Annotated in this window: 100 protein-coding genes, 2 tRNA genes and 1 pseudogene (1 of these 103 running past the window's edge); 52 read left to right on the top strand and 51 right to left on the bottom strand. The window is 49.4% G+C overall.

Translation table 11 applies throughout. The features are described from left to right. The 9 genes from glpK to FCL47_RS15645 all read right to left on the bottom strand — a co-directional run. Positions 1-969, bottom strand: partial view of a glycerol kinase GlpK gene (gene glpK, locus FCL47_RS15685; RefSeq protein WP_136814473.1) — the 5' portion only. 519 nt of this gene lie to the left of the window's left edge; 969 of the gene's 1,488 nt are visible here — the first part of the coding sequence; the start codon lies at positions 967-969; its stop codon lies beyond the left edge, outside the window. Positions 970-1,082: 113 nt separating this feature from the next. Beyond that, positions 1,083-2,777, bottom strand: coding sequence for an ABC transporter substrate-binding protein (locus FCL47_RS15680; protein ID WP_370459567.1), 1,695 nt, complete (start codon positions 2,775-2,777; stop codon positions 1,083-1,085). 123 nt (positions 2,778-2,900) lie between these two features. Continuing rightward, on the bottom strand, positions 2,901-3,185 hold the full coding sequence (locus FCL47_RS15675) for a DUF2160 domain-containing protein (protein WP_136814471.1): 285 nt from the start codon (positions 3,183-3,185) through the stop codon (positions 2,901-2,903). 334 nt (positions 3,186-3,519) lie between these two features. After that, entirely contained in the window at positions 3,520-4,317 is a 798-nt protein-coding gene (locus FCL47_RS15670) for a carbohydrate ABC transporter permease (protein WP_136814470.1), read from the bottom strand. A 1-nt stretch (position 4,318) separates the two neighbouring features. Next, positions 4,319-5,203 carry a carbohydrate ABC transporter permease gene (locus FCL47_RS15665; protein WP_240744262.1) on the bottom strand — a complete coding sequence of 295 codons (885 nt, stop codon included), beginning with the start codon at positions 5,201-5,203 and terminating at the stop codon, positions 4,319-4,321. Further along, the gene (locus FCL47_RS15660; protein WP_136814469.1) at positions 5,200-6,288 is read right to left on the bottom strand and encodes an ABC transporter ATP-binding protein; all 1,089 of its coding nucleotides are present in this window, start codon (positions 6,286-6,288) and stop codon (positions 5,200-5,202) included. Before FCL47_RS15660 ends, FCL47_RS15665 begins: the two co-directional genes overlap by 4 nt. Before the next feature lie 93 nt (positions 6,289-6,381). After that, complete coding sequence (locus FCL47_RS15655) at positions 6,382-7,473, bottom strand: ABC transporter ATP-binding protein (RefSeq protein ID WP_136814468.1); 1,092 nt, start codon at positions 7,471-7,473, stop codon at positions 6,382-6,384. Further along, the gene (gene glpD, locus FCL47_RS15650; protein ID WP_136814467.1) at positions 7,473-9,014 is read right to left on the bottom strand and encodes a glycerol-3-phosphate dehydrogenase; all 1,542 of its coding nucleotides are present in this window, start codon (positions 9,012-9,014) and stop codon (positions 7,473-7,475) included. The genes FCL47_RS15655 and glpD overlap by 1 nt, the downstream gene beginning before the upstream one ends. 181 nt (positions 9,015-9,195) lie before the next feature. After that, complete coding sequence (locus FCL47_RS15645; protein WP_136814466.1) at positions 9,196-9,963, bottom strand: DeoR/GlpR family DNA-binding transcription regulator; 768 nt, start codon at positions 9,961-9,963, stop codon at positions 9,196-9,198. Positions 9,964-10,282: 319 nt separating this feature from the next. On the opposite strand from FCL47_RS15645, the gene FCL47_RS15640 reads away from it, so the two are divergent. Both FCL47_RS15640 and FCL47_RS15635 read left to right on the top strand, forming a co-directional pair. Then, positions 10,283-11,182, top strand: coding sequence for a DMT family transporter (locus tag FCL47_RS15640; RefSeq protein ID WP_136814465.1), 900 nt, complete (start codon positions 10,283-10,285; stop codon positions 11,180-11,182). A gap of 532 nt (positions 11,183-11,714) precedes the next feature. Beyond that, a complete protein-coding gene (locus tag FCL47_RS15635) occupies positions 11,715-12,296 on the top strand; it encodes a class I SAM-dependent methyltransferase (protein WP_136814464.1) in 582 nt (193 codons plus the stop codon). A gap of 56 nt (positions 12,297-12,352) precedes the next feature. Here the strand turns inward: FCL47_RS15635 and msrB are convergent, their stop codons facing one another. The 7 genes from msrB to FCL47_RS15600 form a co-directional block, all read right to left on the bottom strand. Beyond that, positions 12,353-13,432, bottom strand: coding sequence for a peptide-methionine (R)-S-oxide reductase MsrB (msrB, locus tag FCL47_RS15630; protein WP_136814463.1), 1,080 nt, complete (start codon positions 13,430-13,432; stop codon positions 12,353-12,355). Positions 13,433-13,732: 300 nt separating this feature from the next. After that, positions 13,733-14,809, bottom strand: a complete 1,077-nt coding sequence (locus FCL47_RS15625; protein ID WP_136814462.1) for a cell wall metabolism sensor histidine kinase WalK — start codon at positions 14,807-14,809, stop codon at positions 13,733-13,735. After that, on the bottom strand, positions 14,806-15,513 hold the full coding sequence (locus tag FCL47_RS15620; protein WP_136814461.1) for a response regulator transcription factor: 708 nt from the start codon (positions 15,511-15,513) through the stop codon (positions 14,806-14,808). Before FCL47_RS15620 ends, FCL47_RS15625 begins: the two co-directional genes overlap by 4 nt. A gap of 294 nt (positions 15,514-15,807) precedes the next feature. Further along, positions 15,808-16,278 carry a CBS domain-containing protein gene (locus tag FCL47_RS15615; RefSeq protein WP_136814460.1) on the bottom strand — a complete coding sequence of 157 codons (471 nt, stop codon included), beginning with the start codon at positions 16,276-16,278 and terminating at the stop codon, positions 15,808-15,810. Positions 16,279-16,462: 184 nt separating this feature from the next. Further along, positions 16,463-19,399: a CHASE2 domain-containing protein gene (locus FCL47_RS15610; protein WP_136814459.1), complete on the bottom strand. Its 2,937-nt coding sequence runs from the start codon at positions 19,397-19,399 to the stop codon at positions 16,463-16,465. Beyond that, entirely contained in the window at positions 19,359-19,976 is a 618-nt protein-coding gene (locus FCL47_RS15605; RefSeq protein WP_136814458.1) for an OmpA family protein, read from the bottom strand. Before FCL47_RS15605 ends, FCL47_RS15610 begins: the two co-directional genes overlap by 41 nt. A gap of 244 nt (positions 19,977-20,220) precedes the next feature. Continuing rightward, on the bottom strand, positions 20,221-20,667 hold the full coding sequence (locus FCL47_RS15600; protein WP_167496518.1) for a FecR domain-containing protein: 447 nt from the start codon (positions 20,665-20,667) through the stop codon (positions 20,221-20,223). Between the two features lie 485 nt (positions 20,668-21,152). On the opposite strand from FCL47_RS15600, the gene upp reads away from it, so the two are divergent. The 3 genes from upp (at position 21,153) to FCL47_RS15585 (ending at position 25,241) form a co-directional block, all read left to right on the top strand. Then, a complete protein-coding gene (gene upp, locus FCL47_RS15595; protein WP_136814456.1) occupies positions 21,153-21,779 on the top strand; it encodes a uracil phosphoribosyltransferase in 627 nt (208 codons plus the stop codon). Between the two features lie 151 nt (positions 21,780-21,930). Further along, a complete protein-coding gene (locus tag FCL47_RS15590; RefSeq protein ID WP_136814455.1) occupies positions 21,931-23,256 on the top strand; it encodes a uracil-xanthine permease family protein in 1,326 nt (441 codons plus the stop codon). A 95-nt stretch (positions 23,257-23,351) separates the two neighbouring features. Further along, positions 23,352-25,241: a transketolase C-terminal domain-containing protein gene (locus tag FCL47_RS15585; RefSeq protein ID WP_136814454.1), complete on the top strand. Its 1,890-nt coding sequence runs from the start codon at positions 23,352-23,354 to the stop codon at positions 25,239-25,241. Between the two features lie 136 nt (positions 25,242-25,377). Here FCL47_RS15585 and FCL47_RS15580 read toward each other — a convergent pair whose 3' ends face one another. The 4 genes from FCL47_RS15580 to FCL47_RS15565 form a co-directional block, all read right to left on the bottom strand. Beyond that, entirely contained in the window at positions 25,378-26,109 is a 732-nt protein-coding gene (locus tag FCL47_RS15580; RefSeq protein WP_167496517.1) for a phosphate/phosphite/phosphonate ABC transporter substrate-binding protein, read from the bottom strand. A 141-nt stretch (positions 26,110-26,250) separates the two neighbouring features. Continuing rightward, positions 26,251-27,099, bottom strand: a complete 849-nt coding sequence (locus tag FCL47_RS15575; protein ID WP_167496516.1) for a phosphate/phosphite/phosphonate ABC transporter substrate-binding protein — start codon at positions 27,097-27,099, stop codon at positions 26,251-26,253. Positions 27,100-27,132: 33 nt separating this feature from the next. Then, entirely contained in the window at positions 27,133-28,098 is a 966-nt protein-coding gene (locus tag FCL47_RS15570) for a HAMP domain-containing protein (RefSeq protein WP_136814451.1), read from the bottom strand. Between the two features lie 411 nt (positions 28,099-28,509). Beyond that, complete coding sequence (locus tag FCL47_RS15565; RefSeq protein WP_167496515.1) at positions 28,510-29,109, bottom strand: hypothetical protein; 600 nt, start codon at positions 29,107-29,109, stop codon at positions 28,510-28,512. A gap of 605 nt (positions 29,110-29,714) precedes the next feature. On the opposite strand from FCL47_RS15565, the gene FCL47_RS15560 reads away from it, so the two are divergent. The 8 genes from FCL47_RS15560 (at position 29,715) to FCL47_RS15525 (ending at position 41,140) form a co-directional block, all read left to right on the top strand. Beyond that, the gene (locus tag FCL47_RS15560; RefSeq protein ID WP_167496514.1) at positions 29,715-31,952 is read left to right on the top strand and encodes a methyl-accepting chemotaxis protein; all 2,238 of its coding nucleotides are present in this window, start codon (positions 29,715-29,717) and stop codon (positions 31,950-31,952) included. 45 nt (positions 31,953-31,997) lie between these two features. Beyond that, positions 31,998-33,170: an ABC transporter substrate-binding protein gene (locus FCL47_RS15555; protein WP_136814448.1), complete on the top strand. Its 1,173-nt coding sequence runs from the start codon at positions 31,998-32,000 to the stop codon at positions 33,168-33,170. Positions 33,171-33,209: 39 nt separating this feature from the next. After that, positions 33,210-35,132, top strand: a complete 1,923-nt coding sequence (locus FCL47_RS15550) for a response regulator (protein WP_136814447.1) — start codon at positions 33,210-33,212, stop codon at positions 35,130-35,132. Between the two features lie 38 nt (positions 35,133-35,170). Then, the gene (locus tag FCL47_RS15545; protein ID WP_136814446.1) at positions 35,171-35,731 is read left to right on the top strand and encodes a chemotaxis protein CheW; all 561 of its coding nucleotides are present in this window, start codon (positions 35,171-35,173) and stop codon (positions 35,729-35,731) included. A 54-nt stretch (positions 35,732-35,785) separates the two neighbouring features. Then, a complete protein-coding gene (locus FCL47_RS15540; RefSeq protein ID WP_136814445.1) occupies positions 35,786-39,340 on the top strand; it encodes a response regulator in 3,555 nt (1,184 codons plus the stop codon). 51 nt (positions 39,341-39,391) lie between these two features. Further along, a complete protein-coding gene (locus FCL47_RS15535; protein WP_136814444.1) occupies positions 39,392-39,850 on the top strand; it encodes a hypothetical protein in 459 nt (152 codons plus the stop codon). Between the two features lie 196 nt (positions 39,851-40,046). Further along, entirely contained in the window at positions 40,047-40,412 is a 366-nt protein-coding gene (locus FCL47_RS15530) for a PleD family two-component system response regulator (RefSeq protein ID WP_136814443.1), read from the top strand. Between the two features lie 35 nt (positions 40,413-40,447). Then, a complete protein-coding gene (locus tag FCL47_RS15525; protein ID WP_136814442.1) occupies positions 40,448-41,140 on the top strand; it encodes a DUF2293 domain-containing protein in 693 nt (230 codons plus the stop codon). Positions 41,141-41,159: 19 nt separating this feature from the next. Here FCL47_RS15525 and FCL47_RS15520 read toward each other — a convergent pair whose 3' ends face one another. Both FCL47_RS15520 and FCL47_RS15515 read right to left on the bottom strand, forming a co-directional pair. After that, positions 41,160-42,083, bottom strand: coding sequence for a carbohydrate kinase family protein (locus FCL47_RS15520; RefSeq protein ID WP_136814441.1), 924 nt, complete (start codon positions 42,081-42,083; stop codon positions 41,160-41,162). A gap of 10 nt (positions 42,084-42,093) precedes the next feature. Next, a complete protein-coding gene (locus FCL47_RS15515) occupies positions 42,094-43,005 on the bottom strand; it encodes a DMT family transporter (protein ID WP_167496513.1) in 912 nt (303 codons plus the stop codon). A gap of 487 nt (positions 43,006-43,492) precedes the next feature. On the opposite strand from FCL47_RS15515, the gene FCL47_RS15510 reads away from it, so the two are divergent. From FCL47_RS15510 to FCL47_RS15490, 5 genes are all read left to right on the top strand, one after another. After that, a complete protein-coding gene (locus tag FCL47_RS15510; protein WP_136814439.1) occupies positions 43,493-44,296 on the top strand; it encodes a transporter substrate-binding domain-containing protein in 804 nt (267 codons plus the stop codon). A gap of 18 nt (positions 44,297-44,314) precedes the next feature. Continuing rightward, positions 44,315-45,274, top strand: a complete 960-nt coding sequence (locus FCL47_RS15505) for an amino acid ABC transporter permease (RefSeq protein ID WP_136814438.1) — start codon at positions 44,315-44,317, stop codon at positions 45,272-45,274. Beyond that, positions 45,267-46,001 (top strand): amino acid ABC transporter ATP-binding protein, encoded by a 735-nt coding sequence (locus FCL47_RS15500; RefSeq protein ID WP_136814437.1) that lies wholly within the window; start codon positions 45,267-45,269, stop codon positions 45,999-46,001. The genes FCL47_RS15505 and FCL47_RS15500 overlap by 8 nt, the downstream gene beginning before the upstream one ends. Positions 46,002-46,091: 90 nt before the next feature. After that, positions 46,092-46,580: a xanthine phosphoribosyltransferase gene (gene gpt, locus FCL47_RS15495; RefSeq protein ID WP_136814436.1), complete on the top strand. Its 489-nt coding sequence runs from the start codon at positions 46,092-46,094 to the stop codon at positions 46,578-46,580. 18 nt (positions 46,581-46,598) lie between these two features. Next, positions 46,599-46,985 carry an iron-sulfur cluster assembly scaffold protein gene (locus tag FCL47_RS15490; protein ID WP_136814435.1) on the top strand — a complete coding sequence of 129 codons (387 nt, stop codon included), beginning with the start codon at positions 46,599-46,601 and terminating at the stop codon, positions 46,983-46,985. 18 nt (positions 46,986-47,003) lie between these two features. On the opposite strand, the gene FCL47_RS15485 is transcribed toward FCL47_RS15490, so the two are convergent. Continuing rightward, positions 47,004-47,243, bottom strand: coding sequence for a hypothetical protein (locus FCL47_RS15485; protein ID WP_136814434.1), 240 nt, complete (start codon positions 47,241-47,243; stop codon positions 47,004-47,006). Positions 47,244-47,386: 143 nt separating this feature from the next. Between FCL47_RS15485 and FCL47_RS15480 the strand changes: the two genes are divergently transcribed. Together FCL47_RS15480 and FCL47_RS15475 are read left to right on the top strand one after the other, a co-directional pair. Beyond that, complete coding sequence (locus FCL47_RS15480) at positions 47,387-47,809, top strand: 4Fe-4S dicluster domain-containing protein (protein WP_136814433.1); 423 nt, start codon at positions 47,387-47,389, stop codon at positions 47,807-47,809. Continuing rightward, positions 47,806-49,551 carry an aldehyde ferredoxin oxidoreductase N-terminal domain-containing protein gene (locus FCL47_RS15475; RefSeq protein ID WP_136814432.1) on the top strand — a complete coding sequence of 582 codons (1,746 nt, stop codon included), beginning with the start codon at positions 47,806-47,808 and terminating at the stop codon, positions 49,549-49,551. The genes FCL47_RS15480 and FCL47_RS15475 overlap by 4 nt, the downstream gene beginning before the upstream one ends. Before the next feature lie 103 nt (positions 49,552-49,654). On the opposite strand, the gene FCL47_RS15470 is transcribed toward FCL47_RS15475, so the two are convergent. Continuing rightward, positions 49,655-50,632 (bottom strand): malate dehydrogenase, encoded by a 978-nt coding sequence (locus tag FCL47_RS15470; protein ID WP_136814431.1) that lies wholly within the window; start codon positions 50,630-50,632, stop codon positions 49,655-49,657. Positions 50,633-50,882: 250 nt separating this feature from the next. Beyond that, positions 50,883-54,512: a hydantoinase B/oxoprolinase family protein gene (locus FCL47_RS15465; RefSeq protein ID WP_136814430.1), complete on the bottom strand. Its 3,630-nt coding sequence runs from the start codon at positions 54,510-54,512 to the stop codon at positions 50,883-50,885. Between the two features lie 269 nt (positions 54,513-54,781). Here FCL47_RS15465 and FCL47_RS15460 point away from each other — a divergent pair, with 269 nt between their 5' ends. Genes FCL47_RS15460 through FCL47_RS15450 form a run of 3 tightly spaced genes read left to right on the top strand, consistent with a single transcriptional unit; the run spans position 54,782 to position 57,666 of the window. Further along, positions 54,782-55,735 carry a TRAP transporter substrate-binding protein gene (locus FCL47_RS15460; RefSeq protein ID WP_370459566.1) on the top strand — a complete coding sequence of 318 codons (954 nt, stop codon included), beginning with the start codon at positions 54,782-54,784 and terminating at the stop codon, positions 55,733-55,735. Between the two features lie 9 nt (positions 55,736-55,744). Then, positions 55,745-56,362 carry a TRAP transporter small permease gene (locus tag FCL47_RS15455; protein WP_136814428.1) on the top strand — a complete coding sequence of 206 codons (618 nt, stop codon included), beginning with the start codon at positions 55,745-55,747 and terminating at the stop codon, positions 56,360-56,362. Positions 56,363-56,364: 2 nt separating this feature from the next. Beyond that, positions 56,365-57,666 carry a TRAP transporter large permease gene (locus FCL47_RS15450; RefSeq protein ID WP_136814427.1) on the top strand — a complete coding sequence of 434 codons (1,302 nt, stop codon included), beginning with the start codon at positions 56,365-56,367 and terminating at the stop codon, positions 57,664-57,666. 6 nt (positions 57,667-57,672) lie between these two features. Here FCL47_RS15450 and FCL47_RS15445 read toward each other — a convergent pair whose 3' ends face one another. The 6 genes from FCL47_RS15445 to FCL47_RS15420 all read right to left on the bottom strand — a co-directional run bounded on the left by FCL47_RS15445 (position 57,673) and on the right by FCL47_RS15420 (position 63,740). Beyond that, positions 57,673-58,209, bottom strand: coding sequence for a winged helix DNA-binding protein (locus FCL47_RS15445; RefSeq protein WP_136814426.1), 537 nt, complete (start codon positions 58,207-58,209; stop codon positions 57,673-57,675). Positions 58,210-58,426: 217 nt separating this feature from the next. After that, the gene (gene cimA / locus FCL47_RS15440; RefSeq protein ID WP_136814425.1) at positions 58,427-60,034 is read right to left on the bottom strand and encodes a citramalate synthase; all 1,608 of its coding nucleotides are present in this window, start codon (positions 60,032-60,034) and stop codon (positions 58,427-58,429) included. Between the two features lie 343 nt (positions 60,035-60,377). Continuing rightward, a complete protein-coding gene (locus FCL47_RS15435; protein WP_136814424.1) occupies positions 60,378-60,578 on the bottom strand; it encodes a hypothetical protein in 201 nt (66 codons plus the stop codon). A gap of 48 nt (positions 60,579-60,626) precedes the next feature. Continuing rightward, a complete protein-coding gene (locus FCL47_RS15430) occupies positions 60,627-61,967 on the bottom strand; it encodes a TRAP transporter large permease subunit (protein ID WP_136814423.1) in 1,341 nt (446 codons plus the stop codon). A 30-nt stretch (positions 61,968-61,997) separates the two neighbouring features. Beyond that, positions 61,998-62,495, bottom strand: a complete 498-nt coding sequence (locus tag FCL47_RS15425) for a TRAP transporter small permease subunit (RefSeq protein ID WP_136814422.1) — start codon at positions 62,493-62,495, stop codon at positions 61,998-62,000. Between the two features lie 90 nt (positions 62,496-62,585). Next, positions 62,586-63,740: a TRAP transporter substrate-binding protein gene (locus FCL47_RS15420; RefSeq protein ID WP_136814421.1), complete on the bottom strand. Its 1,155-nt coding sequence runs from the start codon at positions 63,738-63,740 to the stop codon at positions 62,586-62,588. A 404-nt stretch (positions 63,741-64,144) separates the two neighbouring features. On the opposite strand from FCL47_RS15420, the gene FCL47_RS15415 reads away from it, so the two are divergent. Further along, positions 64,145-64,846 (top strand): FadR/GntR family transcriptional regulator, encoded by a 702-nt coding sequence (locus tag FCL47_RS15415; RefSeq protein ID WP_136814420.1) that lies wholly within the window; start codon positions 64,145-64,147, stop codon positions 64,844-64,846. Positions 64,847-64,984: 138 nt separating this feature from the next. Here FCL47_RS15415 and FCL47_RS15410 read toward each other — a convergent pair whose 3' ends face one another. From FCL47_RS15410 to FCL47_RS15395, 4 genes are all read right to left on the bottom strand, one after another. After that, positions 64,985-65,689: a hypothetical protein gene (locus FCL47_RS15410; RefSeq protein ID WP_136814419.1), complete on the bottom strand. Its 705-nt coding sequence runs from the start codon at positions 65,687-65,689 to the stop codon at positions 64,985-64,987. A 181-nt stretch (positions 65,690-65,870) separates the two neighbouring features. Further along, complete coding sequence (locus FCL47_RS15405) at positions 65,871-66,944, bottom strand: TRAP transporter substrate-binding protein (protein ID WP_136814418.1); 1,074 nt, start codon at positions 66,942-66,944, stop codon at positions 65,871-65,873. A gap of 444 nt (positions 66,945-67,388) precedes the next feature. Continuing rightward, complete coding sequence (gene rocF, locus FCL47_RS15400; protein ID WP_136814417.1) at positions 67,389-68,279, bottom strand: arginase; 891 nt, start codon at positions 68,277-68,279, stop codon at positions 67,389-67,391. A 21-nt stretch (positions 68,280-68,300) separates the two neighbouring features. Continuing rightward, positions 68,301-69,398 carry a hypothetical protein gene (locus FCL47_RS15395; RefSeq protein WP_136814416.1) on the bottom strand — a complete coding sequence of 366 codons (1,098 nt, stop codon included), beginning with the start codon at positions 69,396-69,398 and terminating at the stop codon, positions 68,301-68,303. A gap of 222 nt (positions 69,399-69,620) precedes the next feature. On the opposite strand from FCL47_RS15395, the gene FCL47_RS15390 reads away from it, so the two are divergent. The 6 genes from FCL47_RS15390 (at position 69,621) to FCL47_RS15365 (ending at position 74,715) form a co-directional block, all read left to right on the top strand. After that, positions 69,621-71,804, top strand: coding sequence for an alpha/beta fold hydrolase (locus FCL47_RS15390; RefSeq protein WP_136814415.1), 2,184 nt, complete (start codon positions 69,621-69,623; stop codon positions 71,802-71,804). 39 nt (positions 71,805-71,843) lie between these two features. Then, on the top strand, positions 71,844-72,782 hold the full coding sequence (locus FCL47_RS15385; protein WP_136814414.1) for a carboxylesterase: 939 nt from the start codon (positions 71,844-71,846) through the stop codon (positions 72,780-72,782). Positions 72,783-72,945: 163 nt separating this feature from the next. Continuing rightward, positions 72,946-73,704, top strand: a complete 759-nt coding sequence (locus FCL47_RS15380; protein ID WP_136814413.1) for an SDR family oxidoreductase — start codon at positions 72,946-72,948, stop codon at positions 73,702-73,704. Positions 73,705-73,859: 155 nt separating this feature from the next. Next, positions 73,860-73,935 (top strand) — tRNA-Asn (locus FCL47_RS15375). 46 nt (positions 73,936-73,981) lie between these two features. Continuing rightward, a tRNA-Pro gene (locus FCL47_RS15370) sits at positions 73,982-74,059 on the top strand. Between the two features lie 71 nt (positions 74,060-74,130). After that, a complete protein-coding gene (locus FCL47_RS15365) occupies positions 74,131-74,715 on the top strand; it encodes a DUF2179 domain-containing protein (RefSeq protein ID WP_136814412.1) in 585 nt (194 codons plus the stop codon). Positions 74,716-74,812: 97 nt separating this feature from the next. On the opposite strand, the gene FCL47_RS15360 is transcribed toward FCL47_RS15365, so the two are convergent. Both FCL47_RS15360 and FCL47_RS15355 read right to left on the bottom strand, forming a co-directional pair. Next, entirely contained in the window at positions 74,813-75,016 is a 204-nt protein-coding gene (locus tag FCL47_RS15360) for a type II toxin-antitoxin system VapB family antitoxin (protein WP_136814411.1), read from the bottom strand. Between the two features lie 69 nt (positions 75,017-75,085). Further along, entirely contained in the window at positions 75,086-76,501 is a 1,416-nt protein-coding gene (locus FCL47_RS15355; protein ID WP_205747336.1) for an MFS transporter, read from the bottom strand. A 112-nt stretch (positions 76,502-76,613) separates the two neighbouring features. Here FCL47_RS15355 and FCL47_RS15350 point away from each other — a divergent pair, with 112 nt between their 5' ends. Both FCL47_RS15350 and FCL47_RS15345 read left to right on the top strand, forming a co-directional pair. After that, on the top strand, positions 76,614-77,636 hold the full coding sequence (locus FCL47_RS15350; RefSeq protein WP_136814409.1) for an NAD-dependent epimerase/dehydratase family protein: 1,023 nt from the start codon (positions 76,614-76,616) through the stop codon (positions 77,634-77,636). Positions 77,637-77,655: 19 nt separating this feature from the next. Then, the gene (locus FCL47_RS15345; protein WP_304992083.1) at positions 77,656-78,930 is read left to right on the top strand and encodes an MBL fold metallo-hydrolase; all 1,275 of its coding nucleotides are present in this window, start codon (positions 77,656-77,658) and stop codon (positions 78,928-78,930) included. A 20-nt stretch (positions 78,931-78,950) separates the two neighbouring features. On the opposite strand, the gene FCL47_RS15340 is transcribed toward FCL47_RS15345, so the two are convergent. Together FCL47_RS15340 and FCL47_RS15335 are read right to left on the bottom strand one after the other, a co-directional pair. Beyond that, a complete protein-coding gene (locus tag FCL47_RS15340; RefSeq protein ID WP_136814408.1) occupies positions 78,951-79,283 on the bottom strand; it encodes a helix-turn-helix transcriptional regulator in 333 nt (110 codons plus the stop codon). Then, entirely contained in the window at positions 79,267-79,521 is a 255-nt protein-coding gene (locus FCL47_RS15335; protein ID WP_136814407.1) for a type II toxin-antitoxin system RelE/ParE family toxin, read from the bottom strand. Before FCL47_RS15335 ends, FCL47_RS15340 begins: the two co-directional genes overlap by 17 nt. Before the next feature lie 319 nt (positions 79,522-79,840). Here FCL47_RS15335 and FCL47_RS15330 point away from each other — a divergent pair, with 319 nt between their 5' ends. Continuing rightward, positions 79,841-81,571, top strand: a complete 1,731-nt coding sequence (locus FCL47_RS15330) for a bifunctional sulfate adenylyltransferase/adenylylsulfate kinase (RefSeq protein WP_136814406.1) — start codon at positions 79,841-79,843, stop codon at positions 81,569-81,571. 77 nt (positions 81,572-81,648) lie between these two features. On the opposite strand, the gene FCL47_RS15325 is transcribed toward FCL47_RS15330, so the two are convergent. The 4 genes from FCL47_RS15325 to FCL47_RS15310 form a co-directional block, all read right to left on the bottom strand. After that, complete coding sequence (locus FCL47_RS15325; RefSeq protein ID WP_136814405.1) at positions 81,649-81,936, bottom strand: helix-turn-helix domain-containing protein; 288 nt, start codon at positions 81,934-81,936, stop codon at positions 81,649-81,651. Continuing rightward, the gene (locus FCL47_RS15320; protein ID WP_136814404.1) at positions 81,933-82,256 is read right to left on the bottom strand and encodes a type II toxin-antitoxin system RelE/ParE family toxin; all 324 of its coding nucleotides are present in this window, start codon (positions 82,254-82,256) and stop codon (positions 81,933-81,935) included. Before FCL47_RS15320 ends, FCL47_RS15325 begins: the two co-directional genes overlap by 4 nt. Before the next feature lie 521 nt (positions 82,257-82,777). Further along, entirely contained in the window at positions 82,778-83,149 is a 372-nt protein-coding gene (locus FCL47_RS15315) for a type II toxin-antitoxin system VapC family toxin (RefSeq protein WP_136814403.1), read from the bottom strand. Further along, complete coding sequence (locus tag FCL47_RS15310) at positions 83,149-83,391, bottom strand: type II toxin-antitoxin system Phd/YefM family antitoxin (protein WP_136814402.1); 243 nt, start codon at positions 83,389-83,391, stop codon at positions 83,149-83,151. The genes FCL47_RS15315 and FCL47_RS15310 overlap by 1 nt, the downstream gene beginning before the upstream one ends. A gap of 243 nt (positions 83,392-83,634) precedes the next feature. On the opposite strand from FCL47_RS15310, the gene FCL47_RS15305 reads away from it, so the two are divergent. The 3 genes from FCL47_RS15305 to FCL47_RS25355 all read left to right on the top strand — a co-directional run bounded on the left by FCL47_RS15305 (position 83,635) and on the right by FCL47_RS25355 (position 86,618). Then, the gene (locus tag FCL47_RS15305; RefSeq protein WP_136814401.1) at positions 83,635-84,921 is read left to right on the top strand and encodes a nucleotide sugar dehydrogenase; all 1,287 of its coding nucleotides are present in this window, start codon (positions 83,635-83,637) and stop codon (positions 84,919-84,921) included. A 204-nt stretch (positions 84,922-85,125) separates the two neighbouring features. Further along, on the top strand, positions 85,126-86,493 hold the full coding sequence (gene prsR, locus FCL47_RS15300; RefSeq protein WP_136814400.1) for a PEP-CTERM-box response regulator transcription factor: 1,368 nt from the start codon (positions 85,126-85,128) through the stop codon (positions 86,491-86,493). Continuing rightward, a complete protein-coding gene (locus FCL47_RS25355) occupies positions 86,490-86,618 on the top strand; it encodes a hypothetical protein (protein WP_255580708.1) in 129 nt (42 codons plus the stop codon). The genes prsR and FCL47_RS25355 overlap by 4 nt, the downstream gene beginning before the upstream one ends. A 127-nt stretch (positions 86,619-86,745) precedes the next feature. Here the strand turns inward: FCL47_RS25355 and FCL47_RS15295 are convergent, their stop codons facing one another. Then, positions 86,746-87,444 carry a PEP-CTERM sorting domain-containing protein gene (locus FCL47_RS15295; RefSeq protein ID WP_136814399.1) on the bottom strand — a complete coding sequence of 233 codons (699 nt, stop codon included), beginning with the start codon at positions 87,442-87,444 and terminating at the stop codon, positions 86,746-86,748. An 811-nt stretch (positions 87,445-88,255) separates the two neighbouring features. On the opposite strand from FCL47_RS15295, the gene FCL47_RS15290 reads away from it, so the two are divergent. Further along, positions 88,256-88,921: a PEP-CTERM sorting domain-containing protein gene (locus tag FCL47_RS15290; protein ID WP_136814398.1), complete on the top strand. Its 666-nt coding sequence runs from the start codon at positions 88,256-88,258 to the stop codon at positions 88,919-88,921. A gap of 87 nt (positions 88,922-89,008) precedes the next feature. Here the strand turns inward: FCL47_RS15290 and prsK are convergent, their stop codons facing one another. Continuing rightward, positions 89,009-91,111, bottom strand: coding sequence for an XrtA/PEP-CTERM system histidine kinase PrsK (gene prsK / locus FCL47_RS15285; RefSeq protein WP_136814397.1), 2,103 nt, complete (start codon positions 91,109-91,111; stop codon positions 89,009-89,011). A 301-nt stretch (positions 91,112-91,412) separates the two neighbouring features. Here prsK and FCL47_RS15280 point away from each other — a divergent pair, with 301 nt between their 5' ends. Further along, a complete protein-coding gene (locus FCL47_RS15280) occupies positions 91,413-92,993 on the top strand; it encodes a hypothetical protein (RefSeq protein ID WP_205747335.1) in 1,581 nt (526 codons plus the stop codon). Between the two features lie 293 nt (positions 92,994-93,286). Continuing rightward, on the top strand, positions 93,287-94,156 hold the full coding sequence (locus FCL47_RS15275) for a polysaccharide biosynthesis tyrosine autokinase (RefSeq protein ID WP_136814395.1): 870 nt from the start codon (positions 93,287-93,289) through the stop codon (positions 94,154-94,156). Between the two features lie 44 nt (positions 94,157-94,200). On the opposite strand, the gene FCL47_RS15270 is transcribed toward FCL47_RS15275, so the two are convergent. Continuing rightward, positions 94,201-94,911, bottom strand: coding sequence for a polysaccharide biosynthesis/export family protein (locus FCL47_RS15270; protein WP_136814394.1), 711 nt, complete (start codon positions 94,909-94,911; stop codon positions 94,201-94,203). 345 nt (positions 94,912-95,256) lie between these two features. Between FCL47_RS15270 and FCL47_RS15265 the strand changes: the two genes are divergently transcribed. The 11 genes from FCL47_RS15265 to FCL47_RS15215 all read left to right on the top strand — a co-directional run bounded on the left by FCL47_RS15265 (position 95,257) and on the right by FCL47_RS15215 (position 106,984). Beyond that, a complete protein-coding gene (locus tag FCL47_RS15265) occupies positions 95,257-95,970 on the top strand; it encodes a PEP-CTERM sorting domain-containing protein (protein WP_136814393.1) in 714 nt (237 codons plus the stop codon). A gap of 202 nt (positions 95,971-96,172) precedes the next feature. Further along, positions 96,173-97,036 carry an exosortase/archaeosortase family protein gene (locus FCL47_RS15260; RefSeq protein WP_136814392.1) on the top strand — a complete coding sequence of 288 codons (864 nt, stop codon included), beginning with the start codon at positions 96,173-96,175 and terminating at the stop codon, positions 97,034-97,036. Positions 97,037-97,056: 20 nt separating this feature from the next. After that, on the top strand, positions 97,057-98,685 hold the full coding sequence (locus tag FCL47_RS15255; protein ID WP_136814391.1) for an exopolysaccharide biosynthesis polyprenyl glycosylphosphotransferase: 1,629 nt from the start codon (positions 97,057-97,059) through the stop codon (positions 98,683-98,685). 203 nt (positions 98,686-98,888) lie between these two features. Then, positions 98,889-99,998, top strand: coding sequence for a DegT/DnrJ/EryC1/StrS aminotransferase family protein (locus FCL47_RS15250; RefSeq protein ID WP_136814390.1), 1,110 nt, complete (start codon positions 98,889-98,891; stop codon positions 99,996-99,998). A 149-nt stretch (positions 99,999-100,147) separates the two neighbouring features. Then, positions 100,148-100,504, top strand: coding sequence for a four helix bundle protein (locus tag FCL47_RS15245; protein WP_136814389.1), 357 nt, complete (start codon positions 100,148-100,150; stop codon positions 100,502-100,504). Between the two features lie 78 nt (positions 100,505-100,582). Next, positions 100,583-101,068: an acyltransferase gene (locus tag FCL47_RS25445; RefSeq protein WP_136814388.1), complete on the top strand. Its 486-nt coding sequence runs from the start codon at positions 100,583-100,585 to the stop codon at positions 101,066-101,068. Further along, complete coding sequence (locus tag FCL47_RS15235) at positions 101,065-101,334, top strand: hypothetical protein (RefSeq protein WP_136814387.1); 270 nt, start codon at positions 101,065-101,067, stop codon at positions 101,332-101,334. The genes FCL47_RS25445 and FCL47_RS15235 overlap by 4 nt, the downstream gene beginning before the upstream one ends. Before the next feature lie 350 nt (positions 101,335-101,684). Next, positions 101,685-101,942: a hypothetical protein gene (locus tag FCL47_RS15230; RefSeq protein ID WP_136814386.1), complete on the top strand. Its 258-nt coding sequence runs from the start codon at positions 101,685-101,687 to the stop codon at positions 101,940-101,942. Between the two features lie 324 nt (positions 101,943-102,266). Continuing rightward, entirely contained in the window at positions 102,267-104,060 is a 1,794-nt protein-coding gene (locus tag FCL47_RS15225; RefSeq protein ID WP_136814385.1) for a right-handed parallel beta-helix repeat-containing protein, read from the top strand. A 25-nt stretch (positions 104,061-104,085) separates the two neighbouring features. After that, a complete protein-coding gene (locus tag FCL47_RS15220) occupies positions 104,086-105,474 on the top strand; it encodes a phenylacetate--CoA ligase family protein (RefSeq protein WP_136814384.1) in 1,389 nt (462 codons plus the stop codon). A gap of 40 nt (positions 105,475-105,514) precedes the next feature. Then, positions 105,515-106,984 carry an oligosaccharide flippase family protein gene (locus tag FCL47_RS15215; protein WP_136814383.1) on the top strand — a complete coding sequence of 490 codons (1,470 nt, stop codon included), beginning with the start codon at positions 105,515-105,517 and terminating at the stop codon, positions 106,982-106,984. A 75-nt stretch (positions 106,985-107,059) separates the two neighbouring features. On the opposite strand, the gene FCL47_RS15210 is transcribed toward FCL47_RS15215, so the two are convergent. From FCL47_RS15210 to FCL47_RS25675, 4 genes are all read right to left on the bottom strand, one after another. After that, entirely contained in the window at positions 107,060-107,707 is a 648-nt protein-coding gene (locus FCL47_RS15210; RefSeq protein WP_205747344.1) for a CatB-related O-acetyltransferase, read from the bottom strand. A 123-nt stretch (positions 107,708-107,830) separates the two neighbouring features. Further along, positions 107,831-108,787, bottom strand: coding sequence for a glycosyltransferase family 2 protein (locus FCL47_RS15205; RefSeq protein ID WP_136814381.1), 957 nt, complete (start codon positions 108,785-108,787; stop codon positions 107,831-107,833). Between the two features lie 381 nt (positions 108,788-109,168). After that, entirely contained in the window at positions 109,169-111,022 is a 1,854-nt protein-coding gene (locus FCL47_RS15200) for an asparagine synthase-related protein (protein WP_136814380.1), read from the bottom strand. A gap of 839 nt (positions 111,023-111,861) precedes the next feature. Then, positions 111,862-112,368 (bottom strand): IS1595 family transposase, encoded by a 507-nt coding sequence (locus FCL47_RS25675; RefSeq protein WP_370459565.1) that lies wholly within the window; start codon positions 112,366-112,368, stop codon positions 111,862-111,864. A 105-nt stretch (positions 112,369-112,473) separates the two neighbouring features. Between FCL47_RS25675 and istA the strand changes: the two genes are divergently transcribed. Both istA and istB read left to right on the top strand, forming a co-directional pair. Next, positions 112,474-113,994, top strand: coding sequence for an IS21 family transposase (istA, locus tag FCL47_RS15190; RefSeq protein WP_136814378.1), 1,521 nt, complete (start codon positions 112,474-112,476; stop codon positions 113,992-113,994). Next, positions 113,994-114,752: an IS21-like element helper ATPase IstB gene (gene istB, locus FCL47_RS15185; RefSeq protein ID WP_136814377.1), complete on the top strand. Its 759-nt coding sequence runs from the start codon at positions 113,994-113,996 to the stop codon at positions 114,750-114,752. Before istA ends, istB begins: the two co-directional genes overlap by 1 nt. Positions 114,753-115,098: 346 nt before the next feature. Here the strand turns inward: istB and FCL47_RS25110 are convergent. After that, a pseudogene (locus FCL47_RS25110) lies at positions 115,099-115,343 on the bottom strand (IS1595 family transposase); the annotation flags it as partial.

Below are 115,343 nucleotides of genomic sequence, written 5' to 3'. Positions count from 1 at the left end.
CGACTCGATCAGACCCATGGCATCGCGCATCCATTGCACTGCGGCCCCGGCGACAAAAATTGAGCCTTCCAGGGCATAGGTGGTTTTACCGCCTAAACGATAGCCGATGGTGGTCAGCAGCCTGTTGCTGGATCGAACGGCCTTATCGCCGGTATTGAGGACGACGAAGCAGCCGGTGCCATAGGTCGATTTAATCATACCCGGCTGGAAACACGCCTGGCCGACAAGGGCCGCCTGCTGGTCGCCGGCAATGCCGCCGATCGGAATCGGTGCGCCGAAAAGTGCGGCTTCGGTCTGACCGAAATCAGCCGAGCAGTCTTTAACCTCGGGCAGAAGGATCGCAGGAATATCAAGCAGTTCCAGTATCTCCTTATCCCAACAGTTGTCATGAATATTGTACAGCATGGTGCGTGAAGCGTTGGTGGCATCGGTACGATGCACTTTCCCGCCGGTCAGGCGCCACAGCAAAAAGGAATCAACGGTGCCAAAGCGGAGTTCGCCCCTGGCGGCCCTTTCCCTGGCCCCGGCGACATGATCAAGGAGCCATTTAATTTTGGTGCCGGAAAAATAGGAGTCAAGCAACAGACCGGTTTTGGCGGTGATCATTGGGTCATGTCCATCTGCCTGCAGCTGGGAACAGTATTCCGATGTTCTTCGGTCCTGCCAGACAATAGCCTTATGAATCGGTTTGCCGGTATCTTTATCCCAGATAATGGTGGTTTCGCGCTGGTTGGTGATACCGATTGCGGTAATGTCGGCGGCGGAGAGGCTGGCTTTTGCCAGCGCCTTCCTGCAGGTGCTGAGCGTGGTGCTCCAGATTTCTTCGGGGTCATGCTCCACCCAGCCGGATTGCGGGAAAAACTGTTCGAATTCTTCCTGGGCAGAGGCGACTATTTCAAGCTGATCGTTAAAGACGATAGCCCTGCTGGAGGTGGTTCCCTGGTCGATTGCGAGGATGTATGATGTCAATATTTTCACCCAATTAGAAAAAAACACCTGTGCTTTTATTAAGAACCGCCCCCCTCACAGGGGAGCGTCACGCACCCTGTGAGGGAATTACTGCCTTACAACTCCTTTTTTTCTCAGCTCTTCTTGGCAGATGCAGCCCAACTCTTCACCAGCTCATCGTAATCGATGGTCATGCCTTTTGGTTTTTCGTTGGCCAGTTTTGGCTTCGGAGCACCCGGCAGGTTCAGCCAGTAGGATGGATCCTGCTTTTTATTCAGTTTCGGTCCACACTCGCCCTGGATTCCGGAACGTTCAATCCGTTCCATTACCTTGTCCTGCTGTTCGGCCAGTGAATCCAATGCCTTCTGCGGGGACTTGTCGCCGGTTACCGCATCGGCTACATTCTGCCACCAGAGTTGGGCCAGTTTCGGGTAGTCAGGGACGTTGGTCCCCGTCGGCGTCCACTGCACCCGGGCGGGGCTTCGGTAGAATTCCACCAGGCCGCCGAGCTTAGGCGCCCGCTCGGTGAAAGATTTATCCCAGATATCGCTCTCGCGGATCGGGGTGAGGCCGACGTGGGTTTTCTTCAGACTGACGGTCTTGGAAATGACAAACTGAGCATACAGCCAGGCCGCCTTACGTCGGTCAACCGGGGTCGACTTCATCAGGGTCCAGGAACCGGCATCCTGATAACCAAGCTTCATACCTTCTTCCCAATACGGGCCGTGCGGCGATGGGGCCATACGCCATTTGGGATTATCGTTCTCATCAACCACAGGGGTGCCGGGTTTGGCCATATCGGCGGTGAAGGCAGTGTACCAGAATATCTGCTGGGCAATGGCACCCTGGGCAGGAACCGGTCCAGCCTCGGAGAAGGTCATGCCGGCAGCCTCAGGCGGGGCATATTTTTTCAGCCAGTCGATATATTTAGTCAGCGCATACACTGCCGCCGGGCCATTGGTGTCACCACCACGGGAAACGGAAGAACCGACCGGGCGACAACCTTCGACCCTGATTCCCCATTCATCAACCGGCAGACCGTTTGGAATCCCTTTGTCACCGCCACCGGCCATGGAAAACCAGGCGTCGGTAAAACGCCAGCCGAGTGAAGGATCCTTTTTGCCGTAATCCATATGGCCATAGACTCGTTTGCCGTCTATTTCCTTAACTTTATCGGTAAAAAATTCGGCGATATCTTCATAGGCCGACCAGTTGACCGGTACGCCCAGTTCATAGCCATACAGCTCTTTAAACTTAGCTTTCAGATCGGGACGTTTGAACCAGTCATACCGGAACCAGTAGAGGTTGGCGAACTGCTGATCAGGAATTTGGTAGAGTTTGCCGTCAGGCCCGGTGGTAAAGGATTTTCCAATAAAATCGTCGACATCAAGCATCGGGTCGGTGACATCTTTTCCTTCTCCGCTCATCCAGTCGGTGAGAGGAACCGCCTGCTGATAACGGAAATGGGTGCCGATCAGGTCGGAGTCGTTGATGTAGGCGTCGTAGATGTTTTTATTTGACTGCATCTGGGTCTGCAGTTTTTCGATAACGTCGCCCTCGCCGATCAGGTCGTGGGTGATTTTGATGCCGGTGATTTCCGTGAAGGCCTTGGCCAGGGTTTTCGATTCATACTCATGGGTGGTGATTGTTTCCGATACCACCTTGATGTCCATTCCTTTAAACGGTTCAGCTGCCTTAATGAACCATTCCATCTCCTTCATCTGGTCGGCCTGGGAAAGGGTCGAGGGCTGAAATTCACTTTCCACCCACTTTTTTGCCTCATCCATTCCAGCCTGTGCGCCGGCGGGTCCCATCAAGAGAGCAGCCATGGCTGTTGCTGTTACGAGCCTTTTAATCATCGATTTTCTCCTCTATTGTTTTGCGATTTTCCTGCCACCACGATGCTTAGCGGCAGAACGAAACAACGGTACAAAGAACTCCCTACACCGAAATTACACCCATTTGAATACGCAGAGCGCGTAAATGCAGGCAATTGCAAAAGCCCACCATAAAGCGAGTTCAGGAAATATTGCCAGCCAGATAATATGAATATAGGCCGAGCCCAGGAGAGAGACAAAAAGACGGTCCCCTCGAGTCGTTTCAAAGCGAAGGATGCCAACCCGTGGATTTCCACCGGGGCTTTTCATTTCCCAGATGGTCATGGCGATCAGCATGCAGAAAATTATGATAAAAAATGCGGCGGTTGGGGTAGTCCAGGCCATCCATTTGAGGTTCATGGTTATAATCCTTTGATTATCGTTTTCTTCGGTTTGTTTACTTTTTCGTTATATGAAGATCCCATCCCGCCCAGAAGCTTTGCGGTATTTTGTTTAATACTCGCTTGTCGGGTGCTCTGTTTAGTCCTCGCTTGACGGGGACTCTTTTTAGTACCCCCTTGAGGGGTGCTCTGTTCAGTCCCCGTGCTGTGCGGGGATAAGTTCCGTCACGAAATAATTTCCTTGTAAACAGCACAAAATGTTAATAACGAGTCACTAATCCCGCCCAAGAGCATTGCGGGATAAGTTCCGTCACGAAATTCTCTCGAAACAGCGCGAGAGAATTTCTACGTCACTAAACCCTCCCCAGCGCAAAACCCTTGGCGATATGATTGCGAACAAAATAGATCACCAGCGCGCCGGGGAGAATCGTCAAAACTCCGGCGGCGGCAAGCACGCCCCAGTCAAGGCCGGAGGCGGAGACGGTACGGGTCATAATGGCCGAAATTGGTTTGGCATGCACCGCTGTAAGCGTCCTGGCCAGGAGCAGTTCCACCCAGGAAAACATAAAACAGAAAAAGGCGGTGACGCCGATGCCCGAGGCAATGTTCGGGATGAAGATCTTCACAAAAAAACGGGGCCAGGAGTAGCCGTCAACAAAGGCGGTCTCGTCAATCTCTTTGGGGATGCCGGACATAAACCCTTCAAGGATCCAGACAGCCAGTGGCAGGTTAAAGAGACAGTGGGCTAAAGCCACGGCAATATGGGTGTCAAACAGACCAATCGACGAGTAGAGCTGAAAAAACGGCAGGGCAAAGACCGCCGGGGGCGCCATGCGGTTGGTCAGGAGCCAGAAAAACAGATGCTTGTCACCAACAAAGGAATAGCGTGAAAAAGCGTAGGCCGCAGGCAAAGCGAAACAGACCGAGATGAGCACGTTAACGGAAACATAGATCATCGAATTTATATAGCCCGAATACCAGGAGGCGTCGGTGAAGATTACTTTGTAGTTGGCAAAGGTCAAATCCTGCGGCCAAAGGGTGAACATTGACAGAATTTCATCGTTGGTCTTCAGGCTCATGTTGACGAGCCAGTAGATCGGCAGCAGCAGGAAAAAGATATAGATAGCAGGAATAAGCCATTTCCAGCGCATATCAGGCACCTCCGTTTTTGCTTTCTTCCCCGACATTGCTCATTACCGTATAGAAAATCCAGCTGAGGAGGAGAATAATGAGAAAATAGACAAGGGACATGGCGGCGGCAGGACCGAGGTCGAACTGGCCAACAGCCATTTTTACCAGATCGATGGACATAAAGGTGGTTGAGTTGCCGGGACCGCCACCGGTGATCACAAAGGGTTCGGTATAGATCATAAAACTATCCATAAAACGGAGCAGAACGGCAATCAGCAGGACGCCTTGCATTTTCGGTAATTGGATATATCGAAATACCGCAATTCGCGAGGCTCCATCTATTTTTGCCGCCTGATAATAGGCATCGGGAATGGAACAAAGGCCCGCATAGGAAAGCAGGACAACCAGGCTGGTCCAATGCCAGACGTCCATGACGATAATCGTAATCCAGGCGGCGATGGGATCCTGGGTATAGTTGTAATCAATGCCCATGGAGGCAAGGCTGTGCCCAAGCAGGCCGATATCAACCCGGCCAAAGATCTGCCAGATGGTGCCAACCACGTTCCAGGGGATAAGCAGCGGGAGGGACATGGAGATGAGACATACCGGAACGCCCCAGCCCTTTCTGGGCATAGCCAACGCGATGGCTATGCCCAGGGGAATCTCTATCGCCAGAATTATACTGGAAAAGGCAATCTGTCGAAGAAAGGCATCATGGAATCGTTCCGAATGCATCAGATCTCTGAACCAGTCCATTCCCACCCAGAAGAACTGGTTGCTGCCGAAGGTGTCCTGGAACGAGTAATTAACCACGGTCATAAGCGGAATAACGGCACTAAAGGCCACCAAAAGAAAAACCGGCAGGACCATGAACCATGCTTTCTGGTTGACTTGTTTTTGTATCATGGCCGTTCTCCTGCAATGAGATGATCGTTGACGTAGATATTGGTGTGGGCCGTATCAAAGGCGAGAGAGGCGTGATCTCCGGTCATCGCCGAAATCTCCGGCATGACAACATGGAAAATGCGCTCATTTACAGCGACTCTGGCGATCTTGTGGCGACCTATATCGTCGATTTTGATTATTTTTACCGGCAGCCCTTTTTCCTGTGGCGGGGCAAGACGTAAGTATTCGGGACGGATACCAACTTCGATTTTTGCTGAGGACGGCTGATCTGTATAGGTACAGTCGAGGGTGATCTCATGGCCTTCGATAACAATCCTGTTCCCCTGCAGTTCACAGGGGGTGATGTTCATCCCGGGAGAACCGATAAAATAGCCGACAAAAGTGTGTTCCGGTCGTTCAAATAATGCTTCAGGCGTACCAACCTGGACAATTTCGCCCTCGTACATAACAATTACCTCGTCGGCAAAGGTCAACGCCTCGGTCTGGTCGTGGGTGACGTAGATCATGGTGAAGCCGAACTGCTTATGCAGGTATTTGAGCTGGGAGCGGAGTTCCCATTTCATCTGCGGGTCGATGACCGTGAGCGGTTCGTCAAATAAAATGGCATTGACGCTCTGCCGGATCAGGCCACGGCCGAGCGAGATCTTTTGTTTGGCATCGGCGGTCAGGTGCTGGGCCTTGGTGTACAGATCTTTTTCCAGTCCAAGCATCCTGGCGAGCTCAATAACCCGCGGCTCGATCTCTGTTTTAGAGCGTCCTCTGTTCTTTAAAGGAAAGGCCAGATTCTGGAACACCGTCATGGTGTCGTAGATGACCGGAAACTGGAATATTTGAGCGATATTACGCTGTTCGGTCGGCAGCCTGGTGACATTCTCGTCATTGAAAAGAACCTGTCCCCTGGTTGGTGTCAGCAGGCCGGAGATGATATTCAAAAGAGTAGTCTTCCCGCAGCCCGATGGGCCGAGCAGGGCGTAGGCTCCGCCGTCGCGCCAGGTGAGGTTGAGTTCTTTCAGGGCGTAATCATATGGATTATCCGATTCTCCGGTATAACTGTGGGCAATATCTTTTAAGGTAATGTGGGCCATTAATTTTTTCTCTCCTGCTATTCCCGTTAAACGGGATACGTTCCTTCACGAAATGATCTCTTTTGCAAGAAAACAAGAGAAGTCATTTCGAAGTCACTCAACATTGGCGACAGCATTCGGTGTTACGACCAGGGCGTCGTTTCGGTCGAACACATAAAATTGATCTGGATCCATGAATATCTCTATCGTTTCGTGGACAGCGAAATTGTGGATGCCGGGGGCCAGGAGCACCCAGCGAATGCCGGCAATATCGACATGGACGTAACTCTCCGATCCGGTTATCTCCGTTACGGCAACCTTTGCCTTGACGGCAATGGCCTTGTCCGAGGTCCGGTGCAGATAGAGGTGGTGGGGGCGGAAGGCGATGGTGTAATCGTCGTCCGGGAGTTGCGGTAATTGCCCCAGAACCGGGATCTCCAGATGGCTCTTGAAGAGTATCCTGTTATTGAGTTTGGTCACCGGCAGCATGTTGAGCGGCGGATCGGAAAGGGTCCGGGCGGTGATGAGGTTTTGCGGTCGGGAAAAGACCTCAATGGTCGGGCCGAACTGGGTAACTTGGCCCTGGTGCAGCGATGCCGTGTTGCCGCCGAGAAGAAGCGCTTCGGACGGCTCAGTGGTGGCGTAGACAAAAATAGAGCCGGTGGCGGAGAAAATCCGGGGCAGTTCCTCGCGCAGCTCCTCACGCAGTTTATAATCGAGGTTCGCCAGCGGTTCATCAAGAAGCACCAGATCGGCGCCTTTAACCAGAGCGCGGGCCAGGGCGGTGCGCTGCTGTTGTCCGCCGGAAAGCTCCTGCGGCGAACGGGCGAGCATATTTTCCAGTTTTAAAAGAGCGGCAACCTTGGCTACCTGCTTCTTGATTTCGGGCCCGGCAACACCGGCGATACGCAGTGGCGAGGCGATATTTTCAAATACACTCAGGTTCGGATAGTTGATAAACTGCTGATAGACCATTGCCACGTTGCGTTTCTGGACGGCCACGCCGGTGACGTCGTTACCGCCGAAATGAACCGTACCGGAACTTGGTTGATCGAGTCCGGCCATAAGACGCATCAGCGATGTTTTGCCGGAAAGCGTCGGTCCGAGCAGGATATTCAGCGTGCCTGCTTCAAAGGTGAGCGAAACGTCGGAGATGTGGAATTCTTTGCCGACTTTTTTTGATACCTTGCGTAACTCGAGCTGCATTACTTCTCCTCATCCGTTACCGGCGAAATCTGCTCTGCCGCCGAAACTTTCGTTTTGATATAGCTGTCAAGCTTTTCAGCTTCTGCGGCGGACAGAAATAAACCAAGTTTGGTCCGTCGCCAGAGTACGTCACTGGCGCACCTGGCCCATTCCTCGGCGATAAGGTAATCGACTTCAAACCCATACAGGTCCTGGCCAAATGATATGCCCAGGTCCTTCCGGTCCCGGATCGTATCAGTCATTGCATACGCGCAGGTGCCGTAGGTCCGAAAGAGCCGTGTGGCTAGTTTTGTGTTGAGAACCGGACAGCGGCTCTGGAGTTCCCGTACCGAGAAATCGAAAGCATCCGGACGGAAATCTCCCCCCGGCAAAACGCTTGTTTCGGTCCAGTCAGCGCCCATGCCGGGCAGAAAGGGTTTGAGTCTGGCCAATACCGATTCGGCCAGTTTTCGATAGGTGGTAATCTTTCCACCGTAGATAGACAGTAGTGGGGCTTCGTTTTTGCCGGTGTCCAGTTTCAGAACATAATCACGGGTTGCCGCCTTTGCGTCGCTCTTCCCGTCATCAAAAAGCGGTCGGACGCCGGAAAAGCTGCTTACCACATCGTCTCTGGTAATCCCCCGGAGAAAATATTCCGAGGCGGCCTGGCATAAATAGTCGGTCTCCTCCGGGGAGATGGCCACCTCGTCCGGATGGCCATGAAAATCTTTATCGGTAGTGCCGATGAGGGTGAATTCATTTTCGTAAGGGATGGCAAAGATGATCCGGCCATCCTCGTTCTGAAAGATGTAGGCCCGTTCATGGTCAAACAGTTTCTTGACGATGATATGACTGCCCTGCACCATGCGGATATGTTCTTTCGTCTCGGTGTGGGAGATATGGTTGAGCAACTCGTCAAGCCAGGGGCCGGAAGCATTCACCAGAGATCTCGCCTCAACCTGATATGTTTTGTTGCCTGTTTTATCGAGGAGCTGTAATTGCCAGGTTTTGCCGGTTCTTGCCGCAGACAGCAATGGGGATCTGGTCTTGATGCTTGCTCCCTTTGCTGCCGCATCCATGGCGTTAAGCACTACCAGGCGGCTGTCCATAACCCAGCAGTCAGAGTATTCAAAACCCATGCTGTAATTTGCTTTAAGGACCTTGCCGGCTGCATCACTCTTGAGATTGACGCTGGTGGTGCCGGGCAGGATCTTCCTGCCGCCGATATGATCGTACAGAAAGAGGCCGAGACGGATAAGCCATGCCGGGCGCAGCCCTTTATGGTGGGGAAGGATGAAACGCAGCGGCCAGATTATGTGCGGGGCTGCATTGAGAAGCACCTCGCGTTCGCGCAAGGCCTCTCTGACCAGTCGAAACTCGTAGTATTCCAGGTAGCGGAGACCGCCGTGAATCAGTTTTGTCGAGGCGGAAGAGGTCCCACCGGCGAGGTCGTTCTGTTCACAGAGAAAGACGGAGAGTCCACGTCCGGCGGCGTCACGGGCAATACCGCAGCCATTGATGCCGCCTCCTATAATCGCTATGTCATAAACGGGACTCTTCATAACAGATTGCTGGCTGAAGATGGATTGATCTTCTCAGGTAAGTTTCGTCTCTGGCAATAAATGATTTCGAATGCAATAATAAAACACCCTTAACTGAAAATAAATGTTGAGGCAAGTGAAAATTTACATTGTATGGACATTTCTGTAAAATGACCGGCCGACAGTCGCAATACTGCGCTGGTCAATCTTTGGCGATGACGACTTCAACGCCGCTTCTCGCACAGATCTCCTGCAGTTTTGCCGGCAGTGCATCGTTGATAACGATGGTATTGATCTGGGAGATATGATCGATTCTAATTGGTGCGTTTCTTTCGAGTTTCATGGTGTCGGCAACCAGGATGACATGCCGGGAATTTTTGATAATGGCCTGGGCGACACGTACCTCGCTGAAATCGTAGTCGAGCAGCGAACCATCCTCGTCTATCGCCGAAACGCCGATAATCGCATAATCGACTTTAAACTGATTGATGAAATCTACCGCCGCGACCCCGACAATTCCCCCGTCGGAGCGTCGAACCTGGCCGCCGGCAATGATCAGTTCGATGCCAAGGAAATTTTTCATGATTTCGATTGCATTGATATTGTTGGTGATCACCAGCAGGCCTCGATGATTGTGCAGGGCGTGGGCGACCTGTTCGGTCGTTGTGCCGATATTGATGAGCAGGGAACTATTATCCGGAATCAGCGCCGCGGCCGCGTGACCTATGGCTTTTTTCGGGCCGGGGGCCAGCAGGCGTCTGGCTTCATAACTGACATTTTCAATTCCGGAACCGACGATGGCACCGCCGTGGATACGTTGCAGCAACTGTTTGTCGCACAGTTCGTTGAGGTCTTTACGGATGGTCTGGGCGGATACCTTAAAGGTGGCGGAAAGTTTTTCGACGTCGACTTTGCCGTTTTCTCTTGCCAGCACAAGAATCCTGTTCTGCCGTTCGGTGAGAATTTCCATGACGCAGTTCCTGCAAGGTTCTGGTTAATTGGAGGATGATCATCGAGTAAAAGATACTAATCGAAGTTTCGGGAAAGTCAAAATGTATTTCATACGAAAATAAATAGCGGGAGAAAGCGTTGAAACGAATGCCTTTAGTTTTTCGGTAGTCTGGAAGAGAACCGGAATAGAGCTTACAGGATGATGAAAAATTCAGCTTAATTTTCAGGAGCCCCGCTTAGTATTGCCCACACATTGAGCTTGCACCTTTCTCTATACATGTTAGATGGATGTGTTGTCGTGTGGAAAGTATGTGATCTGGAATCTTGAGTGGTGAAGAATGAATCGTTTACAGGCAAATCTTCTGCTTACCCTGGCCGCAGTTATCTGGGGCAGCAGTTTCGTTGTGCAGCAGATCGGTACCGGTGAGCTGGGCACCATAACCTTTACCGGAGCCCGTTTTCTAGTCGGAGCCCTGGTTGTTCTGCCGTTTGCCGTCAAACAATTTATGCGGGTACAGCAGCAGGAGCGCAGGTTTCAGTCTGCCGACTGGCTGGGGTTGGTTGCAACCGGCTGTGTCCTTTTTGTAGCAGCCGTGCTGCAGCAGCATGGTATTCTCCATACGACCGTGACCAATTCGGGATTTTTGACGGCGTTATATGTTCCGCTTGTTCCGGTACTGGGCTTTTTCGTTTTACGGAGGAAAGTACATTTTTCCATCTGGCCGGCCTCGATATGCTGTTTTGTGGGGACCTATATCTTGAGTGGTGCGCAGCATGTTGACCTGGTGACGGGGGATTTGTGGGTAATCTCAAGCACAATTTTCTGGGCCATTCATGTCACCCTGGTCGGTATTTTTGCCTCCCGAACCCAGGCACCCCTGGTGGTGGCGGTTGTCCAGTTTCTGATAAGCGGCTGCATCGGCTGTATACTCGGTTATATCGTTGATTCCCCCAGTCTCGCTCAGATAATTGGCGCCGGTTGGGGCATATGTTATATCGGCATTTTTTCCGTGGGCATGGCTTTTACCCTGCAGGTGGTCGGACAGCGTTTTACTCCGGCTGCTGATGCGGCGATTATTCTCAGCTCCGAAACTGTTTTTGCCGCTATTGGCGGAATGATTTTTTTAGGTGAGCGATTATCTCCCCTGCAGCTGTCAGGAGGGGTTTTGATCCTCGCCAGCATCCTCGCCGTCGAACTGCTGCCGATGACCCGCCTCGGGAAACCCCGTCCACTATAATTAGTGAATTAGAAATAATTTTCTTGTGCTGTTTGCAAGAAAATTATTTCGTGAATGAACTTATCCCGCAAATCTTTTGGGCGGGATTAGTGACAAGCCCCGTAAATCTTTTAGGCGGGATCAAGAGACTAGCGATTAACATCTAGTGCTTTTCGCACACCTATTAAACATTATACTACTAAAACTGAGCTATACAGGGATATAAGGCAACCTTTTCACGGACGCCATGAACCCATCCCTGGGGGCTTGACCGCAGCCATCCGGGCTGCGGAACACCCGTGAAAAGCTCACCTCATATCCCTCTCGACCTCCTGTGCTGAACTTTAATGCTAAAATTATGTCGCGAATAACAGAGTCCCCGTCAAGCGAGGACTAAACAGAGCACCCGTCAAGCGAGTACTAAACAGCGCACCCGCAAATCTTTTGGGCGGGATTAGTGTTATGCTGAAAAATGGTTATTTTGCTACCTTACTGGGCTCAATGAGCGCCGGAGGACAGAAATTGTGTGGGAAAACTCATAAAGGAATTCAGCATGAACGAGAAAAAATTCGACCCAAAAAAACTGCATAAATTGAATAACCCTGCAAGACTTATAGACATTCCTGTAGAATATATCTGGAGCAAAATGAATATAGTGAGGCCGGAAATATTCGTCGATATAGGTGCAGGCACCGGCTTTTTCAGCATTCCTTTTCTCAATTATGTCGAGAACGGCAAAATTTTCGCCTGTGACATCTCCGACAGTATGATCCAATGGATGGAAACAAATATATCTCGCAGGTATCCCAACATCGTCCCCATGGCGATGACAGAAAGCGCTGTCCCCCTCGAAGATGGAATTGCCGATTTGGTATACATGATAAACCTGCATCACGAGCTGGATGATCCTCAGGCAATACTCGCAGAATCATTTAGAATTTTAAAGGCTGATGGTACGATATGCATCGTCGACTGGAAAAAGGAAGAGATGTCGGAAGGTCCTCCCGTACATATCAGGTATGCGCCGGAGCAGGTTGAGGAGCAGCTGGCAAGCTCAGATTTTCAAAACATTCATGTTTTTAGCGAAATGGCGAAACATTTTTTGGTCGTCGCGGAAAAAGGATCCGCCCGGTAAAACCCGTCAAACAGGAGAATGGCGGAATTCACCGGGTGTTTTCAATGAGAGGCAACTCACTGATGAAAAAGTTTTGCAAATTCCCCATATCCTTCGTTGGCTAATTTTTCCACCGGAATAAATTTTAACGCTGCCGAATTGATACAATATCTCAGTCCGGTCGGAGGCGGACCGTCGGTAAAGACATGGCCCAGATGCGAATTGGCCTTTTGGGAACGTACTTCTGTCCGGGTCACGAACCAGGAGGTGTCGGTATGTTCAACGACATTATCTTTAACCAGCGGTCGTGAAAAACTCGGCCAGCCAGTCCCTGAATCAAACTTGTCCAAAGAGCTGAAGAGCGGTTCGCCGGAAACGATATCGACATAGATTCCTGGTTTCTTGTTATCCCAGTATTCGTTGTGGAACGCAGGCTCTGTCTCATTTTCCTGGGTAACCTTATACTGGAGCGGGGTTAACCGGCTCCGTAAGTTATTGCTGATCTCCATCTTTACCGGAGTGATCTTTTTGCCCTGCCAGTGTTTTTCCAGAAAGGTGTCCCGGCCGCTGCCATTACGGTAGAAACGGTAGCGAAGAGGGTTTTTCTTATAGTAATCCTGGTGATACTCTTCGGCCGGCCAAAATTCCGGGGCGGCGGATATCGGCGTCACTATCGGTTGTTTGAAAATTCCGCTCTGTTCCAGCGTGTGTTTTGAGGCCTCGGCCAGTCTTTTTTGGCTGTCGTTGTAATAGAAGATACCTGAAGTATAGGCATGGCCCCGGTCGACGAATTGACCTCCTGCATCGGTTGGATCGATCTGGTGCCAGAACGTATCGAGTAGTTGTTCATAGGATATTTTTGTTGGATCATAGATAATCTGTACGACTTCTATATGATTGCCGGCGGCGTAATCATGGTAGGTCGGCGATTTTGTCGTACCGCCGGCATATCCGGAGGTGACCGAAATTACCCCTTCCTGTGTTTCGAAGGGCTTTTCCATGCACCAGAAGCATCCCCCGGCAAAAAGGGCCGTCTCTGTTACCCGGGGCTGGTCTTTTGGTTTCGCCTGTTGATCATTGTTGCTGTTTCCGGCAAAAACGCTTACTCCGACCAGTGCGCTGATAAGAACGACAGCTATGCGTAAAAACCTTTTCATATCCTTTCCTCCAGACTGCGGTTATCGGAAGCTGGGATAGTTTCCGTTCCCTCAATAATAAAACAGCAGTGTAAACCAGGTTTAAAGGCAGGGTAAAGATTGTGTAAAGAAGATTTTATTCTCTGATTACCCCTAATGTTCAGCTACTGAACCAGGATGTGAGCTGTTCGTTTCCCGGGACGCCGTAAACCCATCCCTGGGGTCTTCGCTGCAGCCGTCCATGGCTGCAGAGACCCGAAAAACGAACCGCTCACACCCTTCCATTCCGGCAGGCTGGGTTTCAGGGGCAATCAGATTTTATTATTCCATCGGAAGGGTAATCCAGACCGAAGTGGTTCCGGCCGAACTCTCCGCCCCGACTTTGCCGCCATGGGCTTCAATTAATTCCTTGGTTATGGACAGACCGATTCCAGCACCTCCCGCATCTCTTGACCGGGAGCGTTCGGCTCGGAAAAAACGTTCGAAGATGAAAGGCAGATCGGCTTCACCTATGCCGGGTCCGCTGTTGGTGAAGCGAATTTCCACCTTGTCCTGCAGCGCAGAGACAGCAATTGTTACGTTGCCATTGGCCGGTGTATATTTGAAACTGTTTTCCAGCAGGTTGCGCAGAGCCTGCAGGAGTTTATCCCGGTCGGCGAATACTGTCAGGCCCTCTTTGAGAGCGGTTGTGACCGTTATGTCCTTGTCCTGAAACGACGCGCTATAGAGACCGAGCATCTGCCGAACCTCCTCTGCCGGGTCGAGCTTTTCCCTGTTCAGGTGCGCTCTGGCGGCATCGGCCCTGGCCAGTTGCTGCAGGCTGTCCACCAGGTGCACCAGCCGCAGATTTTCCTGCTGCAGCATCTGCAACGTCTTTGGGGATGGCTCGATAACTTTGTCATTGAGTGCTTCCAGGTAGCCGCGCAGATTGGTGAGCGGCGTTCTGAGTTCATGGGCTACGTCTGCAACCATGTTTTTTCTCAGTTGTTCAATGCCCTCCAGGGAATCAGCCATGCGGTTGAAGGCGAGCCCGAGCTGACCTACTTCGTCCCGGGTGACCACCTCGACGCGGGCATGAAAATCGCCGGCGGCAATGTCTCTGGTGATCTTGTTCATCTGGGATAACGGCCTGAGAACCCGTCGGGTAAGAAAGAAGCTGAGCAGAAAGGCGAGCCCAAGGGCGGCAAGACTGGCCCAGATCAGGTAGTAGTGAATGGAAGAAAGAAACATCTGGTGGATATCGGTTGGCGATACCTCGTATTTTTTCATGAGGGCCATAAAATAGTTGGCGGCAAGGTGGTCTATTGCCAGCCAGATTACCAGGATAATGACCCCGATTACCGGCACGACCGTTATCAGCAGGAGTTTCCAGAGCAGTTTGTTTTGAAAGAGGTTCATTGCTCTTCGCCCTCGGAAAAGGTGTAGCCGAAGCCACGCACCGTGAGAATAAATTTGGGTCTGGCCGGATCTTTTTCGATTTTTTGTCTGAGATTGCCGATATGGACGTCGATAACCCGGTCAACGACCGTCTCGCCATCCTGATAAAAATGACTGAGCAGCTCCGAGCGGGAAAAAACTCTGCCGGGCGCGCGCATCAGGGCGCAGAGGAGTTTATATTCCGAGCCGGTCAGATTTACCGGCCTCTCACCCAGGCGCACCCGGTGTTTTTCTGGTTCCACTACCAGATCGTTGCAGGTGAGTACTTCGCTGCCGGCGGGTGGCATCGGCCGGGCCCTGCGCAGGATGGCCTTGACTCTTGCCACCAGTTCCCTCGGGCTGAACGGTTTGACGACATAATCGTCGGCACCAAGGGAGAGGCCGGTGATGCGGTCGATTTCTTCTTCTCTGGCTGTCAGCATCAGGACAGGGACATCTGAAAAAGTCCGCAGCTGTCGGCACACCTCCCAGCCGTCAAGGCGGGGCAGCATGATATCGAGCACAACAAAACCTGGCTTATGCAGCCTGGCAAGCCGCAGGGCGGATTCCCCATCAGCTGCTTTGATGGTTTGAAAACCATCGCGTTCCAGGTATGTCTGAATCAGATTGGCGGTATTGGGGTCGTCTTCAACAATCAATACCGGGCCGGCACAGTTATGCTGCATTGTTTGGGAGTCCTTTGATATGCTTGTTGTGAGAGTGGCAAAAGTGAGCTCAAAGAGGGTGTTGCTCGTTTGATACAATATCTATGGCTGGAAATATGGCAAGGAGTGTTGTGGAGGGACTGGAAGGGATGGACGCAGGGGGGGAGAGGGACTGGAGGGACTGGTAGGGACTGGTTCCCATGCGCTGCATGGGAACTGTTTGAAGATGTTAATTGCTAGTCACTAATCCCGCCCAAAAGATTTGCGGGATAAGTTCATTTACGAAATAATTTTTTGAAAAGAACAAAATTATTTCTAATTCACTAATAATTCAATCATAGCATTATAAACATCGCGTAAGTAGATAACCCCGACAACCTTGCCGTCGCTGCGCGTAACGGGCAGGCGTCTGAGCTGTTCCGTAAGCAGTATATCGGCACAGCGCAGGAGGGTTTCCTCGGCGGCGATAACTCTGACATCTTCCGTCATAAGTTGGTTGACATTGATGGATTGGATGGCGGCACTTTTTTCATTGCGAATGGCCTCCCATGAGATGTGATCATGGTCCTCGTCAAAATAAACATGGGAAGGAATGAGGATGCGCAGGATATCAATAGTCGAGACAATGCCAACGAGGTTCATAGCCTCATCAAGCACAACGATACCGTTTACGGATAAGCCATGACCGCGTTTGGTTGATTTCATGACCCTGATCGCCTCGCGCAGGGACATGTCAGGGGTCAGCCAGTTTTTAATCGGTTCCATCAGGTCTTTGACTCGCATCATTTCTCCTTTTGGTTAATGAACAGATGATTTTACTGGACTGTTTCTTGCTCGATATAATGGAATTGTAATAAGTTGCCGCTGTTGCAGTGGCAACTATACTCTACCATATAAAAGCTCCGTTGATCAATAAAACATATGGAAAAAATAAGTAAAATAAATACTCCGGTGGTTGTATCCATCCCCTCTATTTTTTGTCGAGCTCGCTCCGTACGGCGACACCCAATTTTTCCATGGTATAGGGTTTCTGAACATAGTCTCCTGCGCCAAGCTGCAGCAATTTTTTGACCCGTATCGATTCGGAGAAGCCACTGGTAATAAGCGCTTTCTGCTGGGGATACAGTTGAATAATTTTTTGATACGTCTCCAGGCCGTCAAGCCCTCCGGGCATAATCATATCCAGGATGACGAGATCAACAGGCTGCTGTTTGATAATGGCCAGGGCCTCCTGCCCACTCGTTGCAGTGTGGACGGTATATCCCAGTCTCGTGAGCATATTTTTTGCAATATCGAGCTGTTCCTGGATGTCATCAACGACGAGAATGGTTTCCCTGCCAAGATAGTCGTCCAGTACAATTCTGTCTTGCTGGCTGGTAAGGCTCTGGCGAGTGATCGGCAGATAAAACCTGAAAGTTGATCCCTGTCCCTCTTCGCTTTGTATGTCGATATAGCCATGGTGATCCTTGACCGTCGCCCAGATGACGGTCATGCCAAGACCGGTCCCGCTGTAATGCATTGATTTTTTGGTATAAAAAGGCTCAAAAATACGTGCGAGATCCTCCTGGGATATGCCCACGCCACTATCTGAGATTGAGGTGCAGACATAGTCACCTGGAGGAATATTCTCATAGCCGGTGAGCATCGTGTCAATGCAGACATTGGCCGTTGAGATGACGATTTTACCACCGGCGGGCATGGCCTCCAGACCATTATGGAGAATATTCATGATGGCCTTGGATAAATGAGCAGCAGATCCCTGGACATTGAGGAGGTTGTCCTCGAGGTCGGTTTCGATGACGGTATCGTGGTGTCTTTCCTGGACGAGTTCGAATTCGGCCGAATGGAGATATTCGGAAATGATATTATTGAGGTTGCACGTTTCGCTTATAGTGATACTTCGTCTGGCAAGGGAGAGAAGATCCTGTACGATAATGGCCGCCTTTTTCCCTGATTTCTGGATAATTTGTATTTTTTTATGCAGTGGATCCTCTTCGGCTATCTCCAGCAGAAGAAGGTCGGGGTAACTGACAATACCGCTGAGGATATTATTGAGGTCATGGGCAATTCCAGCGGCGAGTTTACCGATAACTTCCATTTTCTGGGCCTGAATCAGTTGCTGTTCGAGTCGTTTTCTGTCGTTAATATCCTTGACGATGCCCTGGGTGCCAAGGAAGCGACTCGGGCCGTTTTCTCGCGATTCGTAGATACCTTCGGCCGATAAACTGAAATATCTTTTCGCTGGACGTACCTCGTTTTTTTCTTTGGTGAGAAGGAGACATATCTCCATGTCGGTTGTCGCCCTGTCTCCTGTTCGTCTTTCATTCAGGCGGTATTGAACTTTGTCGAGATCCTCTGGCGTAACCAGCTCAAAAATCGGTCGTCCCACCAGGGATTCCGGGGATCGTGAATATTTTGTAATCGCGGGGCTGATAAAAGTAATGTTGCCGTCAGCGTCCAGGCGAAAGACAATATCCGGAATGGTTTTCAGGATAGATTGCAGACTCGTCTCGCTCGATCTTAAGAGAAGAGCAGTATCTCCGGTCTCAGCTTTGGCCTGTTGCTGGAAATAGTAGAATTTAAGCGTAAACAGCAGGCAGGAACTCAGGATTACGGAAATAGTCGGCAGCAGGGGAGAGAAGAGATAGCCGCTGATCTGGTAGGTTATTATTGTGACAAACCAGCCAAAACCGCCGCCCAGCAAACAACAAATGAGCGCCCAGCCCGTCGTGAAATGCGCAATGCATGCGGTGAGGAGCAGGCAGAGCAGCAGGCTGAAGAATATCTCACAGACGGGGAACAGATTTGTTCGGATGGTATGCAGACCGGAAATGAGCGACTCAAGGGAGTACCGGTGAATGTCAAGCGAACTTCGCGCCGTACCGATCGGGGTTGGATATTCCTGTGATAATCCAGCTGCCGTCAAACCGACCAGAACGATTTTATCTTTGAAAAGGTTCGGGTCAATTTTACCCGACAAAATTTTGGTGGCAGAGTATTGGGGAGATTGTGCATGTCTGGCCGGGCCCAGAAGGAAATTTCCCTGTTCATCAACCGGGATGTGATAGTCCCCCGCTGAATACACAGGGACCAGATACTTCCTGGATAAAACGCTTTGGGTATTGAGGGGCTGGAGCTGCAGCAAAACCGCAAGAGCAAATGATGGGTAGAAGGAGTCCTGGTATTCGATGAGGAGTGGTAATCGGCGTAAGATACCGTCAGGGTCAGGAGTTCCGTTGAGAAAACCTGAAGCCGGGGCCGCCTTGGCCAGCACATCGTAATTACAGATAACTCCGTCTGCCCGATGGAAATAAACGGCGGACGCGACCGAATCATTATTTCCCCGGCGGGTGAGGGGGATCGGGTGGAGGGAACAGTTTTGCGGGGTGGATGCGCTGTTGTTAAACAGAAAGGTATACCCCAGCACATAGGGCCCTTTGCTTAGGATCTTGGCAAGATACGTGTCGTGATCAAAAATTTCAGAGGGAAAATCCGACGTGTCGGTGCGAGAGCCGATATCGTCGGTTAGATTTTCGCGCTGAAGCACGGGAGAGGTTCTGTCTCTCTCCGCGAAAATGATATCGATACCGATCGCCTTTGCCCTCCCATGGGCTATTTTTTCGAGAAGTTGGCCTAATCGATATCGCGGCCATGGCCATTGGCCATATTTTTCGACACTCGTTTCGTCAATGGCGACGGTGACGATCTCATGCTGGGACTCAGGCGCTCTGGCAGACGTGAGAATAAGGTCGGTGACTTTGAGATTGATATTCTCAATGAATCTTGGCTGGAAAAGATAGATTCCAGACAGGAAAAAAGTCAGTAGCAGGCAGCCGACTAAAAGGATCCGGTAGAGATAAGGCCCCTTACTTGACAACAACTTCCACCCTTCTGTTTTTGGGCTCATTAACGTTGTCCGCCGTTTTTACCAGTGGGTTTTCCTCGCCATGAGATGTTGATGTAATAAAGGTCGAAGCAACACCTTGCTGCACCAGTAGACGGCGGATGGCTGCAGCTCTTTCCTGCGACAGCTGCAGATTATATTGGTTGTCGCCTACAGTGTCAGAATGACCGATGACGCTTATATGTTGTGATTTTCGATTGTTAATCGATTCAAGGATTGCCGGTAGTGTTTGCCGGGATTCTGCGGTCAGGTCAGTTGAACCTCCCTCGAAATAAAGGATAAAATGGACCGGTTGGCTGGGGAGCATTGTCAGAACCCGGGAAAATTCGGCATTGATTGCATCTGACGAGAGAATTTTTGGGGAGGTCGGCAGGGATTCACGTCCTTTGACGGTCGTTGCCTCTCTTGCCTGGGTAATGTCTGTCGAACCAACGTCGGTGCTCACTGTTACATGGCCTACCTTGCCATCGGGGTCGGGGAGCAGGACGACGGTGGTCTTTGCGGCACATCCGGATAAAAGGAACAGGAGCGCTAAAAAGATCAGGAGCAGAATATTTTTGCTCCATTGTGCACGAATCATAAGGTGGTCTCCGGCGATAATGCTTTGACGTATGTTGTTTTGTACAATTGGTACTGCTGATCAGTTGTGAAAGAATTTTCTTGAAAAAACAACTAAACAACCCGCCAGCTGTTAATGATAGCATCGTAACAACCTAAAATGAATATGAGTTTTTGCGATGCTGTCACTAATCCCGCCTAAAAGATTTGCGGGATAAGTTCCGTCACGAAATTCTCTCGAACAGCACGAGAGAATTTCTACGTCACTAATCGACCTTAACCAGAAATTTAGTGCCGCGAACCCCCAAGGTTGCGTCGGGTGTTTGCAGCACTACTTTTTGGGGGGCGAGTTTGGCAATCTGGCCGCTGATAAACGAAAAGGTGCCGCGGATGAGTCTGGTTACAAAAGAAAGTTGCTTTTCCGCCGGGTTAAACAGAAAATTTTCGATGGCTATCTCACTGTTTGGCCCGAGAGCCACCACGGTGTCATCATCAAAGATCAACCCGACGCTGCCGTTTGGCCCGGTTTGTATAGAATCGCCCTGGCTGAGGCGCATATTGGCAACCGCCTTGACGGTGGTCTGCGAACTGGTGATATAGACATCACCTGCAACGGTTTTGACAAATCCGGCGGAGTCCTGTTGGGCACCGGCATAGCCTGGCGCAAAAACAAGGAAAAAAATGCATATCAGCTCACCATAGATACTTTTCATACGCTCTGCCCCACACTCGGTCTCGTCTGCAAAAAACAACATGGAAAATCTGTTTGCGAGAAGTTGGCACGCAAATATCGACATCAACTGAATAATTCTAACATAATCAGGGCAAAAATGAGAAACAAAAATGGCGTGTGTGGGATACCAGTCGATTTGACAAATAATTGTATATACTCATTGCTCCAAATCGGGCTGTCCCCGGCCAGCAAACGAGCTGTCCGTATAGTGTTAAGACTTCACGTAGAGATGGGCGGGAACGCTTTTCGCTTTCGTCCGATAGGACAAATTACTTGCTTTTTTTCCAGATGTTTTTAAAACAGGAAGTCACGTAGGTTTCACGGAAAATTAGCTGATTTTAAAAGTATGTGCGTAGAAATCCGCTCCCCGAATGTGGTAACTTCCTGAAAAAACAATAGTGTTGAGCAATGTCGACGACTGCTCAACCCGTAGCGGCCTTATTTAATCATTTCCAGGAGTCAATTATGAGCGTGCATGTCGCGGATCACCCACTCATCAAGCATAAGCTTGGCCTTATGCGTCAACATGATATTTCGACCAAAGATTTCCGTGATCTCTCCTCGGAAGTTGCCCGGCTTTTGACCTATGAGGCGACGAAAGATCTGCAGACCCAGAGGAAAACCATTCAGGGCTGGGCGGGAACTGTAGAGGTCGATGAGCTTAAAGGTAAAAAAATAACGATCGTGCCCATTTTGCGGGCAGGTCTTGGCATGATGGATGGCGTCATCGACCTCATTCCTTCCGCCAAGGTCAGTGTCGTCGGGTATTATCGCAACGAGGAGACCCTCGAGCCGGTTGAGTACTATGTCAAAACGGCAAACGATATTGAAGAGCGGGTGGCCCTGATTCTCGATCCGATGCTGGCCACCGGGGGCACCCTGCTGGCCACTATTGCCACCCTGAAAAAAGCCGGCTGCAAAACGATTAAAGGCCTTTTTCTTGTAGCTGCACCCGAGGGGATAAAGAAGGTAACCGAGGCCCATCCCGATGTGGAGATTTATGTTGCCGCAGTCGATGAACGGCTCAACGAAGTGGGCTACATCCTGCCTGGTCTTGGAGATGCCGGGGATAAGATCTTCGGCACCAAGTAGAGACCTGGTGGCGTTGTAAAAACTACGCTCTGTACCCCAGGGCACTTCCTCTGGGGGCAGAGTAGAATTTTTACCTAACCATCTCTCTGGACCACTTTCACTTTTCAGGAGTTCGCTGATTTTTCTCTTTTTTGTTGAGGAGGTTGTTGTAATGCCCGAAGATTCACCAGATTCATCCTATCGCTTCCGCCTGTGCGACAGTCTTCTCGGCGCACAGATGCTGTTTGTCGCCTTTGGAGCACTAGTCCTGGTCCCCATTTTAACAGGTCTTGACCCTAATGTGGCGCTCTTTACCGCCGGTATCGGAACGCTTGTTTTCCAAGTTATCACCAAAGGGAAGGTGCCTGTTTTTCTTGCCTCCTCTTTTGCCTTTATCGCCCCGATAATTTACGGGGTACAGACCTGGGGCATTCCGGCAACCCTCTGTGGCCTGGCGGCAGCGGGGCTGCTGTATGTGTTGATGAGTTTTGCCATTCGCTATTTTGGCGCCGGAATATTGCATAAATATCTTCCGGCAGTGGTCACCGGACCTGTCATCATGGTCATCGGCCTGGTGCTGGCTCCGGTTGCCGTGCATATGGCCATGGGCCGGACAGGCGATGGGTCGGCATGGCTGGTACCAGAAAAAACGGCGATGATTATCGCCGGGGTTTCCCTGGTGACCACGGCGCTTGTCGCCCTTCTTGGCAAGGGCTGGCTGCGGCTGCTGCCGATTCTGTGCGGTATCTGTGCCGGATACATGACTGCCTTTGTCCTTGATCTCTCCGGATACACCCAGCTGGTGCAGGGCTCCTTTGATCCTGCCAGCCTCAAGAACTGGACCGCACCGGTTTTGATTTCCTTTGCACCGGTTGTTGAAAAAGCATGGTTTGCCATGCCCGCCTTTGTGTTTCCCGAATGGAAGTGGGAGGCGGTCCTGTTCATCGTGCCGGTGGCTATTGCCCCGGCTATTGAACATTTCGGCGACGTGCTGGCGATCGGTTCGATTACCGGCAAGGATTATGTCGACGATCCGGGAATTCAAAATACTATGCTCGGCGACGGGATCGCCACATCTATAGCCTCGATGCTGGGCGGACCTCCGAACACAACATATTCGGAAGTGAGTGGCGCTGTGGCGCTGACCAAGGCCTACAACCCGGCAATTATGACCTGGGCTGCGCTTACGGCGATTGTTCTTTCTTTTGTCGGTAAAATCGGTGCGCTGCTGGCAACTATTCCTTCTCCGGTCATGGGTGGCATTATGATCCTGCTCTTTGGCATGATTACCGTAGTCGGCATCAACACCCTGGTCAAATCCGGCCAGGACCTGATGAGCCCCAGAAACCTGATCATCGTCGCGGTGATTCTGGTGTGCGGTATCGGCGGAATGAAATTCAGTGCCGGTTCTTTTGCCATCGAAAAAATTGGTCTGGCCGGGGTATTGGGGCTGCTGCTCAACGTGATTCTGCCTGCGGAAAGGGAGCAGTCTTCCTGATGGAGGTCTTGTGTTGGCAGGCCTCTGTGTCGAAAATTTAAAATTAAGTATTTCATTATATGAAAGGCTCGGTGAAGAGCCAACTGGAGGAATCAATGGATTTTCCGATAAATTTAAGTGAATATGTCGCCCAGAAATATGATCTGCAACAGACTCGCCTGACAGATGCACAGCGTCAGGTGCTGCTCAACAATATCCAGATAGTTCGTGACAGCCTGGTGTTTTTTACCGCTCTTGCTAATGTCAAAGGGCTTGGCGGACATACCGGCGGGGCATTTGATATCGTGCCGGAGCTGTTGATTGTCGATGGCTTTATGAAAGGATCAGATACCATACATCCGGTCTATTTTGATGAAGCAGGGCACCGGGTGGCTATCCAGTATATGATGGCGGTGCTGAACGGATATCAGAAGCCGGAATCTCTTCTGCATTATCGGGAGTATGATAAGGGATATTACGGTCATCCCGAGCGCGATGAAAAAAACGGCATATTTTTCTCGTCGGGCAGGCTTGGTCATTTATGGAGTTATGTCAACGGTGTTGCCGAAGCTCATCCCCGCAAAACTGTGGTCATGTTCGGCAGCGACGGTTCGCAGATGGAGGGCGACGATGCGGAGGCAGCCCGCTATGCGGTGGCCAGAAACCTGAAGGTGAAAATTCTGGTTGATGATAACAATGTTACTATTGCCGGTCATCCAGGCACCTATATGCAGGGCTATGATGTGGCCAAAACCCTGCAGGGTCATGGGCTACCGACCAATGTCGGCGACGGCGAAGACGTTGACGCACTGTATGCGCGCATTCAGCAGGCGCTGGTTGCCGATGGTCCTGTCGCCCTGATCAATAAACGACTCATGGCGGTAGGCGTTGCCGGTATCGAAGGGTCGCCCAAGGGGCATGATGTCATTGCGGTGAAGCTGGCGGTTGACTACCTTAATAAAAAGGGTCTGACCAAGGCCGTTGACGTGCTCCAGAATTTTCCTGTTACCAAAGAGAAAGTCACCTATCTGGGCAGTACTCCGGAAATGGGCAAAGTTCGCGATGATTTTGGCAAAGTTGTGTGTGAAATTCTTGATACCATGGAGAGCACGGCCGACAAAGTTCTGGTCGTTGACTCAGATCTCGAGGGATCCTGCGGCTTGCATCATATCCGTAAAAACCATCCCGAGGTGTATGTGCACGGCGGTATCATGGAACGCAATAATTATTCCGTTGCCGCCGGTTTTGGTTCCGAAGCCGGGCGCCAGGGAATTTTCGGCACCTTTGCCGCTTTTCTCGAAATGGTTGTCTCGGAAATTACCATGGCCCGTCTCAACAATGCCAATGTTCTTGCCCATTTTTCCCATTCCGGCATCGACGATATGGCGGATAACACCTGTCATTTCGGCATTAATAACTTCTTTGCCGATAATGCGGTCGCCGAAAATGACCTGACCCGGCTTTATTTTCCGGCAGATGTCCTGCAGCTCCGGGCCATGCTGAAGAAGATATTTTATGATCAGGGGCTGCGGTTTGTTTTTTCCACTCGTTCGGCAACACCCACGCTGCTGGACGATCAGGGCAAAGTGCTGTTTGGCGATGGCTATAATTTCCAGCCGGGTAAAGACGAGATAATCCGTGAAGGCAATGACGGCTGCATTGTCAGTTACGGGGAGATGACCTACCGATGTCTTGATGCGGTGCTTCAATTAAGGGAGCAGGGATTGAACGTTGGTTTGATAAATAAATCGACCTTGAATGTTATTGACGAAGAGATGATCGTAAAAGCAGGCCGCAGTCCTTTTGTTCTGGTGGTGGAGAGTCAGAATACCAAGACCGGACTCGGGGTGCGTTATGGCACCTGGCTTTTGGAAAGAGGGCTTGCACCAAAATATTCATGCATGGGAACCAGTAAGATTGGTCATGGCGGGATAGTCGAGCAGCTGCCGCATCAGGGGCTTGCGGTCGCCGATATTAAAAAGAAGATCCTGGCGATGCGCGGCTAACCGAATGTGCGGTAATTGAAAAAATCTACCAACCGGAAAATCGCGGTTCCTTACTGATAAGAGAGCTGTAATCAACAAGAGGATGTTCAGTATTCTGAACATCCTCTTTTGAGTATAAGATTGGTTTTTAGAATGACTAGTTGATCACCTGGCGTATTACATCATAATCTGAATCTTTGGCCGGTTTGAAACCATCCAGCTCCATGGCCTGCATCACCCTGTCCTCCTTGTTCAGTTTGAGAAGGGCCGTACGCAGAGCTTCTTTGTGTTCTGTCGGTAAGTTCCTGTTGACGGATACAGCCCAGTTCGGCAGCCAGGCCGTCTCGGCAATTATTTTCACTGAACCCGGAGTGATGAACTCATCTGCTTGATGAAGGGCGGATTCGCGGATAAAACCAGCGTCAACTTCGCCGATACTGACGGCAATGATTACGTTTTCCTGTCGATTAGCGGTTGCCTCCACCAGATCGCAGTCTCGATTTACGTCAAGTCCCAATTTTTGAAAACTCAGTTTTTGAGATAAAAATCCGCCGGCCGAGGTTGCGCTGACGATCATGACTTTTTTGCCCTTCAGGTCGGAAAAGTTTGTGATGCCGGAATCGGGTCTGGCTATGATGATTCCCCGGAACTTATCCTTGCCTTTGCCTTTCAGGGCTGTGGCAATAACCTCATGGGTGGCTGCTACATTTACATAAACTAAAGGATTTTCGTAGCTAATCGCAAAATTGCCTTTTCGGACCTGATTCTCATAATCGGCGAAGTTATCCGTCAGAATGAGCTCAAATTTATTGCCGGTCTCCAGGCTGAGATAATCCACCAGCGGAGAGGTCATCGCAGTGAGTTTTTCCGGAAAATATCGGGGTAGCATAGAGAATTTATAGTTTTCCGCAGACACGGAGCGGATACTGAGGCAGAGTAGAAGCAGTGCCCAAAAAAGTGATTTTTTCATGGTAATATAGAGAGATGTTGTATTTGTTTTTGACAATGAGCCTGCAGGCTGCCGGGAGCATTATTTAAGACCTGCGGCGATTCGTACCGGGTCGTACTCATTGTCTTGTGCAGGCCGTAAGGCATTGACTTTTAAAGCCTTCAAGACCGGATCGCCTGGCTTGAGATCCCGGATCGCCTGAATTATCTTTGCCTTATCATCAACCGGCATATTGCTGCTGACTGACAGTGCCCAGTTAGGCAGCCATTCGGTAGACTGCAGAATTCGAATTGCTCCCGGTGGTACGAACTCATCAACCTGATTCAGGGCTGATTCCCGAATAAAACCGGCGTCAACATCACCTGTATACACGGCGAGAATTACATTTTCCTGTTTATTTTCAGGAGCTTCTTCAATAGTACATTCTTTGGACAGATCAATTTGGTGTTGCACGAGGGTTAATTTCTGGGAGAGAAAACCACCTGCGCTGGTGTAACCGACAATGGCAATCTTCTTACCCTTTAAATCTTCAATAGTCTGCAGAGAGCTGTCTGCCCGGGTGATAATTATCCCGCGAAATTTATCGCCACCATCTCCTTTATCCCCATCTTCTCCTTTTACCGCCATGGCAATGACCTCATGTTGACCGGCCGCCATGACATAAATATAGGGATTTTCGAATCCGATATTTATATTTCCCGAGGAAAGTTGCTTTGAATACTGACCAAAACTTGCAGTCAGGGTGGGTTCGATCTGCATCCCTGTCTGTTTTGTCAGGTATTTTGCCAGGGGAATAATTCTTTTGTTAATTTCTTCCGTAGAATATCGAGGCAGCATGGAGAGCTTATATTCAGTCGCAAGGCTAAAATGACTGCAGACCAGGATGTATAAAAATATCGCCACGATACATCGAATTTTTGCAGGTTTCATTATTGTTTCAAAGTTATTTTGCATAAAAGCAGCCTATTTATTAAGTCTGTTCATGATGTATTTAACGGATTGATGCATGCGGTCAAAAGCGGAACAGAGTTCGCGCATTTCCCGAGGTCCACTTGGTTGAACGGCAAGGTCCATCTCGCCGAGACTGATGCGGTTTACCACATCTGTCAAGCTCTCCATCGGTTTGGTAATTGACTGACTTGTCATGACAAAAATACCAAATCCAAAAAGCAGAACACCAACCGTAAGGGAGAGCGTCAGGGGGGAAAAAACCGCCTTGCGGATCGCCTCATCGACTTCCGAAACATAAATACCCACATGGACCTGGCCACCGGTGTCTGGAATAGGAGTTACCTCATCAAAAATAGTCTGCCCTCCCATGGTGATCCTGGCGTTCTTTCTCTCCATGCCGGCAGCAAGCTTATTCTGATTAAGAACATCTACCGGAAAACCTTTTAATTTGATGATATTGGCGAAGTCCTTGTCAAACCTGGATAAATCACTGAAAAACCCACCAACAACGATACCTTTTTGGTTCACCACCGCCGCATAGGCTACCCCCGGCAACTGGCTCGTTCGTTTGGCTTCCTTGTTTACCTGCAGATAATCGCGCAGCAGCAGCGGTTTTTGAATTCCGCCACTAAAGGCACTGGTGATGGCCTGAGTTCTCAATTCTATCTGATTACCTATGATATCGGGAACATAGCGTAAAGCGAGAAAGGTGAAAGTACCGGTTAGAACTATAAAGCCTACGGCCATGGTCAATAGCAGATAGGTTCTGACCGACAGGCCTGCTCCCCGGCCAACGATTTTATTGGTGCTGGAAGCAACCCCTTGTGCAGGAGAAGCCGAAGGAGATTTGCTGGTCGTGCTCTTTTTGACACTGATTGTATGACCGCATTGCAGACAGGCAAATTTTACTGCTGCACCTTTAATACGTTTCTCGTCGATATTATGTTTTCTGTCACATTTTCCACAAATAACCTCCATAAACAAACTCCTGTAAAATGTCTTTTCAATTTCTTAAAGTGGTCCCCAAAAAGCTTTTTTCATTAAGCTTTTAATTTCAAGTTCTTCCGTAAAGTATAGGTTTTAAAATATTTGCATGTCAAATTATTTTGTGATTACCACTAAAGTTCAGCTTAGAAGGTCCAGAGGGATTGAGGAGCCCTTTTCACGGGACGCCATAAACCCGTCCCTGGGGGCTTGACCGCAGCCATCCAGGCTGCGGAACACCCGTGCAAAGGGCACCTCATATCCCCATGCAGCTGAAATTTAGTGGTAATCACAAAATATTTTTATGAATTAAGGGCAAGCGCTCGACCCGGTTTTCCCAGCCAATAAAACCTGTTGCTACGATAGTTTTAAGCAGAATATTGCACTGCATTAACCGCGAGAATTTCAGTCGAGGTGGCTTTGGAAAAGGGCAATTTTTTCAGGGTCATTAATCTCGGTTTTAATAAGTTCCAGCAACTCATTCAGGTTGTTGTGGTCGTGCCACCGGACGATGACATCTGCAAAGATCATGTTGCCGACAGGGCCCATGACATAGTTGAGCACTGATTTAACTTTTTCCAGGTCATAGGTGACATCGGCAATGTCTGCTTGATTTTTTTTATGTCCGGAAGGGGCTGCTCCGGCTGTTGCGACCAGGATTTTTACGACCCCGTCCAGGTTCTTTGCCGGAAAAATGTGCTCCACCCCCCTTGAGTTGATGCTGGCTACGACGCTGTCAGTTTTTTCATCAACAATAACAATGATATTGTTGCTTTGGATATGTTTGTCAGCGAGTTGCGAGAGCAGGACATACCCATCAGAGATACGGGGAATCTTTAGAGCGGTGACAACTTGCGTATAAGCTTGTTGCTGCAAAGCAGTTGTCGCTTCTTTGCGATTATCTACCAGAGTGCAGTCGAATACATTATGGTGCGCGGTAAGTAAATCCTTGAGGGCAGAGGCTGAGTATGTGTCTGATTTAACGATGAGAATTTTCCGGATCATACTTTTTTCCTCTAAAATCGAGCAGATCGTTTCGCCTGCCATCCGAGAGACGTAACGCTTGCTCCATGGGTTTCGTTTTTATTGAGAAATTTGTCTTGGGCTCGCTCGCATAAGTGTTTTGCTGCCGGCCTTTTTGTCCGGCGTGCTGGTCGATCGACCGTGGCGTGAGTACCATGTATTACCTTCCTTTCGACGTTACCTGCTGGTGGCGTAACCATCTGAAATCGAGCAATATTCCTCTTTGCAAGGCAACTGGCGTCCAGCCCGGTAGCATAAGTTTCGCACAATGGATCAAAATATGTCAAGAAATCATTTTCCTCGTAATATTTTGCAAATTTATTGGATCTCTTCGATGCATGGGCACTGCAGGCGCGGGAGATAAGACCGGTGGTATTCGTTGAAATTGCTGGAACATTGTTTGACAGCAAGCCAGCAAATACAGGTTAGCTGGTAGCGGAACTGCGGGTCCCCAAAAGATAATTTGCGGGGTTAAAAAAAATTTGCAAAAGCCGTCCGATTTACGATAGCCTATACATTATTTTCAATAATAACCATAAATAGCTGGTGTGTGGTTGCGCAGGATCAGAATCGGCGACATGAGGGCAATGAAAATGTCCACCGAGGACAGTAATAATCATTATGGAGATGTGATGGACGAGACGAATAAAGAACCTGAAGTATACGATAATATTGTTTTTAATGAGTCTGAAGGGTATGACGATATTGTTTTTACGAAGGTTGGAGGTGGGAAGATTCGCACCAGGCTTCTGTGGTCGTTTATGATGCTTATCGCTCTTACCCTTGTGGTAATCGCCATCACAATCATCTCTCAGACGTACGCGCAAAAAACTATTAACGAATTGGTTCGGGTACAGGGAAAAATAGCCCGGTTGAGTCTGGAAACAGATAAAACCCTCCGGATAATGCAGGGGTACGAAAAAGATTTTCTGCTCAATCAGGAACGAATAGGCATCCGTAAGGCCAAAGAGCTCTACCTCGATCCCTTTGTCAAAGCCGGAGGGGATGCGTATCAGACCCTGTATCAGATCCAGCAATTGGCTACTGCGACCCAGGATCTTGACGCGGTACAGCAGGCCATGGATTCCATCAATGAATATCTCACCGCCTTTGTTGGCACGGTCGACATTCTCGAAAAACGGGTGGATAAGGAATTTGGTGAGTTGGTTAAATTACGGCAGAGTCTGGAGATTCTTGGTACCACCGCGGCCACTGTTAATTCTCTTGCTGTCAATACAGCATTTTCCAGCCTGAACGCCAGTCTGCAAGATTATTTAGCCGCGCCGAACAGAGAGAGCCTGGCCAGGGTTAATGAGAGCAGAACGGCGTGGCACAAGCTCATCGATGCGTCGATTACTCTTCCGGCAACAAAAGACCTCTTAAAGAAACAATTGGTCGATTTCGATAAATGGCTGGTCGAAGTAGCAAACACGGATAGCATAATTGCTGCCCGAATCAGCGGCTATCAGGAGGCTGCCAAGCGCGCCGAACCGGCAATTAAATCGGTTCTCGATTATGCGGTGGAAAATGAGGCTGCGGCGACGGCGGCTATGGAACATTCCGCCTCCCTGGTCATGAAAGTTGTCCTGGTTGTCGGTATTGTTTCCATCCTGCTCGGCGTGTTTATTGCGATCAGGCTGTCCAGGGGTTTAACCACTCAGGTAAATCATATAATGGGACTATTGGATGAAATCGGCATGGGCAATTATCAGGCCCGTACCGAGGTGGTGAGTAACGATGAACTTGGTGTCATGGCAACAACCCTGAATGCAATGCTGGATAATATCACCACCCTTATTCAGAGCCAGGAAGAAAGAGACAGCATCCAGGATTCAATCATGAGGCTTCTTGAGGATATCAGTGCACTCTCTGATGGTGATTTTACCGCGCGGGCTGAGGTGACCGAGGATATGACGGGGGCGATTGCCGACTCCTTCAACGCCATGGCCGACCAGTTCACCGACATCATCAGTAAGGTCAAGGCCGCAACGGAATCGGTAGATATTACCTCCGAACAGGTTGCCACCCAGACCATGGGGCTTGCCGAAAAGACCATTCTACAGGCAAAGGGCGTCGCTGATGCGGTTGAGGCCATTGAAGAGATGGTCAAGTCGATACGGGAGGTCGCCAATAATGCCCTTCAGTCGGCCTCGGTGTCCAAAACGTCAAGATTAAATGCCCAGGAGGGTGCCCTGGCAGTTAGCGAAACCAGTACGGCAATGGTGGAGATCCGGGAACAGATTAATGAGACGGCGCGTTCAATTAAACGACTTGGTGAAAGTTCGCTGGAAATCGGCAACATCGTTCAGATAATCGATGATATTGCCGACAGGACCTCCATTCTCGCTCTGAATGCATCCATCCAGGCTGCCATGGCCGGCGACGCCGGCCATGGTTTTGCCGTGGTCGCGGATGAGGTTCAGCGTCTCGCGGACAGTTCGAGTAACTCGACCAAGCAGATTGAGCTTCTGGTGAAGAGTATCCAGATGGAGATCAAAGATGTAACCAACCGAATAGATGAAAGTATCGGTAAGGTCGTCCAGGGGACAAAACTTGCAGACGGAGCCCATAACAAGCTGCAGGAGATTGAAAATGTTGCCAGCCAGCTGTCCGAGCTGATTGAGGCGATTACCACTGCCACGACAAGCCAGGTGAAGATGTCGGAGACGATTTCCAGGACAATGGAAGGTGTCGGGGAGGTCAGTCGGGAATCTTCGCTGTCCTCTCAGGATACGGCCACCTCAATGAGCCTGTTGATCAGAACAGCTCGAGATCTGCGGTCGGCGGTGGAAGTCTTCCAGATCGAAGAACAGCAGCCGGCTTAATCGCCGGGGAAGCCTTACTTTTCATCCGCTAAAAAAGGAAAAAGAATGAAGAAGGTCAGCAGTATAATCTTGTTAAGCCTTGTCTTAACAGTTGCCGGGCAGCACAATCTCCTGGCCGATAATGGAACTATCCGGATTGGCGTGATCCTGCCTTTGACCGGAATGTTTGAGCTTGTCGGCAACAACTCCAAGAATGCAGTGGAACTGGTAAAAAAAGATCTTGATGCGGCCGGGGGGATTGAAGTCGGTGGCAAAAAATATAAGATCGAACTTGTCTATGGCGATAATGAATCCAATCCGACGAAGGCGTCGAGTCTGACGGTCAGCCAGATCAGCCGGGAAAACGTGCTCGGTATTGTCGGCGGGCTGAGCAGTCAGCAGGCGATTCCTATGGGGCAGATGGCTCAAGCCTTCTCAACCCCCATGATTTCTCCCTGGTCCACATCACCGGCCACGACCCTGGACCGTCCGTATGTTTTTCGCAGCTGCTTTGTTTTTACCATTCAGGGGCCGGCGATCACTAAATTTGCCGCCAGTGAATTCAACGCCACCAAGGCAGCAGTGCTGTACGATATCACCAGTGCGTATCCGCGCGGAATGGCAAAGACTTTTAAGGAGGCCTTTGAGGCCGCCAACGGTGCCGGTTCGGTCGTCGCCTTTGAAGAATTTCGGACCGGCGATGTTGATTTCAGTAAACAGCTCGAACACATCAAGAATTCCGGCGCGGATTTTCTCTTCACGCCGCAGCATTATAATGAGGTCCCTCTGATAGTGCGGCAGGCTAAGAAAATGGGATTGACCATGCCGATTATGGGGAGCAATTCCTGGGCCGGCGGAGATCTCATGGGGGAGTGCGGTGCCGATTGTAATGGTTTGTTTTTTACCGCGAATTATGCTCCGGGCAACGCCACAGGACTGAATAAGGAATTCGTCGATGCATATATGAAGGCCTACGCACACAATCCAGACGCCCCTGCGGCCCTGACCTGGGACGCTCTTCGGGTAATGCTTGAGGCGATCAAAAAAACCGGGGGACTATCCGGCAATCTTGTGCGCGACCGTACGCTTGTCAAAGATGCCCTGGTCAATATCCGAGGCTTTGCCGGTGCAACAGGGACATTGAGTTTCAACGCCACCGGTAACCCCAATAAATGCGTGGTCGTTGTGAAAATCGATGAGAGTGGTGTGTTCACTTCCCATGATACCATCTGCCCATGATTTCGGGATTTTCTTTATTTCTCCAGCCAGGGACCTGTTATGACCGCTTCACCATCTTCTTCTACGGCGACACAGCGAAATACTGTCGATTACCTCAAATCTGTCCGTTTTCTCCAGGGAGATCTTGATGTTGCAGTAAAAAGCCAGAGCAGGTCCGGCATGCTGCATGTCCGACAGGGGCAGGTTCTTGGGGCCCAGTGCGGTAAATTGCAGGGCAACGGGGCCTTGCTCACCCTGGCTGCAATTGGCCCTGCCGATATTCATAGCGTGCAATCTGTCGGGCCGGTTGAAAAAAACGTGTCGGTGACTGTCAGCCAGATTGAACGTTTTTTCGCCAGATTGCCTGGCCTTGCACAGGCTGAGAGCCAATGCGATGAAGACCGAACGTTTGCTCACGCACTTCAGCTCTTTTTTCAGTTCAGGCGCAAGGAGGCGGGGGCGAAACTGGTTGAGGTCTTGCGCAGCAACCGCTTCTATTATCCGGCATGGCTGTGGCATTCACGGCTGATGACTCAGGAGAATACGATTAAAAAGGCACTGAACGAGGCCAGGCAGTGGGGCAATTCCGATCTGTCCGTACAAAGAGAAGCAAAGAAAATTGCAACACAGTTAACCGGTTCAACTGAACCGGTGAAGCGCTGTATCTTCTGCTGGTCCCTGCTGCAGGCCGGCGAAGAACGGTGTTTTTCCTGCGGAGGCTTCCAGAGAATTTCAAAAAACAGCGGTGATCGGGAGCAGACAAGCACAGACCTGCTGGAAATTTTGCCGCTTTATGATGCTGAATTTAAGAAAAATCCCCGCAATGTGCGGATTGCTTATTGTCTCTGCCTGGGATTTTATTCTCTTGGCAACCTTGATCGAGCCAGCGAGCTTATTACTCAAGCACTGCAGATTGCGCCCCGGGAGCCTCTTTTCATCAGGACCTCTGCTTTACTGCAACCCGTGGCGCCTGAAGTTCGGCAGCAGGCAGCAGCAGCGATGGTCGTACCGCAGCGGACGGCACCTGGCAAAGAAGCGACTGTACCGACGGCTGCAGCAGTCGACAACAAGCCAAAATGTTCAGACAGGACCGTGCTGGTGGTTGAAGACAGTAAAACTGCCAGGAGAGTGATAACGTCTGTTCTTGATCGCAAAGGTTACCGTATAATCGAAGCGGCAAGCGGTACCGAAGCCCTGCTGGCCATCGAGGGGATGGTTCCCGATCTCGTCCTTCTGGATGTAATGCTGCCGGACATGACCGGCTATGACATTCTGGCAGTCATGCGAAAAAACGGCAGATTCTCCGATGTTCCCGTGGTCATGCTGACCGGTAAAAGCGGTGCTGCTGATCGGCAGAAAGGAATAAGCGGCGGCTCGAATGAATATCTGACGAAACCGTTTGAGCCGGCCAAACTTCTGGCAGTATTGGCCAGATATCTGGAATCATCGGTTCAGCATCCGCCAAGCCGGCCCCCTCTGCCTGCTCTTGAAAAGGCTGAAACCGTGGTGGAACCCGCTGTTGTTCAACCGGCGGTCACGAGACCGCCTGCCGCCCCCCCGGCGGCTATGGTGGCGCCGACAGCGGCCGAGCCGACAGGGGGAATGCCCCGGGAGAACGAACTGAAAAAAACAGTTCTGATTGTCGAAGACAGTCCAACTTCCAGAAAAGTAATCGCCATGGTGTTGTCAAGAAAAGGGTATCTGGTACAGGAAGCGGTTAATGGTCAACAGGCGCTGAGAATGATTGAGGAGGCACGGCCGCACTTGATTCTGCTGGATGCCATGTTACCGGACATGACCGGCTATGATATCCTGGCAAGGCTGCAGCAAGACCTGGGACTCAAAGAGATTCCTGTTGTCATGCTGACTGCAAAAGATAGTCCAATGGACCGTGAGAAAGGGATAAGAGCCGGGTCGTCGGCGTATCTCACCAAACCTTTCAATCCGGAGAAACTTCTCTCGGTTATCGGTAGTTATATATAACTACCCGGTAAAAAATTCTTCATTTGCAGAGTGAATTCATGTCAAGGATGTTGGCTTTACCAGATCTTATTGCAAATATTGATGCGCAACTGGCCGAGGTGACGGACCGAGCCGATGCAATAGCGCGGCAGGCCGCTGCCGATCGGGAAGAGCCGCGCCGTTATATCCTGGTGGGCATCGGGACCCTGCACCTGGCGATAGCTATTGATGATCTGTCGGAAGTCGGTCCTTTGCCGACTGTTACAGTCCTGCCTCATCTTCCTGGCTGGATTCAGGGGATCGTGAATATCCGGAGTGAAATCGTCTCCGTTATCGATTTCGGTACTTTTATCAGATATTCAGACAGCGGGTGTGCCGGCAGGCGACTTGCCGTGCTCCGGTACAAAAAAAGAAAAATAGGCATTCGCCTGGATCGAATTGTCGGAACGGTGAGCCGGGTCATGTCGGAGACAAAACCCCTTGCGATGATCGACAGACACGCGGTCGATACCACGCTTTTCACCGCCGGTCTCCTGATTGAAGAGAGTTTCTACTATATTCTCAACGTCCCCATGCTGCTGACTCTGCAGCGGCTGGTTGATTATAACCGCAGGGGGTGAAAAAATGAGTAAAAATGGTGCAGTAATGAACAGCAATAGAGAGGATTCGCAATAATGGCAAAGTTTTCCACTGCCGAACTCGTTGAGCTCTTTTATCAGGAAGTCGAATCCTATATTCCTGAGATTGCGCAATGCCTGGACGAGCTTGCATCAGATAACAGCGCTGTAGACGCCATAGAAAAACTGCACCGGCTTTTTCATAACATCAAAGGGGCCGCATCGCAGGTGCAGTTGACCGACATGAGCCAGGGGGCCAGAGTGGTCGAATCAGCCCTGGATGAATGCATTGCAGGTCGGCAGCCGATTGCCGATCGCCTGCTGACAGCTCTGCAGCAAATATTTGCGCTGCTAAAAAAATCCTGCAGCAACGAAAACCATAACGATGTGCCGCAGGATTTTCATGAGCAGGTCGTCGCATTATTCACAAAAATTGACGCCGAAAAGAGTGCCGACAACCGGCAGAAAGGCCAGGCTCCCGCGTTGCTGCGCAAGTATCTGCCTGAGGTTCGCGCCATTTTTCCGTTATTGCAGGAACTTGCCAACTGCCTCGCGGGAGACGGAGACAATAAAGCGCACAACCTCTTGGTTTACGGCAAACTCGCTCGTGCGGTATCGATTCTTGCGGCCACGGTCCAGGCGGCAGGAATGCGGCAACAGAGCCGGCTCATGCAGGAGTTCCATCTGCTCCTGCAAAAAGTACACTCCGGTATCATTGGCCACCAGCCTGAACTGGCGGGATTGATCCTCGATTTTCTGCAGTTTCTCGAAATCATCTTCAGTCGTGAGAATCCTGAAAACAGTGCCACGGTACACAAAGTAACAGAGCAGCTGCAGAGATTCGAGGCGTTGCTGACAGTACTTGGCCAAAAGGCGCAAGTGCCGTCTGTCGCCAAAGAAACCGACCCTGTGGCAGCCCTCGATCTGGAAACGTCCGATTTCTTCGATGATCCGGCTGCAGGTGATCAAACCGATTTTCTGGATGAGTTTGACGCTGCTGATTTTGCCGTGGAAGAGATGGCAGAAGGTGAAGAACTTGGCGGTCTTGCGGAGCCTGCCCTGGTCACCGATTCCTCTGTCCCGGTCCCTGACGTCTCTGCGCCGGTCGTGGAAGCGGTAGCGCCGCTTGCAGAACCGGTCCCGTCTATTGCGGAAGAACCAATGGCGTCGATGGACGAAGAACAGCTGCTCCTGATGGAGATCTTCCGCGAAGAGTGCGACGAACATCTCATTGTTATCAACCAGTCGTTGAACTTTCTCGAAAATCGGGTCAAACAGCCAATTTCCCCAACACCTGAACTGCTGGCTTCTGTCAGTGCAATGCGGCGGGCGGTACATACCTTAAAGGGTGCGGCGTCGATGACCGGGCTCAGCCTGCTCGCCCGAGGAGCGCACGTCCTGGAGGATCTGCTCGATTGGCTGCATGACGAGGCTGACACGATACACCCTCGGGAAGTGCAGATTATTGCCTCTGGTATCGATGTTATCGAATCGCTGGCGCAATCGCCTCAGGCCCAGGAATCGCCGCGACTGGAAAGCCTGGTCGATACGATCAACCAGTATATGCTTGCCTGCTCAACGGCTGATGCGGTAGAGAACAGTGCCTCTGCGCAGTTGAGTTCGCAGCCGGCAGGAGAAAAGGCGAGGACTGCAGCGAGTGAGCAGGTACCTGATATCGCCCCTGCGTCTTTTGGGGAGATGGGCCCGGTACCACCGGCAGAACCGGCGAGTGGAGAAAATAACGCTACCCTGCCCGGCGACCTGGGGACCCTGCGGGTAAGAATTGAAGATCTGGATGAGCTGGTGAGTATCGAAGGGGAGCTGGTTGTGGCTCGCGGCGCCATGGAGAAAATGCTGGAGAAGTTTACCCAGACCCTCGTCGAATTGGAAAATGTTAAAGATACTCTGCGCAGAAAATCCCAGGAACTGGAGTCGGGCTTTGAAGTGCAGTCGCTGTACGGTTTTAGTCCTGTCAGCGCGCATGGTGAAGGCAATGGTCCGCTCAACAGTGAGCTGGCCGATTTTGACCCCATTGAACTGGATCGCTATTCACAGTTGAACCTGATAATCAGGTCCCTCAACGAGGTCGCCGTCGACGTAAACTCCATCCATGCAACGCTTACTTCGGTGGCAGGCGACATCAGTGGCCAGGCAGGCAAGCAGCAGTTGACCATGCGGCTGATGCAGGATAAGCTCATGCGCATCCGGATGACCCCTCTGTCGTCAATTTCGCGGGTTCTTTTCCGGACCGTCCGGGATGCGTCTTCCAAACTGGGCAAGAAGGTGGCGCTCACCGTGACCGGAGAAGATGTGTACATGGACAGGTTCGTCTGGGCTGGAATAACCGATCCACTCATGCATATTCTGCGCAATGCAGTTGATCATGGCATCGAATCGCCTGAGCTTCGGGCAGCTCTCGGCAAGCCGGAAACTGCAGCCATCTCGGTGCATGCCGAGCAGCGAAGCAGGCATGTTGTCCTGCGTATAGCCGATGACGGGGGTGGTATTGATTATACCCTTATCCGGGATAAGCTCACTCGCGAAGGTCTGATAGACAAGGCCGAGACCGTAAACGAAAAAGAATTGCTCGAATATCTCTTTCACCCAAGTTTTACCACCAGGCAGGAAATTACCACGCTCTCCGGGCGTGGAGTGGGGCTTGATGTCGTCAAAAGAAATATCCAGGATCTGCGCGGCTTCGTCCAGATACACAATACCCCGGGACAGGGGGTCGTTTTTGAAATACAGATTCCTTTTTCCCTCTCCGTCAATCGTGCGGCAGTCGTATCGGTTGCCGGTAGAGAGTATGCCGTCCCCCTGCAGGATATCCTGCAGGTGAAACACTTCTCGCCGGGCGAAATTGATGAAACAGGAGGCTTGTCCGTTCCCTTCGGCGATGGATATGTCCCGGCAATAAATCTTGGTTTCCACCTGCAGCTGGAACAGAAAATGGACACCCTGGCGGCTGCACCCGAAGGTCTGCTGGCAATTGTGTTTATGAAGGGTGACAAGCCTTATGCGGTAACCATCGATTCGGTTGTCGAACAGCGGGAGATAATAGTTAAAAATCTCGGTAGTCATCTGACCCATGTTCGAGGCATAAGCGGGGTGACCCTTACCGGGAGCGGAGGGGTCATTCCAATTCTCAATCTGCATGAGCTGGTGGATGTTCCGATCGATTATGCCATGCCGCATCATGCACCGGTACTGCAGGACAAGACGACTGCACCGATCAAGGTGTTGATCGTTGATGATTCCATTAGTGTGCGGCACAGTGTGGCTCGACTGGTGGAGAGCCGATCCTGGCAGCAGCAGCAGGCGGTTGACGGCCTGGACGCCCTGGCCAAACTGGAGAGTTTTTTGCCGGACGTGATCATCCTCGATATCGAAATGCCCCGAATGAACGGCTATGAGTTCAAATCAACTGTTAATAATCAACAGGAATATAAAGACATTCCCGTTGTAATGCTGACCTCCCGGGCATCGGAAAAACACCAGGCAAAGGCCAGGGAACTGGGGATTGACCACTATCTCACCAAGCCGTACCAGGAGGAAACCTTTGTGCAGCTGCTGGAAGCTATCTGTAACGGCTCCTCATCCGATCTTGTCTGATGCGACCCTGCAGGTTGCTGGATCCTTTGCCAAATAACCCTTTATGACACTATGAAAAAACAGCTCGAAATAGCCACCATAAAAGCGAACAGCACCGATTTCCATGGATGGGAGATTTTCTGGGTTTTGAGTAAAAATCAACTCGAACTTCTTTTTAAAGAAGTTGAGATGTTTTCCTCATCACCTGCCCTCGTCACCGCAAAATATCAGGATGACCTGCTGCCGGTGGTTAATCTGGAAAACTATTATGGGCTGGAGGTCAGAAAGAGGAACAACCTGCCTAAATATCTTGTTGTCAGGTCGGTCAACGAAAAGAAGGAACTGGTTAGGTTCATCATCGAGATACCACAAAAATATACTCTGCAAAAGCTTGCGACAGGTATAGAAACTTTGCAGGCGCCGATGATGGCCCGAAACGGCGAAAATGTGCTGGGGCTCTATGCCCTTGCCCCCGGTCAACTCGGTGTTGTGCCGGATTTTGTCCGGATAGGCCAATCCCTGCAATTATAGAGGATTGAAAATGTGTGTCGCCGGAAGTTGCGTCGGCAATCAGTGGAAAAATCAACAGGAACGCAATTATTCGCTAAAACAAATCTTCTTTCCCTGTCAATAAACTGGTGTAACTCTCAGAAAAGATAATGAAAAAACGCTCAGGATATGGCAAGAGGAAGGTTTTGACAATTTCCCCACCAAAAAGGAAAACAGTATGGCAGCAAAATTAATTATGATCGTAGAGGATAGTCAGACAGACATGCGCATCGCCGAGTCTATCTGCAGTGAGAACGGCTATGAAACCGTAGCTGTAACAGAAGGTGATAAAGTTCTATCCACCGCGCTGGAGAAAAAGCCGGATTTAATTCTGCTCGATGTCATTCTCCCGAATAAGAACGGTTTTCAGGTGTGTCGCCAGTTAAAATCCAACCCCGAAACACAAGGAATAAATATCGTCATTGTCAGCAGTAAGGATCAGGCCAGTGACAAATTCTGGGGAAAGAAACAGGGGGCTGACGATTATATCACCAAACCGTATACCGAGGGTGAGCTCCTGGCAGCTATAGAAAAGAATATATGACAGGATCGTTTCCGGTACAGAGAGGCTGAACAGGAATGCCGCAACAAAATCGCCTGGTCAAACCAGGCAGAACAGAAAGAATTGTCCTGAGCGAGACAGGGGAGCAGCTGGCTGTTCCGGAGGACTGGGCCCTGCTTGCGCCGGGCGACGGCCCGCTTACCAAGATGGTCAAGGCAAAAGGGCCGACGTGGCTGGTTCAGGTAAAGGCCAAAAAGAGATTTATTTCCAAGGGAATCTGGGCAAAAGAGGAACATATCCTGGCCGCCAGAGAGGAGCTGGAGGCAAAACGCTCGGCCCCGGGGTATGCCAAAAAACGTCAGCAGCAGCTGGATGGGCGGGAAAAAAAGCACCAGGAGTATGTCGAGCAATTTTATATTGAAGTCCTCGACTTTCTCGGTTTTCACTGCCGGTATGCCGGCCTTGCGTCCCGACTGGCCAGAGTCGTCACCGAGTTTGCAACCCCGGTTGGCAGCGGCACCGTGGCGCGGACGGAGCGAATCCCTGTCGCAGATCGTGCGCGCAGTGCAGTCATTGCCTGGATGCGGCATCAGACTACCAATTATGACCGTATGGCCATCGCCCGGGTCAAGGGAACAAGGCGACAGGTCCGAAGAGAGCTGGCGGGCCGCTCTCTCGACCTGCTGCAGCTCTACCGCGATGGCCATGACATCCCCCCATCCTGTCCCCTGCAAAGGGCCCTGGACAGCTCATCCTTGACTGACTCGTAAAAAGTCAAATTTGAAATGGTTAGTTTGCCCGCATCCGGTTGGCAAACTCCTCGGGAGTGAACGAATACACCTGGGTCCCGTTGCATTCAACGGCAAAAGAGGCGCAGACGCTGCCTTGGATGGCACTGGTTTCCAGGTCACTGCCGTTGATCAGGCCACTGAGCAGTCCGCCCCGGAAGGCGTCGCCAGCCCCTGTCGGGTCGACTACTCTGGCTGCCTTAAAGGAGGGAATTGTTATTTTGCCGGACGGTTTGTAAAGTTCTGAACCGGCCTCGCCCAGAGTAATAATGGTTGCATCGGCCAATCCCAGCAGTTCATCTTTCGTCAAGCCGGTCTTATCCAGAATGAGATTGAACTCGTAATCGTTGACGATGAGAAGCATGCAGCCGGTAATGACATCGATTAAATCCTGGGCCTGCAGTACGGGAAGAGCCTGGCCGGGATCAAAAATATAGCCAATGTTTTTCTGCTTGCACAGTTTTGGGTAGTTGATCATATCATCAAGATTCCCGGGGGACACCAGCAGCAGGGTTTCTTCCGGGTTGAGACTGTTAAAGTCGAGTCCGGAGGAGTATTTCATTGCCCCGGGGTTAAAACCGGTAATCTGGTTGTTGCTTTTATCGGTCGTTATATACGCTCCGGCCGTCAGCTCCTGGGGGATAACGGTGATTTCCGTTCTGGAAATCGAATGTTGGTCCAGCCACTCGAAATATTTATGATGGTCGCTGCCGATAGTGGCGGTAATCGTTGAATCTTTCCCCATCAGTTTGAGGGCATACGCAATATTACCGGCAGTCCCGCCATAGTTCTCCGTGACCCCGTCTACCTGGAAGCAAACGTTGAGGCTGTGGATTTTGTCCGGCAGGATATGGTCGGAGAAACTCTCGGGGAAATTCATGATTCGATCATAGGCCAGTGAGCCGGAGATAAATATGTTCTTCATTGTCAAACCTTTATGTTGATGTTGATATGTTGATTTCGTTGTTTTTCGGGGTGTGATTGGCCAAGAGGACAGCCCCGAGGACAAGCGCTCCACCAGCCAGCTGCATAAGTGAGAGCGTCTCTCCCAGCATCATCCAGGCTCCGCAGGCGGTGACCAGGGGAATGCCGTTGATGCAGACAGCAGCCTGCGCCGCGGGAATTCTGGTCAGCGCATGATTATAGCACAGGAATGCCACGATGGTAGCAAAAATAGTCAGCACGACCAGGGCGATCAGCGATTCACTGGAGACTGCCTGCCAGTGAAGTTTTGGCAGATCCCAGAGAAATGCCGGGAAAAATAGCAGGGCACCGAAGATAATCTGCATGCCGGTGATCTGCAGAGAGGTGAGCGATTCGCCTAATCGCCGGGTCATAATCATGTAAATGGAGGCAGCAAGCACAGCCCCGAAGATAAGCATATCGCCCAGCAGCATGCCGCCGGCCTCCTGGACGTCGCCGCCAAAAACCAGCAGAGCCACGCCAACCAGGGAGAAACAGATGCCGAGTGTATTCAGCAGGCGCAGCCTCTCTTTTAAATACAGTGCGGAGAGGACCAGCACGACAATGGGAATGGTGGCGATGATCAGGGAGGTTTTGGTCGCTGAGGTGTATTGAAGCCCCGTGGTTTCAAAGAGAAAATAGAGGCCGGGCTGCATGAGAGTAAGTAACAGAAGAGATTGTAACGTTTTGCCGGTAAGGGGCGGAAAACCGGTACGCCAGAGTAACATGCCAAAAAAAATCGAGGCGGCAAAAAAACGGAAAAATATCAGACAGAATGGGGTGAAGCTCTGCAGGGCGATTTTGGTCGCCACAAAGGAGAGTCCCCAGAATAGAACTGCTGTTGCTAAAGCGAAATAGGTTAGAAGAGAGCTTTCGGTTTTCATCAGTCGATTTATTGGCTGTGAGTAACATTTCCATACAGGGCATTTCCGTACAGGGCGGTGCCGTCTGGTCCTGGAACGTAAACGATTAGGCATAAAATATCTCGCAGGGAATGGTGCCGACGGAAAAAAAGATATGCCTTGCGGTTGAGAGGAACGGGCAATGGCTGATGAATTTGTTACAAAGATGTGAGAAGCCAGGAAAACTAAGCGTTCACACAAGAATCTCCTTGAGTTTTGCCGAGGATTTTGTTACGCAGGAATGAGTTGTTTACTCGTGGACCCGATTGAATTTTTATATAATACCAAATAGTTGTTTTTCGTTGCCGACTGCCGCATGCTCACACGAGATAGTCTGTCCAAGGAGCTGAAAGGCTGATTCTTCCCCCCAGCGAATGCCCTGTTCATGGCAGAGTGGAGGGATAAACAGAGGAGCCGTTCATTCGTCAAGGGTATTACCCTTATACTTAACTATAAAAAGGAGAGAGAGATGAAAAAACTGTCGTTACTGGTAGCTGTTGCACTGGCTATGCTCACTTGCTCTGCAGGAACAGGCTTTGCTGAAGATACCCTGGCGGAAATTCAGAAGCGCGGGACTCTGCGGGTGGGTATGGAACCCGGCTACATGCCATTTGAGCTGACCAATCAAAAAGGCGAAATCATCGGTTTCGATGTTGATATGGCCACAAGAATGGCCAAAGCAATGAAAGTTAAGCTCGAACTCGTGTCTACTGCCTGGGACGGAATTATCCCGGCACTGCTGACCAAGAAATTCGATGTCATCATGTCCGGTATGACCCTTACCCAGGAGAGAAACCTGACGGTAAATTTTGCCACTCCTTATATCCTGATCGGTCAGTCGGTGCTGTTGAAAAAAGATCTCGCCGACAAGGTCAAATCGTACAAAGACCTGAACGACCCCAAATACACCATCGCTTCGAAATTAGGCACTACCGGCGAGCAGGCCACGAAACGGATGATACCTAATGCCAAGTACATTTCGTATGAAACCGAGCAGGAAGGGGTCATGGAGCTGTCCAATGGCAAGATTGATGCTTTTATCTACGATTTGCCGTTTAATACCATCGCCATGGGCCAGAAGGGTGCCGGAAAATTTGTCCATCTCGACGAGCCTTTCACCAAGGAGCCACTGGCCTGGGCTATCCGCAGGGGGGACCCCGATTTCCTTAACTGGCTGGACAATTTCATGAGTCAGATCAAATACGACGGCGTATATGACAAGATTTACGCCAAGTGGTTTCATGACGATGCATGGTTAAAAGAAATCCAGTAATTAAAAGGAAGTGCAAATTTGAAAGCCAGAGAGAAGACCTGGCCCTGGAGACTTTTGCTGGTGGTTATCCTGCTTGGGATAGCCGCCGGCACCTGGGGTGCAGTCAGCAAAATCGACTATAAATGGCGATGGTACAGAGTACCTCAGTACTTTATGTACCTTGCGGAAGATGCACAGAAAATCCCCTTTGACGGCAAGGTGACTGCCGTTGTGAAGGGCAACAAGAATACCAAGGTGACGGTGGTCTCCGAGAGTGCAGAGACCAAAACGATACAAGTCACCAGTGACACCCTGAAGGTGTCCGAGGGTGAGGATTTGTTTGCCGGTGATACCGTCGGCTTTACCAAAACCTGGCGGCTTGGTCCATTGATGCTCGGTCTCTGGACAACTCTCTGGCTGTCGGCAATTTCCAGTGTGTTCGCCCTCATCCTGGGTCTTTTGACCGGCATTGCCCGGGTCTCAAAGAATATCACCTTAAGAGGCCTGGCGATGGTCTACGTCGAATGTATTCGTGGAACGCCGCTGCTGGTACAAATCTTCATTGCCTATTTTTTCCTTGGCACAGTGTTCAATCTCAGCCGCAATGTCTGTGGCGTCGGGGCATTGGCCCTTTTTGCCGGGGCTTATGTGGCGGAGATAGTTCGTGCCGGGGTGCAGAGTATTCCGAAAGGACAGATGGAGGCCAGCAGATCGCTTGGTATGACGGCCTTTCAGACCATGAAAGATATTATTCTGCCCCAGGCCTTCAAGAAAATCCTGCCGCCGTTATCCGGCCAGTTCATCAGCCTGATCAAGGACTCGTCTCTGGTTTCAGTTATTGCCATTACTGATCTGACCAAATCGGGTCGGGAGATTATCACCTCCACCTTTGCCACCTTCGAGGTGTGGATTGTGGTGGCGGCGATGTATCTGCTGGTGACTTCGGTCTTGTCGCAACTTGTTTTTTACATGGAACGGAGGCTCGCCGTCAGTGATTAAAGCCGACAATGTAGTGAAGGTGTTCAGCAGTCGTTCCGGGGAAGTACGTGCCGTGGATGGGGTGTCGACCGAGGTGGCGCGCGGAGAAGTTGTGGTGGTCATTGGTCCGTCCGGTTCAGGGAAATCGACTTTTCTGCGCTGCATAAACGGGCTGGAGACGTTTACCGAGGGCCATATTTTTATCGATGGCGTGGACCTGGCGGATAAAAAAACCAATATCAATAAGATTCGGGCCGAGGTGGGCATGGTGTTTCAACAGTTCAACCTCTTTCCCCATAAGACGGTACTGGAAAACCTCACCCTGGCCCAGTGTCGGGTCCGCAAAAGGAGCAAAAAGGTTGCCGACGAAAAAGCCCAGGCCCTCTTGAAAAAAGTCGGCATTCCGGAAAAAGCCGGAGAGTATCCTTCAAGGCTTTCCGGGGGGCAGCAGCAGCGAGTGGCAATTGCCCGGGCGCTGGCGATGGACCCCAAGGTCATGCTCTTTGATGAACCAACCTCCGCGCTTGACCCGGAAATGGTTGGCGAGGTTCTCGATGTCATGAAGCAGCTCGCCCGGGAAGGCATGACCATGATTGTGGTCACCCATGAAATGGGCTTTGCCCGGGAAGTGGCCGACCGGGTCATCTTTATGGATGAGGGAAAGGTCGTTGAGGTGGGCACACCGGAACATTTCTTTACCAACCCGCAGGAAGAAAGAGCAAAGCTGTTTTTAAAGCAGGTGCTCTGATTGATGCCATCGTGAAATTCAACTTCTTCATCCGGTTGCCATGCGTTGCATGGGAACCGGATGAGCATTTTTACAACGCTGAAAACGAATATGTCAAAAAATTCAGATTATCAAAAAACATATCCTATTTCGTGGGATCAACTGCATCGCGACTCCAAGGCCCTTGCCTGGCGTCTGCTCAATATCGGACCTTTCAAGGGTATAATTGCCATAACCCGCGGAGGCTTAGTGCCGGCAGCCATCATCGCCCGTGAGTTGGATATCCGTCTGGTGGACACTATCTGTCTTTCCAGCTATGACTGGCAGGACAGAAAGGGCGAGGTCAACACCCTGAAGTCGTTTGACGGTGATGGAAAAGGCTGGTTGATAATCGACGACCTCGTCGACACCGGGCGAACTGCCCAGGTGGTCCGGGAAATTGTGCCGGAGGCCCATTTCGCCACGGTGTATGCAAAACCTGCCGGGCGGCCGATGGTTGATACGTTTATCACCGAGGTGAGCCAGGATACCTGGATTCTTTTTCCGTGGGACACCGAATCGCAGTTTGTTGTGCCGCTTGCCGGCAGGGACAAAAGGTGAGGTGAGAGGGATAGCGGTATGAAAAGCACATTCGATTTCTGGCAGGATCATTCCGAACAGTTTCTGGTGATGGCCAATCTCTGGGAGAGAAGAACGGCCATGGAAAAACCCGATGCTGTCGGGAAAAAGACCGGGGACTGCGGTGATACCATAACCATTTATCTTGCGGTCAATAAAGGTGTCGTGGAGCAGCTGACCTATGAACTGGAGGGGTGCATGAACACCAATGCCTGCGCCAATGTCCTGGCTGAGCTGGTGGAGGGAAAACCGGTCGAGCATTGCTGGAATGTGACCCCGACCGATATTATCGATTTTCTGCAGACCCTGCCGGAGGACCATCATCACTGCGCCGAACTGGCCGTCGGCACTCTGTATCTGGCTCTGGCGGATCTGGCGAAGGGCTAGGCTGAAAGATCTCTCCGCTCAGTGGGTTGCTTCGGGAGGATTCGGTGTCCATTCAAGTATTCTCCCCTGACCGTACGACATTTTAATGATATACTCGGCAAACTGATAGTCGAGATCCTTATCGTCCGGCCCGGCCGGTCCTGTGCAGGTGGCGAGAAACATATCCGCCATTTCCATGATGATTGACCGGAAAGGGCCACTGACCAACAGGTTGTCTATCGTGTGCTCGCCCAGATTATGCACGGTAAATCTAACCATCGCATCGCCTCACAGATGAAGAGTTTTTATATCGACAACACTGATAAATTCGTAAAAAACTTAAATTTGAGATGATTAAGTAAAAAGCCATTCTCCAACTTTAGAACAACTCGGCTGAAAATGGAAGTGCATCAGAAAAAGATATGAAACAGCTTACGACCCCCCGCATGGACCAGTGCATCGGCTGCCAGTCCTGCTCCCTGGCCTGTGCCCGCCTTGTCTATCACCGGATTTCCTGGAATACGGCAGGCATCCGCATTCATTCCTCGGGTGGTCTTTCCACCGGATTTATTGCCAACAGATGTCTGGCCTGTGATCCGCCTCCCTGCGCTGAGGTGTGCCCCACCGGCGCTTTTACCAGCCGACCCGGCGGCGGGATTATCATGAAGAAAAAGCTGTGTATTCAATGCGGAAAATGCATTGATGCCTGTCCCGTTGACGCTATTTACCAGGATCGTCGGGGCGATGTCTACGTCTGCCTCCATTGTGGTCAGTGTGTCCCGTTCTGCCCGCAAAATTGCCTGGAAATGGTCGACAGCCACAGTATCGAAGAGGTGCTGGTATGATCAGGGAGGAGTTTCGCATCCTGCTGGTTGATGTTGCATCCGGTAAAGGAAAGATTGTTCTGCTCGATGGCCGCAATGAAGTGGCCGGTGGCAGCGGGCTCGCCGCGCTGCTCTATATGCAGTATGGTCAGCCTGAATTGGACTGGGACGATGCGGCACAGCCGCTCATCTTTGCCATCGGTCCATTGACCGGCTATTTCCCGCTCATGAGCAAAATGGTCTGTTCATTCAAATCGAATTATCATGGCGAATACACCGAAAGCCACGCCGGCGGACGTGCCGCACTGTCGCTCAGATTTTCCGATCTTGATGCGCTTGTGCTGGTCGGTAAAGCAAAACGGCTGAGCTGTCTTGGCATCGGCGCCAATCATCTCGAGCTCAAGGATGCCGCTTTCCTGCGCGGTACGGATGCGGAAAGCTCCGGCAAACTGATCAGAAGGATGTTTAAAGGCGGCAGTGGTCACCGTTCGATCATGCGCATTGGCCCTTCGGGGGAGGTCGGCTCGGCTATGGCCTGTATCAATGTCGATACCTACCGCCATTTTGGCCGGATGGGCGGCGGTGCAGCCATGGGCGCAAAAAATATCAAGGCTATCGTCATCCACGGCGACTCCGATTTTGATGTTCCGCCCGGAAAAGAATATGCGCGACTGTATAAGGAGGTGTATACCAAGGTTACGTCTACCGATATGATGCGAAAATATCATAATCTGGGGACTCCGGCGAACCTCCAGGGCCTCAATGATATCTCGTCTCTGCCCTGGCGCAATCTGCAGCAGACCAGTGACCCCGGTATATCTTCCATCACCGGCAAGAGTTTTGCCGACAATACCCTGCTGAGAAACGGCGCCTGTTCCGGCTGCCCGGTAGGCTGTATTCATATCGGGTTTATCCGGGAAAAAATGGCCACCGACAACCGCTACCATTATCATCAGGTGGCCTATGATTATGAACCGATCTTTGCCGCCGGTACCATGCTTGGGGTAACCAACAGCTTTGATGTGCTGCGCATCCTGGATGTCATGGAAAAGGTGGGGCTTGATGCGATGTCCGGCGGAGTGGCCCTGGGCTGGGCAACCGAGGCCACAGAGCAGGGGCTGATATCGGCAAAAGAGACCCTTGTTCCGCTTTCTTTCGGCGATGCCGCCGCTTATCAGCAGGCGGCACGGCATCTCGGCCGGGGCAGCAACGATTTTTACCGGCTGCTTGGCCAGGGGACACTGAAGGCTGCCGCAGTTTACGGCGGTGGTGATTTTGGCTGCGTTCTCGGTCAGGAAATGGCTGGTTATGCCACCGGCGAGCTGTTCTTTGCCGCCCAGACCCTTGGCTTTCGCCATTCTCATCTTGATACCGGGGCCTACAGCTATGACCAGAAAAATTCGGACCGGGATATAACGCGAGCGGTGGATTTCCTGATCGACGATGAGCCCGGCCGGGCATTTCTCACCTCAATGGTGGGCTGCCTCTTTGCCAGGTCAGCCTATACAGAAGAGCAGTTGGCTGAATGTCTGCGGACGGTTGGCTTTGACAAACTTTCCAGCTCGATTCCACAGGTTTCCGAACATATCCGCGCCCTGCGCTGGAAGGTTCGGGCGCGGACCGGCTTTGATCCGGATAACTTCGCCATCCCGAAACGTTTTTATCAGGTGAAAACCTGGAAAGGGGTGGTTGATAAAGAATATCTCGACAGCTTGAAGCAGGAGTACGGCAGAAGAATCCAGGCGATTATCGCCGGGGATTGATCCTGCACCCATGCGCCGCATGGATACAAGATTAAAAGAGGCAGCCTCCCGCGTAGCGGGAGGCTGCCTCTTTTAGTTGATACGGTAAAGCGTGCTATATTTTTTAAAGAAGGTCGGCAATAGCCTCTTTCTCGGAGAGCAGCTCGGCCTCGGTGGCTTTCATCATTTTGCGGGCGAAGTCGCCGATTTCCAGGCCTTGGATTTCTTTCCATTCGCCGTTTTCACAGGTGATCGGCAGGGCGTACATAATATCCTCGTCGATGCCGTAGCTGTTGCCGCCGCTGAAAACACCCATGCTGACCCATTCGCCGTTTGAGCCAAGCGCCCAGTCCCGCATATGGTCAACGGCGGAAGATGCCGCTGATGCCGCGCTGGATGCACCGCGGGCCTTGATGATGGCTGCACCGCGTTGCTGAACGGTCGGAATGAAGTCACTGACATACCAGTCATTGTCGACTTTGTCTTTTACCGGCACGCCGTCAACGGTTGCATAGCTGATATCGGGGAACTGTGTGGCGGAATGGTTACCCCAGACGACCATTTTTTTCACCTTGGTCGAATGGCTGCCGGTTTTAGCCGCGATCTGCGACAGAGAACGGTTGTGGTCGAGACGCATCATGGAGGTGAAATTGCGCGGATTGAGATCCGGGGCATTTTTCATGGCGATAAGGGCGTTGGTATTCGCCGGGTTGCCGACCACCAGTACTTTGACGTTGCGGTTGGCATGATCGTTGAGGGCCTTGCCCTGCACAGTAAAGATCGCGCCATTGGCCTTCAGCAGGTCGGAGCGCTCCATTCCTGGACCACGTGGTCTTGATCCGACCAGAAGAGCGTATTCGACATCTTTAAAGGCAACATTGGGATCATCGGTGGTAACAATACCGGCGACCAGCGGGAAGGCGCAGTCGTTGATTTCCATAACCACGCCTGCCAGGGCACCCATTGCCGGTGGGATTTCGAGGAGTTGGAGTATTACCGGTTGGTCCTTTCCGAGCATATCACCCGATGCAACGCGGAATATGAGGGAGTAACTGATTTGTCCGGCGGCACCGGTGATTGCTACGCGTACTGGGGTTTTCATGTGTGTCTCCTTTGAATAGGGATTGCGTTCCTTGCAGATTATTGTCTGCGTGTCTACTGGCAGACAATCAGCACACAAGGTGCTTCTCCCGGCTTATTTCCCGTTTACCGGGGTTGGATTGTATCACAAAAACGTCTTGTTAAGCGCGAACAGGAGCCAAGATACCATAATGTTCCGGATGAATCCAGCGCAAGGCGACGGAGAACTCTGATTTTCGCATCAGTAGTATTGATGCCGATCATCAGAGTATTCAACGTGCCGGGTTTGTTGGTTTGCCGTAGCCTCCGCCGCCTGGGGTTTTGATGATAAACGTATCGCCCGGCTCTAAATGAACCTCATCGTTGCCGGCTAAAAGCGTCGTCGAGCCGTTGCGATGGAGTACGCTGTTCACTCCTTTTTTCCCCGGACCGCCTCCGGCGAGGCCGTAGGGTTCGGTTTCCCGGTGCGAGGAGAGAACGGTGGCGGTCATTGGTTCCAGAAAGCGAATCTTGCGGATAACGCCCTCCCCGCCGGGAAAGTTTCCCGTCCCGCCGGAGCCGTGCCGAATGGAAAAAGAATCCACCCGCACCGGAAAACGCCATTCCACCACCTCCGGGTCGGTCATCCTGGTATTGGTCATATGGCTGTGCACCGCGCTTGTGCCGGGATGATCCGGCCCGGCCCCGGTGCCGCCGCAGATGGTTTCGTAATTTTGATGGGTGGCATTACCGTAGACAAAATTATTCATTGTCCCCTGGGAAGAGGCGAGCAGACCGAGGGCGCTGAACAGGGCATCGGTGATAGCCTGGGAAACTTCGGTATTGCCGGCGATGACCGCCGCCGGATATTCCGGATTGATCATGGTTTGCGGCGGGATGATCAGCCTGAGCGGTTTCATGCATCCTTCATTGAGCGGAATAGCATCGGCCACAAGGCATCGGAAAACATACAGCACCGCAGCATTGCATACTGCCCTCGGGGCATTGTAGTTGCCATTGTCCTGCGGTGAAGTACCGGTGAAATCGATGGTCGCCTCGCGCTTTTGCTTATCTACCGATATCTTTACCCGGATCTGCCGGCCACCGTCCATGGGATAGGTGAAAGCGCAGTCCTGCAGCAGATCAAGGACCCGGCGCACCGATTCCTCGGCATTGTCCTGTACGTGCTGCATATAGGCATGAACCACGGCGATGGTGTAATGGGCGACCATTTTACCGAGTTCTCTGACCCCGGTTTCATTGGCGGCAATCTGGGCGGCAAGATCGGCCATGTTCTGGTCGATATTACGGCACGGATAGCGACCGGAGCCAAGCAGTTTGCGGGTTTCCTGCTCCCTGAGCACCCCTTCTTTGACGAGCAGGAAGTTGTCGATAAGTACGCCTTCTTCCTCGATATGATGGCTGTCGGGAGGCGAAGACCCCGGCGTCCTGCCGCCAATGTCGGCGTGATGACCTCTTGACGCGACATAAAAAAGGACTTCCCGGCCATCTTCGGCGAAAACAGGAGTGATCACAGTTACATCGGGGAGGTGCGTGCCGCCGTTATAGGGCGCATTCAACATATAGACGTCGCCCGGCCGCATGGTGGAGCGGTTTTCCCTGATGATGGTCTTGATGGATTCCCCCATAGAGCCGAGATGGACGGGGACATGCGGCGCGTTAGCGACCAGCTGACCGCGCGGATCAAACAGGGCGCAGGAGAAATCGAGCCGCTCTTTGATATTGACCGAATAGGCGGTGTTGGCGAGAGTCGCCCCCATCTGCTCGGCAATCGACATGAAGAGGTTGTTGAAAATCTCCAGCATGACCGGGTCGGCCGTGGTTCCCATGGCATGTTGTATTGTTCTTTGTTGGGAGCGGACAAGCAGAAGATGGCCCAGTTTGTTCAATTCGGCCGACCAGCCGTCTTCGACGACAACGGTGCCGGTCTGCTCGGCAATGATGGCCGGGCCGACGATGTGCTGTCCGGTCAGCAACTGCTCGCGAAGATACAAAGGAGTGCTGCCGTATTGACCATGGCTGAACATCTGTACCACAGCATGGGGGACCGGCGGCTCGGCATCGGCCGCAGCCAGGGTGGGTTCGGCTATTATCGATTCCGAGCCGCCCACCGCTTCGACGGAAAGTGCTTCGACCACCAGCCCTCTCTCCCGGGCGATAAAGCCAAACCGCTGCTTATGGGCCTGTTCGAAGGCCACGGTCATCTCCCTGAGACCGCCGACATCGACCAGCAGGGGCGTGTCGGTGCCTTCATAACGCAGGTGTACCTTGCGCAGCACCCGGATGGATTCTTTGGCGATTTCCTGGGCGGCAACCTCATCTTCCACCTCGGCAATAAGCGGGAGACTGGCCATCTCGATACGTTGCAGCGCCTCGGGGTTGAGCGGGAATTCCAGATGTACTTCGCGCAGGGCGCGGATATCGGCCAGCCCCATGCCATAGGCGGAGAGGACTCCGGCAAAGGGATGGAGAAAAACCCGGCGCATCCCCAGGGCATCGGCGACCATGCAGGCATGCTGACCGCCGGCACCGCCAAAGCAGTTCAGGGTATATTCGGACACATCGTAACCGCGCTGGACGGATATTTTTTTAATGGCGTTGGCCATGTTTTCAACAGCAATACGCAAAAAGCCTTCAGCTACCTGCTCCGGCGTCGGTTGTGGACCGGAGGTGTCTCTGGCGATGGTTGCCGCGAGTTCGGCAAAACCGTGGCGCACCGACAGCGTGTCGAGCGGCTGGCTGCCGCTTTCGCCGAAGACATGGGGGAAATAGTCCGGCTGGATTTTGCCGAGCATGACGTTGCAGTCGGTTACCGCCAGTGGCCCGCCCCGGCGATAGCAGGCCGGGCCGGGGTTGGCACCGGCTGATTCCGGGCCTACCCGGTATCTGGCTCCGTCAAAATGCAGAATCGATCCCCCGCCGGCGGCGACGGTATGAATATGCATCATCGGGGCCCGCATACGCACTCCGGCCACCATGGTCTCGAAGCTTCTCTCGTATTCGCCGTTGTAATGGGTGACATCGGTGGACGTCCCTCCCATATCAAAGCCAATGAGCTTGGTAAAGCCGCCCATGGCTGCCGTCTTGACCATGCCGACAACCCCGCCGGCCGGACCGGAGAGGATGGCATCCTTGCCCTGGAACAGCTGGGCATCGGTCAGGCCGCCGTTTGACTGCATAAACATCAATTTCGGGCCCAGCTGTCCGGAACTGCCCAGCTGCCCGGCGATCTGATCGACATAGCGCCGGAGAATAGGGGAGAGGTAGGCATCGACGACCGTGGTATCGCCCCGGGAGACCAGTTTCATCAGGGGGCTGACCTGGTGGCTGACGGAAACCTGGCTGAAGCCGATCGCTTTGGCGATTCCGGCAACCGCGTTTTCATGTTCCGGGTAACGATAGCCATGCATGAAAACGATGGCGACGGCGCGAATACCGTCATCGTATGCCTGCTGGAGGCCCTTTCTTGCAGCCTCTTTGTCGAGAGGTACGATGATTTCGCCGTCTGCTGCAACCCGCTCGGCTACTTCAACCACCTGTTGGTACAGCATTTCCGGCAGAACGATATGGCGGGCAAAAAGATCGGGACGGGTCTGGTAGCCAATGCGCAAGGCGTCACCGAAACCACTGGTCGTCACCAAGAGAGTGGGGTCGCCTTTACGTTCGAGCAGCGCGTTGGTGGCGACGGTGGTGCCCATTTTAACCGCCCCGATTATCTTTTCAGGGATCGGGGCGGAGGGATCAATACCAAGGAGCTGACGTATTCCGTGGACGGCGGCGTCCCGGTATTTTTCAGGATTTTCCGAGAGCAGCTTATGGGTGACGAGGCTCCCGTCCGGTTTTTTCGCGACGATATCGGTAAAGGTGCCGCCACGGTCAATCCAAATCTGCCATTGTGCCATTGTACGATCCTCTGGTGTTTTGATTCAACACGTTTTACAACATCAAAAGTTTGCTCTATTGACCAAAAATGTTACGCTTAATGATTATTTGTCGACAGAATGTCATTATTTTGGAATAGTTGCAGGAACTGTATGGAAAGTCAATATCATTGTCGTATGCTCGGGTAATTTGGTGATCCAAAGAGTTGTGTTGGGGGCTAGTCGAACAACCAGAAAAATACCATCAGGAGGGGAAAAGTATGAATGTCCGGAAAATTGCTTTGACTGTAATGGCATCAATGATCTGTGGTCTCACAATAACCGCGGGGGCAATGGCTGCCGCCTGGGATATGCCGACGCCTTATCCCGACAAGACCTTTCATACCCAGAATATCGCCGTCTTTGCTGAAGATGTGGCCAAGGCGACCGACGGAAAGCTGACAATCAAGATACATTCCGCCGGATCTCTTTATAAACATCCGGAAATAAAAAATGCGGTTCGTGGCGGGCAGGTGCCTCTCGGCGAATTCTTCCTGTCGCTTTTGTCCAATGAAAATCAGGTCTATGGCGCAGATTCCCAGCCTTTTCTGGCCACCAACTACGATGAAGCAAAAAGGCTCTGGGATGCCCAGCAGCCAATTGTCACCAAGCTCCTCGATAAAGAGGGGTTGATGCCTCTGTTCTCTGTGCCCTGGCCACCGCAGGGACTGTATACCAAAAAAGAGATCAACACCGTGGATGATCTGAAAGGGATTAAATTCCGGGCTTATAATGCGACCCTTGAGCTGTTTGCCAACAAAATTGGTGCCGCTCCCACCCAGATTGAAGTGCCGGATATTCCCCAGGCCTTTGCCACCGGCCGGGTTGAGGCCATGATCACCTCGCCCTCGACCGGGGCAAACTCAAAGGCCTGGGATTTTGTCACCCATTACACCGATATTCAGGCCTGGCTGCCGAAAAACATTGTTGTCGTCAACAAAAAAGCCTTCAGAAAACTGGACAAGGATACGCAAGCCGCGGTGCTGACTGCAGCAAAAGCGGCCGAGGCCAGGGGATGGGAGATGAGCAAAAAAGAGACCGCTGAAAAGACGGCCATACTAAAAGACAATGGCATCATTGTCGTCACTCCCAGCCCCGAACTTATGGCCGGACTGAAAAAAATTGGTGCCTCTATGCTGGAAGACTGGAAGAAGCAGGCCGGGCCGGAAGGCGCTGAACTGCTGAAAGTGTATCAGGCACAGTAACGGGGGCCTATGCGCAGGTGGCTGAATATCCTATATCTTTCGAGCGGCTGGCTTGCTGCGGGGTGTATCGCGCTGATTTGTCTGCTGGTGATCTGCCAGGTTCTGCTCAACCTGGCAGATCGGCTCAGTACTCTTCTGACCGGCAGCGCCATCGGGCTTACCATTCCGTCCTATGCTGATTTTACCGGATTTCTTCTGGCTGCCGCCTCATTTCTGGCCCTGGCGCATACCCTGCGTGAAGGGGCCCATATCAGGGTTGTCTTGCTCGTCAGTCGATTTCCCGAGAAAATTCGCCGACTGATCGAATTCTGGTGCATTGGAACCGGCCTGGCAGTAACCCTTTATTTCACCTGGTACACAGCCATGCTGACCTATGAATCGTATAGCTATAATGATCTTTCTCCCGGGATGATCGCCGTGCCCATCTGGATACCCCAGACAGCCATGCTTTTCGGTCTGCTTGTCCTGGCCCTCGCCCTGTCTGATGAACTGGTGGGGATGTTTCGCGGTCAGACTCCGAGCTATGCCGACAAAGGAGAACAGCTGCTGGCTGGGGATCAAAAGGCAGAGACCTTAACTTCTGCTCACTCTTGTTCCCCTGCGGCGCATGGGAACGAGCCCGGGTGAATATGTCTGAAATAACTCTAACCCTTGTTTTGCTGCTTCTGCTGTTTTTTCTGCTGGGCAGCGGTGTCTGGGTGGCCTTTTCGCTCCTGGCGGTGGGCATGGCCGGAATGGCCATGTTTTCCGATGCGCCGCTGGGTGAAGTGATGGCCACCACAATCTGGGGGGCGAGCAACGGCTGGGCCCTTGCCGCCCTGCCGCTCTTTATCTGGATGGGGGAGATCCTCTTTCGTTCCCGGCTGTCCGAAGATATGTTTACCGGCTTGTCGCCATGGCTGACGCATCTACCCGGCCGACTGCTGCACGTGAACATCCTCGGCTGCGGTATTTTTGCCGCTGTTTCCGGTTCTTCGGCTGCAACTGCGGCGACGATCGGTAAAATGTCCATTCCCGAGCTGGCCAAACGGAAATATCCGGTCAAGATGATGATCGGGACCCTTGCCGGTTCGGCCACCCTCGGCCTTCTTATTCCGCCGTCGATTATCCTGATTGTCTATGGGGTGGCAACGGAACAGTCGATTGCCCGGCTGTTTATCGCCGGAGTGCTGCCCGGCTGTCTGCTGGTGACGCTCTTTGTCGGCTATGTGGTCATCTGGTCGCTGCTCCACCCAAAGGCGATCCCTTCGGGGGAGCCGTCCCTGCCGATGCGCGAGAAGCTGGTCCGTTCCCGTCGGCTTATCCCGGTCTGCTTGCTGATTGGCGGGGTCATCGGCTCCATTTACTCAGGCATCGCTTCGCCTACCGATGCCGCGGCAGTCGGCGTGCTGCTGGCCCTGGTTCTCTCATGGTACACCGATTCTCTTTCCCGGAAGAGCTTTCTCGATGGTTTGATGGGGGCAACGAAAACGTCCTGCATGATCGCCTTTATCCTCGCCGGCGCCGCGTTTCTCACGGTGGCCATGGGCTTTACCGGTATCCCGAAGATGCTGGCGGGCTGGATTGGCGGTCTCCACCTGTCGCCGTATGCACTTCTTGGGGCGCTCACCCTGTTTTTCATTATCATGGGCTGTTTTCTCGATGGCATTTCAGTGGTGGTGCTGACAACCTCGGTGGTTATGCCGATGGTCGAGCAGGCGGGGATCGATCCGCTCTGGTTTGGGATTTTTGTGGTTATTGTCGTGGAGATGGCCCAGATTACCCCGCCGGTGGGGTTTAACCTGTTTGTGATTCAGGGGCTGACCGGGATGGATATTTTGCAGGTGGCATATGCCGCGGCGCCATTTTTTATCTTGCTGCTGCTCGGCCTGGGATTGATTGTCGCTTTTCCGGAGATTGTGACGGTGCTGCCTGATATGATGAGCGGGTGAGTTATTTTATAACGATGATGCAGCCCGCGATGCCTGGTCGTACAGGCCGGACATCAGCCTGAGCAGGGCGGCCGCCTGGCTTATTTCCGATCCTTCCTTGTCGAGGCTGCGATAGGCCGACGTCAGACATTGCTCGCGTATTTCCCGGTACCGTTTACAGGCCTCTATTCCTTTATCTGTCGCCAGATAAAAAATCTCCTTGCCGCGCTTTTCCCGCTCGACAAGTTTCCCTTTGACCAGTTTTTTCAGAGAATAATTGACCGTGTGCTGATCCTCCACATGGAGGACAAAGCAGATATCGACGAGGCGTTTCGAGCGGTTGCGGTGGTTGACATTGTGCAGGACCAGGACATCGAGCGTGCTGAAATCGGCATACCCCGCCGCATGCATGCAGCGGATCATCCATCTGGAAAAAGCGTTATGGGCGATGATCATGCCGTATTCAAATTCACTGAGAGGCCAGGAGTCGGGCGAGATCAGATGCTCCGACGAGACAATGGGCGCGAACGGATTGACTTTGGACTGCTGCTTGTCATCTTTCATAACTTTATAAACGAGTAAAGATGTATCTCCAGGGCAAAATAAGCACCAGAGGTACCCATGCAGCGCATGGGTACCAGAAAAAAAGGAAAATGTATCATCAGCGATGGTTAAGTAAAAAGCCTGATATGCGAGGCGTAGTGTTTTTGGCTGGTTTCCGACTATACATATAGTATGTCGGGAGCCAGCCAAAAACCTACAACGAAGCAGATCAGGCTTTTTACGACACCATCAGTTTCTTGTTGTCTTCTTTCATCAGCTTATAGGTAATGCTGTCCACCAGCGCCTGCCAGCTTGCTTCAATGATATTGACGGAGACCCCCACCGTTCCCCAGCTGCAGTGCGGGTCCTTGCTGTCGACCAGGACCCGGACCCGTGCCTGGGTGCCGTGTTCGCCGGAGAGGACGCGGACCTTATAGTCGGTCAGCTCCATTTCCTTAAGGCATGGGTAGAACTGCAGCAGCGCCTTGCGAATGGCGCAGTCCAGCGCATTGACCGGCCCGTCGCCCATGGCTGCGGTGTGGACCTCGCTGCCGCCGATAAACAGGCGAATGGTCGCCTCGGTGAGCGGCGGTTTATCCATCCGGTATTTATGGTTCATGACCCGAAAACTCTCGAGCTTGAAGTAGTTCCGCTGCAGCCCCATCGCCCGGCGCATAAGCAACTCAAAGCTCGCCTCGGCCCCCTCGTACTGAAAACCCTGATTTTCCAGCTCTTTCAGCTCACTGATAATGGTTGCCAGCACGGGATCGTCATTTTCAAGTTTGAGGCCCCATTTTTTGGCCTTATGGAGAATATTCGAGCGCCCGGACTGGTCGGAGATAAGGATGCGTCGGATGTTGCCGACCTTGTCCGGGGCGATATGTTCGTAGGTCAGCGGATTTTGCTTCACCGCACTGACATGGATGCCGCCCTTGTGGGCAAATGCCGATTGCCCGACGTAGGGCTGATACCGGTTGTGGGGCAGATTTGCCAGTTCATTGATGAGGCGTGACGTAGAATAGAGTTGGTCGATATGTTTGCGTACCTCGCACTCGACTCCCAGTTTAAATACCAGGGCGGGGATGATGGAGGTTAAATTGGCATTGCCGCATCGTTCGCCAAAGCCGTTCATTGTTCCCTGTATCTGCCTGATTTTCGCGTCGGACACGGCGATAAGAGAGCTGGCGACCGCTGTCTCCGAGTCGTTGTGGGCATGGATGCCGAGATGGACGGTCCGGTTATTTTCGGCCAGGTACTGTCTGACCGTCTTGATTATCGGCGGGATCTCATGGGGCAGCGTGCCGCCATTGGTATCGCAGAGGATAATTGTCTCCGCCCCCCCGTCCACAGCACTCAGCAGAGTGGCCAGGGCGTATTCCTCATTGTTTTTAAAGCCATCAAAAAAGTGCTCGGCATCGTAGAAGAGGTGGTGCACAAAGGGGCGCAGGAATGCAAGGGTATCCTGGATGATCAGCAGGTTGTCTTCCAGTTCGATGTGCAGTGCGTCCCGGACATGAATATCCCAGCTCTTGCCGAAAATCGTTATCACCGGGGTCCTGGCGTTGAGCAGGGCCAGGAGGTTCGGGTCTTTTTCCGGTCGGTTGCGGAAATGACGGGTCGAGCCAAAGGCCGCCAGTTTGGCGTGTTGCAGCTCGACCGTCTGCATCCTTTCAAAATATTCAACAGAAACCGGATTGGATCCCGGCCAGCCACCCTCGATAAAATCGATCCCAAGCTCATCAAGGGCGAGAGTAATGCGGATCTTGTCTTCCACAGAAAGGTTGAAATTTTCTGCCTGGGTTCCATCGCGGAGGGTGGTATCGTAAAGCTCGAGGAAATGGGCCATATCTCTATTATAGTAAACTTTAAGCGTCGAAAAAGTGTGAACTGACCGCCGGTATTGCCATAGCAGCCGGTGCTACGCAGGACCTTGCATGGTAATGGATTTTTAAATAAAATGCAAAAACTTAAAAAAGGACGTCAAGCAGGGGAGAAACGCAGGTGGTGAGGGGGGCGTGAGATACCATTGCCATGCGGCGTATGGGAAACAGGTCTAAATTGCAAGATGGCTGGAGAAAAAGCTTGATATACAAGGCGCAGTGTTTTTGGCTGGTTTCCGACAATACAGGGAGTATGTCGGGAGCCAGCCAAAAATCTGCAACGAAGGAGATCGAGCTTTTTACCAGCCATCAATTGTGGAATGGGCCGGGAGCGCAGAGCGCTCCCTTAGCATTAGCCTTTTGCGCGCAATTGCCGCAGATGAAGGTTGGATTTTTCTGCAGAGCTTCAACTTCTACAGTTTTACCGGCCTTCTTCAATTCGCAGATGTGCAGCGTATGGTTTTCCGGATCGGTACAGAGATTGTCAATGTTTATGAGTCTGTCAGTCATTTCCGTGCTCCTCCTGTTTGAAGTCGTCTCCCAGGCCGTCATTGGTATCTATCTGCCGAAGAAAACATCAGGCAGATACGTAATAATCTGTGGGAAAGCAATCAACAGGGCGAGACCGATTACCTGGATGGTAACAAAAGGGATAATTCCGCGGTAGACATCGCCCATGGTGTATTCCGGTGGTGCAACACCCTTGAAGTAGAACAGGGAATAGCCAAAAGGCGGGGTCAAAAACGACGTCTGCAGGTTGATGCAGACCATCATGGCAAACCAGAGTGGGTTGAAGTTCAGATCCATGGCAATGGGAGTGAAGATCGGCACGACAACCAGCAGGATTGCCGCCCAGTCGATAAACATGCCCATAAAGAACACCACGGCCATCATAATTATAAAGACAACATAGGGGCTGACATCCATGCCCAGCAGGACATCGGCGACAACATCACCACCACCCATACTGAGGAACACAACGGAGAAGAATTTACCGCCGACAAACAGGGCCATGATCATGGCGGTTGTCCGTGCGGTTGAGATACTGGCCTGGGTAATGACCTCCCAATTCAGTTTCCGCGTGACCAGGGCCAGAATTAACGCGCCGACGCAGCCCAGTGCCGCTGCCTCGGTCGGTGTAGCGATCCCGGCCAGAATGGTGCCCATGACGGTAAGAATCAAGCCAAACGGTGGCACAAAGTTCTTCAGGGTCATGGTAACCTTCTGCATGACAGTGGCCGTACGGTCTGCCGCCGGGATCGGCGGACCAACCTTGGGATTGAGATAACAGCGAATACCGACATAGAGCAGATACAAGCCGGACAACAGCAGGCCCGGCAGAATGGCGGCGGCAAAAAGATTTCCGACGGAGGTTTCTTTTTGACCGGTCAGGCCACCGTAGACAACGAGCATAATAGACGGCGGGATCAGGATGCCAAGCGTCCCGGAGGAACAGATAATACCGGCGGAGAGCGATCGGTCATAGCCGCGCTTCAACAGGGCTGGCCCGGCCATCAATCCCATGGCGACAACGGATGCGCCGACGATTCCGGTCGTTGCCGCAAATACCGTGGAGACAACGATAACCGCCATCCCCAAACCACCCCGCAGCCCGCCAAGGACGATATACAGGGCTTCGAAAAGGCCTTCAGATACCTTGGATCGATCGAGGATCTGGGCCATGAAGATAAAAAGAGGGATGGCAACAAGGGTGTAATTGAGAAAAATGCCCCAGGCATTATTGGCAAAAAGGCCGAGCAATCCGGGGACGTCAAAGCCGTTTGTCAGCAGGCCGAATATTGTCGCAACGGCGGTCAGAGTTATCGCCAGTGGGTGACCAAAAGCGATGGAGCCCATAAGGGCCGCAAACATGAGTATGGTAATGACTTCTACGCTCATTAGAATCTTTTCTCCAGGATCAGACAGATTTTAGTGGATGGCTCTCAGGGAACGAATATCTTGGATCAGTTTGGCAATCCCCTGCAGGAAGAGGAGAAGAAAGCCGATGGCCATGATAGTTTTGTATGGATAAAGAGCCGGGGCCCAGGAACTGGAAGCATGTTCCCACTGCCGCCAGGAGAAAAAGGCAAGTTGGCCGGTATAAAAAGTCAGCATACCGATCGACGGAATAAACAGAACCAGGTTGGTGATGATGCGCAGAACTGTGCGCGATTTTTCCGGCAAACGGGATTCGAATACATCGATGGCAACATGCGTATTGTGTTTATGAGCATATGCCAGGGCAAGACTGTAATGGACACCGTAAATGAAAACTGTCATCTCGAAAGCCCAGGACGTCGGTGCATTGAATCCATAGCGCATCATGACCTCCCAGCCTACTACGGCAATCAGGGGCAATATCAGATACGACCCATAAAAACCGATCTTCTCGTTGAGAGAGTCGATCGCACTATCTAGCTTAAACATAAAAACCTCTTATCACTTTAATGGTGGCTTGTGTAGTTCAGACACGAAAGATGCGGGGATCCGAAGATCCCCGCATTACCATTATATCGTTTATTGCAGATGCTTTCCTTTAACATACATATCGTAAGGCCATGGAGCTACACCGCTTCGTTCCTGGCGCCAGTCAGCAAAGTCTGCCTTGAACTGGTCCTGAGAATCCATGACTTTTTTCACATCCGGGTATTTTGCTTTCAAGCCCTCAATGTATTCATGCGAGGCTTTGGCAAAGGAGTTCAGAGTTTCTTCGTCCATGCGAATAAATTCGACTTTCTCTTTGAACAGCTTGACAGCTTGCGCATTGAGATTTTCCTGCCATGCAGTTGACCACAGCTGCGTTTCTTTTGCGGCGATATCAATGATCCACTTCAGGTCAGCAGGCAGTTTCGCATAGGCATCTTTATTGATAAAAAACGCGCTCTGGCAAGATGGCTGGTGCACGCCTGGCTCGATAACATACTTGGTGATTTCATCAAAGCCCATCGGGTAGTTGATGGCGGGAGTACTAAATTCAGCGGCATCAATAACACCACGCTCCAGGGCAAGATATACTTCACCGCCCGGCAGAGGAGTGACGCTTGCGCCAAGGTTGGTCATGATATCCATGTACCAGCCTGGAGTTCTCAGACGCATGCCTTGGAAATCTTTCATCTTTGTTGCTTTTTTATTGGAGAACAGGCCCAGCTCCTGGCCGACATTGCCGCCCGGCAGGGCAAACAGATTGTAGCGGCCGTACAGTTCCTGCATCATTTCCAGGCCACCCCGTTCATAGAGCCAGATGTTATAGCCTTCTGCATCAAGACCGAAAGGAACAGAGGCAAAGGCGACAAAGGCTTCATTCTTGCCTTTCCAGTAACCTGGCCAGTCATGGCCGATTTCAGCCTGGCCTTTAGAGACTGCATCAAAGCTTTCCATGGCGCCGACCAGCTCACCGGCGGAAAAGAGTTTGATTTCCAGACGACCACCCGAGGCAAGGGCTACAGAGTCGGCAAAATGTTGCGCAAGATCGTAAAACAACAGTCCTTTAGACCATGGCATAACCATTTTCCACTTGAATTCAGCGGTGGAGGGTTTGATGGTACGCAGTTCTTTTTTGACTTCATCATGGCGCTTGTCTGCACCAAATTTTTCTCGTGCTGAAAAAGCGTTTGGCGCTAGTGTCATGGTTGAAATCAACACGAGACCGATTAAGAAACTGAATTTTTTCATTCTTTTCTCCCTCTGTTTGGTTTGGATGGTTTGACAAGGGGATTCACACCCCACATTAATACGACCAAAAAACGCAAATTTTTCGTATATTACCGATGGATTCCCGGTGTTATGGACATCCCCCTCTGCACAAGAAAGTCTCTCTGGATAAATGGTAGTACCAATTTTTATCACATAAATGGAACTAGTCAAGAAAAAACTTGATACCTCTCCTTATCTTTGCTAGATAATAGAATCAGGTGTTCTCACTCAGAAACCTGTGCTGTGGGAGGAGCGGGCGCGTTTTTTTTTCATACAGCATTGGTAGGACCAATATTGGACAGACATGTACGGTTTAACTGCTGATTTTCTGGGTTATCATCGGCGTCTGATGTGCGAATACTTCCTTAACCAGAAAGAGAAGAATGAACCTCAAACCAATTAAACCAAAACGTATCTCAGACCAGGTCTTTGAACAGATCCGCGAGTTGATCTACAAAGGTTCCTTCAAACCGGGGCAGCAGATACTCCCGGAAAGAGAGCTGGCCCTGTCGATGGCGGTGAGCCGCACTTCGGTAAGAAACGCCATCAATAAACTGGTGACCATGGGTCTGCTGGAACACCGCCAGGGGCAGGGGACCTTTGTCAGCTCCCCGGACAATCGGCCCGGCAACCCGCTGGCTGCCGCCATGGCCGCCGATGAGGCCACCTTCGGGGATCTGCTGGAGGTGCGGATGGGGCTGGAGTGTAATGCCGCCATGCTGGCAGCGCAAAGGGCAACTGATACCGACCTGAAGGCAATTGAAAAGAGCCTTGAAGAGATGGAAGATGATCTGGCGACAACCGATAAAATCGGTACCGGAGCGGATGCCGCCTTTCATATGGCAATAACCTTTTCGACCAAAAACCCGGTTTTTATTCACCTGATGCACAATTTCTATGATTTTCTCTTTCTCGGCATCAAAAAAAATCTGACCCACATGTATATGGACCGGGAGGCTCTGGAAGATGTCATCGGGCATCACCGGGCAATCTACGACGCCATTCAACGCCGATCATCCCAGGATGCCTTTGAGGCAATGCGCAAGCATATTGCCTATGTGCAGGAATATTTCAGCACGCGGTGAAAAAACATTCCTGACGTTTCGGGCAAAAGCGGAAGCAAGGGCAGTTCTTTGTTCCAGATAAACCCGCAACAACGAAGCAGATAAGCGCAGACTTCGGATGAAGATTTCTATGCCCTTTGGGTAGTTTTTACGACACCATCATTCTTCGTCTTCCTTTATCGCATCAGCATGGGTTGAGCCGGTAAAAGATTCGACGTCCTCAAAATCACCAAACCAGAGTTCGGAGCTTATTATCTCGTAGGTGACTTCTTTGTCAGACGTTGAAATTTCTTTCACCTGCCATAAAATATTTTCCGCTTCAGGAAAGTCATCACCTTGAATCTTTTCGTTATACAAGCGATTTAAAATAGCATTTTCCGCTATGCCCGCGGCAAGTAATCTTGTAAGAGCAGGCTCTGTATCCGGCTTAAACACATCCAAATCATTTGCATGCTGAGCACTGACTCTGGCCTGAAACCTGACACCGGTAGGTGCCGCAAAGGTTCCATTAAAAGCCTTGCGCAGCAGTCCATAGGCATCAAAAAATCTCTTATGATAAGAGGGGTCTGGATACTCCTCCCATAGTTTGTTTTCAATCATGTCATGGGAGATTTGATCAATCTTGCCGTCAGGGAGTTCCCCCTCTGTAATATGTGTCAAAACAAACCTTGCTGCTTCGCTTGCCTCGAAATCATTCAACGACATCAGGCACATCTCTCTAAGATCACTCTCGCTCATAGATTCAAGTTCATCTTCAAACTCCATCAATGTTAAAAGAGCCTTGTAATCATCGGCGCTCCAGGCACCTTCTATCTGGCCAATTTTTTGAAACGAAAGGATTGAAACGGTGAATTTTTTTTCCATGATAAAACCTCGGTAAACAAAACGCTGCTTGCATAAGCAGTAGGTGGGGAGCCAGTCCAAAAAAGGTGCCTTCAGCAGGCTCCCGCGGAGCACAGCGAAGGGGATCTGCGCAGCTGGTTCCCAGGTGCTGTATGGGAACCAGCTGAAATTTGCATAAAATTAAGGTGAAACGCCGTCAGTCTTATTTGCCGACCATTTCCGAGGTCTGCAGATAGTAGAGCGTGGACATTTTCGTCCATTCCCGGGCCTTGGCCATATATGCTTTCTGTGATTCATATACTTCCTTGAACTCGGGGTTCTGGGCCGCATATCCGTCCATGACTTCGTCGGTGGCCTTTTTCATGGCCTTCAGAACGGGCTCTGGAAAGATCATGACCTTGATGTTGGGATATTCTTTTTTCATCTCCGCCCAGGCCGTGGCACTGGCGTCGAAATTATCACCGAACATATCGGCCGCTACCGCCTCGATGGCGGTGAGGAGAATGGTCTGATATGCCTTCGGTAATTTGGCGAAGGCCTTTTTGTTGATCAAAAACTGCATGTCGGAGGCGGGCTCATGCCATCCGGCATAATAGAACGGGGCAATTTTATGAAAGCCCATTTTGAAGTCCATTGCCGGTCCCACCCATTCCAGGGCATCGATGGTGCCGCGGTCAAGTGAGGTGTAGAGTTCCCCGGGGGCGATATTGGTTACATTGACGCCAAGCTTGGCGAAAACCTCTCCGGCGAGACCGGGGATGCGCATCTTCAACCCTTTCAGGTCATCGAGACTTTTGATTTCCTTGCGAAACCAGCCGCCCATCTGCACCCCGGTATTGCCGCCTGGATAGGAATAGACATCGAATTTATCATACAGTTTGTCCTGCAGTTTCTGGCCGTCGCCGTAGTGCAGCCAGGAAAACTGTTCCGGGGCGGTCATGCCAAAGGGCACGGTGGTAAAAAATACCGAGGTGATATCCTTGCCCTTCCAGTAATAGGAAGCAGTGTGGCCCATCTCGAACTGACCGCCTTTGACCATGTCGAGAATACCCAGGGGGGCTTTGTGTTTTTCCGCCCCTTCGACCCTGATCTCGAAGTTTCCTCCGGTCATTTCGCTGACCAGTTTCGCCAGTTTCGGGGCGGGTGAGGCAAGTGGTGTCAAGGTGCTTGACCAGCTCATCGCCAGTTTCCAGCGAATTTTTTTCTCCGCCAGGGCCGGTGAAGCAACCAGCATGCAGGCTGCAAGAATGAGTGCAATTTTCCCAACGCGTTTCATGTTATCCTCCAATGTTAACTGAAAAGGTTCCGGACCCTGATAATGCGGGCGGATGTTAATACAACGCTAACATATTTAACCCCGGTAAACGAGAAACAAGCCGGGGTAAGTATCTTGAGACAGCTTATTTTCTTATAAAAACAAGAAAATAAGCTGAATGATTCTAATACTCGAAACGAAATAAGGCAACAGCCGATAACAAGCCCTTTGGTTTCGTAATTTTTTAAATGATGGACTGACCAAGATAAAGTTACATAGGGATATGAGGTAACCTTTTCACGGGACGCCATAAACCCATCCCTGGGGGCTTGGCCGCAGCCATCCAGGCTGCGGAACACCCGTGCAAAGCTCACCTCATATCCCTCTTGACCTACTGTGCTGAAATGCAGTGGTAAAAAAACGAAAAGAGGGGGTGGCTAAGGAAAAAATTTTTACGACGCCATTTCAGATGATTTTTTTGCCAAAGAGCGAGGCCGCCAGATTCACCGCCATCTGCGCGGTCCGGTTCTGGATATCGAGGATGGGGTTGATTTCCATGATATCGAAGGAGTGGAGTTTTCTGGTGTCGGCCAGGATCTCCATAATGAGTTGTCCTTCCCGGTAGGTCAAACCACCCTGGGAGGGGGTGCCGACCCCCGGGGCATTGAGAGGATCCAGGGCGTCGAGATCAAGGCTGACGTGGATTTTATCAAGGTGACGGAATTTTTCCAGGGTCCGGGTCAGTACGCCGCGAATGCCTATCTCATCCACCTCCCGCATGGTGTATACGGTGCAGCCGGAATTTCTGATTAAAATTTTTTCCTCGGCGTCGAGATCTCTGATGCCTATCAGTACGACATTTTCCGGTTTTACCTTTGGTCCGGGCCGACCCAGGTCAACCAGTTCGGCTGGGCCGAGGCCGAGCAGCACGCCCAGGGCCATGCCGTGAACATTCTGGCTGCTGGAGGTCTCCGGGGTATTGAAATCGCCGTGGGCGTCGATCCAGATCACGCCAACCTCGGTGTCGTGGGTCACCCCTCCCACCGTGCCGATGGAGGCGGAATGATCGCCGCCGAGGAAGATGGGGATTTCTCCGGCGGCAATCGCCTGTCTGCCGAGTTCGTAGGCACTCAGACAGCCCTTGCAGATAAGCGGCAGCCGTTCCGACAGGCCGGTACTGGCCAGGGCGTAATGACCGGGAATGGTGATGTCGCCGCTGTCAAAGGTTGCGTAGCCGAGTTCTCTGATGCTGCCGGCAAGATTTGCGTAGCGGAGGGCGCTTGGTCCCATATCCACCCCCCGGTGATTCTGGCCGAGGTCCATGGGGACACCGATGATGCGGACTGACTGCTGCATATGTTCTACCATCTTAATATATTACAATTTTTCTTTCTTCAGATTGTTCCACAGGTTGACGATAAAATCCTGCACATTGGTAAGGATGGCCTGGGCCTGGGCCGAACCGCGGTTGGCCAGCTTGTCGGCACTGAACTCGGACATGTCCACCACGTAAAAATAGACCGGCCGGACAGAACCGTCCTCCAGCACTTTGTAGCCAGGCGTCATATTGCCGAAGGCTATGGAATGCAGCTGTGTGGCCATGGTGATCACCGTGGTGGCCTTGCGGGCATGTACACGCATTCTATCCTGTGATTCGTAGACATTGCCGATGGTTTCCGGCAGCGGACCGTCATCGCGGATAGACCCGGCCAGAACGTAAGGGATGTTGTTTTTTTCACAGGCATACATAATGCCGTCTTTAATATCGAGGGTCGCCATGGCCCCGGCAATGGACCCGGCCTTGCGCACCTCATTGAGAATGTCGAGGTGGTTGTAGTGCCCCATGGGCTGCAGCATCTGGGTGTAGATATTCTGCCCGAGCCCGGTGTTGTAGACCGCGGCTTCAATATCATGCGTTGCCAGGGCATTTCCGGCCATCAACCCATGACAGTAGCCATTCTCGATAAGTCCCTGCATCGCCGCCCGGGAGTCCTTGTCAAAGGCCACCGCCGGGCCCAGCACCCAGACTATATGGCCGTGATCCCGGTCATGTTTGAGTATTTCATAGAGAGAATCGTAGGAATGGGAAAAGGGCGTCTCCCGGGTGCCCCGTGAGCGAAAGGCGAACTTGTCGGCATTCGCCGCACTCCGCTCAAAGCCTTTCTCGTGCACGAGGATGCCATGCTCGCCGTTTTCGGTTCGTCCGGTGACCACCAGGTCGCCCTTTTTGAGGTTTCTGGCTTCAACCACGTGGATCTTGTCGCCTGCGACAACAAATACTGCGTCCATGCGGCTCTCCGGGGCGAGAACCCAACGGTCCTGACCGATTTTTATATACTCCGGATGGTTGGAGGTGGCATGGTAATTGGCCGGAGAAATCCCGTCGGCCGGCGCCGGTTCAAGGGTGGCTAAAGGGCTTTTTTTCAAGGTCGGCTGTTCGAAATCCGGCGGCGTGTAGGTGAAATCCAGGTTCATGGCTGGCCTCAGGTGTAATGGTTGGTTGATTGTATACAATTGTCAGGTACTATAGGCAGTATGGCACTGAAAAGCAACGTCAGTTCGTTGCCGGCGGTAAGCGATGCATGCTCCAAACTATTTCCGGTTTCGCGGTTGATTGCTTGACCCTGCCTGAAATTCCTTCTACACTGTAACATAATATAATTTCAGCTGGTTCTCTCCATAAATCCGGGACAGGTTATGAACCGATCCGCATATTTCGCCACTGGTCTGGTGATTAAACTGCTTTCTCGCCTGACCAAGGCCTCCATTGTTGTCCATGGGAAGGAAAATATCCCAACGGGGCCGACAATCTTTGTGATGAATCATTTCACCCGGCTTGAGACCATGCTGCTCCCCGCGTATATCTATAAACTCACCGGCAAGCCAGCCTGGTCCCTGGCGGCCTCGTCGCTTTTTCGGGGCGGCCTGGGGAAGTTCCTGGATATGATGGGCGCCGTGTCCATCGCCGACCCGAAGCGTGACGAACTCATCGTTAAAAGCCTGATCACCGGCGAAGCGAACTGGATCATCTTCCCGGAAGGGAATATGGTCAAGACCAAGAAAATTGTCGACGGCGGTAAATTCCTGATCGCCAGCCATAACGGGGTGCATGAGCCCCACACCGGCGCTGCGGCCCTTGCCCTGAGGGCAGAGCTGTTTCGCACCTACCTTCTCGATATGGCGGATACCGCTGCCGAAAAGTTACCGAAAATGCTGCATGCTCTGGGGGTGGAGGGTATTGATGAGATTTGCCGGGCAGGGATTGCCATTCAGCCGATAAACCTTACCTATTACCCCATCCGCGCCGCAGAAAATATTGCCCTCGACATCGCTTCCCGGCTGGTTAAAGATATTCCCGAGCAGATGGTGGAAGAGATAATGACCGAGGGGACCATGCTCCTGTCCGGGGTGGATCTCGACATCCGGTGCGGCCAGCCGATGCAGATGGCCGACTACCTCGATACCGAGTGGCTGCACGACGATATGGCGCGCGATGGTATTACCGGATTTTCCGTTTCGACAAGTTTAAAAGAGAAGATGCGTAAAACGGCCTACGATGTGATGCAGCAGTATATGCAGGATATCTATGCCATGACCACGGTCAATCACGAACATCTCTTTGCCTCTTTTCTACGGATGTATCCCTTTAACCGCATCGAAGAACTCGATTTCCGGCGGCGGGTTTTCTACGGAGCCTCGCTTCTCAGGAGAGCGGAAGAACAGAAGAATTCTTTTTTCCTGCACCAGGCTCTGCAGGAAAATCAGGCCCACCTGCTCACCGATGATCGTTACGGGAAATATGATAATTTTTTAGAGCTCGCCCTGGACAAAGGGGTTGTGACATTGCGCGGTGACTATCTTATCCGGCATCGGTCCAGGCTGTCGGCGCCGCTCAGTTTCCATAAGGGGCGTATCAATAACCCGATTGAGATCATGGCCAATGAGGTCGAACCATTAAAAAAATTTCTCGCAATCATAAGAGCATTGTCCTGGCAGCCGAAATTCCTGCTGAAAATCCTGCTGGTCAGGCATCTTCTCAACCAGGAAAAACTGCAGTATGCGAAGGATTGCCGGAATTGCGGGCAGGAGCTTGACCAGGAAAAAACAGACCATGGCCGGCCGTTTCTCCTGGCCGGGTTCCGGCGCAGGATCGGCGTGCTGCTGGTCCACAGTTATCTGGCGGCACCGGCAGAGGTTCGGGAGCTGGCGCGTTATCTCCGCCGGCAGGGATACTGGGTCTTTGCCCCCCGGCTGCCGGGGCACGGCACCTGTGCCGAGGATCTTGCCGGGAGAAAATATCCGCAATGGGTGGAGGCAGTTGATACCGGCTATGTGCTGCTCAGCACCCTCTGCGACCGGGTCGTTGTCGGCGGGGTGGCGGTGGGCGGCAATCTGGCCCTGGATCTGGCCGCACGGGTTGGCAAGGTGACCGGGGTCTTTGCCCTCAGTCCCCCTTTCTCCCTGCGTAATTATTCGGCCAATTTCATGCCGGGGAAAGACGTCTGGAACCGGATTCTGAGCAGGATGAAACCGGGGGATCATGACCAGCACTTTTTCGAATTTACCCATGGGAAGTCCCCGGTAAACTATTTGAAAAATCCGGTTACTGCAGTAAAAGAGGTCGGCGGATATCTTGAATCGATTGAAAAAAAATATGCGGCAATCAGCCAGCCAGCCCTCATTCTCCAGGCGAATAACAATCCGATTGTCGATCCCAGGGGGACGATGCAGCTATATGACGGTCTTGGTTCGGTGTATAAGGAATTCTGTCTGCTCAGCGATGATCGGCATATCCTGGTGCACGGAGCGGGGTCCGGGAAGGTATTTCGTAAAATAGGCGAGTTTATCAAAGATCTTACCAACAAAAAAACGGCTGTGTAGCAGGTTTGATAATACTATACAGGTATGGAAGAGGATGTCATGTCTGCTGCTGAAGACAAATGCTGCAAAGACTGGGGGCGTTTCCTGTGGTCGGAATATTATCAAGAATTCCCCTATTTTACTGAAGAAGCGGTCCGCCCGGGCTGCCACCCCTGCCGGCTGCTGCATGAAAAGCCGGCCGCAAAAGCCATCGTTCTGGTGCATGGGCTGACCGATTCGCCCTATTATATGCGGAGTATAGCCGAATATTTTTATGAAATGCTGGGCTATGATGTCTATCTGCCCCTGCTCCAGGGTCATGGCCTGCGCCATCCTGATAATATGGCGGGAGTTTCTTTGGAGGAATGGAAGAAGAATGTCCTTTTTGCCATACGCTTCGCCGCAGAAAGAGCCGCGCAGGTGTCGGTCGGGGGACTTTCCACCGGGGGGGCATTGAGTTTTTATTTTGGCTGTACTGAGCCGCAGGTGACCGGTGATATATATCTTTTCTCGGTGGCCTTTGGCCTGTATGGCGGTGGTTATAACATTTTCAGCGGGATTCTGGAATCTTTGCTCAGCAACTCCTGTTTCAGGCTTCTCGACAACGGCAAGCCGCTGGTGGGCAGCCATCCCTATCGCTACGACCGGGTACCCCTGAAGAGTGCCGGAGAGCTGGTGCGGCTGATCCGGGAAATTGACGCATTACACCAGACTGCAGCAGACAGGTCCGGGGCAAAGCGTATCTTTTCCGCCTGGTCGGAACACGACCGGGTGATCAATGTGAAAGAAATTGAAAGGGTGCGGAATGTAACGGGAACAAACCAATTCATCTCTTTTGTCATCCCTGACGCGGTCCGGGTCGATCATGCCTGCCTGGTCCTGAAAGAGCCGATCTACCCTGTGGACAGCCAACCGGGCGAGGCCCCCCTGGAAGCGGCTAATCCCTGCTTTGCCGAGATGATGGCCGCCCTGCAGAGGTTCGAATCGGCCGGTTGCTAGGGAGGCAATGCCGCTTTCTCCGCTTGCGGCAGAACCGGAACGATTGATTTTGCTTGTATCTGATGTAATATGTTGTCGTGATTGTGCAGGGAAACTCTTTCCCCTTCAACGGTTTTTCAGGGCTGGTTGATGGGATATATCTCCAGAAAAACGAGGCAATACGATGGCAAAAACAATTCTTATCACCGGAGCAACTTCAGGATTTGGCAAAGCAGCTGCAGAGCTTTTCAGCAGCAATGGCTGGAAGCTGATTCTCACCGGAAGGCGCAGGGACCGTCTGCAGGAATTGCAGGAGAAGCTTGGGGCGGCAAATGTCCATATCGCGGTTTTTGACGTGCGCGACAGGCAGCAGGTGGAGGCGGCAATCCAGGAAATCCCCCGGGAGTTTCAAGATATCGACATCCTCCTCAACAATGCCGGGCTGGCGCTTGGACTTGGTCCTGCCCAGGAGGCGGATCTCGATGAGTGGGAAACTATGGTCGACACCAACATCAAGGGGCTGCTCTATATGACCAGGCGGATTTTGCCGATGATGGTTGCACGGGGCACGGGGCATGTAATCAACCTCGGTTCTGTCGCCGGTTCATGGCCTTACCCCGGCGGCAACACCTACGGGGCGACCAAGGCCTTTGTCCAGCAGTTCTCCAGAAATCTGCGCACCGACCTGCAGGGAACCGGGATCCGGGTGACCAATATCGAACCGGGCCTTGCCGAAAGCGAGTTCTCCATTGTCCGTTTTGGCGGCGATGCGGAGAAGGCCGCCAAGGTGTATGAAGGAACCAGGCCGCTGACGCCAGTGGATATCGCCGAGATTATTTACTGGACGGCCAGTCGACCGGCCCATGTGAATATCAATTGTGTCGAAGTCATGCCGGTATGTCAAAGCTGGGGGAATTTCTCCATCAGCCGGGATTCTTTTTAAGAGTCGCTTCTCGGGGCATTAAAAAGATTGACGGGAGAATGGAAAAATCTGTTGACACCTTTCCCTCTGCAGTTTATATTGCCCGCCTACGTCAGTTCGGCGATGATCAGCAGCGGTAACACTGCTGGAAGCAAGGTCGCAGAAAACACGTCTGATCCTCGGTAGCTCAGTCGGTAGAGCAGGTGGCTGTTAACCACCTTGTCGGCGGTTCGAATCCGTCCCGGGGAGCCAAATTATTCAGGCTCGATTGTTGCAATCGAGCCTTTTTCAATAGAGTCGGGGCGTAGCGCAGCCTGGTTAGCGCGCCTGCCTTGGGAGCAGGAGGCCGTAGGTTCGAATCCTACCGCCCCGACCATCCATTGAGAAAAAAGCCAATCACTTCTATTTAGTGATTGGCTTTTTTTCGTTTAAACGAGGTACATCACCATGTCATTTATTAATGATAGCACCATTTTTCTTTATGTAATTCTGCCGCTGCTGGTTTTCCTGGCCCGTATTCTTGATGTGTCTATCGGAACCCTGCGGATTATCTTTGTGTCGAAAGGGCTCAAGCATTTTGCCGCGGTCCTCGGTTTTTTTGAGTCGCTTATCTGGCTGATCGCGGTGGCCCAGGTCATGCAAAATCTGCATTCATGGCAGACGTATGTCGCTTTCGCCTGCGGGTTCGGCGCGGGCAATTACGTTGGGGTGGTGCTCGAGGAAAAAATTGCGCTTGGCAACCTGTTGATCAGGATCATAACCATGAAGGAAGCCGATGAACTGGTTGATGTCCTCAGAAAGGCAGGGCATGCGGTGACCAGTGTCGATGCGAGGGGGGAATCGGGACCGGTGAAGTTGATCTTCAGTGTCATCAAGAGGAGAAATCTTGCGAAAATGATTGGCATGATCAAAAAATACAATCCCAATGCCTTTTACACCATCGAAGATATGCGGTATGTCAACCAGACCTACCCGCTGCCATTGACCAAATCTTCAATGTTTCCGTATCTGGCGCTGGGAAAACGTAAATAAATCACCTTCAAAAAAGCTCAAAATCGATGAATCAGGAAGTCAACCTTCTCATAGTTGTTCCCATTCCGGAAGTATTCAATCCAGACAGAAGAGTCGATTAGAACTGACACTTACGATTCCTGAGTTCGTTAAGGTCAATATCCAGGTCAACTTTCCCTTTAAAGCTTTTGATTTCAGCTATTTTTGATTTCCTGATCAACTGTTCAAGTGCGGCAATGATGACTTGTGTCTTGGTCTTGATCTTGGTAGCCTTCATCGCTTCCTTGACCAAATCTTCGGGTAAATCCAAAGTTGTTCTCATGCGATCCTCCCTGGATGTTTATGCATATAAATTTACACATTTGTGCATAAAACGTCAAGGTAGTCCAATTCACTGTTCCTTCTTTTCCGGTGTACCGGATGGCAACAGGGCGCCGCGGAACCAGGAAAAATAGACCCCCGACAGGCAGAGAACGGCGGAGATGACAAAGACCGTATGCATGCTGCGCAGAAACAGGGGGTAATTTCCCGGGGCTATCGCCTGGCGGCCGATAATCAGTGACAGGACAACCGTTGCCATGGCCATGCTGAACATCTGGCCGAAGAGGCGCATGGTGGCGACTGTTCCCGAGGCCAGGCCGTAATGTCTCTTCTCCACCGCACCCATGATGGCATTCATATTGGGGGAGCTGAACAGGGCAAAACCGGTGCCGAGCAGGATCAGGTTGGCGATGATCAGCAATGGACTGGTGTCGGGCTGCAGCATCGCAAAAAGCGTGACGCCAATGACCGTGATGATCATTCCCGCGCTGGCCAGCAGCCGGGGTTCGATACGGTCGGAGAGCCGGCCGGCCATCGGCGACAGTAGCGCCATCATGACCGGCTGGGCCATGAGCACGCTGCCCGCCGTCTGTGGCGACATCCCCTTGAGATATTGCAGGTAGAGGCTTAACAGGAAGGTGACCGCATAGGTTGCCGAATAATTGAGCAGGGCGGCAAGGCTGGAGTAGGCGAAGGTCTTGTTGCCGACAAAGAGCTGCACGTCAAAGACCGGGAAACGTGCAGTCAGCTGGTAGCGGATGAAGATGGCGAACAGAATCAAGCCGGACAGCAGCAACCCCGTCCCGGTGATCGATGGAAGCAGGGTCGCGCCATAGACGATGGCCAGAATCGCAACAGCGTAGAGCAGGCACCCGGCGACATCGAATTTTTGCCCCGGCTCGCCCAGCCATTCCCCTTGCAGATAATGCAGGGTCAAGGCAAAAGAGAACAGGCCAAGCGGCAGCATGACCAGAAAAATACTGTGCCAGCCGAAATGCTGGGTGAGCATGCCGCCGACAAACGGTCCGACTGACAGGCCGATGTAGACGGCTGCGACATATATGCCGATGACTCTGCCCCTCTTGTTCGGTGGGAAAATAGAGGTGAGGATAGCCATGCCGGTGGTGATGAACATGGCGGCCCCCAGCCCCTGTACGACCCGCAGGCCGATGAGCACGGCCGCCGAGTTTGCCAGGGCGGCCAGGCCTGAACCAAGGGTGTATACCGCAAGGCCGGTGGCAAATACCTTTTTACGCCCGTGAATATCGGCAATTTTCCCCGCCGGCACCAGCCCCACCGCGACCGCCAGCAGGTAGGCCGTGGCTATCCAGCTGAGCTGCACGGCATCCAGGTGCAGATCGGCTTGTATCGCCGGCAACGCCACGTTCACCGAAGAAATCATAAATGGACCCATGAACGAGGTCAGGGTGGCGACGATTAATGCCGAACGTTCAAGGGCGGAGTCGGTTTGTATGTTTTGCTGCATTGATTGCACCTGAGGACTCTTCGGTTGTACAATGGTTTTTATGCTGCTATGCTTAAGGGAGTCACTATAGCTATTTATTTAGTACCTTACCCCAATATTTTACGAGACAACAATGCCAGAAAAATATCAGGAAGTACAGACTCAGCTGAAAGCATCCCCCCGAACCTGGCTTATCACCGGCGTTGCCGGGTTTATCGGTTCAAACCTGCTGGAGACCCTGCTCAAACTTGACCAGAAGGTAATCGGGCTCGATAATTTTTCAACCGGTTTTCAACATAACCTCGATGAGGTGCAGTCCCTGGTGAGCCCTGCGCAATGGCAGCAATTCAGCTTTGCCAAAGGCGATATCCGCAATCTGGAAGATTGCGCAAGAGCCTGTGCCGGCGTCGATTATGTCCTGCATGAAGCTGCCCTGGGCTCGGTGCCGCGGTCTATTGCCGATCCGATTACCACCAATGAAAATAATGTCAGCGGCTTTCTCAATATGCTCGTTGCCGCAAGAGACGCGAAGGTTACACGCTTTGTCTATGCCGCTTCAAGCTCCACCTACGGCGATCTCCCGGATCTGCCCAAGGTGGAGGATAAGATCGGCCGGCCGCTGTCGCCCTATGCCGTGACCAAGGTTGTTACTGAACTGTATATGGATGTATTTGCCCGAACCTATAATTTCAAGGCAATTGGGCTCAGGTATTTTAATATCTTTGGCCAGCGGCAGGACCCCAACGGCGCCTACGCCGCCGTTATCCCCAAGTGGTTCGCCGGCCTGATCAATGACGAACCGGTCTTTATCAACGGGGACGGGGAGACGAGCAGGGATTTTTGTTTTATCGAAAACTGTGTCCAGGCAAATCTCCTGGCGGCCACGGCTGAAGACGAAGCCGCCGCCAATCAAATCTACAATGTCGCCTTTGGCGAACGGACCACCCTCAACGAACTCTACCAGCTGATCAAACAGCGGGTCGTAGCCGTCAAGCCTGCCGCCCGTGATGCGCAGCCGCAATATCGTGATTTCAGGGCAGGGGATGTCCGCCATTCCCTGGCCGATATTGCCAAGGCCAAAGAGCTCCTCGGGTACCAGCCGCAATTTTCGGTAAAAAATGGCTTGGACCGGGCGGCGGAGTGGTACCTGCGGTAAACCATCCGGGGACGAAGATATGCTGAAAATATCCCATCTCGGCGCAAAAGAGTGTGTCACCGGCTCCTGCCACCTGGTGCAGACCGATCCTGGTTCAGCGGCTGGCATACATATCCTGGTGGACTGCGGTTCGGCCTATGGCGATGATCCGGAGCTGCCCTTTGATCAGTTTCCGGTGCCGGTCGACACCATCGACTATCTGTTTTTGACCCACGCCCATATCGATCACATCGGCCGGGTGCCGGATCTTATCGATGCCGGGTTCAAGGGCGAGATCCTCTGCACCCATGCCACCAAGGCGCTGCTGGTTCCCATGCTGCATGACGCCATGTCCTTTTCGAGCCGATCCGACAAGGATGTCCACCGCCTGGAAGCACGCATCGACGAGCTGTCCTGGGGCTTTGAGCTGCATGAAACCTTCAGCCTCAAGCAGGGAATCACCTTTAAGCTCAGCAATGCGGGCCATATCCTCGGCTCATGCTTTATCCTGTTTACCTTCGCTGGCTATCGGGTGATCTTCTCCGGGGATCTTGGCTGCACTGATACCCCCATCCTGCCGGATCCTGACCCGCCGGATAGTTGTGATCTTTTGATCCTGGAATCGACCTACGGCAATCGCATCCATCCGAGCAGAAAGGGCCGGGTCGAGGCGCTGCGGAAACTGCTCGAAAAAAGCCTGGCCGACCGGGGCATTGTCTACATTCCCGCTTTTTCCCTGGGCAGAACCCAGGAACTGCTGTATGAACTGGACAGGATAAAACCTAAGGTGCCGGTGTTTGTCGATTCCCCCCTGGGGCTGGCCATCACCAGGATCTATGCAGACCTGGAAGAGTTCTGGGATAAAGAGGCGAAAGATCTCAAGGCCAGCGGCGACCACCCCTTTGATTTTAAGGGCTTGTACGGTGTTGAGCGATACCGGGACCATAAAAAGCTGCTGGACATCAAAGGCCCGGCGATCATCATCGCCGGCAGCGGCATGTGCACCGGCGGACGTATTGTCGATCACCTCAAATGTGGCCTTGACGATCCGGCCAAGGATATCTTTTTCGTCGGATACCAGGCCAGAGGCACCCCCGGCAGAAAGATGATCGACGGAAAAACGCCGGTCAAAGCCGGTATCCACACCCTTACCGCCTATTCAGCTCACGCCGATCAGCAGATGCTCGTCAACTGGGTCCATGCCATGCCGCGGCCGCCCAAAGAAATCCGCCTGGTTCACGGAGAGGCCGATGCGCGTCGTGCCCTGGCGGAAATGTTGGGGTCACCCATTAAAAGGCCCTTTGTCAATGGGTGACCCTCATCATACTTATCATACTAGAAATCAAGCTGTTCGACAGTCAAGCCCATTGCCAATGAAATCTTTTTCAGGCTGGCGCGGCGCGGTCTTGTGCTGTTTTCCATCTGGGCGTAGGCACCCTGTGTCATGTTCGCCCTTGCGGCAATCTCGGCTTGGGTGAGTCCGAGGTGTTCACGCCAGGCACGCATCGGCGACCAATCGTGATCGAAGGTGAGATTGACGACTTCGTTGGGGACAAGATTTTCCTGGCGGTCGCGACTGGCCAGCCAGTCGGCATATGGTAGCACCACAAAGGCGGGAGCACCGTTACGGTCGTGGATGATCTGGATATTATTAGTATGTACGTTCATCGCGTTTCTTTACCTCCTGGATTTCAACTATCCGCACCTCACCGTCATAGTCGAATAGCACCCGGTAACGCCCGACCCGTAGCCGGTAACCGTACCGGTGATTGATCAGGGTTTTCACTCCCTGGCAATCGGGCATACCAGACAAATTATTGACGGCGGTACGGATCGCGGCATTGTCCTGCCGGTCGATCTTGCGCAGTTGTTTCAAAGCTTTGGTATGCCATCTAATGGTATTCATAGGTTAACAATATACGTTTTTATTAGAAAAAAATCAAGTAGACCATTATGTTGCTGATTGTATAATGTGATTACGACTAAACCTCAGCTATATAGAGGGATATGAGATGCCCTTTGCACGGGACGCCATAAACCCATCCCTTGGGGCTCGACCGCAGCCATCCAGGCTGCGGAACACCCGGGCAAAGGGCACCTCGTATCCCTCTGGACACCTTCTAAGCTGAACTTTAGTGGTAATTACATTGTATAATTACCAGTTTTCTGCAACAATGGGGAGTTGGGTACATAAATGAACAATGATATCGTGTTAACTAACTATAATGACAACTGAAACAATAAAAACAGGAAGGCAGGATTATGCCGAGAGCCTGCTGGTCCATTTTCGCTATGGCGAGACCCTCCGGCAAAAGGCGCAGGGTTGCCTTTCTATCGATCTGAATCAGCGGCAGCTCTGTGATCTTGAGCTGCTGCTAAACCGTGCCTTCTACCCGTTGTCCGGGTATCTTGATCGCGAAGATTACGAAAGTGTTCTCGATTCCATGCGGCTCGTCGACGGCACACCGTGGCCGATACCCATCTGCCTCGATGTGGATGAAAAAACTGCCTCCTCTCTTTCCTCCGGACAGTCGCTCGCGTTAAATGACCAGGAAGGTTTTTTGCTGGCCATTCTCACCGTTGGTGATATTTGGCAGCCGGACAAGAAACACGAAGCGCTGCAGGTATACGGCACGGATGATGCCTCCAGCCATCCGGGAGTGGCGCAGCTGTATTCCCAGGTTGGTCCGTGGTATGTCAGCGGCACGCTTGAGGGTCTCCATCTGCCGGTGCACTATGATTTTAAGGAGTTGCGCCGCAGCCCGGCAGAAACCCACCGCCTCTTTTCGCTCAATGGCTGGCGGCAGGTTGTTGGGTTCCATACCGAGGAGTATCTGCATTGCGCCCATCGTGAAATGGTTCTTCGGGCGGCACGGGAGGCGGGGGCCAACATCTTTTTGCAACCGGTGGTGAGTCTTGGGCAATACGGTAATCTTGACCATTACACCCATGTCCGCTGTTATCAGCAGATAGCGCAAAAATTCCCGAAGAACATGGTGCTGGTCGGCCTGTTTCCCCTGGCCAGTCGGTGGGCAGGGCCGCGCGAGGCCCTATGGCAGGCCATCATTAAAAGAAACTATGGCTGCAGCCATTTTATCGTCGCCGATGACCACGGCGACCCGTTTGCTCTGCCCAACGGCGGTCAGCATCAGCTGTTCTATCCCCGCCATGCAGCCCAGGAACTCGTCCAGCAGTTTGCCCCGGAAACCGGCATCGCCATGGTCCCGCTGACCCGAATGGTCTATGTGGAGGATAAGGCGCAGTATCTGCCGGAGTCCGAGGTCACGGAAGGGATGCAGGTTAAGGAAATCTCTTCTGTCGAACTCAAACGCCGGCTGGAGTATGACCTGGAGATTCCCGGCTGGTTCTCCTATCCGGAAGTGGTGGCCGAGTTGAAGCACTCGTTTCCGCCGAGGTCTAAACAGGGATTTACCATTTTTATTACCGGATTGTCCGGTTCCGGCAAATCCACCCTGGCGCGGGTATTGCTGATCAAGTTTCTCGAGATGCGGACCCGGCCGGTGACCCTGCTTGACGGCGATATTGTCCGGAAAAATCTCTCCAGCGAACTCAATTTCTCCCGCGAACACCGCGACCTCAATATTACCAGGATCGGCTTTGTCGCCAGCGAGATCACCAAGAACGGCGGCATCGCCCTCTGCGCGCCGATCGCCCCCTACGAGGGGTCGCGGCAGGCCAACAGGGAGCTGATCAGTCGGTGCGGCGGCTATATCGAGGTGTTTATGGCCACGCCGCTTGAGGTCTGCGAAAGCCGTGACCGCAAAGGCCTCTATGCTAAGGCCAGGGCAGGGAAAATCCAGGGCTTTACCGGGGTGTCCGACCCTTATATTCCACCGGAGAACCCTGAATTAACTATCGATACCTCCTCCATGACTCCGGCGGAAGCGGCCCAGGAGGTCTTGCTGTATCTCGAAGAGCAGGGGTATCTGCGGTAAAGGAAAGTGGGGGCAAATTTTTTCTACCTGGTTCCCATGCACCGCATGGGAACAATCCAAGATTTGACCCCGACGTATTATTGAGGTACGAAGTTTATCTCAAGTTTATACCCAACAGCCCGTGCGTACTCCTCAACAGTTGATAGTTTGGGAGAGATCTTTGAATTCACATTTTCAAGCCTGGAAATATTGCTCTTTTTTGTGTGCAGGAGCTCAGCGAGTTCTTCCTGGGTAAAACCGGCATCTCTACGAATTCTTATGAGTTGCTTTCTCAGTTCGTAAGCCGACGATAAGCGATCATACTCGCTTTTAACTTCAGGGTTTTGTAAAGCCTTCTTTTTGAAATCTTTTAATGATGTTCTCATGATTTCACCTCTGTCAGTCTTTTCCTGGCCGTTGCTAATTCTTTTTTTGGTATTTTCTGGGATTTTTTTATAAATGAATGGAGGATAATTATCTCCTTGCCTTTAACAGTGCAAAAGAATGCTCGGCCAATTCCTTCTTTTCCTTTAGCTCTGATCTCAAAAAGCCCTTCACCTATTGCTTTGGTGTAGGGTAAGCCAAGCGCTGGGCCGAATTCTTCAATCATTTCTGTCAAGTGAAGGAAATTTGCTAAAATTCCCGGTGGAAAGGATAATGTCTCTTGCTCGACCTTTTCGCTGTAAAAAGTGATATGCCAGTTCATATTTGAATGTTATCATTTATGATAACAAAGTCAATGGCTATACGTTTTGTCAAAACGAGGTCAAATCTTTATCCCTGACATTAATTCTTTAAACAAAGTATCGCCAAGGCCTGGCCAGAGCATTTCGCAATGTGATTACCACTAAAGTTCAGCTTAGAAGGTGTCCAGAGGGATATGAGGTGCCCTTTGCACGGGTGTTCCGCAGCCTGGATGGCTGCGGTCAAGCCCCCAGGGATGGGTTTATGGCGTCCCGTGCAAAGGGCATCTCATATCCCTATATAGCTGAGGTTTAGTCGTAATCACATTTCGCAATCAATAATCCGGAGAGAGCAGAAAATATAAGGCAGATGATTCCACCGTCAGTTAAGGCAGGAAACGTCTACGTGCCAGGGCTGAAAAAGATCAAAAAATCAGCGTATTAATCGAAGGAATAAGCAAGAAGTGTCAAACGATAAGCACTTCAACAGAGTCCCACAGCTTGAGATTGAAAATTGGGCGAAGTGAATGCCCCCCTCCATTGCTCAGATCACCTTACATTCATATAGCTTAATTTTGACATCATCTGTCATGAGTGGATATTTCAGAGTGAGACTCTGAGATATAAGCATGCGATCAAAAGGATCTCGATGGTGAAATGGCAAGTCCTTTAACTGAAGAGCGTCCTGTCCTGAGAAGTCCAGAAGCTCAAAACCGCTCTGCTTGGCAAGATCGACAGGGTCAAAATTGATCTGTAACTTGCCAATAGAGGCTTTGATCATAATCTCTGCAATAGTGATGGAACTGACGTAGATTATATTCGTTGGGGATTCCAGTATGTTGAGCTTTTGAGTCTCAATTTTGGAAGGGCTTGCGAGTGCCCAGAGGAAGATGTGGGTATCAATGATAATCTTCATCACGATTTCTTGTCTTCGCTGTCATAAAACATCTTATTGATATCGGGATCTTCCTCCATTATGTTTTTCGGTACTGTCAGCTTTCCTTTCAGTAAGCCTAGTTTTCTTTTGCCTTCGGGTTCGTAGATGACAAGTTCGACCAAGGGACGGTTGTTTTTGGATATCACCACTTTCTCACCATGGTATGCCATGTCGACAAGCTTAGATAATTTTGCTTTTGCTTCAGCAATATTTACTATCATCTCCCACCTCCCTGTCAATTTTCTATTGTTAGTCTATTGTAGCTGAGTTGGTCAACATGGTCAACATTTCAAGAAGGCCGGCGTCGAACGAATAAACAAGAAGTGTCAAGCATAAAGATTTGACCCCCATCCCCTGTTAAAGTTTAAAGCCTGCCTTGCAAATGATTTCACCGGTGATACAATAAGTCATTGTGTTTTTCATTTCAAGATAACTCCCTTTAACTCCATGGCATATTGAGAGCAATGTTAGATAAAACTATAGGTGTGGTAGGATTAGGTTATGTCGGCTTGCCTCTGGCCGTAACCTTCGGGCAGAAATATCGAACCATCGGTTTTGATATTAAGAAAGATGCTATTGAGAACTACCGCAAAAAGATAGATCGCAATGGCGAGGTGGATGAGGCCGGCTTTACTGCAGCCAGGTATCTGCAATTCACCTCTGAAGCGCAGGACCTTGCTGCAGCCGATTTTATCATTGTTGCAGTCCCCACACCTATTGATTCAGCCAACCAGCCGGATCTGCACCCTTTGACCAGCGCCACCAGGACCGCCGGGGCAAATATGAAAAAGGGTGCCACGGTCATATTTGAGTCCACCGTCTTCCCTGGTGCAACAGAGGATGTTTGTGTACCGATTTTAGAAGAAATGTCAGGCCTCACCTGGCAGCAGGATTTTTTCGTCGGCTACTCACCGGAGAGAATTAACCCGGGTGATAAAGAGCATACATTAACCAAAATAACCAAGGTTGTTTCCGGCGACACTCCCAATACACTCCAGGCTGTCTCGCAGTTATATGCTTCAATTTTAGAAGCCGGGGTCTTTGAAGCAGCCTCCATCAAAGAGGCAGAAGCTGCAAAAGTCATCGAAAATACCCAGCGTGACCTCAATATTGCCCTGGTTAATGAGCTGGCCATCATCTTCGACCGACTTGAGATTGATACACTCAATGTCCTCAAGGCAGCTGGCTCAAAATGGAACTTCCTGCCATTTCGTCCAGGCCTCGTCGGTGGACATTGTATCGGTGTTGATCCCTATTATCTGACCTGGAAAGCTGAATCTGTGGGATATACCCCACAAGTTATCCTTTCCGGTCGGCGTATCAATGACAATATGGGCAAGTTCATCGCCGAGAAGACTGTCAAGATGATGTTGAACGGTGGCGTTGAGATAAAAAGCTCCAAAGTCGGAATCTTAGGCCTCACATTCAAAGAAAACTGCCCTGACCTTCGTAACTCAAGGGTTGTGGATATTATTGATGAGCTTAAATCCTATGGCATACCGGCAATAGTGTATGACCCAATGGTAACGCAGCAACAGGCACTTGAATATGCTGGAGTTGAGCTTGCAAAATTGCAGGACTTGCATGATCTGGGAGCTGTTATCATTGCTGTGCCTCACAGGCAATTTGCCGAACTGTCAGTCCAGTATTTTATTGATACTTTGAAACCTGGTGGTTGCATTATCGATGTGAAATCAATGCTTGATATGGAAGAGATGCAAAACAAAGATGTTAATTTCTGGCGACTTTGAGAGTTGGAAGGTGGGGTCAAATCTTTATCCTTGATAGCTTCTTTTTCGATAGTAATTGGTGGCAGGCCCCAAAAAGATATAAAATATGGATTATTTCTCGAACAAATAAGGAAGACCTGTCAAGGATAAAGATTTGACCCCATTGACATTAACCCTGACAAACTGGTTTTTTTAAAATAAAGCCCCTAGCAGTGTTCTCAGCCTATGAAAAAGAAACTCCTGGTAATTGAAGATGAAAAATCGGTAGCCAAACAACTGCGCTGGGGATTGGATGAAGAGTATGACATCACTATCGCCTCTGATGCCGAGCAGGCGAAACCGCTCCTTACCTCTGGTCTGTTTCCGGTAGCAACCCTCGATTTAGGTCTGCCGCCTTATCCTGACACCCCGCAGCAGGGTTTTGCCCTCCTCGAAGAGATAGCGTCTCTTGCTCCCCATACCAGAGTCATTGTCATAACCGGCAATGCCGAAGACAATAATGCAATTAAGGCCATCGCTCTCGGGGCTGCCGATTTTTATGCCAAACCGATTGATCTGAAAATACTCAAGATCATTCTTTCCCGCACGTTCAGGATCCAGGAACTGGAAGATGCCAATCGCCGGCTGCAGTTGCAAAGCAGCAAAAGCGGCTCACTCTGCGGCATGATCGGCATCTCGTCGGCGATGCATAAAGTGTTCGAACGGCTAAGAAATGCCGGCAAAACGGACTACCCGGTGTTGATAACGGGCAATACCGGCACCGGCAAAGAGATGGCGGCCCATGCGGTACATAGTCTCAGTAAGAGGGCAGAAAAGCCGCTGATCATCATCAACTGCGGGGCGATTCCGGAAAACCTGCTGGAAAGCGAGCTGTTCGGCCATGAGAAAGGGGCCTTTACCGGGGCTACAGGTCGCCAGATCGGTAAATTCGAGCTGGCTGACGGCGGGACTATTTTTCTCGATGAGATTGGCGAATTGCCTCTGCTGCTGCAGGTGAAAATCCTCAGGTTTCTCCAGGAATCGACCATAGAGCGACTTGGTGGGGCGAAAACCCTGCAACTTGATGTCCGCATCATTGCCGCGACCAATATTAATCTGCAGGAGGCTGTGCAGCAGAAAACCTTTCGTGAAGACCTGTTCTATCGCCTCAATGTCGTGCCGCTGCGAATCCCCGACCTGCAGGAGCGACCGGAAGATATCCTGCTGCTGGCGCACAATTTTCTCCAGGAGGAAGCACGTGCAATGCGCCGGGGCCAGCTTTCTTTCACTCCTTCGGCAATGAGCGCCCTGACCCTGCACAGCTGGCCGGGTAATGTCCGTGAACTGCAGAACCGGATTAGGCGAGCGTTGGGGACCACAACGGACAGCAGTATCACCTCAACCGATCTCGGACTCGATCAACAAGCCGGCAAGGAGCAGGAACAAAAACTCACTACCTTAAAAGAAGCCCGGGATACATCTGAAAAAAATGCTGTCCAACAGGCTCTGGCCTTAAGCGGCAATAATATCAGCCAGGCCGCAAAACTGCTCGAGGTAAGCCGACCTACCTTGCACGATCTCCTGAAAAAGCATGATATAAATACCAGCTCATGATGCTGGTGTTAGAAATTGGCGAAAATGTGGTGATTACTGCTGGATTGCTTTATGGTGGGTTGTTGGTTTATCAGGAAAACCTTATGGGGGTGTTTATTGCCCATGAGGAGCCTAATTTGGGGTAGGGAACTTATGTAGTGATTACTGAAAATTGGCTGTTCTGGTAGGAAGGTGTGCTTGATGAATGCTGCAAAATAACAAAGGCAGAGCCATTTCTGACTCTGCCTCGGTATTTCGAATTAAAGGAATGTATTAATTCCTCTTTCTCATCCTAAAACCAACAAGACCTGCCAGGCCTAAACCTATAAGGAGCGTAGTGGCTGGCTCTGGGACAGATTTAAAAGTGACCCCGGACGTTTTCAGAACTTCTGGGTTACCGTTCCAAGACTCATAGGTTAAGACAAAATTATAAGTGCCTTCAGTAACAGTGAAATATTCATAAGCCGGACCAGTCGGCCACGAGCTATCTGCATCGGTACCAGTGTAAGCGGACTTAAATATGGTACTGCCATTTTTAATTAGTTCCAATACGAAACCATCGTCATGATAGATAGAAAAATTCGAAGAGAAATTCGCTACCCCCTCAAATCTGAATATGTCTGCTGAATCATGAGCAGTCGTCATTAGTGCGCTAGCGTTGGCTAGACCCGTTAGATTGTTGGAAGATCCAGATGATAGAAAAGCGGAGTACGTCAGAAGAGTAGTGCCAGAAGGGGCACTAAAATCGATATTATCAACATAGAAATCATCCGTATAACCAGTGGCAGCACTGGCATTAGCAATGTTTACAAGAGCAGTCTGGGCATTTTTATAATCCTGCGTTTCAGAACCACTAACATCAATAGTTACACCACTATACAGATACCCGGTAATCATGTCCGCCGTTGCCAAACTCGCCGTTCCAAGTGTAAGCACTCCCATTGCTAAGACTGCCATCAACTTTCCTTTCATCGTGATTCCCCCTTATGTGTGATTTCATGGCTGGTTGTTTGCCCTTGCATTCGGTACAGCCACCTTTGCGTTTCAGCTTGCAATCATTTTATCCGCTGAAATACCTATCAGTATAATTGTTTCTCCTGACGATAGCCCTAATTCTCCTGTTCCAAGTAAAAGCAAATATCGAACCAGCTAACAAAAAAATCTTTAATTTCATTTCTATTACAAACAATTATGATTTATCTTGCCGAGCAATAGATTTATCAGATGTAAACTTTTCCGACAGGGGAATTTCCCGCAATGAGCCCTAACGAAATGAATTCATGAATTAAGTTACTAAAACAGGAATATTAGTCTCTAAAACTCAAAACTTGATGTCGACATTCTTTACAGTATCTTTGGTTTAGTCCGTTGAATAACAATTTAACAGTTAATCTTGAGTAATCAACTGGATTGGTCTTGTCAGAAAAAACCTCTTCAAGACTTATCTCGCTGCCTCCTGTCGTGCTGGTTCTGAAGCAATTGACAATCAAACTGTAAAATATTCCGACATTGTCCCGTTAAAGAGATATTTTTAGTGATATTAGTATAATGTGTGACTATTGTCGATGATTGCAGACGTCATTGAGCATTTATAGCGCACTAAAGCAACAAAACGGGTTAATTTATCGTCGAATTAATTTACATAGGTAAAAAAAGGCACAATTGTAATAAAAACAATACATATAATTCTAAATAGATAGATAATATGGCATCGAATTTGCTCTTAATGGTTTAACTAGATCACAGTAGATCATGATAACCTCAACCCAAGAAAGAGATAAAAATGAAAAAAATTTGTTTATGTGCAATGATGCTGGTTTTTGGAATGGTTGGTAGTGCAAGTGCTACAATTGTTATTGATGATAATTTTAATGGCGGATTAGGATTACCTTGGACTGTTACAGGTGATGTTGTATTAGCGAATGCAGGTCTTAGTTATACTTCTTCATCGCCATTTATCACATCGCAAGGCATGAATGGCAACTATGCTCTCTTAGGTCATGGTGGTGACGATAGTCTTCCAGCAATTTTAGAACAAAGTTTTTCTGTTAGCGGTTATGACACCCTCACCATCTCTTTTAACTATGCCTTTAGATATACTGATTTTACCAGTTCAGGATATGATGAATTTTTGTCTTTAGTAAGTAAACAGGGGGCAACTCCCTTAACAATTACCTTTCAGGACCTAATTACCAATGGGTCATATGAGATTGCTGATAACGGTATTGTCTTCGGTACAATCAATCAGACCGTCAACATTTCTGCATTTACTAGTAACAATGCAGATGTAATGTTCAAACTGATACAGTATGGAGAGGGGACAACTTCTTCTGTTGGTATAGATAATGTGAAAGTTACCATCCCAGAACCAGCTGCCACCCTGTTGATTGGTATAGGGCTTGCTGGTTTGGTCGGTTATTCCCGCAAGCGCTTCAGCAAAAAAGCGTAAAGGATTGCTGGGGTAGAATAGTAATATACTTCATTCGAATGAGATAAAATCCTCCAGGGCAGTTCCTGGGGGATTTTTTTTGTTAAATTATTCGACACCTCCTGCCAAAGGCAGCAGAATCACAAATTGTGCCCCACCGTCCGGATTGTTATCGGCGGAGATAGTGGCTTGAAGACTCGTTACCACTCTTTGCACCTGCCACAAACCTATTCCACTCCCTCCATCCTTGTTCGTTCTAAACGGTTCAAATAAAGCATCAGGCAGCAGCTCGATCGCGATTCCCGGGCCATTATCAATAATTTTCAGAGCAACTTGATGAGCGTCATCGTGCTTATCGGTTTCTAAGTGGATAAGCGTTCCCTCTCCTCCGGCCTCATAGGCATTAAGTAGCAGATTTTCCATTACTGAACCAAGAAGTTCCGGATCGCTCCGCACTTGTATTGTCTTTGCACCTGCAAAAGTGATCTGCAGAGATGGCAGTTTTTTCTTTATGCTACGGATACAGTTTCGTAAAAAAGCATTAAGTTCCAGATCTTGCCAGGAAGGTTTGATTTCGTCTTTTAATTTACTCAACCGCTGCTCGACCCTGCCCATTCTTTTTAGGGCATCATCGACTAATTCCAGCATATCCTGCTGAAACTCGGGCTCATGGATATGTGCCGGGGCGTTTTCCTGGAGCAAAGCGAGCATAGTGGCGGCATTTTTAATATCATGGAGGACAAAGGCCGACAGCCGGTGCCAGGCCTGTTGCTCCCTGGTATGAGCCATTTCTTCAGCCACTCGCAGCGCCAGCAGGGCTGCAGCTGTCTGACTGCCAAGGGCGGTAAGCAGATCAAAATCGTCATGCCCGTATTCCGCCCCGGTATACTCCGGGCCGAGACCAATAAAGCCGGTAAGCTGAGTGCCGATAGCCATTGGTACAATGATTTTCAGGCCCAGGGAGGAAAAAAAAGGCGCCGTGGCTTTTTTTACTTCCTGCCAGGACTCGTCCGGTTCCTGCTCATCGCTATTGAAATAAGCATGGCTGTGCAAGTAGTTGACCAGGGGATCGTTTGCACTAAGCAGAAATTCGTGGCGTTTGTTTTGCAGTTTTTCCGGGGTAAAGACCAGGGTATAGCCTTGGGAGGAATTGCCGGCTCCAAGCCAGATCATTATTTCCTTGGTATAGAGACAGCCGGCCAGGACTTCCCCAAGGGCTTTGACTACCTCGGCATCGCTCGCTGCTCCCTGGAGCTGCTGCAAAAGAGCCAGCCACTCATCCCGGTATTCGTATTTATTGGCATAAAAGTTCCTGCTGATAAAGAAATGGGTCCGGCGGCGAATTCGCCCGGAGCAGATAAAAAGTCCGACAGCAACAAACCCAAGAGCCACGAACAGCCACTTCAGGACAAAGAACATCTCCAGGCCGAAGGTCCGCATCAGCAGGGAGATTATGCCTAGAAACGTTAGATAGATAGCCAGCAGGGAGGGCACGACAAAGGTATAGACAACCCTGCGCGAGACAATGATCCTGCGTTGGAGCAACCGGTGATGAAACACCTCATAGGCTATCATGATCCAGCCGGAAAACAGCAGTAACGACAACAGCTGCAGATGTTTGGGCAATATGGTCAGATATGTCAGACGGTAGGAGCTGGCCCAGGCCATGGCGGCACAGACCAGATAGCTGCCGACCACGAGAAACCGATATTCCCAACGTCGTGCTTTGTCGAGCGATCGCCAGAACTGCTCCAGGCGCCAGGCAGAATAGAGCACTGCCGCCAGGACAAAGAGATTGAAAAAATAGATCAGGCTATCTGCCTGGAATAAAACGCCATTGTCGAAAACCAGAATGACCGAATGAAATGCCAGCAAGTACCCGGCTATGCTCATCGATACAGCTCCAAAAATAATTTCAGCCAGAAAATGGAGCCGTACATCACGAACAGAGTCCTGCGTCGCCTGTCGCATACGCAAGGCCAGCGAAAACCAGATCAGACCGAAGATGATTTCAGAAAAAAGGACCAGCTGCACGATCTGCAGTTCATAAGAATAGGCCAAAAAGAGATACTCACAGGCAAGAAGAGGCAAGACCAGAAGGGATTGGACCAGGGCGATAGAAAAGTACTTTTCACCACTGCCCTGGCGAAAGCCTAGAAGACCTGCGAGTAAGATCAATACATTCAGGGTGTAGAAAAAAGGTATAAGCATGATGCAATAGAAACGTTGGGGTGGATCTTGCCCCTGGAAGCGGGGAGGTGGCTTTCGCGCTCCCGAAGAAACTCTTCGGGTTGATAGTATACCCCAAGGGCCGACGCTATGCTCCTTCTGTCTGTTCTATAATATTCTTCTGCAAAAATATCGTCGCTAAAGATAATTGAGCCCATATGTACGCATTTCATCTTTCATTTGAAAAATAATGCTATTTCTTCTATGCTTTACCTTAGCTGACTTTCTCAGCTGGATAAATGATCGAAATTGAATAAGGGAGCAACCGGAAGAGATGGAAGAGATGCAAATGCAAGAGATGGCAACATCTCCGGTACCATTGATAGTACAATTGATTGACATTGCCGTCCGCCGAAAGGCGCTTCTGGCAAGTTGCATCCTCACTGCTTTAACAGTAGGGCTCAGTGTTTATCTTATCCAACCGAAAGTGTACCAGAGTGACAGTTTACTCAGTTATCAACAGCAAATGGTTAATACCGGGAGAATGTTGCCCGATGATAAATCAAAATTGCAGGATGTCGTCAGCACCTTAACCCAGATTGTCACCAGCAGGACCAGCCTTGAAAAGATTATTACCGATGAAAATTTGTACCAGACAGAAAGAGAAGTTCTTGCTATGGAAGATGTTATCGAAAAGATGCGCAAAGACATCAGGATAACTCCATCAAAAGACGGGGATACCTTTACCATATCTTATATGGGGGGTAATCCCGACAAAGTAGCCAGGGTTGTCAATGCTCTGGCAGCAAGATTCATTGGCGAAAACATGAAGTATCGTGAAGACAGAGCTTCTGAAACTTCAGCGTATACCCAGGAAGAATTGAACATGGCCAAGAAGATGCTCGACAGTAAAGAAGCGGTCATGCGCGATTACAAGCTCAAATATTTTAATGAAATGGCCGATCAGCGCGAGACCAATATGGCGCGATTAATTGCCCTGCAAAACAATTATCAAAGCCGGCAGGAGTCCATTCAGACCCAGGAACAGACATATGCCATGCTGCGTGATCAGATTGCTACCCGAAAAGAGCTGTTGGAAGCTAAACAGGCAAATCTTGCTTCTACCGCAGGCAATTCGGTGCAGATATTAAGCCCGGCGGAACAACTGGAGCAGCTGCGGGCCGAACTGCAACGCCTGGGACTGAAATATAAAAAAGAACACCCGAAAATCAAGAGCCTTGAGAACAAGATTGCCAGACTCGAACAATCCATCCAGACTGAACCAAAGTCTGCATCCTCCTCAAAAACGTACAGTGCTGATGATTTGACTGATAAAACCCTGGTAAGTTTACAGAACCAGCTCAAAGACATTAGTGCCAGTATCACGAATATCAGAAAAGAAAAGGAAGATATCCAAAAACAGATCGACCAGTATGACAAGTGGATTGCCGCGGCCCCTGTACGGGAGGCTGAGTGGTCTGCGCTGACCAGGGAATATGGGGAACTGAAACGCCATTATGATTTTCTTATGGGTCAGAATCTCCAGGCTGGATCAGCACTGAACCTTGAACGAAAGCAGCGGGGCAGTCAATTCAAGATTGAGGACTTTGCTCAGTCGCCGATCAAACCGGTCAAACCCAATTTCCTCAAGATTATGGGCCTTGTCCTGTTGCTGGGGTGCGGTGCCGGCGGGGCCGGGGCGCTCCTGCTCGAAAAATTAGACACTTCATTTCGATTTCCGGAACAACTCGATGCAGCTTTTCCCTTTGAGGTTCTCTGCTCCATTCCTCGATTGCCGCTGAAAAGAGAAATAGTCAGGCAGCGCATCTGGACAATTGTCGGGACGGCTTCTTTTCTTACCTGGGCAGTAGTCCTTGTTGCCGCACTTGGTATTCTCTGGAAGCAGGGACGGATTATTGTCTGAAGCACGGTTTCTTGCCATTCAATAGAAATAAACGTAAGCTTAATGAAGCGACTAAGAACAGTAGCCGCAGCCATGCGTCGTATTATTGAAAGCAATAATCTTGACAAACTCGTAAAAAAATCAAAATTGAGATGGTTAAGTAAAAAGCTTCATATTCGAGGCGTGTGAATTTCACTATTATTTCGGCGTACTAAGGTACGTCGTAATGATAGTGAAATTCGCTACAACGAAGAAGATGATGTGTTTTTACGACACCATCAACCTTGGGAAGAAAGAAGGATTAAAAGACCAACATGGCTAAAATTTCGGAAGTTCTCAAAAAAGCTCAGTACGATCAGGATTTCGAACGGCAGGTAGCTGAGAGAAAAATACAACAACTAAAGCAATATCCAGCAGAACCAATTCCAGTCTCCAGCCAGGAAAAAGTTACCCCGCAGCATCAACGAGGCAATAGTCAGAGTGGTAAATGGGACGAACGTCTTTACCAGGCAGTCAACGATGACAGCTATCTGCCGGAGGTGTTTAAGACGCTCAGATCACGTATCCTTCATCCTCTGGATGGCAGGACGATGCCAAAAACCATTATGATAACTTCTGCTCTTCCCAAAGAGGGCAAGAGTTTTGTAACGGCTAATCTGGGCATATCACTGGCCCGCGGGTTGGATCAACATGCCTTGCTGGTTGATTGTGATTTGCGTAAGCCGGCAATGGCAAAGATGTTTGGGCTGAACAACAGCCGGGGGCTGGTTGATTACCTGCTGGATGAGGCCGCCTTACCCGAGCTGATCGCCAAAATTGCAATCAAATCATTGTCGGTATTGCCGAGTGGCAAACCGCCCGCCAATCCTGCCGAACTGCTCGGTTCAACCCGGATGGCTGCATTGGTTGAGGAATTATCCAGCAGGTATGAGGATCGAATTATTATTTTCGACACTCCGCCGCTGCTGGTAGCCGCGGAGTCGAGTGTGCTTGCCGGACAGGTCGATGCGGTGATCCTGGTCGTCCGCCAGAGCTGCTCAGGCAGGGCCCAGATTCAGAAAATTGTCAATATAATCGGCGAAGAACGGATACTGGGTGTGGTCTTTAACGATCAATATATCAATCCCCTGCAGGAGTCGATCATCAAAGGCTACGGTTCTTATTATGGCGGCTATTACGAGTAGGAATGCACCTGCAATTCTGGCCGCTTTTGACCGGGGCACCTCGTTCAATCGATAATGATAATATCGCCGGAGCGGACAAAAATATTTTGATCGAGGGCCTTGCCGGCGATGAAATCGGCATAGTCAAATTTCAGGGTATTGTTCTTAAAGAGTGGGGCGTCCTCTTTGCTGACATTTTTTCGGACAACGGTAATCTCCCGACCGGCCCACTCGTCAAATCCACCAGCCTGGGCAACCACCTGGACCAGGGTCATTGGATGCTCAAGTTTGAAAATTCCGGGTTTCAGGACTTTGCCCATAACCGTATAGTTCAGGCTGTTGCTTTGGACTAGAGTGGTGATGACAATAGGGTTGTCGTAGATTTTAGAGTAGAGTTTTTTGAGATAGTCGGCGAGTTCTGCAAGGGTCAGGCCGGAAACTTCCACATCGCCAATATCTTTCAGCGATATCCGGCCATCCATCATCACCTGGATGCCCGGTTGAGTTCCCCCTGCACCTTCACCTGGCTGTTTCATTGCTGCGGTTGCTGACATATCTCCTTCCTCGTACAAGCCTACGGAAAGGATGTCGCCAATGCCGATAACATATGCCTGCTCACGCTGCATTTTTTTTCCATCGGCTCCGAGTATTTCCTTCAGTGCGGAATCTTTTTGTTGAGCCGAAACGGGAACATCTACCGTTGACTGCGCGGCAAACGCCACCATGTTGCCACCCATCATAAGCAGGCAAGAGAAAAATATCAGTATTCGTAACATAATCAACTCCTTCCAAAGATGTTAACTTTTAACTAACTTTTCCTTATTAACCATATCTGCAGATTTTTGTCACTAATTGATCAAGTCGGAACAGGGCCCTCAAAACTGTTCGCAGGCACTCTTAGCGCAATCAATCCTACTCCATATTTCCGCAACATTTTTCCGTTATTCAGGAAAAAATCCTTGCCCTTTCCATATTTTCGCTGACCGCCTCAATGAAAAAAACCTAATTTCAATAAGTTAAAAAATTGCCCTGGCGTTGTCTTTTTTGGCTCGTAAAATGCAAAAGCCAGTGTCTAGAAATGTAAACCAGTTAGGTCAACACAAATCAACAAGGAGTGAGTTATGAAGAAACAGTTTTTGGCGGCGGTCTCATTGCTGGCCCTTTTTTTTCCGTTAACGGCCCTGGCAGCTTTTATTGGTACCGGTACTCTGACAATCGATCCAAAATATCCTACAGTTACTGGGACTAATTATTTAGGCGATTATGAAGTTACGGCTTATACGAAAGGAGATGGTGGGGAGATACAGTTTGATCAGCTTCCATCAGAGACCTTTTGCATATCACATGATGATTTGAATCCATATACTGATGTATTCGGTTTTTATTCTGTCACTGACAAAATGGATGCTGAGACAGCAAAGCTTGTCACATGGATAGCCGACTGGGCTACAAAGACAACTGTTTATGAAAATAATCCTGCAGCTGATATTAAAACATTAGGGCAAGGAGCAATATGGGAGATCCTTGGCGTCCTCAAAACTGCAAACTATAGAACTATTTTTACAGATGATACGTATGGGGTTTTGGCAGATGGGACGTACGGGGTATTGGCAAAAAACGGTGATAATGGGTTATGGGAACGTGCAGGGGATAATGGATTATATGTTAATCAATGGCTAGTGGCCGTTAACCCAACAGATGGAGCCTTAGGTAATGGTGGTAATCAAGACTACCTGGTGAAAGCAAAAGCCGTCCCCGAACCAGCCACCACGCTTCTTATTGGCTTTGGGATATTCGGGCTGGCTGCGATGCGCAGGAAAAAAATAGTTGCTTAATTTTCCGGCAAATCGGAAACACGAGGCAGGGCTTAACGGCTCTGCCTTTTTTTTTCCGCAAAATATTCAGTACCAATAAATCTCTAACTAACGATATCAAAATTGTGATACAGTAATTTTATTGACATGTTGGACCCTCCTTGACTCTTGGTTGGCTCCTGCATCTCTCAAGTCAGAGAAAAGAGGGTGGGTTCATATAAAAATGATAAAAAATAGTATATCTTCAGACGGACGAGGCCGTTTATTTATCCGTTTTTTAATCTTTGTCCTCATCCTCTCCGGCCTTGGGATAACTTTCTATCGTCCTGCCTTAGTGACTGTATTCTCAGCAGTCCTGCAGCGAAACGACAGTTCCATCGGGCTTTTTGTTCCAATCTTCTCTGGATATATACTGTGGCGTAGATTTGCCGAAATAAAACAATTGCCACTTCAAGCCAATTGGTTGTCTGGTCTACTCGTCACCCTGACAGGTATTATTCTTTTTTTTCTCAGCAAATATACAGAGTACTTCCTGATCCTTGCGGTTCTGTCATTGCTTTGTATATCCGGAGGACTAATACTCCTGCTTTTTGGAAGCGCGATATTTAAGAAAACTGCTTTCCCTCTGTTTTTTCTTGTGACCATGACACCGATCCCACTGGCAATTTATGCCGCAATTGCTGAGCAGATTCGTCTGAGCAGCACATGGGGTGCAGTTAAGATCGCAAGATTTCTGGGAGTGGAACTTTACCGGGACGATTTTTATATTCATTTATCACAAACAACTCTATTCGTGGCCGATAGTTGCAGTGGAATACGGTACTTCTTTTCTTATTTTGTCTGCCTCCTTTTTTATGCTGCAGGCTTCAAGCAAACTATGGTTGGTCGCCTGGTAGTGATGCTCGGGTTCATCCCCCTGGCTCTTCTTGCCGGTATGGTTCGGATTGCAACCATTATTCTTGCTGCACATTATATAAGTCCGACCTTGGCAGAATATAGGCCCCATGTTGTTATAAGCTGGAGCGTTTTCCTCGTCTTTTTAGTGGGATTTGTTTCCCTTGACCGGTACCTGTCTAAGGCCAGATAATTACCCATAAGTAATTGTTAATGAAAAATAAATTATCAGCATCCGATGGTTATAATCTCATTTTACTAGCAGCTGATCTAGCTGTGGCAGCTGGAGCCTTCTCTCTAGGGCTGTGGCTGACAGGATGGAGTTTTTTTCTATGGCGCGATATCGAAGCGACAATCGGTTTTATCGTCCTGAGCCTGGTAACTATTTCGTTTTTTCAGAGCTATCGCCTCTATAATTACCATTTCCTTTATTCGCGAAAAGAACATATAAAAAATTTGCTTAAAGCTTCTGGATGGTCTTTTCTGACTCTTGGCCTTATAGTTTTTTTCCTTAATAGTTCTACTCTGCTGGAGACGAACTTTTCACTCTTTCTCATAACATTACTATGCGGGGCAATTGTATGTCTGTTTCTCAGTAGATATTTTTGGAGCCATTTGCTCGATTTCCTGATGGCTTTTGGTATGGCCGTTTTCTTTTTCGGAATAACCGGTTTGGTTTGCAAAAATGGTATACCGGTTTGCATGACGAATGAATTTGTTATTTTTATTTGTTTCTTGCTCGCTTCTATTCTGTTGATAATAAATAGACTCTTTCTGGTCCATATTGTTTTTTTCAAATGGCTGAGACGACGTTTTAGGAGACAGATTGTCATAATAGGCTCCGATAGTGATGTGGCTAACATAACGAGTCACATCGTTGCCAACAATGCACCTTTTTGGGTTGTCGGAACCCTGGGAGTGCAAGCGAACCGCGATCTTAAATTCACTCGATTCAAGAAAAATTTTATCAAGGAGCAATTGGGAAGCATCGACAATCTTCCAGATATAGTAAAAAAATATAACATTGATGACATTATCATCACTGATGAAAGCATCGATAAAACGGGCCTGTTCTCCATACTTGATTACTGTACTTCAGCTGGAATCAATGCATGGTTCTCGCCAAAGCTGCTGCCGATCATTAAGATGAAATTGTCTCTCGAGAACTTTTCCGGCATGCCTATGATTTTGCTTTGCTCCCAGAAACACAGCGGATTGTTTAATCGAGTGAAATATTGTTTTGATGTACTGATATCGCTGCCTCTTCTTCTTTTATTGTCACCGCTATTACTCTTCATTGCCGTGGCCATCAAACGTGATTCACCAGGACCTGTTTTATACCGGTTTCTGGCGATAGGTGAGAATGGAGTGACTTATACGATGAACAAGTTTCGTTCCATGAGGGTAGAGTCGGACAATAAAATTCATAAAGACTACGTAACGCAACTTATAAAAGGAGAGATCGATAATAACGGGAGTGAAAAAACTCCACTCAAAATTGTCGACGATCCAAGGGTCACCAGGGTTGGCAGATTGATACGAAAGTTCAGCATGGATGAGTTGCCGCAATTGATCAATGTCTTGCTCGGTTCTATGAGCCTTGTTGGACCGAGACCATGCCTGCCTTACGAGTTTGAGATATACAATGATTGGCATAAGAAACGCACGTCCGTTCGACCTGGAATTACCGGTCTTTGGCAGGTAACCGGGCGGAGCGAAGTTACATTTGAGGACATGATCCTCCTGGATTTATACTACATATACAACAGGAACCTCGTACTGGATTTTAATATCCTTTTTGAAACCATTTTTGTGGTTCTCGAAAAAAAAGGAGCATATTGACGCTAGGGGCGTGAAGGCGTAAGGCGTAAAGGTGTAAGGGTTTAAAGGCGCAAAGGCTTAAAAAGGCGTAAAGGTGCAAGCCCCTAAGCCCCTAAGCCCTAAGCCTTATGCCCTTACGCCCTGAGCCCTTACGCCCTGAGCCCTTACGCCCTAAACCCCTAAACCCTTAAGCCCTTACTTCAACCTTTAAAGTGAAAATTAACATGACCATCCCATTCCTAAACTTAACTGCCCAATACGAAACAATAAAAGATGAAATCGCCACGGCCTTACAGGAAGTTATAAGCAACACCTCCTTTGCCGGTGGCCCCCAGGTGAAAAGATTCGAAGAGAATTTTGCCAGCTTCTGCCAATGCGATCATGCCATAGGCGTCGGCAGTGGTACAGACGCCCTCTGGATGGCTCTCATAGGCCTGGATATCGGCAAAGGCGATGAGGTAATTACTTCCCCAGGGACATTTATTGCTACGGCGGAAGCGATAAGCTTCTGTGGGGCTACACCGGTATTTGTTGATATCGATGAACAAACCTACAATATAGATCCCTCGCTTATAGAAGCCGCCATTACCCCCAAAACAAAAGCCATTATCCCGGTCCATCTTTTTGGCCAGACGGCTGATGTAGATCCTATCCTGGACATAGCCCGCAGACATAACCTTGTGGTCATCGAAGACGCATGTCAGGCCCATAACGCAGAATACAAAGGCCGCCCAGCAGGTTCGCTTGGAGATGCCGGTTGTTTCAGCTTTTATCCTGGAAAAAACCTCGGCGCATATGGCGAGGCAGGAGCTGTGATCACCAATAACCAGGAACTTGCCGATAAAATGCGCATGTTTCGCGACCACGGCCAAAGAAAAAAATACTATCACGCAATAATAGGCTGGAATACCCGCATGGATGGCTTCCAAGGCGCAGTTCTTGATGTAAAGCTGCCCCATCTCCCTGCCTGGACCGATGCCAGACGCAGCAGAGCCAAACTTTACAATGAACTCCTGACAGAGATACCGGAGATAACCATTCCATTAGAAGCAGATTACGCAAAACATGTCTACCACGTCTATGCAATCCGCACAAAAAATCGAGACGAGCTGATTAAAGACCTCTCCGAGCAGGGCATAACCTGCGGCATCCACTATCCCGTCCCGCTCCACCTGCAAGAGGCATATCAATTCTTAGGCTACAACCAGGGAGATTTCCCCATCGCTGAAAAATGCGCCCAGGAATTCGTCTCGTTGCCGATGTTTCCGGAACTGGAGGAAGAAAGTATTCAATACGTAGCGGAAAAAATCAAAGAGGCAGTAAAAAAGGCGTAAAGGCATACGGGCTTAAAGGCGTAAGGCCTAAGGCGCAAGGTCCTTTCGCCCTAAGCCATTACGCCATACGCCTCTAAGCCCGAAGCCTTTTGTGCCCCTAAGCCCTTTACGCCACTAAACCCTAAACCTTTACGCCCTCTACCACCCCCATGGGAAATTTTCAAAAACTAACAGTATGGCAAAAAGCAAAAGAACTAGCCGTACACATTTACAAACTAACCAATAATGGCAAACTAGCGAATGACTACGGCCTGAAAGATCAAATCCGACGTGCAGCAATCTCAATTCCCAGTAACATTGCCGAGGGAGACGAACTAGATACAGATAAGCAGTCAATACGACATTTCTACTACGCAAAAGGTTCCACAGCAGAACTACTAACGCAATCACTCATAGCATTTGAAATCAGCTACATTGACAAAAAAACATATGAGGACATAGAAAAAGAATGTAAAATAATCTCCTCAATGCTAATGCGCCTAATCCAAGCAAGAAGAAAAACCTAAGCCTTTGAGCCTTAAGCCCCTTAAGCCCCTTAACCCCCTAAGCCATTAAGCCCTTGCGCCTTTGAGCCTTTAACTCCCATGCCAAAAAACAACCCAAACAATCAAATCGCCCCAGACGTAAAACTAGGCAAAAACGTAACCATCGCCCCCTACACCAACCTCTACGGCTGCACAATTGGCGATGAAACAAAAATAGGCCCATTCGTCGAAATTCAAAAAAACGCCACAATCGGAAAACGTTGCAAAATCCAAAGCCACACCTTCATCTGTGAAGGCGTCTCAATCGAAGATGAAGTTATGGTCGGACACGGTGTTATGTTTATTAACGATCTCGATCCCGCGGCAGTCAACACAGACGGATCGCTTAAGACCGAGGCTGACTGGAAATGCATACCAACCTTTATTAAGAAAAGAGCATCTATCGGATCAAATGCGACTATTCTTTGCGGAGTGACTATTGGAGAAGGGGCGCTCGTTGGAGCAGGTGCAGTTGTGACTAAAGATGTACCGCCAAATATGGTGGTGGTGGGTAATCCGGCTCGCATCCTGAAAGTACGTAAATGAAGGTCAGAAAGAAGAAAAGGAAGTTAGCATATGGTGCCCTGGGAATTACAGCTATTGTTTTTAGCCTTTTCGGCTATTGGCTGAAAAGTAACATCGGTATCGATTATTTTGAGAAGTTCACACTCAGTAAATTTTTCCCTTTTAAATATCTTATCGAACATAACGTCATTGACGTTCCGGTACCAGGCATCCTTTTGGACGATTCATTCGATTCTTTTTCACTTTTGGGCAATTGGACTCCTTTGTGGTTGCTGGAAAAAGGCTGAATAACAATTTTAAAGGAAGGTTTTGTTGGAGTCGACGCAATGGCTGCCGAAAATGTAACTCCAAATACAATTGTGGTTAATAATCTGAACGGATTTTTGGAAAAATGTCCATAGTCGTGCCTGTAGAAGCTCTGGAAAAGATCTCCATATTGAGAAAACTGCAACTATCTTGCTTAAATTTTATACTCGTCACTCTGTCAGCTTATTTGAGGAAAAGTCATATCAGTATCAACATTTTCCCCTTTAGCTACCTTGTTTTATTTATAGTTATTGAAAACTGACCGGGCCTCACATTTTAGACGATACTTTCGATTCCTTTTTAATTCTCTGGTAACTGGTTATCCTTATGGATGCTGGAAAATGATAAAGTAAACAAAGATATTGACAGAAAAGATATAGATAATTCCTATTGCCTTCTTTTTAAGAGAAGTAGTAATAAAACTGGGTATTTGTCACGTGAAAATATTCTCAAAGAGAAGCGAGGAGATGTATTAATTTTGCAAGTAGCTATTAAACTATATGTTGAAAATGGAAGTGGAATAGGTGAATTTCGATCTGATAATATGGGTTTTAGAAAGACTACCTTCCCCAAAAAAGATGTGCATTGATGTGCTATTCAAATTAAAAACTTGTGCAACATGGAACGGTGCATGCATGTTGATGTGGCATTAGTGCGTAACCCTATATCCAATCCTGAAGGCAAATATCAGAGAAGCGTTGTGGGCAATTGGATAGAATCCATTTTCTGGTGGATTGCTTAAAAATGAGCTGGCAAAATCAAGGAGTTTTCGAGTTCAAAATTGTCGGATAATTTACCGGTCTTTTTAGCCGCATTTTTTTGGCTATTTTGCTTGTCGAGCACAGTACAGAAGACATGGTAAGTGCCAGGTTTTTAGTTGTTTTTCAAAATTATGTAAGCAAAGGAAAAAATCATGATTATCAAAAGATATCAGACTCTGTTGATTACGTTTTGTCTTGGCGTTAGCCTATTTTCAGTTAGCATTTCTGCGGCGGTTGGCGGTACTTTCTATATCGATTACTTAAATGGTAACGATTATAATGATGGAACATCTATATTAACACCATGGAAACATTGCCCAGGAGACATAAATGCTATTGGAAATCCAGCTACAAAAACATTTACAGGAGGTGATGCAGTAATTTTCAAGGGTGGTGTTTCATATGCAGGTGAAATTTTAGTTCACTCTGGCACGAGTACTGATCGTCGTGTTGTATACGATGGGAACACTACAGGGGCTTGGGGGAGTGGTCAGGCAATTATAGATGGTAATGCCCAATTCTATCACGCGTTCAACGCAAAACAAGTCAGCCATGTAACGATTCGTGGTTTTGAAATTATTAATGTTAAGAATACTTATAATTCATCTAGTTTAATTAATGGATCTGCCCAGAATGGATATGCAAAGGTTTACCGCTCTGGTCAATGCCAAAGTGCGAAGTATAATGGTAGTAATTCGATTTATGACATGGGTGCGATAAGACTTTATCGACAATGTGATGATATAATAATTGAAGAGAATAAAATACATGGATCTGAAAATTGGGATGATGGGTGCTGCGTTGGTGCAGAATCAGATGGTGACTCATCGACTATCGCCCCCAACGGAATAGCGAGTCAGATAGGTATTGAGGTCTATGATGGCAATACAAATATTACTATTCAAAACAATGAAGTATATGCAGCGGGTAAGTTTGCAATAAGGGTTTGGCGTGGCTCGAATATTAAAATTTTGAACAATGATATAGGCGGAAAAGATTCCGGGGAGCAGGAGGGGCATTTTTCTGTAGCATTCTCAATCACAGGAGGTGTTGGCGGGGTTACTATGAGTGGGAATACCGTTCATGATGGTTGGCAACTTCAAGGAGATGAAAACTACGGTCGTTGTCATTCAGGAAATTGGTTTCATATTTATGGAAACAATAATAATCTCTTAGACGAGAAGGATGATCCGCATGACATTGTCATTGAGAAGAATTTTATTTACTCGGATAGGGAATTTCAGTGTGCAAACGGTTCTGGGCTAGGGCAGTTTGAAGACGATACCTATAATATTACAGTGAGAAATAACATAGTAGTTAACCCGTTTGGCAGGGGATTTTCTGTACCAGAGGCAAGTAACGTCCAATTCCTTGGGAACACTTTTATTTTTTATGATACTTCCGGAACTGGATGTAACGTTGTGGGAACAACTGCTTTGTATTTTGGCAGTCAACTAGATACGGCCTATATAAGACATACCATCAAAGACAATATTTTTGTGCAGATGAATAAAAATTCAGCGGTGAGTGCTATCTATTATGACAACTCAATAACACCATCAATGATGCCAATTGTTGACAACAATCTTTATTATCGAACTAATGTGGAAAGTAGTGTCATCAGATATGGAACAGCTAATTTTACTTTGGCTGAGTGGCAAAAATATGCATCAACGAACTTCGACAATCAGGATGCTAAATCACGCAGCGGAGATCCGAAGTTTCTGAATTTGCCTGTTTCGGGTGCTAACGTAAGTTCAGGAAACTACCGCTTAACAAAAGATTCAACAGATGCAATAATGAAAGGGGAACCCAACAACTTACTTATTGAGGATTTTGTGAGGACTCTACGTCCACTCCAATCACCAATCGACATAGGGGCCTATCAATACAGTGGGATCACTGGAGGGCTTAGTCGTCCTTCCGACTTCAAGGTGGTTCAATAAATAGTGTAATAGAGGGCTGGATATTATGGCAAAGATTCACCCAAAAAGTTTCCAAGCAATAGTCAGTTTATTTTATCGAATAAATGGTTTGGATGTCTTTGGCATGTATAGATGGTTATTAGAGATGCAGTCGTGGTCTTCTCAGAAGCGAAGTGAATGGCGTCTTAAGAGATTGGAGGAAATTATTGAATTTGCATGGAATCATGTTCCTTTTTATCGTGAGTATTGGGGGGATCATGGAGTGCAATATACTAAAATCAGAAGTCTTGAGGATCTTCAAAGATACCCTGTCCTTACAAAAGATGTGTTTCGTGCAAATGCTTCTCAAGTCAGCGCAGATAACTTACACTCAATAAAACATCGAAAATGGCATACTGGTGGCACAACCGGACAGCCTGTTCACTATAATCGAGATTTGGAGCAATGGACCCTCGCTGAAGCTTTTCATCTATGGGGGTGGTCGCAAACCGGGTATGTTTTTGGAGACCCAGTTGGGGTTATTGCAGGAGGGTCACTAGTCCCTGAAAGGATGTCTTTTGAAGCACGAATCCGTTCTAAGTTGCACCGGCGGCTTTTTTTATATGGAGTTGTTATGTCTCCTGCCTTAGCAAGGGATTATTATCATCGTCTTCGTAAACATAATGCAAAGTTTTTGTATGGTTACCCTTCAGTGTTGTATCTTTTTGGCAAACATCTTTCGGAGCTTGGCCTGGTTTATGATGGACTCAAAGCAATTGTCACTACAGCGGAGATGCTTTTACCACAATACCGGGATGGCATAGAACACTACTTCAATTGTCCTGTTTTCAACAATCTTGGTTGCAACGACGGAGGGTATGAGTCTTATGAGTGTTCACTTCATGATGGACTTCACTATAATGACCTTCAATCAGTTCTTGAAGTCGATAATACTGATTGCGAAGGGCAAGGTCGCCTGATTATAACCAATTTATGGAACAGATCGACACCTTTTATTCGCTATGAAAATGGCGACTTAGTGACGCTTGGTGACGAGTTGTGCTCCTGTGATTCTTCGTTTCCTTTGATTTCTTCTGTGGAAGGACGAACGGCTGATATATTAACCTTTTCTAACGGCCAATCAATTTCTGGACCAGCGCTTACTCTTTTGTTTGGTTCTATGGAAATCGACGGTTGGCAAGTCGTGCAAACCGGTCCAAACAAGATGGAGGTGAGAATATGCTGTCGCGGAGTGATGCAACCGCAATATGTTGAACATATTCATAACATTCTCGGGAAGCATCTCTCCAATGAAGTGGATGTAAATATCAAGAAAGTGATCGAATTGGAAAAAACTAGTGGAGGAAAAAGAAAACCGATTTGGTCAGAATACGATATTTATGAAAAAAATGAGGTAAGTGGACCAGGTAAAACTGATAATTGTACATCAAATTAGATCAACTATGCATGTTGTGATGGGGATGGTGTAACGAATAATGGACCTCAGGAGGAAGTTATTTAGAGGAGTAGCAGTTTTAGGCCTCTCCCAGGTTGTAAGCCAAGGTTGCTCAGTAGTGCGGAATATTCTTATTGCGCGGATAGTGAGCCCAGCTGATTTTGGTATTTCTGCCATCTTTGTTATGGTGGTGTCGTTTATTCAAATGATGACCAACTTTTCCCCGGGTGTTTTACTTGTACAGGCTGCGGACGGTAATGAACCACGTTTTCAGCAGACTGCTCAATTTGTCCTGTTTCTACGTGGTATGCTGGGTGCTACAGTAATAGTTATTTCTGCTCCATTTCTATCGTATCTTTTTAATATTCCTGATGCCACCGGGGCATTTTATGCTTTGGCGTTAGTCCCTCTCTTTAATGGTTTTTGTCACATGGACCAGAAAAGAATTGAAAGGAATATGCGTTTTGGGCCAGGGGCATCAATTGAAATGGGTACTCAGTTGATTGTTCTGCTCCTCGCATGGCCCATCGGTAAATGGTACGGTGATTATCGGGCCATGCTGGCCTTGCTTCTCATAAAACAATTTCTTTCTATGGTTGGGACTCAGTTGGTTGCAGAGAGAAAATATCGGTGGAACAGGGACACGCAGAACCTTAAGCGTTTTTGGTCCTTTGGGGCGCCGTTGCTCGTAAATGGACTGTTAATGTTTGGCATCTTACAGGGAGATCGTTTTATCATGGGGGCGGCAAAGAAGCTATTTGGTAGCGGATATGATATGACTCATGTCGGTTATTACTCGGCGGCCTTTATGTTAGTGATGAGCCCTGTGATGATGGTGGGCAAGATTAGCTCTTCTCTGGCGCTACCTGTGTTGTCAAAGCTGCAAGGTTCTCAAACTGTCTTTGAGGAAAAAGCCAGCTTCTATAATGAGGTTATGGCTTTACTTGCCAGTGTATTTGGAGGCATTTTTATTATTTCTGGAGACAAATTACTCCTCTTGGTTTATGGAGAAACTTATCGTCCTGCGGCAGTGCTAATGGTTTGGCTGACTGTTTTATGGGCAATCAGGTTGTTGCGAATGGTGCCGGCAAATATTACCATTGCGATGGGCCAAACAAAAACTCTTATGTACACAAATATCATTCGGTTTTTGTCAATAGCCGGTATTGTCCCTGTTGTAGTTCATGAAATGGATTTCGTTTGGGTCGCCATTGTTGGGGCCTTGGGAGAAGCAGCAGCATACCTTATTAACTTGCTTTTGAACAAATTGCATGTCGGTATTCCGTTTTCCTGGTCTTTGCGACCAATGAGTCTGTTCGTGATTTCTCTGGTTGCTGCAAATATGTTCAGGATGGCTTTATTTCAAATAAATTGCAACGCCTCGTGGTTGGTCATTGGCCTTGCTCTTTTATTATTCAATTTATTGTTATTGTTTCTTTTTAGGAGTGTTATTTTAAGAGAACTTAAATATTTGAAACAATTTAGCAATAAATTAAAATTCTTGAAGTAGGTTGAGATCGGTAGTATGTAACTTCCAATACCACCAAATTTTGAACGCCCAAAGCTAGTTTTAGAGATTCTTGTATCACTGTTTTTTATTATTGAATACTTCACGAACTGACCTCAGATCATCAACGTTTGACGACGCAAATTTTATAAAGTTATCGATATCTTCATGTGCCAAATAGGGGGCAGCTTTCAAAACATTTTCATGTGGCCAATCCCACCATTTTATTGAGAGCAATTTTTCAATAATCTCTGGTTTGAACCGGTAACGAATAATCTTTGCAGGATTTCCTATCACAATTGCGTAGGATGGTATATCTTTCGTCACCACTGCATCCATACCGATTACAGCACCGTCTCCAATAGTGGCACCAGATAAAATGCGAGCCCCATAACACAACCAAACATCATTACCTATAACAACATCACCACGGTGCCGAGGGAATCCCGTAAGATGATTGCATTCTTCAAAAAACACGGAAAATGGATAGGTGGTGACAAAATCTGTCCGGTGATCACCAACTAAGACGATTTCAACATTTGGACCTATTGAGCAATACTTTCCTATTCGTAATTTGCCATGTGTTCTTCCTAAAAACACATTTGGAGTTCCGTATGTCCACTCACCAATATCAAATTTGCTAAACTTAGGATTCGATGCCAGGTATCTATTTTTTTGGGATATAAATCTATTTCGAATTGTTCTCCAAAAAAGAGAATTAAACATATTAAATTTTTGTCTTAACAATTTTATAAGTCCTTTTTTGATACATTTTTTGCATATTATCTTGTCTGTTCAATAGGGTAGTTTATTTGCCGCCGCCGACTAAAAAATGTATTTATTAATAAATCAATCGGGAATATCGGGTTTTGCAAGAAAGATACTCCATTTAAATATAAGCCAATTCTTAGCAATGCGACGTTCCCATATTTGCATCGAATTACGTTTAAGTAATAAAGCAAAGATAATTGCTGTAATACTGATTGACATACGGAGTAGACTTCCAATAAACATATAGAAACGGTAGCGCAATGCCCCAAATCGATGGTATTCTTTTTCAATATATTTTTCGAAGGAATTGCACTGCATCAAAGTAGAGAATCCTTTCGGTGCTTTTCTGGAACATGCTCCCTGGTTATGCACCACTTCAGTTTCTGCGAGATAATAAAGTTCCCAACCTGCTTCAACAATTCTCTTGGAGAGTTCACCGTCTTCACAATACATAAAGAAACGTTCATCAAATCCATTGAGTTTTATTAATATTTCCCGTCGTATGGTGAAACAAGCCCCGGAAAGTTTCACTACCTCACCTGAAATTGAAGGATTTTTTTGAGGCAGATGAATACCGATAGCTTTCATTATTTTGCTGTTAATGGCAAAAAGCTTTATAAACTCGAGAAATGGAGAGGGAAATTGCTGAATCATTAAAGGGTGCACTTGACCATCAATACCTTTTATTTTACACCCTACTCCCCCAACAGTAGGATGTTGGCTAAAAAAATGGACAATAGTGCTCAGTGTGTTTTTTGCGACAGATACATCCGGATTTAAAAACATCACCAAGTCCCCTAAAGATTTTTTAAGTCCAAGATTACAAGCTTTTCCAAAACCAAGGTTTTTATCTGAACAAACAAGCTCAACTTCCGGGTGACCTCTTTTCACCAGCGCAACACTATTGTCTTTAGAGGCATTATCGACTACAATTACTTGAATTTTTAAATTTTGTCTGGCATTCATTATCGATTGTAAACAAGCAGAAATAAATTCTTCACCATTCCAGTTTACCGTGATAATTGTTAAGTCCATATATTATCCCTAGATTAGAAATTAACTCTGCATTTTATGCTGAAACGGTCCAAAAAAGAAAATACTGATACTTTTCAGTATACCGTAGGTTGGTTTAATTCTACTGGATTCTTTAGTTTTGCGTGCCTTTATAAAAGTCTCTAGTATCAATAATTCCATTCAGAAAGCAATTTGTCGGCCTGTTGATTAGATTTAGGCTTTTTGAAATTTAAAAATTTAATAAAAAGGAACTTATTACTTATTTTATTTCAAAACATACCTGAATTAGCAGATCTATTTATATAATATTTTCGAAAACCAATATTATATAAAATCGCCGCTTGAATCTGAACGACAAACAACTTGTATAATCCGTATAAGAATTGAAACACAATTAAAACGTTAGTCGTTGAGGATCCATTCAGTTATTATTCCGATACTTACAATTCGTTCCAGATCATACTGAGCGGAAACATCTCCATCGTCAAGTGACTTCAAAATATTATGAATCTTACTTTGTTCAAATATTTCTTGAGGAAAAAGTGATTGGTTTGAAATAATTGATTCAATTTTCGTCCGCCAATTCGGAGCCTTTCTATATAAATAGGCTTTAGAGGGCCACGAACCTTCATTTCTGTGTTCCTTATTTTTCATAAATCTGCTCACCCTACCAACCCAAGGCCGTGCCTGTTGGGCCAATCGATGAAGAGAAGGATGCCAACCGAGCGGGAGCAAGGTGTTACTGTTAATCAATTTGGCAACACCTGGGTTTAGCTTTTTTATAAGGTCACTACCGAAATTGCTGCGGTTGCGTATTGACGATGGTAAAATTTCAATAAGCTCATGCATTTGTAAATCAAACATTAGATTACGTTCTCGTGCAGCTGACCTCACATCTAAAAGCATTTCATACGTGGGAAGGCAATTTGCATTTTGCCACCGAAAAAATTGATCCATAATAATTAAACTATCTGTAGAACAATCAAGGAGATATCTAAACCTAGTAACAATGTCTTTATTTAATTCATGAACGGCAGCCTCACGAAACTCAGGCTTTAGTAGATTAAGCGTTCGCGCCTTATTCTTTGGAGTATAAAGTGGAAGCATTAAAGAATTGAAATTCCGTAAAAACTCACGGCTATGCCAAAGGTTTACTGCAGATGCTGGCATCCTCGAAAATAGTTTACTAAAGGCTTCGGATAAATCACCCACTAGAAAGGTGTCCACTCCGTGGTTTTGATACATTTTATGACATGCTTCACGAAAGTGTGCATGAGTCCAACTATACACTCCGTTGGATTCATAAACAGCATTCTGTAAACTGCGCAAATACCAATCTTGGTCCCTTATTATAATCTCATGTGGAAGTGCAAAATATGTAGCTACCTTTTTCGCGACCCTTGTCTCAATGTTCTGGGAGTCACTCAGCGTGATCAAAACGGGCTTAATGCCAGCAGATATAAGGGCAGTGAGAATCAATCGAGAGTCAACACCTCCACTTAAGAAAAGACCAATTTTTTGATTGCTCTCAATTAAATTATCTGCAGCATTAACCAGCCTATTTGCAACAATTTCAACCCATTCTTTTCTGTGACGTTTTTCAGGGGAGTGCTTAAAACTATAATATGCATGAACACATGGTGTGGACTCCACAGACAGTATCGTAAACGTTCCCTCTTTCACTTTATTTATATCTTGGAAAAGACAATTAGAGGGTTCGACTTGTGTTCCATATAATAAAAACGATGCAACGCCCCCAGGGCTAAATGCTACTTTTCTTCGACTTTGTGCGATAGCCACTGAATGAGAAGAAACCAACAAACTCTCTCCACTGGTTGAATACCATAACGGCCTTGATCCCACCCTATCCGTTGCTGCATACACTCGTCTATTATGACAATCAATAACAGTTATTGTAAATGAGCCAGACAAATTAGTTACAAGTTTCTTCAGTCGGTCAATCCCTCTTTCACTATCGAATAATTCTCCGATTCTTATACAATTATCAATTTGCGTTTTTCCTCTTTGAAATCCAGGCCCACTCGAAATATAACCATTTAAAATAATATAATAACCGGCATAACTCTTTATACAATTTACATCCCCTATAGGTGCCGACCAAGTCCTTAGTGTAACACCTTTAGAAAGTTTTTTACTTTCAGATGATATGTCAGGGTATTCTGGAAGTTTTATACTGCAGAGAGTTGAATGATTGTCACTGGTTATCTCTATTATAAAGCCATTTGCAGCTATCATATTATCCTTACATAACCCTTTAATATAAAAGTTAGCGCGTGCGATGGTCGCAATTCATTGAATGAAGCTCTGGCCAAATTTTGTAACTTCTTCTCCAACAATCGAGCTCAAAGATGTCAGGAGCTGCTTAGTCATTCCAATTTAAAAACAAAAAATGTGGAGAATCCATAAAAATAGTACCATAGGAAATATGAACAACACTATACTATACTGTCATTAAATATTTTATACTTTTTGACTACCAAGTAAGGCAAGCCTTGTTGAGCTTGTTTCAGTTTATTAGACGACTGTGGACACATCCATGAAACAATAGTTACCGGATGAGGCAGAAATATGACGAATATTCGGTCGATTACATGGCCCAATATCATCATCGGTAATGTGAAGAATTCGATTCGTAGCAAATATCAACATATCATAGTGTCAGTAAAAAACATTTCTGATTATGCACATCACTCAGCCACTTTCAGCAACCGCGCTGAGGTGCGGGCGTGGTTCTAAAGGCGATGTAGGCAAATCGTTTATCATTTGTTTTAAGTCTTAGCGTCGGTTGAATCGGTAGCAAAACTCAGCGAGGTAGCGTGGAAAATGTTTTTTACTGATTGTCTGAAATTCCCTTGCAAAACGGTCTTAACGTTGTCAGTGATGGTGTTTACTCATTTAAATTCAGGCATTTTAACACTTTCAGGATTACCACCGGTTATAAAGACAATATGCTCATGATCGCTCTTCTTAAAAGCAGTCAAGCATTCGAGACCATCGGTCATCACATTTCTGGTCGGAATAAGATATCCCAAGCTTTGCCTTGAATTTTAGAAATGATAATCTGATTACCCCTCTTACTCCGCAAGCTTTAATAGGCGCAGGGGTCTAGGCTTCGTATTGGCTGCATACTTAATCAAATTTCCTATCATTGCACCTATATAGAACCTGTTATTAAATCGAAAACAAAATTCAGCCAGGTAACGAGGTAAATGCTTTGAGCTTATAGAATGATATGTTCCATGAAGAGCCCTCTTTACGTTGCTGATCATGGTGTTGACCCAGTGAAAGATCCTGTTGTCAGGATTCTCGTAAATTCCAGAGGTTTTGATTTTGCCATGAAAAGCTACGAGATCGGATAAGCAATTAAAGGGATTGAAAGCATCAGAAATAACCACCGCATCTGGATGAAGGTGCTTCTGAGACCAAAATGTTACCTCAGATGAGTTGAAGGCGTTTATTTTACTCATCCTCATATGAATAGGGTGGCCTTGTTCGTTACGTGAAACGGCAGCAAGGAACGGTGTTTTACCTGGCGCTCCTCGACCTCGTTTACCACCACTCTTCTTGCCGCCCCAGTACACGTCTATTATGTGACAATTAACTTGGCCGGTAGATGACAACTATCTTGTCCGGTTCCAGCTGGTATAGTCCGACCCAAAAACAATTCACTCCCCCGGAGGTTTTTGGTGTCAGGCAATCGGTTAATTTCAGAACAGGTCAAGTTATACATGGAAGAACGCAAGGTAGGAAAAAGTCAGGAGTCAGCGGCAGCCAAGGCCGGAATGTCTGAGCGGTCCGGTCGCAGGATCGAGAAGGGTGAGCTTCAGGCGGATAGCCGTTCAAAAAGGTATTGGCGAACCCGAAGAGACCCTTTTGTTGATGTCTGGACAGAGGAGATAGAACCATTGCTCCGTACGAACTGTCAGTTGTCGCCGATAACACTCTTTGATAAGCTGCAGAAAGACCATCCCGGCGAATATCAAGACAGTAAACTGCGGACATTCCAGCGTCGAGTAAGCGAATGGAAGGCCCTGTACGGCGCGGATAAGGATGTGCTGTTTCGGCAGGAGCAGGTAGCTGGCAGGATGGGGCTTTCTGATTTCACAAAATTAAAAGAAGTGACAATTACCATCCAGGGCCAACCGTTTACCCATTTGCTGTATCATTTTCGTTTGGCTTTCAGTGGTTGGTGTTCAGTAAATATCGTCCATGGTGGCGAGTCTTACACCGCACTGGCCGAAGGCCTCCAGGATGCTCTCTGGCGGTTGGGCGGAGTTCCCCGTGAACATCGCAGTGACAGCCTGTCAGCAGCGTATCGCAATTTGGCAAAAGATGCCGTGCAGGATGTAACCCTGCGCTATGAAGAGCTTTGCGGGTATTACGGCATGGAGCCGACCCGCAATAACCGTGGTGAAGGTCATGAAAATGGGGCAATTGAATCACTTCACGGCCATCTGAAAAAGCGTATTCACCAGGCCTTGCTGCTCCGTGATTCCTCTGATTTTTCTTCAGAATCAGCGTATGCCGATTTTCTTGCCGGCATTGTCCGAGATATCAACGTACACAAAAAAGACAAGGTAGAGGAAGAACGTCTGCACTTGCATTCCCTTCCTCTGCACCGTACCGCCGATTACACTGAACAGGTGGTGCGGGTCAGCACATCGAGTACCATCCAGGTGAAACGTGTTTTGTACACGGTACCGTCCCGTCTGATTGGCGAATCGCTTCGTGTGCATATCTACGATAACCGACTGGCTATCTACCTTGGAGCGACTCATACGGTTACCTTGGCTCGAGTTTTTGCCTCTGACCATAATCATCGAGCCCGACAGGTGGACTACCGTCATGTCATTGCTGGCCTTGAACGGAAACCGCAAGCCTTCAGATATTCGCAACTTCGCGACGATTTGCTGCCCAATGAGATGTATAAATCTTTGTGGGCCTGGCTTGACGGGGAAATGGAGCCCCGTAAGGCCTGTAAGACAATGGTTGGCATCCTGGCCTTGGCCGCCAGGGCAGATTGCGAACAGCAGCTGGGAGAGTATCTTCAGACAACGATGGTGCGCAACATAGTCCCCAGTCTGCTCCAGTTACAGCATAAATTCGACAAGAAAAGGAAAAACATCCCGGATGTTGCCGTGCAACAGCCACTGCCGTCAAGCTATGATAAGCTGCTGAAAAATGCCAGTCCGCTGGAGGTGCACTGATGGTTCAGACGGCGAGTTTGCCTGTTTTACTGAAGCAATTGAAACTATCGGGCATGGCTGGGCTCTGGGAGAATTATTTAGACCAGGCATTGCAGAAAGGATGGAATCCGGCGCAGTATCTTACCGCCTTATGCGAAGAAGAGGTAAACCAACGCTATAGCCGCCGCATAGCCGGTTACTTTAAAGAAGCAAAACTTCCGGTTGGCAAGACGCTTTCTTCTTTTGATTTTCGCTGCCTGCCGGATATTGAAGCGGGAAAGATCGAGGCGATGGCTTCTGATACAGGCTGGGTGAAGCGGGCGGAAAACATTCTTTTTTTTGGACCAAGCGGTGCTGGGAAGAGCCACTTGACCGCCGCCATCTGCAACGGGCTTATCGAACGGGGCACGAGAGTACGTTACTACCAGGCGACAGCACTCGTGCAGGAACTGCAACGGGCCCGTAATGAGCTCCAGTTGGAACGACTTTTGGCCAGGCTGGACAGGTATGCGATTCTCGTTTTGGACGACATCGGCTACGTTAGAAAGAGCGAGGCTGAAACCCATGTCCTTTTTGAACTTATTGCTCATCGATATGAAACCGGCAGTATGATTATCACTGCCAACCATTCTTTCAATAACTGGGATCAGATATTTTCCGATACCACAATGACTGTCGCGGCCATCGACAGGCTTGTGCATCATGCAAGCATCATTGAAATTGACGCTGATAGCTTCAGGAAAAAAGAGGCCATGGCACGTAACCACAAGCTATCATAACCGAGGATAACGCATGACAGTGCCGCAAAATCGCTCCAGTAAAAGACCGATCCTCCGACGAGCATTTTGGGGGCCCATTCTCGGAACGGTCTTTTACTTCCGCTTCCCTCGGAAGTAAATCGACCAGATTAACGGGCAGAATGGTTTTGTTGAGCATCGCCAAATAGGAACCTCAAGGACAGGACGACTACAACAGTCCATCGATTGTCAACTATTGGTCCATCTGAAAAGTCACTGAAATGGAGCAGAAAAACTAGAAAAATTAGCAGGAAAAAAGCAAAGAAAACCGGCAACCTAAAACCGGACAAGATAATTGTCGCGAACCGGACAAAGTAATTGACATCTGATACACGTCAACCAGTTCAATGAAGCCTTCAAGGACAAGTTGATCATCAGCATTCTTCATCACGTGCTGCAGCTTGTGTTTCATTTTAAAAGCTGCATTGACTGATATGCCCAGGAACCGGCGCAAACTAAGGGCGGACATTCCTTCTTTGGCTTGCGTTATGAGATAGATTGCCAGAAACCACGTAGTAAGAGACAATTTTGATGAGTCAAAAATGGTGCTACTGGTAATCGAGCACTGATGTC

This window comes from Desulfopila sp. IMCC35006, assembly GCF_005116645.1.
In the GTDB taxonomy this organism is placed as follows: Bacteria; Desulfobacterota; Desulfobulbia; order Desulfobulbales; family Desulfocapsaceae; genus Desulforhopalus_A.
The sequence above is the reverse complement of the archived record's forward strand: the minus strand, read 5'-3'. Positions and strand labels throughout refer to the sequence as shown.

Excerpts from the sequence above, each read along its gene's own strand:
- FCL47_RS15680 (WP_370459567.1), bottom strand. The coding sequence starts at position 2,777 with ATGGCTGCTCTCTTGATGGGACCCGCCGGCGCACAGGCTGGAATGGAT.
- FCL47_RS15675 (WP_136814471.1), bottom strand. The coding sequence starts at position 3,185 with ATGAACCTCAAATGGATGGCCTGGACTACCCCAACCGCCGCATTTTTT.
- FCL47_RS15670 (WP_136814470.1), bottom strand. The coding sequence starts at position 4,317 with ATGCGCTGGAAATGGCTTATTCCTGCTATCTATATCTTTTTCCTGCTG.
- FCL47_RS15665 (WP_240744262.1), bottom strand. The coding sequence starts at position 5,203 with ATGATACAAAAACAAGTCAACCAGAAAGCATGGTTCATGGTCCTGCCG.
- FCL47_RS15660 (WP_136814469.1), bottom strand. The coding sequence starts at position 6,288 with ATGGCCCACATTACCTTAAAAGATATTGCCCACAGTTATACCGGAGAA.
- FCL47_RS15655 (WP_136814468.1), bottom strand. The coding sequence starts at position 7,473 with ATGCAGCTCGAGTTACGCAAGGTATCAAAAAAAGTCGGCAAAGAATTC.
- glpD (WP_136814467.1), bottom strand. The coding sequence starts at position 9,014 with ATGAAGAGTCCCGTTTATGACATAGCGATTATAGGAGGCGGCATCAAT.
- FCL47_RS15645 (WP_136814466.1), bottom strand. The coding sequence starts at position 9,963 with ATGGAAATTCTCACCGAACGGCAGAACAGGATTCTTGTGCTGGCAAGA.
- FCL47_RS15640 (WP_136814465.1), top strand. The coding sequence starts at position 10,283 with ATGAATCGTTTACAGGCAAATCTTCTGCTTACCCTGGCCGCAGTTATC.
- FCL47_RS15635 (WP_136814464.1), top strand. The coding sequence starts at position 11,715 with ATGAACGAGAAAAAATTCGACCCAAAAAAACTGCATAAATTGAATAAC.
- msrB (WP_136814463.1), bottom strand. The coding sequence starts at position 13,432 with ATGAAAAGGTTTTTACGCATAGCTGTCGTTCTTATCAGCGCACTGGTC.
- FCL47_RS15625 (WP_136814462.1), bottom strand. The coding sequence starts at position 14,809 with ATGAACCTCTTTCAAAACAAACTGCTCTGGAAACTCCTGCTGATAACG.
- FCL47_RS15620 (WP_136814461.1), bottom strand. The coding sequence starts at position 15,513 with ATGCAGCATAACTGTGCCGGCCCGGTATTGATTGTTGAAGACGACCCC.
- FCL47_RS15615 (WP_136814460.1), bottom strand. The coding sequence starts at position 16,278 with ATGATGCGAGTCAAAGACCTGATGGAACCGATTAAAAACTGGCTGACC.
- FCL47_RS15610 (WP_136814459.1), bottom strand. The coding sequence starts at position 19,399 with ATGAGCCCAAAAACAGAAGGGTGGAAGTTGTTGTCAAGTAAGGGGCCT.
- FCL47_RS15605 (WP_136814458.1), bottom strand. The coding sequence starts at position 19,976 with ATGATTCGTGCACAATGGAGCAAAAATATTCTGCTCCTGATCTTTTTA.
- FCL47_RS15600 (WP_167496518.1), bottom strand. The coding sequence starts at position 20,667 with ATGAAAAGTATCTATGGTGAGCTGATATGCATTTTTTTCCTTGTTTTT.
- upp (WP_136814456.1), top strand. The coding sequence starts at position 21,153 with ATGAGCGTGCATGTCGCGGATCACCCACTCATCAAGCATAAGCTTGGC.
- FCL47_RS15590 (WP_136814455.1), top strand. The coding sequence starts at position 21,931 with ATGCCCGAAGATTCACCAGATTCATCCTATCGCTTCCGCCTGTGCGAC.
- FCL47_RS15585 (WP_136814454.1), top strand. The coding sequence starts at position 23,352 with ATGGATTTTCCGATAAATTTAAGTGAATATGTCGCCCAGAAATATGAT.
- FCL47_RS15580 (WP_167496517.1), bottom strand. The coding sequence starts at position 26,109 with ATGCTACCCCGATATTTTCCGGAAAAACTCACTGCGATGACCTCTCCG.
- FCL47_RS15575 (WP_167496516.1), bottom strand. The coding sequence starts at position 27,099 with ATGAAACCTGCAAAAATTCGATGTATCGTGGCGATATTTTTATACATC.
- FCL47_RS15570 (WP_136814451.1), bottom strand. The coding sequence starts at position 28,098 with ATGGAGGTTATTTGTGGAAAATGTGACAGAAAACATAATATCGACGAG.
- FCL47_RS15565 (WP_167496515.1), bottom strand. The coding sequence starts at position 29,109 with ATGATCCGGAAAATTCTCATCGTTAAATCAGACACATACTCAGCCTCT.
- FCL47_RS15560 (WP_167496514.1), top strand. The coding sequence starts at position 29,715 with ATGAAAATGTCCACCGAGGACAGTAATAATCATTATGGAGATGTGATG.
- FCL47_RS15555 (WP_136814448.1), top strand. The coding sequence starts at position 31,998 with ATGAAGAAGGTCAGCAGTATAATCTTGTTAAGCCTTGTCTTAACAGTT.
- FCL47_RS15550 (WP_136814447.1), top strand. The coding sequence starts at position 33,210 with ATGACCGCTTCACCATCTTCTTCTACGGCGACACAGCGAAATACTGTC.
- FCL47_RS15545 (WP_136814446.1), top strand. The coding sequence starts at position 35,171 with ATGTCAAGGATGTTGGCTTTACCAGATCTTATTGCAAATATTGATGCG.
- FCL47_RS15540 (WP_136814445.1), top strand. The coding sequence starts at position 35,786 with ATGGCAAAGTTTTCCACTGCCGAACTCGTTGAGCTCTTTTATCAGGAA.
- FCL47_RS15535 (WP_136814444.1), top strand. The coding sequence starts at position 39,392 with ATGAAAAAACAGCTCGAAATAGCCACCATAAAAGCGAACAGCACCGAT.
- FCL47_RS15530 (WP_136814443.1), top strand. The coding sequence starts at position 40,047 with ATGGCAGCAAAATTAATTATGATCGTAGAGGATAGTCAGACAGACATG.
- FCL47_RS15525 (WP_136814442.1), top strand. The coding sequence starts at position 40,448 with ATGCCGCAACAAAATCGCCTGGTCAAACCAGGCAGAACAGAAAGAATT.
- FCL47_RS15520 (WP_136814441.1), bottom strand. The coding sequence starts at position 42,083 with ATGAAGAACATATTTATCTCCGGCTCACTGGCCTATGATCGAATCATG.
- FCL47_RS15515 (WP_167496513.1), bottom strand. The coding sequence starts at position 43,005 with ATGAAAACCGAAAGCTCTCTTCTAACCTATTTCGCTTTAGCAACAGCA.
- FCL47_RS15510 (WP_136814439.1), top strand. The coding sequence starts at position 43,493 with ATGAAAAAACTGTCGTTACTGGTAGCTGTTGCACTGGCTATGCTCACT.
- gpt (WP_136814436.1), top strand. The coding sequence starts at position 46,092 with ATGTCAAAAAATTCAGATTATCAAAAAACATATCCTATTTCGTGGGAT.
- FCL47_RS15490 (WP_136814435.1), top strand. The coding sequence starts at position 46,599 with ATGAAAAGCACATTCGATTTCTGGCAGGATCATTCCGAACAGTTTCTG.
- FCL47_RS15485 (WP_136814434.1), bottom strand. The coding sequence starts at position 47,243 with ATGGTTAGATTTACCGTGCATAATCTGGGCGAGCACACGATAGACAAC.
- FCL47_RS15480 (WP_136814433.1), top strand. The coding sequence starts at position 47,387 with ATGAAACAGCTTACGACCCCCCGCATGGACCAGTGCATCGGCTGCCAG.
- FCL47_RS15475 (WP_136814432.1), top strand. The coding sequence starts at position 47,806 with ATGATCAGGGAGGAGTTTCGCATCCTGCTGGTTGATGTTGCATCCGGT.
- FCL47_RS15470 (WP_136814431.1), bottom strand. The coding sequence starts at position 50,632 with ATGAAAACCCCAGTACGCGTAGCAATCACCGGTGCCGCCGGACAAATC.
- FCL47_RS15465 (WP_136814430.1), bottom strand. The coding sequence starts at position 54,512 with ATGGCACAATGGCAGATTTGGATTGACCGTGGCGGCACCTTTACCGAT.
- FCL47_RS15460 (WP_370459566.1), top strand. The coding sequence starts at position 54,782 with ATGGCATCAATGATCTGTGGTCTCACAATAACCGCGGGGGCAATGGCT.
- FCL47_RS15455 (WP_136814428.1), top strand. The coding sequence starts at position 55,745 with ATGCGCAGGTGGCTGAATATCCTATATCTTTCGAGCGGCTGGCTTGCT.
- FCL47_RS15450 (WP_136814427.1), top strand. The coding sequence starts at position 56,365 with ATGTCTGAAATAACTCTAACCCTTGTTTTGCTGCTTCTGCTGTTTTTT.
- FCL47_RS15445 (WP_136814426.1), bottom strand. The coding sequence starts at position 58,209 with ATGAAAGATGACAAGCAGCAGTCCAAAGTCAATCCGTTCGCGCCCATT.
- cimA (WP_136814425.1), bottom strand. The coding sequence starts at position 60,034 with ATGGCCCATTTCCTCGAGCTTTACGATACCACCCTCCGCGATGGAACC.
- FCL47_RS15435 (WP_136814424.1), bottom strand. The coding sequence starts at position 60,578 with ATGACTGACAGACTCATAAACATTGACAATCTCTGTACCGATCCGGAA.
- FCL47_RS15430 (WP_136814423.1), bottom strand. The coding sequence starts at position 61,967 with ATGAGCGTAGAAGTCATTACCATACTCATGTTTGCGGCCCTTATGGGC.
- FCL47_RS15425 (WP_136814422.1), bottom strand. The coding sequence starts at position 62,495 with ATGTTTAAGCTAGATAGTGCGATCGACTCTCTCAACGAGAAGATCGGT.
- FCL47_RS15420 (WP_136814421.1), bottom strand. The coding sequence starts at position 63,740 with ATGAAAAAATTCAGTTTCTTAATCGGTCTCGTGTTGATTTCAACCATG.
- FCL47_RS15415 (WP_136814420.1), top strand. The coding sequence starts at position 64,145 with ATGAACCTCAAACCAATTAAACCAAAACGTATCTCAGACCAGGTCTTT.
- FCL47_RS15410 (WP_136814419.1), bottom strand. The coding sequence starts at position 65,689 with ATGGAAAAAAAATTCACCGTTTCAATCCTTTCGTTTCAAAAAATTGGC.
- FCL47_RS15405 (WP_136814418.1), bottom strand. The coding sequence starts at position 66,944 with ATGAAACGCGTTGGGAAAATTGCACTCATTCTTGCAGCCTGCATGCTG.
- rocF (WP_136814417.1), bottom strand. The coding sequence starts at position 68,279 with ATGCAGCAGTCAGTCCGCATCATCGGTGTCCCCATGGACCTCGGCCAG.
- FCL47_RS15395 (WP_136814416.1), bottom strand. The coding sequence starts at position 69,398 with ATGAACCTGGATTTCACCTACACGCCGCCGGATTTCGAACAGCCGACC.
- FCL47_RS15390 (WP_136814415.1), top strand. The coding sequence starts at position 69,621 with ATGAACCGATCCGCATATTTCGCCACTGGTCTGGTGATTAAACTGCTT.
- FCL47_RS15385 (WP_136814414.1), top strand. The coding sequence starts at position 71,844 with ATGTCTGCTGCTGAAGACAAATGCTGCAAAGACTGGGGGCGTTTCCTG.
- FCL47_RS15380 (WP_136814413.1), top strand. The coding sequence starts at position 72,946 with ATGGCAAAAACAATTCTTATCACCGGAGCAACTTCAGGATTTGGCAAA.
- FCL47_RS15365 (WP_136814412.1), top strand. The coding sequence starts at position 74,131 with ATGTCATTTATTAATGATAGCACCATTTTTCTTTATGTAATTCTGCCG.
- FCL47_RS15360 (WP_136814411.1), bottom strand. The coding sequence starts at position 75,016 with ATGAGAACAACTTTGGATTTACCCGAAGATTTGGTCAAGGAAGCGATG.
- FCL47_RS15355 (WP_205747336.1), bottom strand. The coding sequence starts at position 76,501 with ATGCAGCAAAACATACAAACCGACTCCGCCCTTGAACGTTCGGCATTA.
- FCL47_RS15350 (WP_136814409.1), top strand. The coding sequence starts at position 76,614 with ATGCCAGAAAAATATCAGGAAGTACAGACTCAGCTGAAAGCATCCCCC.
- FCL47_RS15345 (WP_304992083.1), top strand. The coding sequence starts at position 77,656 with ATGCTGAAAATATCCCATCTCGGCGCAAAAGAGTGTGTCACCGGCTCC.
- FCL47_RS15340 (WP_136814408.1), bottom strand. The coding sequence starts at position 79,283 with ATGAACGTACATACTAATAATATCCAGATCATCCACGACCGTAACGGT.
- FCL47_RS15335 (WP_136814407.1), bottom strand. The coding sequence starts at position 79,521 with ATGAATACCATTAGATGGCATACCAAAGCTTTGAAACAACTGCGCAAG.
- FCL47_RS15330 (WP_136814406.1), top strand. The coding sequence starts at position 79,841 with ATGACAACTGAAACAATAAAAACAGGAAGGCAGGATTATGCCGAGAGC.
- FCL47_RS15325 (WP_136814405.1), bottom strand. The coding sequence starts at position 81,936 with ATGAGAACATCATTAAAAGATTTCAAAAAGAAGGCTTTACAAAACCCT.
- FCL47_RS15320 (WP_136814404.1), bottom strand. The coding sequence starts at position 82,256 with ATGAACTGGCATATCACTTTTTACAGCGAAAAGGTCGAGCAAGAGACA.
- FCL47_RS15315 (WP_136814403.1), bottom strand. The coding sequence starts at position 83,149 with ATGAAGATTATCATTGATACCCACATCTTCCTCTGGGCACTCGCAAGC.
- FCL47_RS15310 (WP_136814402.1), bottom strand. The coding sequence starts at position 83,391 with ATGATAGTAAATATTGCTGAAGCAAAAGCAAAATTATCTAAGCTTGTC.
- FCL47_RS15305 (WP_136814401.1), top strand. The coding sequence starts at position 83,635 with ATGTTAGATAAAACTATAGGTGTGGTAGGATTAGGTTATGTCGGCTTG.
- prsR (WP_136814400.1), top strand. The coding sequence starts at position 85,126 with ATGAAAAAGAAACTCCTGGTAATTGAAGATGAAAAATCGGTAGCCAAA.
- FCL47_RS25355 (WP_255580708.1), top strand. The coding sequence starts at position 86,490 with ATGATGCTGGTGTTAGAAATTGGCGAAAATGTGGTGATTACTGCTGGA.
- FCL47_RS15295 (WP_136814399.1), bottom strand. The coding sequence starts at position 87,444 with ATGAAAGGAAAGTTGATGGCAGTCTTAGCAATGGGAGTGCTTACACTT.
- FCL47_RS15290 (WP_136814398.1), top strand. The coding sequence starts at position 88,256 with ATGAAAAAAATTTGTTTATGTGCAATGATGCTGGTTTTTGGAATGGTT.
- prsK (WP_136814397.1), bottom strand. The coding sequence starts at position 91,111 with ATGCTTATACCTTTTTTCTACACCCTGAATGTATTGATCTTACTCGCA.
- FCL47_RS15280 (WP_205747335.1), top strand. The coding sequence starts at position 91,413 with ATGCAAATGCAAGAGATGGCAACATCTCCGGTACCATTGATAGTACAA.
- FCL47_RS15275 (WP_136814395.1), top strand. The coding sequence starts at position 93,287 with ATGGCTAAAATTTCGGAAGTTCTCAAAAAAGCTCAGTACGATCAGGAT.
- FCL47_RS15270 (WP_136814394.1), bottom strand. The coding sequence starts at position 94,911 with ATGTTACGAATACTGATATTTTTCTCTTGCCTGCTTATGATGGGTGGC.
- FCL47_RS15265 (WP_136814393.1), top strand. The coding sequence starts at position 95,257 with ATGAAGAAACAGTTTTTGGCGGCGGTCTCATTGCTGGCCCTTTTTTTT.
- FCL47_RS15260 (WP_136814392.1), top strand. The coding sequence starts at position 96,173 with ATGATAAAAAATAGTATATCTTCAGACGGACGAGGCCGTTTATTTATC.
- FCL47_RS15255 (WP_136814391.1), top strand. The coding sequence starts at position 97,057 with ATGAAAAATAAATTATCAGCATCCGATGGTTATAATCTCATTTTACTA.
- FCL47_RS15250 (WP_136814390.1), top strand. The coding sequence starts at position 98,889 with ATGACCATCCCATTCCTAAACTTAACTGCCCAATACGAAACAATAAAA.
- FCL47_RS15245 (WP_136814389.1), top strand. The coding sequence starts at position 100,148 with ATGGGAAATTTTCAAAAACTAACAGTATGGCAAAAAGCAAAAGAACTA.
- FCL47_RS25445 (WP_136814388.1), top strand. The coding sequence starts at position 100,583 with ATGCCAAAAAACAACCCAAACAATCAAATCGCCCCAGACGTAAAACTA.
- FCL47_RS15235 (WP_136814387.1), top strand. The coding sequence starts at position 101,065 with ATGAAGGTCAGAAAGAAGAAAAGGAAGTTAGCATATGGTGCCCTGGGA.
- FCL47_RS15230 (WP_136814386.1), top strand. The coding sequence starts at position 101,685 with ATGCTGGAAAATGATAAAGTAAACAAAGATATTGACAGAAAAGATATA.
- FCL47_RS15225 (WP_136814385.1), top strand. The coding sequence starts at position 102,267 with ATGATTATCAAAAGATATCAGACTCTGTTGATTACGTTTTGTCTTGGC.
- FCL47_RS15220 (WP_136814384.1), top strand. The coding sequence starts at position 104,086 with ATGGCAAAGATTCACCCAAAAAGTTTCCAAGCAATAGTCAGTTTATTT.
- FCL47_RS15215 (WP_136814383.1), top strand. The coding sequence starts at position 105,515 with ATGGACCTCAGGAGGAAGTTATTTAGAGGAGTAGCAGTTTTAGGCCTC.
- FCL47_RS15210 (WP_205747344.1), bottom strand. The coding sequence starts at position 107,707 with ATGTTTAATTCTCTTTTTTGGAGAACAATTCGAAATAGATTTATATCC.
- FCL47_RS15205 (WP_136814381.1), bottom strand. The coding sequence starts at position 108,787 with ATGGACTTAACAATTATCACGGTAAACTGGAATGGTGAAGAATTTATT.
- FCL47_RS15200 (WP_136814380.1), bottom strand. The coding sequence starts at position 111,022 with ATGATAGCTGCAAATGGCTTTATAATAGAGATAACCAGTGACAATCAT.
- istB (WP_136814377.1), top strand. The coding sequence starts at position 113,994 with ATGGTTCAGACGGCGAGTTTGCCTGTTTTACTGAAGCAATTGAAACTA.